Origin of the sequence: Pseudomonas viciae (genome assembly GCF_004786035.1) — a bacterium.
GTDB lineage: Bacteria > Pseudomonadota > Gammaproteobacteria > Pseudomonadales > Pseudomonadaceae > Aquipseudomonas > Aquipseudomonas viciae.
The window spans coordinates 1,175,222-1,289,328 of sequence record NZ_CP035088.1; the positions used below are offsets into that span (position 1 = coordinate 1,175,222).

Here is a 114,107-nt window from a genome sequence, read left to right on the forward strand (position 1 = left end):
CTGCACCTGCGTTCCCGCGGTATCAACTTCATCGCCTGCCCGAGCTGCTCACGGCAGAACTTCGATGTGGTCAAGACCATGAACGAGCTGGAAGGGCGCCTTGAAGACCTGCTGGTGCCGCTGGATGTCGCGGTGATCGGTTGCGTGGTCAACGGGCCGGGCGAAGCCAAGGAGGCCCATATCGGCCTGACTGGCGGTACGCCGAACCTGATTTACATCGACGGCAAGCCGTCGCAGAAACTGACGAATGACAATCTGGTGGATGAGCTGGAAAGGCTGATCCGCCAGAAAGCGGCCGAAAAGGTCGAAGCCGACGCAGCGGTCATCGCACGCGGCTGAGCAAACGAATTTTTAAGGATTACCTGTGAGCAAGTCTCTGCAAGCCATTCGTGGCATGAACGATATCCTGCCCGAGCAGACGCCCCTGTGGCGCTATTTCGAGGGCACCGTGGCGCGTTTGCTGGATAACTACGGTTACCGGCAGATCCGCATGCCGATCGTCGAATTCACCGAGCTGTTCAAGCGCTCCATCGGTGAAGTGACCGACATCGTCGAAAAAGAGATGTACACCTTCGACGACCGCAACGGCGATTCGCTGACCCTGCGCCCGGAAGGCACAGCAGCGTGCGTGCGTGCGGTGCTCGAGCACGGCATCACCGGCGGCGGCCAGGTGCAGAAACTCTGGTACATCGGCCCGATGTTCCGTCACGAGCGCCCGCAGAAAGGCCGCTATCGCCAGTTTCATCAGATCGGTTGCGAGGTGTTCAACCTCGACGGCCCGGACATCGACGCCGAACTGATCGTGCTGACCTGGCGCCTGTGGGGCGAGCTGGGCATTCGTGATGCAGTCAAGCTTGAGCTCAACAGCCTCGGCACCGCCCAAGCCCGCGCTCGCTACCGTGATGCACTGGTGGAATTCCTCTCGGCCCGCCTCGAGCACCTGGACGAAGACAGCCAGCGCCGGTTGAAGACCAACCCGCTGCGAGTGCTGGACACCAAGAACCCGGACACCCAGGCCGTACTGGTGGATGCGCCAAAAATGGCCGACTACCTCGACGAAGAGTCCCGCGTGCACTTCGAGGGGCTCAAGGCCCGCCTGGACGCCGCCGGCATTCCTTACGTGATCAACCCCAAGTTGGTTCGCGGCCTCGATTACTACAGCAAGACCGTTTTCGAATGGGTCACCGACAAGCTCGGCGCCCAGGGCACTGTGTGTGCCGGCGGCCGTTACGACGGGCTGGTGGAGCAGATGGGCGGCAAGCCGACGTCGGGCGTGGGTTTCGCCATGGGCATCGAGCGCCTGGTGCTGATGCTTGAGGCCCTGGACAAGGTGCCAGAGGAACTGGCCCGTCAAGTCGACGTTTACCTGTGCGCCTTCGGCGAGGCGGCCGAACTGGCGGCCCTGACCTTGAGCGAACGGGTCCGCGACCAGTTGCCCAACCTGCGCCTGCAGATCAACGCCGGCGCCGGCAGTTTCAAGAGCCAATTCAAGAAGGCCGACAAGAGCGGTGCGCTGTATGCACTGATCCTCGGTGACGACGAACTGGCCCAACAAGTGGTAGGTTTCAAACCCCTGCGTGGCCAGGGCGAACAACAAAGTATTGCCTGGGATGCGCTTGCAGCACACCTGGCCACCTGCGTCGTGCAGGGTTGAAGCTGTCAAACAGCCGATTTAGCGATTAAGGAGTATTGGGGTGTCGAGTACCGAAGATGAACAGCTGGCGGATTTGAAGGACTGGTGGACGCGCAATGGCAAGCCGCTGGTCACTGGCGGCCTGTTGGCGCTGGTCATCGTGTTCGGCTGGCAGGCCTACCAGAAATACCAGAGCAACCAGTCGCAAGGCGCCTCGGTGCTCTACCAGCAATTGCTGGAAACCACCCTGACCCCGGACGGCAAGCCTGACCCTGCCCGTGTGGCGGACCTGGCCGGCAAGCTCAACAGCGAATTCGGCGGCACTGCCTACGCGCAATACGGTCGCCTGTTCGTGGCCAAGGTTGCCGTGGACAGCGGCAAGCTGGACGACGCGGCCACCGAGCTCAAAGGTATCGTCGACAAACCGGCCAACCCGACCCTGGGCGAAGTGGCCCGTCAGCGCCTGGCGCAGGTGCTGGCGGCACAGAACAAGGCCGAAGACGCGTTGAAGCTGCTCGACGGCGATGCCGACAAGGCATTCCTGGCGACCCGCGAAGAGCTCAAGGGCGACCTGCTGGTACAGCTGGGTCGTGCTGATGAGGCCCATGCGGCCTACCAAAAAGCCAAGGCTGCGCTGTCGGATGAAGCCGCAGTCGGTGGCCTGCAAATCAAGCTGGACGACCTGGCCAAAGGGGATGCGTGACGTGATCCGTTGGAAACATGCAGCATTGCTGGCTCTGGCCATTCTGGCCGCGGGTTGCAGCAGCAACAGCAAGAAAGAACTGCCTCCGGCCGAGTTGACCGACTTCAAAGAAGAAGTCGTGCTGCAGAAGCAGTGGAGCCGCTCCATCGGTGACGGCCAGGGTGAAACCTACAACATGCTGGTGCCGGCCATCGACGGCGACACCATCTATGCGGGTGACGTCACTGGCGTGGTCATGGCAATGGATCGCAGCAACGGCGACGTCAAATGGGAGAAAGATCTCGAACTGCCTGTCTCCGGCGCCGTTGGCGTGGGTTACGGGCTGGTCATGATCGGCACGCTCAAGGGTGAAATCGTCGCCCTGGACGCGAGCAGCGGTGAAGAGAAGTGGCGCGCTCGCGTGACCAGTGAAGTGCTCGCACCGCCAGCGACCAACGGTGATGTGGTCGTGGTCCAGACCCAGGATGACCGTCTGATCGGCCTGGATGCCGCTACCGGCAACCAGCGCTGGTTGTACGACAGCACCCCGGCGGTGCTGACCCTGCGTGGCACCAGCGCGCCGATCGTCACCAACCGCCTCGCGGTGGCTGGCTTGTCGACCGGTAAAGTGGTCGCCCTGGATATTTCCAACGGCGTGCCGGTTTGGGAGCAGCGTGTAGCCATCCCGCAAGGTCGTTCCGAGCTGGAGCGTGTGGTCGACATCGACGGCGGCCTGCTGCTGTCCGGCGGTACGCTGTACGTCGCCAGCTACCAGGGTCGCGTTGCGGCGCTGGACCTGGAAAGCGGTCGTCCGCTGTGGCAGCGCGATGCGTCCAGCTACGCCGGTGTCGCCCAGGGTTTCGGCAACGTCTACGTCAGCCTGTCCTCGGGCACGGTTGAAGGCGTCGACGAGCGTTCCACCACCGCGTTGTGGAGCAACGATTCCCTGGCCCGTCGTCAACTGTCGGCCCCGGAAGTGTTCTCCAGCTACGTTGCAGTGGGTGACCTGGAAGGTTACCTGCACCTGCTCAGCCAGGTGGACGGTCGTTTCGTCGGCCGCGAGCGCATCGACAGCGACGGCCTGCGTGCCCGTCCGCTGGTGGCTGGCAACATGATTTATGTGTATGGCAACAGCGGCAAACTGGAAGCCCTGACCATCAAGTAAGACTATGCTTGGGGCTAATCCCCCAAGCGGCCTTGTTCGCAAGGTTTGCAGCGATCTCGCTGCCCCGAGCACCAGCCGCTGCCTAGCAGCGGCTTTTGTATTTTCTGAAATAACGAAGTGGAGAGCCGCATGGTTCCCGTAATCGCCCTGGTGGGCCGACCGAACGTCGGCAAGTCCACCTTGTTCAACCGCCTGACCAGGACTCGCGACGCCATTGTCGGCGACTTGTCCGGTCTGACCCGTGATCGCCAATACGGTGAGGCCAAGTGGCAAGGGCGTACCTATATTCTGGTCGACACCGGCGGCATCTCCGGTGATGAACACGGCATGGATGAAAAAATGGCCGAGCAGTCGCTGCTCGCCATCGAAGAAGCCGATGTGGTGCTGTTCCTGGTAGACGCCAAGGCCGGTTTTACCGCCGCCGACCAGATGATCGCCGAGCATTTGCGCAAACGTAACAAGCGTTCCTACGTGGTTGCCAACAAGGTCGACAACATCGACCCGGACATGGCCCGCGCTGAATTCGCTCCGTTGGGCATGGGCCAGGCGATCCCGATCGCCGGTGCCCACGGCCGTGGCATCACCCAGATGCTGGAAATCGCCCTGGCTGATTTCCCGAAAGACGACGAAGACGAGCCTGAAGACGGCGAAGAAGAAATCGTTGCCGAAGGCGAGGAAGCCAAGCGCATCCCCGGCCCAAGCGAAAAAGACGGGATCAAGATCGCCATCATCGGCCGCCCGAACGTGGGCAAGTCGACGCTGGTCAACCGTATGCTCGGCGAAGACCGGGTGATCGTGTACGACCAACCCGGCACCACCCGTGACAGCATCTACATCCCGTTCGAGCGTAACGAAGAGAAGTACACGCTGATCGACACCGCAGGTGTGCGCAAGCGCGGCAAGATCCACGAAGAAGTCGAAAAATTCTCCGTGGTCAAAACCCTGCAAGCGATCAAAGACGCCAACGTGGTGATCTTCGTGATGGACGCCCGCGAAGGCGTGGTCGATCACGACCTCAACCTGTTGGGCTTCGCCCTGGAAGCCGGTCGTGCGTTGGTCATCGCGATCAACAAGTGGGACGGCATGACGCCGAGCGAGCGCGATTTCGTGAAGGTCGAATTGCAGCGTCGGCTGTTCTTCGTCGACTTCGCCGACATCCACTTCATCTCGGCCTTGCACGGCACGGGCGTGGGTAACCTCTACGCATCGGTGCAGAACTCGTTCAAGTCGGCGGTCACCCGCTGGCCGACCAACCGCCTGACCCAGATCCTCGAAGACGCCGTGGGCGAGCACGCGCCACCGATGGTCAACAACCGTCGGATCAAGCTGCGTTACGCCCACTTGGGTGGTGCCAACCCGCCGATTATCGTGATTCACGGTAACCAGATCGAGAAGGTGCCCAAGTCGTACGTCCGTTACCTGGAAAACACCTATCGTCGCGTCCTGAAGCTGGTCGGCACGCCGATCCGCATCGAGTTCAAGGGCGGCGAGAACCCGTACGAAGGCAACAAGAACACGCTCACCGACCGCCAGGTCAACAAGAAGCGCCGCTTGATGTCGCACCATAAGAAGGCTGACAAGAAGCGTCGCGATAAGCGCTGATCGGTAGTCACCGCAGTTCCACTGTGGGAGCGAGTTGTGTCAGCGTAAGAAGGGTGCCCTGTGTGGCACCCTTTTTCATGCCCGGCGATTGGGCTATCCTCGACCTCTCCCGCGCCGCACCTGAGCCGGGTGCAGACCCAGGGAACCCTCGATGATCACCAGCAAGTTGCCGAATGTCGGCATCACTATTTTCACCCAGATGTCCCAGCTCGCGGCGCAGACCGGCGCGCTCAATCTGTCCCAGGGGTTTCCCGATTTCGATGGTCCGCAGGCCCTGCGCGATGCAGTCGGCCGGCACATCGCCCAAGGCCACAACCAATATTCACCCATGACCGGTTTGCCGGCCCTGCGCCAGCAGATTGCGGCGAAGATCGCCCGCAGTTATGGCGTCAGCGTCGATGCCGATCAGGAAGTGACGGTGACCCCCGGCGCGACCCAGGCAATTTTCTGTGCCATTGCCGCTGTGGTGCACAGCGGTGACGAAGTGATCGTGTTCGACCCTTGTTATGACAGCTACGAGCCGGCGGTGCAGTTGGCCGGTGGTCGCTGCGTGCATGTGCAGTTGGGCCTGGATGACTTCGCCATCGACTTCCAGAAGCTCGGCGAAGCCCTGAGCCCGCGCACGCGGATGATCATCCTCAACAGCCCGCACAACCCTAGTGGCGCCCTGATCAGTCGCGCCGAACTGGATCAATTGGCGGCGCTGATTCGTGACCGCGACATCTACCTGATCAGCGACGAGGTCTACGAGCACCTGGTGTTCGATGGCGTCGCCCACGCCAGCGTCCTGGCCCATGAAGAGCTTTACCAGCGAGCCTTCGTGGTCAGTTCGTTCGGCAAGACCTACCACGTCACCGGCTGGAAAACCGGCTACGTGGTGGCGCCAGCGGCCCTGACGGCGGAACTGCGTAAGGTGCATCAATACGTCAGCTTCTGCGGCGTGACGCCGTTGCAGTACGCCCTGGCCGACTACATGGCCGATCATCCGGAGCACGTCGAAGAGCTACCGGACTTCTACCAGGCCAAGCGCGATCTGTTCTGCGATCTGCTGGCGCCGTCACGGTTCAGCTTCAAGCGGGTGGCCGGCACCTATTTCCAGTTGGTGGATTACTCCCAGATTCGCCCGGACCTGAATGACGTCGACATGGCTGTCTGGATGACCCGCGAGCACGGCGTGGCGACGATTCCGGTCTCGGTGTTCTACCAGAACCCACCCGAAGGCCAGCGCCTGGTGCGCCTGTGCTTTGCCAAACGCGAGGAGACGCTGCGCGAAGCGGCGGAAAAACTATGCGTGATCTGAGTGCGTTGCCCAACCTCAATGTGGCGCTGATCCAGACCACCCTGGCCTGGCACGATCGCCAGGCCAACCTGGAGCATTTCGACGGTTTGCTTGCACAGGCACGTGGCGCGGACCTGGTCATCCTGCCGGAAATGTTCACCACGGGCTTTTCCATGGAGTCCGAGACCCTGGCGGAGGCGGAGTGCGGCCCGGCGCACAAGTGGCTCAAGGCCCAGGCGGCGAAGCTGAATGCGGTCATCACGGGCAGTGTGATCATCCAGGCGGCGGACGGCAGCCATCGCAATCGTCTGCTCTGGGCGCGCCCGGACGGGGAGGTGCTGCATTACGACAAGCGCCATCTGTTCCGCATGGCGGGGGAGCACAACCACTACACGCCGGGCGAGCGCCAGGTGCTGTTCGAACTCAAGGGCTGGCGCATTCGTCCGCTGATTTGCTACGACCTGCGCTTCCCGGTCTGGAGTCGCGATGCCGAGGACACCGACCTTTTGCTGTACACCGCCAACTGGCCCGGCGCCCGACGTCAGCACTGGAACCGGCTGCTGCCGGCCCGGGCGATCGAGAACCTGTGCTACGTGGCGGCGGTGAACCGCATCGGCACCGACGGCAAGGGGTTTGCCTACACCGGTGACAGTCAGGTGTTGGACTTCCAGGGCGAAACCTTGCTCAGCGCTGGCGAGGCCGATGGTGTGTTCACGGTGTGTTTGAGCGCGGCAGACCTGGCGGCTTATCGCACGCGGTTTCCGGCGAACCTGGATGCCGATACGTTCGAATTCATCTGATTGAAACGTTTCAGCCCTTTAGAAACGTTCGGGAGTGCCGATAACCGGTCAGCCAAGGAGGAGTCCCTATGACCAGTATCAGCGCTTCCACCCTCAACCCTTATCTGCAATCGGCCCCTAAAATTTCGATCAAGGGGGCTGCCGAAGAGACCGCGACCAGTCCTGCGGTAGTATCGATTGGTGACAGCGACGATAAAGCCCCTGCCAGCGGCGGCGCGCAAGGTGCCAGCGGTAGCGGCAGTGCCGGCAGCCCTAACCAACAGGTCATCGAACAGCTGAAGAAGCAGATCGAGCAGACCGAAAAGCTGTTGGCCCAACAGCAAGCCCAATTGGCCCAGATCCAGAACAGCAAGGCCAATGAAGAGCAAAAGGCCCAGCAGGCCATGGCTCTTCAAGCCCAGATCATGGGCACCCAGGCGACTTTGATGAGCCTGCGCGGGTCGCTGTTGCAGGCTATGACTGTTTCTGTTGACACCCATGCCTGACATTTTGGTTGCCTGACAGGGCCCTTTCGCGAGCAAGCCCGCTCCCACACAGCACCGATCCAGTGTGGGAGCGGGCTTGCTCGCGAAGAGGCCAGGGCAGTCGGCACAAAATCCCAAGCCAAACAAAAAGGCCCCAGGGTTCACACCCCAGGGCCTTTTGCATTTCGGCTGAACGATCGATCAGGCCGCTTTGGCTTCCGGCTGGCTCAGCGAGCGATTCAGCGCGCTGAACAGGGCCTTGAAGCTGGCGGTGGTGATGTTTTCATCGATGCCCACGCCGTGCACCGCACGCTCACCGTTGACCCGCAGTTCGATGTACGCGGCAGCCTTGGCATTGGTGCCGGCGCCGATGGCGTGTTCGTTGTAGTCCATGATCTCCACTGGAATCGGCAGGCCGGCCACCAGCGCTTCCAGCGCGCCGTTGCCTTTGCCGCGCCAGTGCAGGTTGGTCTCGCCCTGGCCCTTGCTGGCCACTTCCACTTCCACGGCGCTGTTGCCGTTTTCTTCCTGCAGGCGATGGCTGACCAGCGCATACGGGGTGTTGGCTTGCAGGTATTCGCGTTGCAGCAAGCTGTGGATCTGCTGGGCAGTCATTTCCAGGCCCAGGCGATCGGTTTCACGCTGTACCACTTGGCTGAACTCGATCTGCATGCGACGCGGCAGGCTGATGCCGTATTCCTGCTCCAGCAGGTAGGCGATGCCGCCCTTGCCCGACTGGCTGTTTACACGAATCACCGCTTCGTAGCTGCGGCCGATGTCGGCCGGGTCGATCGGCAGGTACGGTACTTCCCACAGCCCGTCGGATTTCTGCTGGGCAAAGCCTTTGCGGATCGCGTCCTGGTGTGAGCCGGAGAACGCGGTGTGAACCAGGTCGCCCACGTACGGATGACGCGGGTGCACCGGGATCTGGTTGCACTCTTCGACCACTTTGCGCACGCCGTCGATGTCGGAGAAATCCAGCTCAGGGTTGATGCCCTGGGTGTAGAGGTTCAGTGCCACGGTTACCAGGTCGACGTTCCCGGTGCGCTCGCCGTTGCCAAACAGGCAGCCTTCGACACGGTCGGCGCCGGCCATCAGGCCCAGCTCGGTAGCGGCCACGCCGGTGCCACGGTCGTTGTGGGTGTGCAGGCTGATGAGCACGCTGTCGCGACGGCTGATGTTGCGGTGGAACCACTCGATCTGGTCGGCGTAGATGTTCGGGGTGGCGACTTCCACGGTAGCGGGCAGGTTGAGGATTACCTTGCGCTCAGGCGTCGGGTTCCACACTTCGATCACTGCGTCGCAGACTTCCTTGGCGAACTCCAGCTCGGTGGCGCTGAAGGTTTCTGGCGAGTACTCGAACTGCCATTGGGTTTCTGGCTGCTGCGCTGCGTATTTGACGAACAGCTTGGCCGCGTTCACCGCGATTTCCTTCACGCCTTCCTTGTCCTGGTTGAACACGATGCGGCGGAACGATGGGCTGGTGGCGTTGTACAGGTGGACGATGGCTTTTTTCGCGCCGCGCAGGGATTCGAAGGTGCGGGCGATCAGGTCTTCACGGGCCTGGGTCAGCACCTGGATGGTGGTGTCGTCCGGGATGTGGCCTTCTTCAATGAGGGTGCGCACAAAGTCGAAATCGGTCTGCGAAGCCGCCGGGAACGAGGCTTCGATTTCCTTGACGCCCACGGCCACCAGGGTTTTCCAGAAGCGCAGCTTCTTCACCGCGTCCATCGGCTCGATCAGCGACTGGTTGCCGTCGCGCAGGTCGGAACTGCACCAGATCGGCGCGGCGGTGATGGTCTTCGACGGCCAGGTGCGATCCGGCAGGTTGATAGTCGGGAAGGCGCGGTACTTGGAAGGCGGGTCTTTGAGCATGCTCATCGGGGAATCCTTATTGTCGTGGCCGGAAAGAGGCGGCCTGCCGGTGTTCTGATGGGGGTGGCTTCACAGCCGGATCGAGGTGTCGCGATTCAGCCCGGCAGTCGTGCGCTGACGAGGCACAGGCTGCGGTGCTGGCGAAGCTGGATGAGGGTGTGAGAGGTTTTCATGCCCTCAACCCTAACCGCGTGAGGGGCGGATCGCAAGCAGTCGGGAAAAATTGAGAGAAGTTCTGTTTTTGGAACGGTTTGCGAGATTTAATCGCGTGTTCTTGGGTAAATTGTAGTTTTATTGCGTCGATGTTTGGAGCTCGGCAATCCATGGGGAGGTGGTGATGCTGCTGCCGTCATCGCGAGCAAGCTCGCTCCCACAAGTAAAGCGGCGTTTTTCAGAACGCCGAAATACCCATGTGGGAGCAAGCTTGCTCGCGAAGAGGCCATTAGCCTTGCACAAGGCTCAGGGCTGGAACGCCCCAATAAAAATCGCCGGATCCACCCGCGCATCGTTCAGGCTGATGTTCCAATGCATGTGCGGCCCGGTCGCCCGGCCGGTGGCGCCGACCTTGCCCACCACCGTGCCCCGGGCCAATTGCTGGCCGACCTTCACGTCGATCTTCGACATGTGGCAGAACATGCTGATGAAGCCCTGGCCATGGTCGACGAACACGGTGTTGCCATTGAAGAAGTAATTGCCGGTGAGGATTACTTTGCCGGCGGCCGGGGTCTTGATCGGCGTGCCGGCGGGCACGGCGAAGTCCAGGCCGGCGTGGGGGTTGCGCTCTTCGCCGTTGAAGAACCGGCGCACGCCAAACTTGCTCGACAGCGGGCCGTTGACCGGTTTGTCCAGCAACAGGTTGCTGGGGATGTTCGGGCTGAAGCTGCGGTAGGCCTTCAGTTGCACGGCCAGTTCCGCGTCGATGCGCTTGAGATCCGCCGGGTTCGGGTTGACCTGGCGTTTGTTCTTCAGGGTGATGTGTTGCTCGGGGTACTTTTTATAGCCGACCACGAACGGCTGGGTGCTGCCGCCACTGCTGATTTGCTGGGTGCCGGGCTGGACCGTCAGCGGGATGCCGACAATCGCCAGCCAGTTGTCCTGTTCCTTGACCACCAGCACCGGCTTGCCCTGGTAACTGGCTTTCGGTGCCTTGGCCGCGCTGCCCAGATCGACCACGGCCACGCCGCCGGGCACCGGTTTGTTCAACAGGCGGCTGATGTAACTGTCGGCGTGGGCGTTGAGGGTCAGGCACAGCAAGAGCAATGGAGCGAGATATCGCGGCATGAATCAATCCAGTAAAGAAAGGGTGACCGGCGTCAGGTGATTGTCTTCGACCCGCACCAGCAGTTCGCCTTCGCCGAGCTTGGCGGTCAGGCGTTGGCCGGTCTGGGTTTGTCCGGCGCTGCGGATCGCCTGGCCGCGCTCGTCGAGCAAAATGCTGTAGCCCCGGCCAAGGGTCGCCAGGGGGCTGACGATGTGCAAGGTCTGCATCTGGTTGTGCAATTGCACCCGTCGCGCTTTCAAGCCTTCACGCATGGCCCTGGGTAGACGTTCGGCCAGGCTGTCCAGGCGCTGGCGCAGCATCGCCAGTTGCCGGCCCGGATGTTGCCCGGCCAAGCGGGTTTCCAGGCGGATCAGCCGTTCGCGGCGGGTGTTGAGGCTGCGCTCGAAGGCCCGGCGCATGCGCATGTCCAGGTCGTCGAGGCGTTGGGCTTGCTGGCGCAGGCGTTCACCGGGATGGCGCAGGCGCCGGGTCAGGCCCTCGAGGCGCAGTTGATCGCGCATCAGGCGGTCGCGCATGCGCATCACCAGCCGGCGATGCAGGCTTTCGACCCGGCGCACCAGATCCCCTGCATCCGGGGCCAGCAGTTCGGCTGCGGCGGACGGGGTAGGGGCGCGCACGTCGGCGACGAAATCGCTGATGGACACGTCGGTCTCATGGCCGACGGCGCTGACGATCGGCGTGACGCAGGCATCCACCGCCCGCGCCACGGCTTCTTCGTTGAAGCACCACAAGTCCTCCAGCGAACCGCCGCCCCGGGCCAGGATCAGCGCATCGAAACCCCGGGCATCGGCCAGTTTCAGGGCGCGGACGATTTGTGCGGTGGCTTCGCGGCCCTGCACGGCGGTGGGAATCAGGGTCAGGGCAATTTGCGGCGCCCGGCGGCGGAAGACGCTGATGATGTCGCGGATCACCGCACCGGTGGGCGAGCTGATGATGCCGATGCGTTGCGGGTGGGCCGGTAGCGGCACCTTGCGCTCGGCGCTGAACAGGCCTTCGGCGCTGAGCTTTTCCTTCAGGGCATCGAAGGCCAGGCGCAGGGCACCGTCGCCAGCCGGCTCCACGGTGTCGAGGATCAGTTGGTAGTCGCCACGGCCCTCGAACAGCGAGACCTTGCCGCGCACCTTCACCGCCAGCCCGTCTTTCAAGGCCTGGCGCACCCGCGCGGCGTTCTGCCGGAACAGCGCGCAACGCACCTGGGCGCCGCTGTCCTTGAGGGTGAAATACACGTGGCCGGAGGCCGGACGGGCAAGGTTGGAGATCTCGCCCTCGACCCAGATGTTGCTGAACACGTCTTCGAGCAACACCCGCGCACGGCCGTTGAGCTGGCTGACAGTCAGGACCTCGCGGTCCAGGCCCAGTCGGGCAAAGGGATCTTTAATCATGGGCGGCATGATAAGGGCATTCGCCGGTGAATCTCCATGTGTGCAGATAATTCCTCCTGTCAGACCGAGTCGCCGCCTTCGCGAGCAAGCCCGCTCCCACAGGATTGGGCGCACACGGAACCAATGTGGGAGCGGGCTTGCTCGCGAAGGTGATGGATCAGTCACCACAAATGCTGGATGTACCCCACAGGATCTGGCTAAAGTCGCCCGCTTCGTCATCAAGGAAGTCGGCAATGGATCTTCTGTCATGGCTAGGCCAATGGGCATTCGCGCCAACGCAATGGCTGGTGATCGGCCTGGCCATCGCCCTGGCCTACATCGTGTTCGGCATCGCCGGGTTCGGCACGGCGTTGGTGGCCGCCCCCATCCTACTGTTGTTCATGCCACTGTCGAAAATCATTCCGTTGCTGGTCTTGCTCGATTTTGTCGCGGCCTTCGGCAACCTGTTGCCATCGCGCCGGGACGTCTCCCGACCGGAGCTGCTGCGGTTGCTGCCCTGCATGGCGGTGGGCTGCACCCTGGGGGTGATTTTCCTGCTCAACCTCAAATCCGACCTGTTGTTGCTGTTGATGGGGCTGTTCATCTGCAGCTATGCGATCTACAGCCTGTCGATAAAAAGACGGCCGGCGCAGTTGTCGGCGTTGTGGGCGTTCCCGATGGGCACGGTGGGCGGGATGTTCGGCGCATTGTTTGGCAGTGGCGGCTTTTTATATGCCATCTACCTGAACAGCCGCTTGTCCAAGGAAGCGGCCCGCGCCACCCAAAGCGCGCTGATCAGTTGCAGTACCGTGGTGCGCCTGGGCTTGTTCGCTGTCGCGGGGGTGTATGCCGAGCTACCCTTATTGATACTGGCGCTGTGTTTGTTACCGGCCATGGCGCTGGGGCTGTGGGTGGGCCGTCGCCTGACCCTGCGAATGTCACACGAGACGTTCGTGCGCCTGGTGACCTGGCTGGTGCTCGCCAGCGGCATCGCATTGATCGGCCGGTACCTGAGTGCTTGACCTGGCTTGGCCAGGGATTAAGCTGCCGCCCCCTACCAATAGCCCCAGCCAGAGAAACCGCCAGGCCCCGCCATGAATTCGCAAAGCATCATCGTCCCGAAAATTTCCACCCTGCCGGTCCACGAGCCTCGGGCCCGGGCGATTGTGCGCTGGCTGGTGCGCAAGAATATCGTCGAAGAACAACTGACCACCTGCGGGCGCACCGGCAATCGCATGGCCCACGCCATCGCCCCTGGCGCCCGCGACGTGGTCATGCGCCCTGAAGCCTTGCCGTTCGGCGAGGCGATCAATGGCCTGGAAATCATCACCAAGCGTTGCATCTACACCCCGGCCAAGGGGTTTCTGGAAGAGGCCGGCTGCGCCGAGTGCCGCAAGGAAATCGGCGAGGCGTTGTTCGAAAGCCTGGAAGACTGGATGCCGGCCCGCACCGACAACTTCACCTGCCCCGAATGTGGACACGAAGACGACATCAATGGCTTTCTGTTCCTGCAGCCCTGTGGGTTCTCGAACCTGGGGTTCATTTTCAATAACTGGCTGGAGGCGGGGTTCAAGCAGGCGTTTCTGGATGAGTTCGCCGATTGGCTGGATCAGCCGGTGAGTTGGGTGAAGGTGCAATTGTAGGGGCGCCGTAATAACCCCTGTGGGAGCGGGCAGCCAGGCATTGATTTAGCCCATCGATCACCCCGGCAATAATAGACAGAGTTTTACATTGAGCCAGACAGGGTCCATGAGTATAATGGCGCGCTTCCATTTTCCCGCTCGGGAGCCCCCGCGATGCTGCGTATCAGCCAAGAAGCTCTGACCTTCGACGACATTCTCCTAGTGCCCGGTTATTCCGAAGTACTGCCTAACGAAGTCAGTCTCAAAACCCGTCTCACCCGTGGCATCGAACTGAATATCCCGTTGGTTTCCGCCGCCATGGACACCGTGACCGAAGCCCGTCTGGCCATTGCCATGGCCCAGGAAGGCGGTATCGGGATCATCCACAAGAACATGACCATCGAACAGCAGGCCGCCGAAGTGCGCAAGGTCAAGCGGTTCGAGGCGGGCGTGGTCAAGGATCCGATCACCATCGAGGCTGACGCCACGGTTCGCGATCTGTTCGAACTGACCCGCATGCACAACATCTCCGGCGTTCCGGTGCTGCACGATGGCGACCTGGTCGGCATCGTCACTTCCCGCGACGTGCGTTTCGAGAACCGCCTGGATGCCACCGTCCGCCAAGTGATGACGCCTAAAGAGCGCCTGGTCACGGTCAAGGAAGGCATCAGCAAGGACGCCGTCCGTGAGTTGTTGCACAAGCACCGCATCGAGCGCGTGCTGATCGTCGATGACAAATTCGCCCTCAAGGGCATGATGACCGTCAACGACATCGAAAAAGCCAAGGCTTACCCGCTGGCCAGCAAGGACGACCAGGGTCGCCTGCGCGTCGGCGCTGCGGTCGGTACCGGCAAGGACACCGGTGACCGTGTCGCCGCCCTGGTCAATGCTGGCGTAGACGTGGTGGTGGTCGACACTGCCCACGGCCATTCCAAAGGTGTGATCGATCGCGTTCGTTGGGTCAAGCAGAACTTCCCTGAAGTGCAGGTGATCGGCGGCAACATCGCCACTGGCGCTGCCGCCAAGGCCCTGGCCGAAGCTGGCGCCGACGCGGTCAAGGTCGGTATCGGCCCGGGTTCGATCTGCACCACCCGCATCGTCGCCGGTGTCGGCGTGCCGCAAATCAGCGCCATCGCCAACGTCGCCGCGGCCCTTGAAGGCACGGGCGTACCGTTGATCGCTGACGGCGGCATCCGTTTCTCCGGTGACCTGTCCAAGGCCATCGTTGCCGGTGCTTCCTGTGTGATGATGGGTTCGATGTTCGCCGGTACTGAAGAAGCACCAGGCGAGATCGAGCTGTTCCAGGGCCGTAGCTACAAGGCATACCGTGGCATGGGTTCGCTGGGCGCCATGTCCCAGGCCCAGGGCTCTTCCGACCGTTACTTTCAGGACTCCTCCGCGGGTGCCGAGAAGCTGGTGCCGGAAGGCATCGAAGGTCGCGTGCCGTACAAAGGCACCCTGAGCGCCATCATCCATCAACTGATGGGCGGCCTGCGTTCTTCCATGGGCTACACCGGCAGCGCCGACATCGAAGAGATGCGCACCAAGCCGGAATTCGTGCGCATCACCGGTGCCGGCATGGCCGAGTCCCATGTCCACGACGTACAGATCACCAAGGAAGCGCCGAACTACCGCGTAGGTTAAGGCCTTCAGTAAAACGTTAATCACCGGGGCTGTTCATTCAGCCCCGAGTTGTTTCTGATTCACTACATGAGAATGAGTCATGGCCCTCGACATTCACGCTCACCGCATCCTGATCCTCGACTTCGGTTCCCAGTACACCCAGCTGATTGCCCGCCGCGTGCGTGAAATCGGCGTGTACTGCGAATTGCATCCGTTCGACATGGATGACGAAGCGATTCGCGAATTCGCGCCTAAAGGCGTCATCCTCGCCGGCGGCCCCGAGTCCGTGCACGAAGCCAACAGCCCGCGCTGCCCGCAAGCGGTGTTCGACCTGGGCGTGCCGGTCTTCGGCATCTGCTACGGCATGCAGACCATGGCTGAACAGCTGGGCGGCAAGGTAGAAGGTTCCGACCTGCGTGAGTTCGGTTATGCCCGCGTTGACGTGGTCGGCAAGAGCCGTCTGCTGGACGGCATCGAAGACCATATCGACGCCGACGGCCTGTTCGGTCTCGACGTGTGGATGAGCCACGGTGACAAGGTCACCAGGATGCCGGAAGACTTCCACATCCTGGCCAGCACCCCGAGCTGCCCGATCGCCGGCATGTTCAACGATGACCGCCGTTACTACGGCGTGCAGTTCCACCCGGAAGTGACCCACACCAAGCAGGGCGGCCGCATCCTGTCGCGCTTCATCCTCGACATCTGCGAGTGTGAAGCCCTGTGGACCCCGTCGAAGATCGCTGAAGACGCCATCGCCCAGGTGCGTGCCCAGGTCGGTACCGACAATGTGCTGCTCGGCCTGTCCGGCGGTGTGGACTCCTCGGTGGTCGCCGCGCTGCTGCACAAGGCCATCGGCGACCAGCTGACCTGCGTCTTCGTCGACAACGGCCTGCTGCGCCTGCACGAAGGCGAGCAAGTGATGGCCATGTTCGCCGAGAACATGGGCGTCAAGGTGATCCGCGCCAACGCCGAAGAGCAGTTCCTGAACAACCTGGCCGGCGAGTCCGACCCGGAGAAGAAGCGCAAGATCATCGGCCGCACCTTCATCGACGTGTTCGATGCCGAATCCTGCAAGCTGGACAACATCAAGTACTTGGCCCAGGGCACCATCTACCCCGACGTGATCGAGTCGGCCGGCGCCAAGAGCGGCAAGGCCCACGTGATCAAGTCCCACCACAACGTCGGTGGCCTGCCGGAAGAGATGAACCTCAAGCTGGTCGAACCGCTGCGCGAACTGTTCAAGGATGAGGTGCGTCGCCTCGGCCTGGAACTGGGCCTGCCGTACGACATGGTCTACCGCCACCCATTCCCAGGCCCGGGCCTGGGCGTGCGGATCCTCGGTGAAGTGAAGAAGGAATACGCCGACCTGCTGCGTCGCGCCGACCACATCTTCATCGAAGAACTGCGCAAGGCCGACTGGTACCACAAGGTCAGCCAGGCGTTCGTGGTGTTCCAACCGGTGAAATCCGTTGGCGTGGTTGGTGATGGCCGTCGCTACGCCTGGGTCGTGGCCCTGCGTGCCGTGGAAACCATCGACTTCATGACCGCTCGCTGGGCGCACCTGCCATACGAGCTGCTAGAAACCGTTTCCGGGCGCATCATCAACGAAATCGAAGGTATTTCTCGCGTGACGTATGACGTGTCGAGCAAGCCGCCGGCGACGATTGAGTGGGAATGAGTCAGGCGTAAATAAATATAGGTACCGCTGACGGTCCTTATATTGCCTCCGGCACCTGCCTTGATCAAAAGCCCTGTGGATAACTTCCACAGGGCTTTTTTCATTTTCGCTGGCCAATTCCAAGCTTCTTCCCGCCTCCAACCGCAATGACATACTGGGACAGTGTAGGGAGGGCAGTGCCGTCACCTTTCGCGACGATTACCCGCCTTAGAGCGCAGCGGGAAACGCTTATCATCGGGCAGCCGGGACGACTGGCGCTGGAGTTCACTCGTGATGCTCCTGATGCGGTCAAGGCCGTGCTTAGCGCTCTGGCCGACGTAGCGCAGATCGTAGGTGTATCTCGGCAGAACATGCACAAGTTGATGTTGGCTTATCCAAGCAGCTTCCCGACGCCCGCGCACGAGGGGAGTATATCTATCTGGCATTTGGCAGACGTTCTGAGCTGGCTGCAGGCCAGGGGCAACTATTCGCTTACCAAGGACGTGTTGGATGTGGCCCAGGTGGCCTTGCAGGTCAACGTTGCGAAAGAAGGCCGACGGTTACCGAACCAGGCTTTCAAGGAGTTGGAAGCTTTGGTTGGGTGACAGCCATCGTTGTTCGAGCGAGATGGCGCGACAATCCTTCACTTAATATTTCTCAATTGCAGGTGTATCGTATTCGCCTTTTGCGGGCCTACGGTTCGCAGCAATTGCAGAGGTGCTTGCGTTCATGTCCTTTACCCGTCGCCAAATACTCGGTGGCCTGGCCGGTCTTGTTGTCGTTGGCGTGGGTGCGGGAGGTGCTTCGCGGTATTGGCTGGGCAAGATGGCCGATGCCGAGGCCGGTCACGACTATGAATTGATCGCGGCGCCCCTGGATGTCGAGCTGGTGGCCGGGCACAAGACCCAGGCCTGGGCCTTCGGGCCGTCGGCGCCGGGTACTGAATTGCGGGTGCGCCAGGGCGAATGGTTGCGGGTGCGCTTCATCAATCACCTGCCGGTCGCCACCACCATTCACTGGCACGGGATCCGCTTGCCGCTGGAGATGGACGGCGTGCCGTATGTCTCGCAACTGCCGGTGTTGCCGGGTGAGTACTTCGATTACAAATTCCGCGTGCCGGACGCCGGCAGCTATTGGTATCACCCCCACGTCAACAGCAGCGAAGAGCTCGGGCGTGGGTTGGTGGGGCCGCTGATCATCGAAGAACGCGAGCCCACCGGGTTCAAATACGAACAGACCTTGAGCCTCAAGAGCTGGCATGTGGATGAACAAGGCGAGTTCGTCGCCTTCAGCATTCCCCGCGAGGCAGCGCGCGGCGGCACGGCCGGGCGGCTGGCGACCATCAACGGCGTGCCGGAGGCGGTGATTGAGCTGCCGGCCGGGCAGATCACCCGGGTACGTTTGCTCAACCTGGATAACACCCTGACCTACCGGATCAATATTCCGGGCGTTGAAGCGCAGATCTATGCGCTGGACGGCAACCCGATCGAACCGCGCCCGTTGGGCAAGGAATACTGGCTTGGCCCGGGCATGCGCATTTGCCTGGCGATCAAGGCGCCGCCGGCCGGGGAAGAGCTTTCGTTGCGCAATGGCCCGGTGCGCCTGGGAACCTTGCGTTCGGTGCCCAACAGTGACGCGCCGACCCAGTGGCCGCCGGCACTGCCCGCTAACCCGGTGTCCGAGCCGGACCTGGCCAATGCCGAGAAACTCAACTTCAATTTCGAATGGGTTGGCTCGGTGTCGGTCAACGTCGACAATGGCAAGCCGCCGAGCCTGTGGCAGATCAACGGCAAGGCCTGGGACATCACCGACAAGACCTGCGCCGACCGGCCAATCGCCACGTTGAAGAAAGGCCAGAGCTACATTTTCGAATTGAAGAACATGACTCAGTACCAGCACCCGATTCATTTGCACGGCATGAGCTTCAAGGTGATTGCGTCCAACCGGCACAAGGTCATCCCGTATTTCACCGACACCTACCTGCTGGGCAAGAACGAGCGGGCGCAGGTGGCGCTGGTGGCGGATAACCCCGGGGTGTGGATGTTCCATTGCCATGTGATCGACCACATGGAAACCGGCCTGATGGCCGCCATCGAGGTGGCGTGATGCGCCAGATTCGCCCCGCCAAAATCATCGACCGCAGCCGTGACCAGGACTTCATGCGCGAAGCCCTGGCCCTTGCCGCAAAAGGCGCGGCCCTGGGCGAAGTACCGGTGGGCGCGGTGCTGGTGCAGGACGGCGAGATCATCGGGCGCGGCTTCAACTGCCCGATCAGCGGCCACGACCCCAGCGCCCATGCGGAAATGGTCGCCATCCGCGCCGCCGCCCAGGCCGTAAGCAACTATCGCCTGCCCGGCAGCACCCTCTACGTGACGCTGGAGCCGTGCAGCATGTGCGCCGGTCTGATCGTCCACTCACGCATCGCGCGGGTCGTCTACGGCGCCCTGGAACCCAAGGCCGGCATCGTCCAGAGCCAGGGGCAGTTTTTCAACCAGGGATTCCTGAATCATCGAGTGATGTTCGAGGGCGGGGTGCTCGCTGAAGAGTGCAGCACGGTGTTGAGTGAGTTCTTCAAGGCCCGTAGAGCCAAGCCTTCAGACTGAACCTGTTGTGGGAGCGAGCTTGCTCGCGATGATGGCCTGACATTCAAGAAAGATGTTGCCTGACAGACCGCTATCGCGAGCAAGCTCGCTCCCACAATGATTTTCAGTGCCTGGAACGCTGGGGCTATTTCCGCGCCACAATCACCGCCCGCATCGGCGCCGGCAGTCCTTCGATGGTTTTGCTGTGGTCGGCGGGGTCGAGGAAGTCGCTCAGCGACTGATATTTCATCCACTCGGTGCTGCGCTGTTCTTCCACGGTGGTCAAGCTCACGTCCACACAGCGCACGTCGCTGAATCCGGCGCGGCGCAGCCAGCGTTCCAGGGCCGGTACCGAGGGCAGGAACCACACGTTGCGCATCTGTGCGTAGCGGTCCTCGGGGACCAGCACCTGATGTTCGTCACCTTCGATCACCAGGGTTTCCAACACCAGTTCGCCACCCTTGACCAGGCAGTCCTTGAGGGCCAGCAGATGTTCGATCGGCGAGCGGCGATGGTAGAACACGCCCATGGAAAACACCGTGTCGAAGCCTTCCAGTTCCGGCGGCAAGGCCTCGAACGGGAATGGCAGGTGCCAGGCGTTCGGCTGCGAAAGGTAACGCTGCACCGCCTGGAACTGGCAGAAGAACAGCCAGTTGGGGTCGACGCCGATCACCGTGTCGGCTCCGGCGCCGAGCATCCGCCACATGTAATAACCGTTGCCGCAGCCCACGTCGAGGATGCGCTTGCCTTTGAGATCAAGGTGCGGCGCCACCCGTGACCACTTCCAGTCCGAGCGCCATTCAGTGTCCACGTGCACGCCAAACAGGTCGAACGGCCCTTTGCGCCATGGCGACAGGCCCATCAGTGCGGTACGCATCTGGGCACGGGTTTCGTCAGAACAGTCGGTGTCGAGGGTCAGGCTGTTCAGCAGGTCGATTTCGCTGGGTTGCAGCACCGGCAAGGCGTCGAGGGCGCTCTGCCAGCGCTCCAGGTCGCCATGGCCCTTTTCCATTTTGCTGTCGAGTTGCGTCTGCAGCGTCGCGGCCCAATCGGCCAGGGGCGTGCCGGCCAGATGGCGGACGAGGGGGGACAGATCAATCATGGCAGGGCAATCAACGAGGCGAAGTTAAGACACTGGAACCACGGCACGACTTTCGAGAACCCGGCCGCCAGCAGGCGTTCGCGGTGTTCTTCGAGGCTGTCGGGCTTCATGACGTTTTCGATGGCGCTGCGTTTCTGGGCAATTTCCAGCTCGCTGTAGCCGTTGGCGCGCTTGAACGCCACATGCAGGTCGGTGAGCAGGGCATGTTCCTCGGCGTCGTTGAAGCGCAACTTTTCCGAAAGGATCAGGGCGCCGCCAGGCAGCAGCGACTGGCGAATGCGGCTCAACAGCGCGGTGCGCTGGTCCGGCGCGATGAATTGCAGGGTGAAGTTCAGCGCCACCACCGAGGCTGGCAGGAACGTCAGGGCCAGGATGTCACCTTCGATCACTTCAACGGGCAGCAGCTCCTGGAACATCGAGTCCTGGCCGTTGAGGTATTCGCGGCAACGCTCGACCATCGCCGCCGAGTTATCCACAGCGATCACACGGCAACCGTCGGTGCGCACATGGCGGCGCAGCGCCTGGGTCACCGCACCCAGGGACGAACCCAGGTCATAGAGCACGCTGCCCGGCTGGGCGAATTGCGCGGCGAGCACGCCGAGGTTTTCGACAATGGTCGGGTAACCCGGCACCGAACGCTTGATCATGTCCGGAAACACCCGCACCACGTCCTCGTTGAAGGCGAAGTCAGGCACCTGGGCCAGGGGTTGGGCGAATAGACGATCGGGTTCTTTGCTCACGGCGGTTCCAGCGGCATGGGGGGTGAAAAGGCCGGCATTTTAACTAAAAAACCTGTGGGCGCGAGCTTGCTCCCACTTTGATCTCTGTTCAGTGCCGCTTTTGAGGGAACGCCGATGCCGTAATCCCCCACTGGCCCAGCCAATAACTGACGATGATCAAATAAGGCGCGGCATGGAAGGGCGACACGAACCGGTTGATGCCGATCAGGCTGTCGGAGAAAACAAACGCCAGCGCCCCGGCGGCGGCCAGCCAGGCCGAACGCTTGGGCACCGTGGTGCCCAGTCGCGCCAGTGCTCGCCAGAGCATGGCGCTGATGGCCAAGCTATAGACAGTCACCGGGACCAACAGCGGCCCGAGGCCGTTCGACATCAGGATCCCTAACAGGACTGCGCCGATAGCCAAAGCCAGGACCAGCGCCAGTAGCGCCGGGCGGCGGCAGTCACTGAGGTAGGCTTTCAGGTAGGCCAGGTGCGCCAGCAGAAACGCGCCCAGGCCGAACACGAACAGATCCCCTGGCCAGGCCAGCAACACATCGCCCACCACCGAGAACATCAGCCCGAGGCTGATCCAGCGCCGATATTCGCCGGGCGGCGCATCGTGCAGCCAGCCGAGCAGCGCCAGGACTGGCATCGGCTTGACCAGCAGGCACAGCAGCGACGCATGCACGGTCAGGCCGTACAGGTAGGTGGTCGCGCCCATCAGTGCCAGGATCAGCCAGCCCACGGTCAATTCACCGAAATGGCGCAGTCGAAGGTTTCCACCGGCGGCACTTCCGGCGCCCAGGGCTGTTGATAAGTCAGGCGCAAGCGACCGGTGCCGGTGGCAAACGCCTGGAAACGCCAGGTCGATACCCCGGCGGCGCCGACGATGCCGGCGTCTTCCGGGTTGCGGTAAACCTCCGGCCCCAGGCTTTTCAACACGCCACCGGCCGAATCCTGGATTGCCCAGCGATAACCCGTAGTGGGGTTGCTGGGCAAGCTCAGGATCAGGTTTTGCCCGCTGTTGAGCCGCACCGGGCACTGGCTCAGTTTTTCCACGGTCACGTTGTGTTTCGGTTGCGTGGCGCAGGCGCTCAGCAGAGCGAGGCTGAGGGGGACGAACAGGCGGGTGAGGGACATAAGGGCGATGGCTCCGGCATTCACGACGAACGGCGAGCATACCCGAAGATGCTACTGGGTGTGTCAGGTGGGGATGGGGTGGTGCTGATGACGCCTTCGCGGGCAAGCCTTGCTCCCACAATGGATCTTTGTCGCACACCCAATCTGTGAGCGACATTGACCCTGTGGGAGCAAGGCTTGCCCGCGATGGGGCCCGCACAGGCGCTACAGCACTATCAGAACAGCACCTTGGCCACATCCGCAAACCGCTTGGCAAAGTGCACCGTGACACCTTCCTTGAGGTAATCCGGCAGTTCTTCGAAATTGCCCCGGTTGGCTTCCGGCAGGATCAGCTCATTGATTTTCTGCCGCCGCGCCGCGATCACTTTCTCGCGCACCCCGCCAATCGGCAGGACATGCCCGGTAAGGGTCAGCTCGCCGGTCATGGCCACGCCTTTTTTCGGTGCCTGGTTACGGGCCAGGGACAGTAAGGCACTGGCCATGGTCACGCCGGCACTCGGGCCGTCCTTGGGTGTAGCGCCTTCCGGTACGTGCAGGTGGACGAACGCTTCGTCGAAGAACTTCGGATCGCCGCCAAATTGCTTCAAGTGCGAACTGACGTAGCTGTGGGCGATTTCCGCCGACTCTTTCATCACGTCCCCCAGTTGCCCGGTCAGCTTGAAGCCGCGATTGAGGGTGTGGATACGCGTCGCCTCTATCGGCAAGGTCGCGCCGCCCATGCTGGTCCAGGCCAGGCCGGTAATCACACCGATGCCGGACAGCACCTGCTCGTTGCGGAACACCGGTTTGCCCAGGGAGGCTTCGAGGTCTTTGGGCCCGAGCTTGATTACCGCTTTCGGATCGTCGATCAGTTTCATCACGGCTTTGCGCACCAGTTTGCCCAGCTGTTTCTCCAGCTGCCGTACCCCGGCTTCCCGGGCATAACCATCGATCAGGGCCTTGAGGGCGCTGTCGTTGATGCTCAGGCTGCCCTTGGACACGCCGGCCTTGGCCAGTTGCTTGGGCCACAGGTGGCGCTTGGCGATGGCGACTTTTTCCTCGGTGATGTAACCCGACAGACGGATCACTTCCATCCGGTCCAGCAGCGGGCCGGGAATCGAGTCCAGGGTGTTGGCGGTGCAGACAAAGAGCACTTTCGACAGGTCCAGGCGCAAGTCCAGGTAATGATCGAGGAATTCGACGTTCTGTTCCGGGTCGAGGGTTTCCAGCAGTGCCGAGGCTGGGTCGCCCTGGTAGCTCTGGCCCATCTTGTCGATTTCGTCGAGCATGATCACCGGGTTCATCACTTCGACATCTTTAAGCGCCTGCACCAGCTTGCCCGGCTGGGCACCGATGTAGGTACGCCGATGGCCCTTGATTTCGGCTTCGTCGCGCATCCCGCCGAGGCTGAAGCGGTAGAACGGTCGGCCCAGGGATTCGGCGATGGACTTGCCGACGCTGGTCTTGCCCACGCCTGGCGGGCCCACCAGCAGCACGATGGAGCCGCTGATCTCGCCTTTGTAGGCGCCGACGGCGAGGAACTCCAGGATTCGGTCCTTGATGTCGCCCAGGCCCGAATGGTGCTGGTCGAGCACCTTGCGCGCATGTTTGAGGTCGAGCTTGTCCTGGCCGTACACGCCCCACGGCACTGAGGTGGCCCAATCGAGGTAGTTGCGGGTGACGGCGTATTCCGGCGAGCCGGTTTCCAGGATCGAGAGTTTGTTCATTTCCTCGTCGATGCGTTTCTGCGCCTGGGCCGACAGGGTTTTGCCTTCCAGCCGTTGTTTGAACTGTTCGAGATCGGCGCTGCGGTCGTCCTTGGTCAGGCCCAGCTCCTGCTGGATGACCTTGAGCTGCTCCTTGAGGAAGAACTCGCGCTGATGTTCGCCGATCTTGTTGTTGACCTCAGCGGAGATCTCTTTCTGCAACCGCGCCACTTCGACTTCCTTGCGCAGCATCGGCAACACTTTCTCCATGCGCTTGAGCATGGGTACGCAGTCGAGCACTTCCTGCAGTTCGCTGCCGGTAGCGGAGGTCAGGGCGGCGGCGAAGTCGGTCAGCGGCGAAGGGTCGTTGGGGCTGAAGCGGTTGAGGTAGTTCTTCAGCTCTTCGCTGTATAGCGGATTGAGCGGCAGCAGTTCCTTGATCGCATTGATCAGCGCCATACCGTAGGCCTTGACCTCGTCGGTCGGCTCGCTCGGCTGGTGCGGGTATTCGACTTCCACCAGGTAGGGCGGGCGATGGTGCTTGAGCCAGGTGCGGATGCGCACGCGGGTCAGGCCCTGGGCAACGAACTGCAGTTTGCCGCCCTCGCGACTGGCGTGATGCACTTTGACCAGCGTGCCGTACAGCGGCAGCGCGGAGGTGTCGAAATGGCGTGGGTCTTCCTGGGGCGTGTCCATGAAAAACAGCGCCAGGGAGTGATGTTCGGACTTGGCCACCAGCTCCAGGGTTTCGGCCCACGGTTCTTCATTGACGATGACCGGCAACACCTGGGCCGGGAAGAACGGACGATTGTGGATGGGAATGATGTAGACCTTGTCCGGCAGGTTCTGGCCAGGCAGCGCCAGGCCGGTGCCGGAGGAGGTGTGCTCGATGTGTTCGGGATCAGCGTAATCGTTCGCGGCTTCAGTAGAGTGCTGGTCGCTCATGGGGCACCTGCGCAATGGAGTATGGGTCTTAGATGGGGCAGGTGGGGGGTGGTTTCAATGGTGGGCGTTTGTTAGCTGTTATTTCATTGGCGGTTGTTCAGGCGCGTGACAGGTTGGGGCCGGGCCCGTTGCAGGGCCCGGACCGATGTTCAGGCGACCCGGTTCAAATCGTTATGACGTGTCTCTTTCAGGCACAGCACGGCGATCACGCTGAGCACCGCAGCCCCCGAGACATAACCGCCGACGTAGCTCAAACCACCCATCGCCACCAGTTTCTGGGCGAAGAACGGGGCCGCCGAGGCGCCGACGATGCCACCCAGGTTGTAGGCTGCCGACGCGCCGGTGTAGCGCACATGGGTTGGAAACAGCTCCGGCAGCAAGGCGCCCATGGGCGCGAAGGTCACGCCCATCAGGAACAACTCGATGCACAGGAACAGCGCCACGCCGCCGGTGGAGCCGTGGGTCAACAAGGGTTCCATGAGGAAACCCGAGGCAGTTGCCAGCACGCCACCGATGATCAATATCGGTTTGCGGCCGTAACGGTCGCTGGCCCAGGCGGATAACGGCGTAGCGGCGGCCATGAACAGCACGGCAAAGCACAACAGGCCCAGGAAGGTTTCACGGCTGTAGCCGAGAGTGGACACGCCGTAGCTCAGGGAAAATACCGTCGAGATGTAGAACAGCGCGTAGCACACCACCATCGCCGCCGCGCCCAGCAGCGTCGGTGCCCAGTACTGGCTGAACAGCTCGACCAACGGCACCTTCACCCGCTCCTGGCGGGCCATGGCGTTGGCAAATACCGGGGTTTCGTGGAGCTTGAGCCGCACATAGAGGCCGACGATCACCAGCACGGCACTGAGCAGGAACGGAATCCGCCAGCCCCAGGAGCGGAACTGCTCGTCGTCCAGGGTCATGGCCAGGGTCAGGAACAAGCCGTTGGCCGCCAGGAAGCCGATGGATGGCCCCAATTGCGGGAACATGCCGAACCAGGCGCGTTTGCCTTTGGGCGCGTTCTCGGTGGCGAGCAGTGCCGCGCCGCCCCATTCACCGCCCAGCCCCAGGCCCTGGCCGAACCGCAGCAGGCACAGCAGGATCGGAGCCCACGCGCCAATGCTGGCGTAACCCGGCAGCACGCCGATGAGGGTGGTGCACACGCCCATCAGCAACAGGGAGGCCACCAGCGTGGACTTGCGCCCGATCCGGTCGCCGAAGTGGCCGAACAACAAAGAACCCAGTGGGCGGGCGAGGAAGGCGATGCCGAAGGTCAGGAAGGACGACAGCATCTGTGCCGTGCCTGAGGTTTGAGGAAAGAACACCGGCCCGATCACCAGGGCCGCGGCCGTGGCGTATACATAGAAGTCGTAGAACTCGATGGCGGTGCCGATGAAACTCGCGGTCGCCACGCGGGTGGCGGAGTTCGTCGGCTGGGCCGACACAGCGTCATTGCAGGTGGTGGTCGTCATGCGCTTATCCCTGACAGTCATGTGCTCCGTTGGAGCGAATTATTATGGTCGAACACCCAGGGATGTGGGTTAGGCCGCTTTCGCTGTTTCAGGTAGGAACAGTCGCAGGGCTGATGCGGATTTTGCCGATGGTCTGGCCGGAACCGGCTGAGTGCGGGGTAAGCACAGGATTCGGGCGGGGCTGGGTAAGCGGGTTGAGTATAGGAAGGGGGCTAACGATTCGACAAGTGAGCCACAAAATAGTGAAGCTTGCGAAGAACCCCGTGGCGAGGGAGCAAGTTCCCTCGCCACGGGTTTAGAGAGCAGCGGGCACCGAACTGTTATGCCACACCAGCACCTGGCTGACGCGGTTGTCCACGGTTTCGATGATTTCCAGTCGATAACGGCCGATCTTCAGGCATACCGGGCTTTCGGGAATGGTTTCCAGGGCTTCGGTCACCAGCCCGTTGAGGGTCTTGGGGCCATCGCAAGGCAAGTGCCAGCCCAGGGTCCGGTTCAGTTCACGGATCGACGCCGCGCCATCGATCATCAGGCGGCCATCGGGCTGGGGATGAACGTGGGGATTATCGAGGCTGTGCTCACTTTCGAATTCGCCGACGATTTCTTCGAGGATGTCCTCCAGGGTGACGATACCCAATACTTCGCCGTATTCGTCCACCACCATGCCCAGGCGCCGCTGCTGCTTGTGGAAGTTCAACAATTGCAGCTGCAGCGGGGTGCTCTCAGGCACGAAGTAAGGTTCGTGGCAGGCAGCCAGCAGCGCTTCCTTGGTCAGGCTCGCGTCTGCCAGCAGATGGCGGATCTGGCGGGTGTTGAGTACTGCCTCGACCTGGTTGATGTCGCTGTGGAACACCGGCAGACGGGTACGACGATTCAGGCGCAACTGTTCAATGATCTCGCCAATCGGGTCATCAAGGTTGATGCCATCGACCTCACTGCGCGGCAGGAGGATGTCGTTGACGGTAATGTTGTCCAGGGCGTGGATGCCGGAAAGGGTGTGCAGGCGGCTGCCGTGGTGTTCGGGTTCGTGCTCGTTGCGCGGTGCAAGGGATGTTTCGTCATCGCTTTGCTGGACCGCGCTGGCCTTGCGGGCAAACGGACGCAGCAGCAACTGACTGACGCCATTCAGCAGCCAGGCCAATGGATAAAGAATCTTCAATGGCACGCCAAGCAGGGCATTGCCCAGTGCCAGCACCGCATCGGGTTGACGGATGGCCAGGGTGCGCGGCAGGTAATCGGCGAAGACCAGCAGGGCCACACTGGTGCCGAGCCAGGCCGCCCACGGGCCGTTTTCCAGCCAGGTAAAAATCGCCAGCAAGGTGCCGAGCACCACGGCCAGGGTACGGCAGAGGGTATTGCACAGAATCAGGCTGTCCCGGGGGAAGTTCAGCGTCACGGGCGGTTTGTCGTTGGCGCGCGATGCCTTGCGCTGGGCCAGCAGGTGTAGCTGGGCGGCTTCGATCGCGGTGAACAGGGCTGACCAGAGGATCAGCACGACCAGCACAGCAAGCAGTGGCCCCACGGGCAACGTATCCATCAGGGCCGTCCGTCAGATATGCAGAATGTATTCACGGACCAGCTTGCTGCCGAAATAAGCCAGCATCAGCAGGCAGAAACCGGCCAGGGTCCAGCGAATCGCTTTATGGCCGCGCCAGCCGAGCCGGTTGCGCCCCCACAGCAACACGCTGAACACCACCCACGCCAGGCAGGCCAGCAGGGTCTTGTGCACCAGGTGTTGGGCGAACAGGTTCTCGACAAACAGCCAGCCGGAGATCAGCGACAGCGACAGCAGGGTCCAGCCGGCCCAGAGGAAGCCAAACAACAGGCTTTCCATGGTTTGCAGCGGCGGGAAGTTGCGGATCAGTCCGGACGGGTGCTTGTGCTTGAGTTGGTGGTCTTGCACCAGCAGCAGCAGCGCCTGGAACACCGCAATGGTGAACAGGCCGTAGGCGAGGATCGACAGCAGGATGTGCGCCAGGATGCCTGGCTCCTCGTCGATGATTTGCACCGTGCCCGACGGCGCGAACTGCGCCAGCAGCACCGTGGCCAGCCCCAGCGGGAAGAGCAGTACCAGCAGGTTTTCCACCGGGATGCGCGAGCAGGCGATCAGCGTCAGGGCGATCACGGCCACGGCGATCAGGCTGGCAGCGTTGAAAAAGTCCAGGCCCAGGCCGATTGGCGTCATCAGGTGGGTATAAAGGCTGGCCGCGTGGCCGAGCACCGCCAGCACGCCAAGCATGACCAGCAGGCGTTTGTTCGCCTTGGCGCCGGTGGCCAGGCGGGTGCCTTGATAGAGGGTCGCAGCGGCATAAAGGCAGGCGGCGGCGAGGGTAGCAAGCAAGCTGGGTGACAAGGGGAGCATAAATCCTGTTAGGCAGGCCCGAAAGTCGCTGAGTTTGGCATAGAACCCCCATCGCACGAAAGACCACCGCAACTGACAGTAAGCTGTACGTCGCACGCATCTTCGCTATAATCCGCGACCTGCCCACGCCGCAGGCTCGCCGAGCACATTTTTCACGGTCTGGGCCGCCATTATCCCGGTCTCATCTGGGCCTGAAAGGATCGCGCATGTTTGAAAACCTAACCGACCGTCTCTCGCAGACGCTGCGCCATGTCACCGGCAAGGCGAAACTGACCGAGGACAACATCAAAGACACCCTGCGCGAAGTGCGCATGGCGTTGCTCGAAGCCGACGTCGCCCTGCCGGTGGTCAAGGACTTCGTCAATTCGGTCAAGGAACGCGCCGTCGGCACTGAAGTGTCGCGCAGCCTGACGCCAGGCCAGGCGTTCGTGAAGATCGTCCAGGCCGAACTCGAAAGCCTGATGGGCGCCGCCAACGAAGACTTGAACCTGAGCGCGGTGCCACCTGCCGTGGTCCTGATGGCAGGCCTGCAGGGCGCGGGCAAGACCACCACGGCCGGCAAGCTTGCGCGCTTCCTCAAGGAGCGCAAGAAGAAGTCGGTGATGGTGGTGTCCGCGGACATCTACCGCCCGGCGGCGATCAAGCAGCTGGAAACCCTGGCCAATGACATCGGCGTGACGTTCTTCCCGTCCGACCTGAGCCAGAAGCCGGTGGACATCGCCCAGGCGGCTATTAAAGAAGCAAAACTGAAATTCATCGACGTGGTCATCGTCGATACCGCCGGTCGCCTGCACATCGATGAAGAGATGATGGGCGAGATCAAGGCGCTGCATGCCGCGATCAACCCGGTGGAAACCCTGTTCGTGGTCGACGCCATGACCGGCCAGGACGCGGCCAACACCGCCAAGGCGTTCGGTGATGCACTGCCGCTGACCGGTGTGATCCTGACCAAGGTCGACGGCGATGCCCGTGGCGGTGCCGCGCTGTCGGTGCGCGCCATCACCGGCAAGCCGATCAAGTTCATCGGTATGGGCGAGAAGAGCGAAGCGCTCGAGCCGTTCCACCCTGAGCGTATCGCTTCGCGCATCCTCGGCATGGGCGACGTGCTCAGCCTGATCGAGCAGGCCGAGCAGACCCTCGACAAGGACAAGGCCGACAAACTGGCCAAGAAGCTGAAGAAGGGCAAGGGCTTCGACCTCGAAGACTTCCGCGACCAGCTGCAACAAATGAAGAACATGGGCGGCCTTGGCGGGCTCATGGACAAACTGCCGAACATCGGTGGCGTGAACCTGGCGCAGATGGGCAATGCCCAGGGCGCGGCCGAAAAGCAGTTCAAGCAGATGGAGGCCATCATCAATTCCATGACCCCGGCCGAGCGCCGCGACCCTGACCTGATCAGCGGTTCGCGCAAGCGCCGTATCGCCATGGGTTCCGGCACCCAGGTGCAGGACATCGGTCGCTTGATCAAGCAGCACAAGCAGATGCAGAAGATGATGAAGAAATTCTCCGCCAAGGGCGGGATGGCCAAGATGATGCGCGGCATGGGCGGTATGTTGCCCGGCGGCGGCATGCCCAAGATGTAAAGAATCCAGGCACCGGCAGTCATGCCGGTGCTGCCCACGGGGACGTGGGATCTCCAGCCAACCCGCCATCGGCGGGCGCTGACCGGCCGTTTTCAACGACGGCTTCATGGCAGATCTGAATGGCATGCCGATAGGCGCCGGAAAAAGACATTTGCAAAAGTCCGGATATTCCTTAGAATATGCGGCCTTTCGGGCACCTATGCCCGCTGTGCATTTAGATTTGCAGCACCGACTACAGGAACGATGTTCACATGCTAACAATCCGTCTTGCCCTTGGCGGCTCCAAAAAGCGCCCGTTTTACCACCTGACCGTAACCGACAGCCGCAACCCGCGTGACGGTTCCCACAAGGAACAGGTTGGTTTCTTCAACCCTGTTGCCCGTGGTCAGGAAGTTCGTCTGTCCGTGAACCAAGAGCGCGTAGCCTACTGGCTGAGCGTTGGTGCACAACCTTCTGAGCGTGTTGCTCAGTTGTTGAAGGAATCGGCTAAGGCTGCGGCCTGAGCAATATGAACGCGACGCCAAAAGACGCTGATGATTTGATCGTTGTCGGCAAGATTTACTCTGTTCATGGCGTTCGCGGCGAAGTGAAGGTGTATTCCTTTACTGATCCGATCAAAAACCTGTTGGACTACAAAACCTGGACGCTCAAGCGCGAAGGTAGCGTGAAACAGGTTGAGCTGGTCAGCGGACGTGGGAACGACAAGTTCCTGGTCGCAAAGCTCAAGGATCTCGATGATCGTGAAGAAGCGCGTCTTCTGGCCGGTTATGAGATCTGCGTGCCACGCAACCTGTTCCCTGAACTGACCGACGGCGAGTACTACTGGTACCAGCTGGTGGGTCTGAAGGTCATCGACCACCTCGGGCAATTGCTCGGGAAAATCGATCACCTGCTCGAGACCGGTTCGAACGATGTCATGGTGGTCAAGCCTTGCGTCGGCAGCCTGGATGATCGCGAACGCCTGTTGCCCTATACCGAGCAATGCGTGTTGGCCGTTGACCTTGCAGCTGGCGAGATGAAGGTGGAATGGGATGCGGATTTCTAAACGTGGCTAATTTGCGCGTTGAAGTCATCACGCTGTTTCCCGAGATGTTTTCCGCCATCAGCGAGTACGGCATAACCAGCCGCGCGGTGAAACAGGAGCTGTTGCAGCTCACTTGTTGGAATCCGCGGGACTACACCACGGATCGGCATCACACTGTGGACGATCGCCCGTTTGGCGGTGGTCCGGGCATGGTGATGAAGATCAAGCCCCTGGAAGACGCTCTGGTTCAGGCCAGAAACGCAGCCGGGGAGGGTGCGAAGGTGATTTACCTGTCGCCCCAAGGCCGCCAGCTGACTCAGTCGGCGGTACGCGAGCTGGCGAATTCGGATGCATTGATCCTGATTGCCGGCCGTTATGAAGGCATTGACGAGCGTTTCATTGAAGCTCATGTCGATGAAGAGTGGTCGATTGGCGACTATGTACTGTCTGGCGGCGAGCTGCCGGCGATGGTCCTGATCGACGCGGTTACACGACTGCTGCCTGGAGCTTTAGGGCATGCAGATTCCGCTGAGGAAGATTCCTTTACGGATGGTCTGCTGGATTGCCCGCACTACACCCGACCGGAGGTGTATGCGGATCAGCGTGTTCCCGACGTGTTGCTAAGTGGCAACCACGCGCACATCCGGCGTTGGCGTTTACAGCAGTCCCTTGGTCGGACCTATGAACGACGCGCCGATCTTCTGGAAAGCCGCTCGCTTTCTGGAGAAGAGAAGAAGCTGCTCGAGGAATACATCCGCGAGCGGGACGATAGTTAACAACGTATCGATGGTAAGTCCGACGACTTGCCTTAGGAGCACAGCATGACTAACAAAATCATCCTTGCACTCGAAGCAGAGCAGATGACCAAAGAAATCCCTACCTTTGCCCCGGGCGACACCATTGTCGTTCAGGTGAAAGTGAAGGAAGGCGACCGTTCGCGTCTGCAAGCGTTCGAAGGCGTCGTTATCGCCAAGCGTAACCGTGGTGTGAACAGTGCTTTCACTGTTCGTAAAATCTCCAACGGTGTTGGCGTAGAGCGTACTTTCCAGACCTACAGCCCGCAAATCGACAGCATGGCTGTGAAACGTCGCGGTGACGTGCGTAAAGCCAAGCTGTACTACCTGCGTGACCTGTCCGGTAAAGCAGCTCGCATCAAGGAAAAACTGGCTTAAGTCCAGCTTCCGATGCAAAAAAGCAGCCTGCGGGCTGCTTTTTTGTTGCCTGGGATTTGGTCTTTGAGCACCCTGCATACCTTGATTTTTCATTTCGATGCAGTGTGTGCCCGCATCCTTCATGAGTTTTTATGCCAGCCATCGATCATCCCCTGATAGACCAGTTTCTCGACGCCTTGTGGCTGGAGAAGGGCCTGTCCGATAACACCCGTGATGCCTATCGCAGCGATCTGGCACTGTTCAATGGTTGGTTGCAGGAAAAAGGCCTGGAGCTGGCCAATGCCGGGCGGGAGTTGATCCTCGATCACCTGGCCTGGCGCCTTGAGCAGAACTACAAACCGCGCTCCACGGCACGTTTTCTCTCCGGTTTGCGCGGTTTTTATCGCTATTTGTTGCGGGAAAAGCTGATTGCCGTCGATCCGACCTTGCGTGTGGAAATGCCGCAGCTGGGGCGTCCGCTGCCCAAGTCCTTGTCAGAAGCGGATGTGGAGGCGTTGCTGGCGGCGCCGGACCTCAGCGAGGCTATCGGTCAACGCGACCGGGCCATGCTGGAGGTCTTGTACGCCTGCGGCCTGCGGGTCACCGAATTGATCAGCCTCACGCTGGAGCAGGTCAACTTGCGCCAGGGCGTGCTGCGGGTGATGGGCAAGGGCAGCAAGGAGCGTCTGGTGCCGATGGGCGAGGAAGCGATCGTCTGGGTCGAGCGTTACATGCGCGACGCCCGTCATGAGCTGCTGGGCGGGCGGCCCAGCGACGTGCTGTTTCCAAGCCTGCGTGGCGAGCAGATGACCCGCCAGACCTTCTGGCACCGCATCAAGCACCAGGCCAAGGTGGCCGGGATCGGCAAGTCCCTCTCGCCCCACACCTTGCGCCATGCCTTCGCCACGCACCTGCTCAACCACGGCGCCGACTTGCGAGTGGTGCAGATGCTGCTGGGCCACAGCGACCTGTCCACCACCCAGATCTACACGCACGTGGCCCGGGCGCGATTGCAGGACCTGCATGCCAAGCATCATCCTCGGGGCTGAATGAAGCCCCCACAGAAAAGCCTCCACCAACGTCGTGCGTCACCGGCATTCGGCCACTCAGCCCTTATGTGGTAGGCTTTGCCGGTTTGCACAGTGGGCGGCTGGAACCCGAATCTGCGGGTCGGCGTTTCCCCGTCCCATTTGTTCGCCTCAGGAGTCCCCATGCGTTTGATCCAGTTGTTCACCGCCGCCGCCATCGCGCTGGCCAGTACCTTTGCCATCGCTGACGACGCGGCCGACAAGGCTATCCGCAAGAGCCTGGAAAACCTTCAGCTCGAAGTGCCGATCGAAGCCATCTCCGCCAGCCCCATGGCCGGCCTGTATGAGGTCAAGCTCAAGGGCAGCCGGGTGTTGTACGCCAGCGCTGACGGTCAGTACATCGTCCAGGGCAACCTGTTCGAGCTCAAGGACGGCAAGCCGGTCAATCTCACCGAGATCACCGAGCGCCAGGGCATTTCCAAACTGATCAACGGCATCCCGGTTGCCGAAACCGTGGTTTACCCTGCGATCGGTGAAACCAAATCCCATATCACGGTATTCACCGACACCACTTGCCCGTATTGCCACAAGCTGCACGCCGAAGTGCCGGAACTGAACAAGCGCGGTATCGAAGTGCGCTACGTTGCCTTCCCGCGCCAGGGCCTGGGTTCGCCGGGTGACGAACAGTTGCAGGCGGTCTGGTGCTCCAAGGACAAGAAAGCGGCCATGGACAAGATGGTCGATGGCAAGGAAATCAAGGCCGCCAAGTGCGAGAACCCGGTTTCCAAGCAGTTTGCCCTTGGGCAGTCAATAGGTGTGAACGGTACGCCAGCGATTGTTTTGGCGGACGGTCAGGTAATTCCGGGCTACCAGCCGGCGCCACAAGTCGCCAAACTGGCCCTTGGTGCGAAATGATCATGCGTGGTCTGTTTCTGAAGATCTCGGCTCGGCGAAACCTTCGCCGGGCCGTTAAACACTAAGTCGCGTTACTGCGTGGCTGTATTTCACGGCCGACCTTGCGTCGGCCGTTTCATGGGGAGTCAAGAGTGAATCCGGTCAAAGTAGGCATCTGTGGGTTAGGTACCGTCGGTGGCGGCACCTTCAACGTACTTCAGCGTAACGCCGAGGAAATTTCCCGGCGTGCCGGGCGTGGAATCGAAGTGGCACAAATTGCCATGCGCACGCCAAAGCCTCAGTTCCAGACGACCGGTATTGCGATTACCAACGATGTCTTCGAAGTGGCCACGAACCCTGAGATCGACATCGTCATAGAGCTGATGGGCGGCTATACCGTTGCCCGCGAGCTGGTACTCAAAGCCATCGAGAATGGCAAGCATGTGGTCACCGCGAACAAGGCGCTTATCGCTGTTCACGGTAATGAGATTTTCGCCAAGGCTCGCGAGAAGGGCGTGATCGTTGCGTTCGAAGCCGCCGTGGCCGGTGGCATTCCGGTGATCAAGGCGATTCGTGAAGGCTTGTCGGCCAACCGCATCAACTGGGTGGCCGGGATCATCAACGGCACCGGCAACTTCATCCTTACCGAGATGCGCGAGAAGGGTCGCACCTTCGAGGACGTGCTCGCCGAAGCCCAGGCCCTGGGTTATGCCGAGGCCGATCCGACCTTCGACGTGGAAGGCATCGACGCGGCGCACAAGCTGACGATCCTGGCGTCCATCGCCTTCGGTATCCCGCTGCAGTTCGACAAAGCCTACACCGAAGGCATCACCAAGCTGACCACCGCTGACGTGAACTACGCCGAAGCTTTGGGCTACCGCATCAAGCACCTGGGCGTGGCTCGCAGCACCGCCAGCGGCATCGAGCTGCGCGTGCACCCGACGCTGATCCCGGCCGACCGCCTGATCGCTAACGTCAACGGCGTGATGAACGCGGTGATGGTCAACGGTGATGCGGCCGGCTCGACCCTGTTCTACGGCGCCGGTGCTGGCATGGAACCGACGGCCTCCTCGGTGGTGGCCGATCTGGTGGATGTGGTTCGCGCCATGACCTCCGATCCGGAGAACCGTGTGCCGCACCTGGCGTTCCAGCCAGACTCGTTGTCGGATCACCCGATTCTTCCGATCGAAGCATGCGAAAGTGCCTACTACCTGCGTATCCAGGCCAAGGACCATCCAGGCGTCCTGGCCCAGGTGGCGAGCATTCTTTCGGAGCGTGGCATCAACATCGAGTCGATCATGCAGAAGGAAGTCGAGGAGCACGACGGCCTGGTGCCGATGATCCTGCTGACCCACCGTGTGGTCGAGCAACGCATCAACGATGCGATCACTGCGCTGGAGGCCCTGCAGGGCGTCGTGGGTCCGGTGGTCCGTATCCGCGTTGAACATTTGAATTAATTTAGCGGCAAGCGCCAAGCCGCGAGCTGCAAGTAGAAGCCGAGCCGCTTCTCACTTGCCGCTTGTGGCCTGAGGCTTGAAGCCCAAACCGAAGGTTTGCCCCATGCGCTATATCAGCACCCGCGGCCAGGCACCGGCCCTGAATTTCGAAGATGTCCTGTTGGCCGGCCTGGCTACCGACGGCGGCCTCTATGTGCCGGAAAACCTGCCGCGTTTCACCCAGGAAGAAATTGCCTCCTGGGCCGGCCTGCCGTATCACGAGCTGGCCTTCCGGGTGATGCGCCCGTTCGTCACCGGCAGCATCCCGGACGCCGATTTCAAAAAGATTCTGGAAGAGACCTATGGCGTCTTTTCCCACAACGCCATCGCACCTTTGCGTCAGCTCAACGGTAACGAGTGGGTGATGGAGCTGTTCCACGGCCCGACCCTGGCATTCAAGGACTTCGCCCTGCAATTGCTCGGTCGTCTGCTCGACTACGTGCTGCAAAAGCGCGGCGAGCGTGTGGTGATTGTCGGTGCAACGTCTGGCGATACCGGTTCGGCCGCCATCGAAGGCTGCAAGCATTGCGATAACGTCGACATTTTCATCCTGCACCCGCACAACCGCGTCTCGGAAGTCCAGCGTCGGCAGATGACGACGATTTTCGGCGATAACATCCACAACATCGCCATCGAAGGCAACTTCGATGACTGCCAGGAAATGGTCAAGGCCAGTTTCGCCGACCAGAGTTTCCTCAAGGGCACGCGCCTGGTGGCGGTGAACTCGATCAACTGGGCGCGGATCATGGCCCAGATCGTTTATTACTTCCATGCGGCCCTGCAACTGGGCGGCCCGGCCCGTTCGGTGTCGTTCTCGGTGCCTACCGGTAACTTCGGCGATATCTTCGCCGGTTACCTGGCGCGCAACATGGGGCTGCCGATCAATCAATTGATCGTCGCCACCAATCGCAATGACATCCTGCATCGCTTCATGAGCGGTAACCAGTACGTCAAGGAAACCCTGCACGCCACGCTCTCGCCTTCCATGGATATCATGGTGTCGTCGAACTTCGAGCGCCTGCTGTTCGATCTGCACGGTCGCAATGGCGCAGCGATTGCCGGCCTGATGGACAGCTTCCGCCAGGGCGGTGGCTTCAGCGTCGAGCCTGAGCGCTGGACCGAAGCCCGCAAGTTGTTCGACTCCCTGGCGGTGGACGATGCGCAAACCTGCGAAACCATTGCCGAGGTGTTCGAGCAAAGCGGTGAATTGCTCGATCCGCACACCGCTATCGGCGTGAGAGCCGCTCGTGAGTGCCGTCGCAGCCTGGACATCCCGATGGTGATCCTCGGCACCGCTCATCCGGTCAAGTTCCCGGAAGCGGTGGAGAAAGCGGGTGTAGGAAAAGCGCTTGAACTCCCTGCACACCTTTCTGATTTGTTTGAGCGAGATGAGCGTTGCACCGTGTTGCCCAATGACTTGAAAGCCGTGCAGGCCTTTGTCAGTCAGCATGGCAACCGCGGCAAGCCGCTCTGACCCGCTGAAACCTGTCACATTTTGAAGCCCGTCTCCTGACGGGCTTTCTTGTTTCTGCATGCCAAACTGGCCGGGTTTTCGCCCTTGGAGGGAGGGGCGGGTTATCTCGAAGGAAGTGCAGATGTTGTTTTTTATCCGATGCAAACCAGCCCTGAGCTGGGTGATAGGCCTGGCCCTGATGTACTCGGCGCAATGGAGCGGCGCGGCACAACTGGCGGCCATCGAAACGCCACCGTTCGAGCCCGATGAGCGGTTGGTGCTGGACGCGCAGGAGCTGAAGTGGATCAAGGAAAACCCACGGGTCATCGTGGCCTCGATGCAGTTTCCGTTGTACCTGTTCAAAAATGAGCTGGGGCAGTGGAACGGCCTGAACCACGACATTCTCCAGCGCATTGCGCAAATGACGGGGCTTGAGTTCGTGCATCGGGAGTCGTTTTCCCCCGATCAGTTGCTGGCGATGCTGGAGAATGGCGAGGCCGACATGACGACCACGCTGGCGATGAACGATGAACGCAGGAATTTCCTGAGTTTCAGCCATGCATTTGGCGGTTCCGGCTGGGTATTCGTCGGACGTGACGGGGAGTCTGCGCTTCATTCCATGGAGCAGCTCGAGGGCAAGATCCTGGCTTTGCCGGCACGGCATGCCCTGGAGGCGGAAATCAGGCGTGACTACCCGGCCATTGAGCTGCGCACGGTCAAGACGTATGGAGAGGCACGGGCGCTGGTGGAGAGCCGGGAAGCCTACGCCACCATTGAAAATGAAACGGGGGTGCATCTCTATCCCGCTGGGCAATTGCAAGTAGGAAGAAACCTTGAGGGCAAGTGGGAACCGGACTACCTGGCCGTGCGCCAGGATCTGACACCGTTGCTGGCCATTTTGAATAAAGCGCTGGAAGCCTTCCCGGCCAATGAGATGCGCGCGCTGCGCTCCAAATGGATGGCGGGCATTACCCCCAGCCAGGCGCCGTCGTTCTGGTCGCGTGTGTCTCAGTGGGGTTACTGGTGTGTGACCGTGGTCGTGATGTTCGGCCTGCTGTCCCTGTTGTGGAATCGCCGCCTGCAGATTCAGATCGATCAGCGCCTCAAGGCCGAGGCGGTCCTCAAAGACCAGTTGATGCTCCAGAGAGCCTTGATGGATGCCATTCCCGATCCGATTTTCATCCGTGATCTCGAAGGACGCCTGGTCATGTGCAACAAAAGCTACGAAGAGCAGCTAGCGACCCGCTTCGAAAAGCTGCGGGGGACGCGGTTGACTGACTCTGCACCGTTTCCTGCGGACACTGCTGAGCTGCTACATGGGGAGGTGATGGAGCAACTGCGTACCGGGCAGCCTCGATTCGTCGACCGTCAGTTGATGTTCAGCAACGGATTGCGGGAAATCTATCATTGGTCGGTGCCCTTCTACGGGGCCGATGGGCAGTTGCGCGGAATTTTAGGCGGGTGGATCGATGTCGGCCGCCGCTGGAGCCGCTCCGAGAAACTCCTGGCGTGACCGAGGCCGCTCGCCACGCAAATGGCTTGCAGCGACGGTTGTTGTTTCCCTGTCATATTGGACGCGCATGCTCGGTTGAACAGGTTTGAGGTACGCCGGTTCGGTGCGCTGACGAACTTTCTGCTGTGGCCCACGGTCACTTACTGTGTACATGCAGCTGTTTTCGGACTATTGAAGGGTGAGCGAATGGAAAGTATCAGCCTATTGCTAGGTGAGGCTTTAAGCCCGTATCAGGTTACGCTGACTCCCTCCGGCGCCAAGGGCGAATGCTTGATAACGCTGAAAAATGCCGTCGGAAGCATCATCGTCGAACGGGTGTTCAACCGGGCCCAATTGACCGACAAGCGCCAACTGACGGATGTGGTCGATGGCTTGCATCGCGATGTGCTGATTGCCGAGGGACGCCTGGAGCCCTGTGTGATCGCGGCGCTGCGTAATCTGGCGCGCGACAAGGTGATGGCTGTCCCGAATTGAACGAAGTTTGTGGGAACCTTCTTACGTCTTGGTGAGTCAGACCTTTTACCAACAAGAGCGAGCATTGTGCTCCGGTGCTTGTCGCTTGTTGTACTGACCTCGAATGGTCACGTTTAACCCCGAGTCGTCTCCCCACTTCTCGGGGTTTCTTTTTGCCTGGGATTTAAGGTTTTAGTGCGCTCGGCCACGGAGCAACGCCGAATCTTTGTGGGAACGGGCTCGCGAAAGGGGCCGATATTCAACATTGATATCGACTGATGCGCCGCCTTCGCGAGCAAGCCCGCTCCCACCGTTGATCTTCAGTGAACACAGGTTTTCGTTCACCGCCGAACCCCGGTGGCGCGTCAAATGGCTCCGTCGGTGCGCAGTTTGGCGATCTGCTGGGCATCGTAGCCAAGCTCACCGAGCACTTGGGCGTTGTGCTCTCCCAGCGCCGGCCCGACCCATTCGGAGGTACCCGGGGTGTCGGAGAGTTTCGGTACGATGCCCGGCATCTTGAACGCCTTGCCGTCCGGCAGCTTGGCCTGCAGAAACATTTCCCGGGCGAGGAACTGCGGGTCGCTGAACATATCCTCGGCACTGAAAATCCGGCTGGCTGGCACCCCGGCCTGGTTCAACTGCTCGATGACCGTATCGAGCGGTAGCGAGTTGACCCAACGATCGATCACGCCATACAGCTCGTCGCGGCGGCTGTCACGGCCGTCGTTGCTGGCCAGTTGCGGGTCATTGGCCAGGTCGTCACGGCCGATGATCTGCATGAAACGCTTGAAGATCGCATCGCCGTTGGCGCCAATCTGCACGTGCTTGCCGTCGGCACTGGTGTGGATCGACGAGGGGGTGATGCCGGGCATGATATTGCCGGTGCGCTCGCGGATGAAACCGAACACGTCGAACTCCGGCACCATGCTTTCCATCATGGCGAAGATCGCCTCGTACAACGCCACATCGACCACTTGTCCGGTACCGCCGTTGATTTCGCGGTGACGCAGGGCCATCAGTGCGCCGATCACGCCCCAGAGCGCCGCGATCGAGTCGCCGATGGAGATCCCGGTGCGCACCGGCGGGCGGTCCTCGAACCCGGTGATGTAGCGCAGGCCGCCCATGGATTCACCCACCGCGCCGAACCCGGGCTGATCTTTCATGGGGCCGGTCTGGCCAAAGCCTGAAAGCCGCACCATCACCAGTTTCGGGTTCAGCGCGTGCAGTACATCCCAGCCCAGGCCGAGCTTTTCCAGCACGCCGGGGCGAAAATTCTCGATCAGGATGTCGGCTTCGCCGATCAGCTTCTTCAGGATCGCCAGGCCTTCGGGGTGCTTGAGGTTCAGGGTCAGGGATTTTTTGTTGCGGGCCTGGACGAACCACCATAACGATGTCCCTTCATACAGCTTGCGCCACTTGCGTAAGGGGTCGCCGCCGTCAGGCGATTCGACCTTGATGACCTCGGCCCCGAATTCACCGCAGATGCGCGAGGCAAAAGGCCCCGCGATCAAGGTACCGAGTTCGATGACTTTGACGCCGGCAAGGGGTTTGGCAGTAAGCGACATAAGAAATCCTGTAGGACAAAAGCAGAACGAATAGAGCGTTTTATCATAGGCCAGTGTCAGTCGCCGCAGGTTGATGGTCGGCAATTCGTGGATTGCCCGTGTCATCGGTTAGACTTGCCGCCTTTCCTCGTATCAAGAAGCCCGTTCATGGCCCAGCCGTCCACGACTTATAAGTTTGAACTGAACCTCACCGACCTCGACCGCAATGTGTACGAGAACGTGAAGCAGACCATTGCCCGCCATCCTTCGGAAACCGAGGAGCGCATGACCGTACGTCTGTTGGCCTACGCATTCTGGTACAACGAGCTGCTGGCATTCGGTCGTGGTCTGTCAGACGTCGATGAACCTGCGCTGTGGGAAAAAAGCCTGGATGACCGTGTGCTGCATTGGATCGAAGTCGGCCAGCCCGACGCCGACCGCCTGACCTGGTGCTCGCGTCGCACCGAGCGCACCAGCCTGCTGGCCTACGGCAGCCTGCGGGTGTGGGAAGGCAAGGTGATTCCGGCCGTCAAGAACCTGAAAAACGTCAACATCGCCGCCGTGCCCCAGGAAGTGCTGGAAACCCTGGCCCAAGACATGCCCCGGGTCATCAAGTGGGATGTGATGATCAGCGAAGGGACGATTTTCGTGACCGACGACCGTGGCCAGCATGAAGTGCAGTTGCAATGGTTGACGGGCGAGCGCGGCTGATCCATTGACGCGGTATTGAGCGGACCATTGTGGGAGCGGGCTTGCTCGCGAAGACGGTAGATCAGCTTGCATCTATGTTGATATGCCGCCGCCTTCGCGAGCAAGCCCGCTCCTACACAAGCTCCCTCATAACAATTCCCATGATCTATAGAGAAATATCCGTCACCCCATGCGCATAGAACCCCGCCAGCTACCCGACACCCTGCCATTCCTCGGTGACCTGCCGCCGCTGTTGACCCGCCTGTACGCGGCTCGTGGCGTGCAGTCCGAGGCTGAACTGGACAAGAGCCTGGCGCGCTTGATTCCTTATCAGCAACTCAAGGGCATCGACGCGGCGGTGGACCTGCTGGTGGTGGCGCTGGAGCAACGCCAGCGGATCCTGATCGTCGGTGATTTTGATGCCGACGGTGCGACCGCCAGTACCGTGGGCATGCTCGGGCTGCGCTTGCTCGGCGCGGCCCATGTCGACTATCTGGTGCCCAATCGCTTCGAATACGGCTACGGGCTGACCCCGGAAATCGTCGAAGTCGCCTTGAGCCGCGAGCCGCAGTTGCTGATCACCGTGGACAACGGTATTTCCAGCGTGGAAGGCGTGGCGGCGGCAAAAGCGGCGGGGCTCAAGGTGCTGGTCACCGACCACCACTTGCCGGGCCTCGAACTGCCGGCGGCCGATGCCATCGTCAATCCGAACCAGCCGGGCTGTGAGTTTCCGAGCAAGGCGCTGGCGGGTGTCGGCGTGATCTTCTATGTGCTGATGGCGCTGCGGGCACGTTTGCGTAGCCTGGGCTGGTACGCCAGTAAACCCCAACCGAACATCGGTGAATTGTTGGACCTGGTGGCTCTGGGCAGTGTGGCCGACGTAGTGCCCCTGGACGCCAATAACCGGATCCTGGTGCATCAGGGCCTAGAACGGATTCGCGCCGGGCGTGCCCGTCCGGGTATCAAGGCGATCCTCGAAGTTGCCAAGCGCGACCATTCGCGCATTACCTCGACGGACCTCGGATTTATCCTCGGCCCGCGCCTGAATGCGGCCGGACGCCTGGACGACATGAGCCTGGGCATCGAGTGCCTGCTCACTGACGACGCGGCCCTGGCGCGGGAGATGGCGGCGCAGTTGGACGGCATGAACCAGGATCGCAAATCCATCGAGCAGGGTATGCAGCGCGAAGCCCTGGCCCAGCTCAAGGACCTGCCGGTGGAGTCGATGCCGTTCGGTTTGTGCCTGTTCGATCCGCAGTGGCACCAAGGCGTCATCGGTATCCTCGCCTCGCGTATGAAAGAGCGCTATTTCCGTCCAACCATTGCCTTTGCCGATGCCGGCGACGGCCTACTCAAGGGCTCGGGCCGCTCGGTGCCGGGGTTTCATATTCGCGATGCGCTGAGCGTCGTGGCGGCGCAGCATCCGACCCTGATCAGCAAGTACGGCGGTCACGCCATGGCGGCGGGGCTGACGTTGCCGGAAGCGAATTTCCCGTTGTTCGCCGAGGCGTTCGACGCCGAAGTGCGTAGGCAATTGCGCGAAGAAGACCTGACCGGGCGCCTGTTGTCGGACGGCACCCTGGCGGTGGAGGAATTTCACTTGGAACTGGCCCGGGCGCTGCGCCACGCTGGCCCCTGGGGCCAACACTTTCCGGAGCCGATGTTCCACGGCGTGTTCCAGTTGGTCGAACAGCGGGTGGTGGGCGAGCGGCACCTGAAGGTGGTGCTCAAGAGCGAATGCGGCTCGGTGAAGCTCGATGGCATCGCCTTCGGCATCGACCGCGAGATCTGGCCAAACCCCACCGTGCGCTGGGTCGAACTGGCCTACAAGCTCGACCTCAACGAATTCCGCGGCCAGGAAACGGTGCAGTTGATGATTGCTCATATCGAGCCGCGGTAGGCTCGAATACTCATCTGCCGGGTGGCGACTCCTTGTATGGGAGCAAGGCTTGCCCGCGATGAAGGCGATGCGGTTTTTCAAAGAACGAGGTGCCGGTCTCGCGAGCAGGCTTTGCTCCCACACGAAAATCGGGGCCGGTTTTTAATTCTGAACCCACCCTGATCCCAGGTTGTCGACTAGGCTCTAAGCACTGCTTGATAGCCGTTGTGACGTCTTGTCGATTTTCGTTGCCCGCGGGGGCGGGTGTTGCATCTTTTGTCACTCGTCGACTTTTCAAACAGAACCCTGGAGCCTGCCCACTGATTCGAGAGGTGCCCCATGAGTCTGCTGCTGGAACCCTATACCCTTCGCCAATTGACCCTACCCAATCGCATCGCGGTGTCGCCGATGTGCCAGTATTCGAGCGCCGATGGCCTGGCCAACGACTGGCACCTGGTGCATCTCGGAAGCCGTGCCGTGGGCGGCGCCGGCCTGGTGTTCACCGAAGCCACCGCCGTCACCGCGGACGGCCGCATCACCGCCCAGGACCTGGGTTTGTGGAACGATGAACAGATCGAACCCCTGCAACGCATCACCCGCTTTATCACCGCCCAAGGGGCCGTGCCGGGCATACAATTGGCCCACGCCGGGCGCAAGGCCAGCACCTGGCGACCCTGGCTGGGCAAGCATGGCAGCGTAAAACCGGAGGATGGCGGCTGGGTGCCGGTCGGTCCGTCGCCGATAGCCTTCGACCCGCAGCACACCCAGCCCGTCCAACTGGATGAAGGACAGATCGCCGGTGTGGTCCAGGCGTTCGTGGACGCGGCAAAACGCAGCCTGACGGCCGGATTTAAAGTGGTCGAAGTCCACGCGGCCCATGGCTATCTGCTGCATCAATTCCTGTCACCCTTGAGCAATCAGCGGCGCGATCAATACGGCGGCTCGTTCGATAATCGCATTCGCCTGGTGCTGCAAGTCACCGAGGCGGTGAGGGCTGTATGGCCTGAAGAGTTGCCCGTGTTCGTTCGCGTCTCCGCCACCGACTGGGTCGAGGACGGTTGGAACCCGGATGAAACCGTGGAGCTGGCGCGGCGATTCCGGGCACTGGGAGTGGACTTGATCGATGTGTCCTCGGGCGGCACGGCCGCGAACGCGGAAATCCCCACCGGCCCGGGCTATCAGACACGCTTCGCCGAACGGGTGCGCAAGGAGTCGGAAATCGCCACCGGCACCGTCGGCATGATTACCGAGCCGGCCCAGGCCGAGCACATCCTGCGCACTTGCCAGGCCGATATCATTTTCCTCGCCCGGGAATTGTTGCGTGATCCGTACTGGGCCCTGCATGCCGATGATGACCTGGGTGGACGCAAGGCCACGTGGCCGGCGCAGTACCAGCGGGCCACACATCGGGACCAGCCGATTCATGAGTCGGATTTGCGGGACTGAGAGCCCGATAAAACAAAAAGCCCCGGTCGAGTTGGCCGGGGCTTTTGTTTATCGGGCTGGATTATTCGGTGGCTGTAGCGGCCTCATCGCGAGCAAGCTCGCGATGGGGCCAGCCCAGGCGCCGAATCACTATCAGGGATACTTACGCTTATCCGGCGCCGGCGGGAAGTACTGATACAACCAGGTCTCGCTCAAGGTCCGGTCCTTGCTGCGCAGGAACAGGCGCATTTCCACCGGGTCCACGCGGTCGTCGGTCGGGTACCAGTCGAAGGTGATGCGGTAGCCCTTGATTGCATCCAGCACCAGTACGTTGAAGTCCTTCACCTCGCCGTGGGAACAGGTGACCACCGGTTCGATGCCGGTGCCTGGCGGCAACTGGTCGAGGCCGCCGCCGCTGAAGTCCACGGCAAAGCGCCGCGCCCAGACGGTCGGGTAATGCTCGCCCGGTGCCCAACCTTCAATGAAGCCGCCCATGCCTGAACGGGTCGCGTCGACGTGCGCCAGGTCGGTGCTCACCGGGGGCAGGGCGCTCCAGTAAAGCTTGTAGCCATAGTTCAGCGAGTCGCCGGCAGCCACCGGTTTTTTCGGTGTCCAGAACGCGACGATGTTATCCAGGGTTTCGCCGGTCGTAGGAATTTCCAGCAGATCGACAGAGCCTTCACCCCAGGCCGTTGTAGGCTCGACCCACAGGCTTGGACGCTTGCTGTACCAGTCCACGGTGTCCTGGTAGCTGGCAAAGTCATGGTCGGTCTGCACCAGGCCGAAACCTTTCGGGTTCTTGTCGACGAAGGCATTGAATTGCAGGGTGGCGGGGTTGTTCAGTGGGCGGCAGACCCATTCGCCGTTGCCGCGCCACATGGCCAGGCGGTCGGAATCGTGGATCTGCGGATGAATGGTGTCGCACATGCGCCGCTCGACAGTGCCGCAGCTGAACATACTGGTCATGGGGGCGATGCCCAGTTGTTCGATGGCGGTACGGGCATTGATGTGTGCGTCGACCTCCATCACGACCCGGGTCGGCTGGCAATCGATGTCAAACCGATAGGCACCCGTGGCGCTGGGGGAGTCGAGCAGGGCGTAGACCACGAAGCGGGTGCTGTTCTTTTCCGGGGTTTCGAACCAGAACTTGGTGAAGTCCGGGAATTCCTCACGCTTCTTGGCGTAGGTGTCGATGGCCAAGCCGCGGGCCGACAGCCCGTACTGGCCGCTGGCATCCACGGCGCGGAAATAGCTGGCCCCCAGAAACGAAAGGATGTCGTGACGGTCCAGCTCCGGCGCCTTGAAGACGCGAAAGCCGGCGAAGCCCAGGTCACCCTTCAGTTGTGAGGTGTTGACCGTGGTTTTCTCGTAGTTGAACAGTTCCGGACGGAAGTGCACTTCACGGGCCATGCGCGTCTTCGGGTCGACGCTGTACATGCGCACCGGCTGCTTGAAGCCCATGCCGACATGGAAGAACTGTGCATCCAGTTGTCGCCCTTCCAGGTTATTCCACAGGGAGTGGTTGGCGTCGTACTGGATGGCATTGAACTGCAGCGGCGACATCAGGGCCAGGGTTTCTGGCAGGACTTGCTTGGTGTCGACGTAGCGGCTCTCGGCCAGCCGCTTGGCCTGATCCTTCAAACCGTTGAAATCGAAGGGACGGGCTTCGCCGTCGGCAGTCTGATCAGCAGCCCAGGCGCGTGCGGCCATGAGTCCGGAGGCCGATAGCCCGGTGTACGCGGCGAAGGCCATGGAAGCCTTGAGCAAATTCCTGCGGTGCATAAATACAACCTTTCTCGAAAAAATCCCGAGCCGTTCCTGGCCGCAAGGATTGATGAAGGAGTTCGGACATGCCTTTGGCCAAACGCAACAGACGTTAGAACAGATGCCTGAGAGCTGGATCGGTTCACCAAGGGGCAAAATCATAGGGGATATGCGGGCATATAGAGAAAGGAAAGCGCGGCTTAGTTAAATTTTCTTACAGATATTTCTTTTTTTATCAGGATTTCGGCTTTTTTTGACTAATTACTCTAAAACTCCCTTTTCACGCTATGAATCCTCCCTATTCTTTAGCTGGATAGACGGTTCGATCCGCGATGCAGACGGCGCTATCAGGCCATTCGACGTACAGAAGGACAACGTTCATGACAAAAATACAGGGCATTACCGAAATGCTGGGGATCTTTCCAGGCCTGATCAACCCGCGCAGGACGCGCCGGCTCAGCCTGGAAGAGTTAAGGCTGGTGGAGCGCTATCGGGAACTGTCGGAAAACGACCGGATCGCTATGCGCTACCTGGTGGATGCGATGCGCAGTGTTTCCAGATTCTGATCAAGCACGGTGATGATGGCCAGGCCTTCTTCCACACGAAAGGACAAAACGGGCGAGGCCATGGCTAATCTCCAAGGTGTATACGTTGTAGGCGCGTTAGGTCCTGCCAGGATTTCCGTCAACCGGCGAGCGTGCACCCGTCGACGAAAACCTTGGCAGCGCGCAGGCAGGGCGAGCGCGAGCGTGTGTTGCTAACGTTGTCTTGGCTTCAATGCTTGAACATCACATGCCGCACCACCGTGTAGTCCTCCAGCCCATACATGGACATGTCCTTGCCATAGCCGGAACGTTTCTGACCGCCATGGGGCATTTCGCTGACGAGCATGAAGTGGGTGTTGACCCAGGTGCAGCCGTATTGCAGGCGTGCCGCCAGGCGATGGGCGCGGCCGATATCGGCGGTCCACACCGATGAGGCCAGGCCGTAGTCCGAATCGTTGGCCCAGGCCAGTACCTGCGCTTCGTCGACGAAGGGGGTGACGGATACCACCGGGCCGAAAACTTCCCGACGGACGATTTCGTCGTCCTGCTGGGCGTCGGCCAATACCGTTGGTTCGAAGAAGAACCCGTTGCCCTCCACCGCCTTGCCACCGGTGATCAGGCGGATATGCGGCTGGGCGATGGCCCGTTCGACGAACCCAGCCACGCGGTCACGGTGCTGGGCGGTGATCAGCGGCCCCATCTCGGTGTCTGGCGCCGTTTGCAGGCCATACATGATGCTGCTCACTGCGGCGCCGAGCTTTTCGACAAACTGCTCGTAGATGCCTTGCTGGGCATAGATGCGGCACGCGGCGGTGCAGTCCTGGCCGGCGTTGTAGAAACCGAAGGTGCGGATGCCTTCCACCGCCGCGTCGATGTCAGCGTCGTCGAAAATGAGCACCGGGGCCTTGCCGCCCAGTTCCATGTGCGTGCGCTTGACGCTGTCGGCGGTGCTGGAAATGATGTTCGAACCGGTGGCAATGGACCCGGTCAGCGACACCATGCGCACTTTCGGATGGGTCACCAGCGGCTGGCCGACAGTTTGCCCACGGCCGAACACCACGTTGAGCACACCCGCAGGGAAAATGTCCGACGCCAGTTCGGCCAGGCGCAACGCTGTCAGAGGGGTCTGTTCCGACGGCTTGAGCACCACGGTATTACCGGCGGCCAGGGCCGGGGCGATTTTCCAGGCGACCATCATCAATGGGTAGTTCCACGGTGCGATGGAGGCGATCACACCCACCGGGTCGCGGCGGATCATCGAGGTGTGCCCCGGCAGGTATTCGCCACCCGCCGAGCCGTTCATGCAGCGGCTGGCGCCGGCAAAGAAGCGGAACACGTCGGCAATCGCCGGGATCTCGTCGTTCAGCGCGGCGCTCAAGGGTTTGCCGCAATTGTCCGACTCCAGCTTTGCCAGTTCTTCGCCGTGGGCTTCGATGGCATCGGCCAGTTTGAGCAACAGCAGGGAGCGGTCTTTGGGCGAGACCTGGGACCAGCTTTCGAAGGCACTGTCGGCCGCACGCACGGCGGCATCGACCTGGGCCTCGCTGGCTTCATTGATTTCCACCAGCACCCGGCCCAGTGCGGGGTTGAACACGGCTTGGCCGGGGCCTTCGCCGTTCACCAGATGGCCGTTGATCAGCAGTTTGGTTTGCATGTCCATGTCCTCTTGATTCTTGCTCTTGATCTGGGTGGGAGCGAGCAAGCCCGCTCCCACAAGGGATCCGGTTCACAGTGACATTTATTTCCCACCACTCCCCGCCACGCTCTCACCACCCCGTGTCAGGTAATAAGCGCCCAGTATCGGCAGCATCGTCACGATCATCACCAGCATCGCCACCACGTTGGTCACCGGCACGTCGCGGGGGCGGCTGAGTTGGTTGAGCAGCCACAGTGGCAGGGTACGTTCGTGGCCGGCGGTGAAGGTGGTGACGATGATTTCGTCGAACGACAGCGCAAACGCCAGCATCCCGCCAGCCAGCAGTGCCGAGCCGAGATTGGGCAGGATGATGTAGCGAAAGGTCTGCCAACCGTCGGCACCCAGGTCCATCGACGCCTCGATCAGGCTGTGGGAGGTGCGGCGCAGACGGGCGATAACGTTGTTGTAGACGATCACCACACAGAAAGTCGCGTGGCCGACGATGATGGTGAACATCCCCGGCTCGATCCCGAGGGTCTTGAAGGTGGCCAGCAGGGCAATGCCGGTGATGATCCCCGGCAGGGCAATCGGCAGGATCAGCATCAGCGAAATGCCCTGCTTGCCGAAGAAGTCGCGCCGGTACAGCGCCGCTGAGGCCAACGTGCCGAGCACCATGGCGATCAGTGTGGCGATGGCCGCGATCTGCAGCGACAGCTTGATCGCCTCCAGCACATCCGGGCGCGCGAAGGCGACGCTGAACCACTTCAGGGTCAGGCCCTTGGGCGGAAAGCTGAATGCCGCATCCTCGGTGTTGAAGGCGTAGAGGAAGATGATCAGGATCGGGAAGTGCAGAAACACCAGCCCGCCCCAAGCGGCGATCTTCAGGCCCCAGGATGATTTTTCAGAGTGCATCGAAAGCCCCCAGGCGCTTGACGATAGACAGGTAGATGGCGATCAGCACGATGGGCACCAGCGTGAATGCCGCCGCCATGGGCATGTTGCCGATGGCCCCTTGCTGGGCGTAGACCATGCTGCCGACGAAGTACCCCGGCGGGCCTACCAGTTGGGGCACGATGAAATCCCCCAGGGTCAGTGAAAACGTGAAGATCGAGCCAGCGGCGATGCCTGGGATCGACAGCGGCAGAATCACCTGCATGAACGTCTGGCGTGGCCTGGCCCCCAGGTCTGCCGAGGCTTGCAGCAGGGACGGCGGCAGCCGCTCCAGGGACGCCTGGATCGGCAGGATCATGAACGGCAGCCAGATGTAGACGAACACCAGGAAGCGGCCCAGGTGGGAGGTGGACAACGTGCTGCCGCCCACTCCGGGAATACCCAGCACGAATTGCAATACCGGGCCCAGCCCCAGGTGCTGGACGAACCATTGCGCCACGCCGCCCTTGGCCAGCAGCAGTGTCCAGGCATAGGCCTTGACGATATAGCTGGCCCACATCGGCAGCATCACCGCGATGTAGAAAAATGCCTTGGTCTTGCCGCTGGTGTAGCGCGCCATGTAATAGGCAATCGGGAACGCGACGATGGCGCTGGCGATGGAGACCACAATGGCCATGCTCAAGGTGCGCAAAATGATGTCGAAGTTCGAGGGCTGGAACAGCGCCGTGAAATTCGCCAGGGTCAGGTCCGGCGTGACCGCCATGGTGAAGTCGTCGAAGGTGTAGAAACCTTGCCACAGCAGAGTCAGCAGCGAGCCCAGGTAGATCGCGCCGAACCAGATCAGCGGCGGCACCAGCAGCATCGACAGGTACAGGTTTGGCCTTCGGTACAGCAGGTTGGAAAAGCGCCGCAACGGCGAGCCGGACGCAGGCGTTTGAGTGGCGGCGAGGGTGTTCATCTCACACCTCGGCGCTGATGGTGTCATGCAGCGCGATCATCGCCTCGCGGGCCCAGCGCACGCTGATGCGCTGGCCGGTCTGGTGCTGGGCACCGGTGTCGATCCACTGGGTATTGGCCTGGCTGAGGTTCAGGGTCTGGCCGTTTTCCAGTTTCAACTCGTAGCGCGTGGCGCTGCCTTGATACTGGATGTCGTGAAGCAGGCCGTGGACTTCGATCTCATGGCCGGCCAACGGACCTTCGGCGAAACGCACGTGTTCCGGGCGGATCGAGAACGGCTGTGGATAACCGCTCAGTTGTTGGGCCAGCTCGCCACGAATCACGTTGGAGGTGCCGACGAACTCCGCGACGAAGGTGGTCGAAGGTTTCATGTACAGGTTGCGCGGCGTATCGACCTGTTCGATGCGGCCTTTGTTGAACACCGCCACGCGGTCGGACATCGACAGCGCTTCGGTCTGGTCATGGGTGACGAAAATGAAGGTGATGCCCAACTGGCGTTGCAGTTTCTTCAACTCGCCTTGCATCTGTTCACGCAGCTTCAGGTCGAGGGCACCCAAGGGCTCATCCAGCAGCAACACTCGCGGGCGATTGACCAAGGCGCGGGCCAGGGCCACGCGTTGGCGCTGGCCACCGGAGAGCTGCACTGGCTTGCGCTCGCCGTAGCCGCCGAGGGCAACCATCTCCAGTGCTTCGTCGGCGCGCTGGATGCGCTCGGCCTTGGCGACGCCTTTGACTTTCAAACCGTAGGCGACGTTGTCGCGCACGTTCATGTGCGGGAACAGCGCGTAATCCTGGAACACCGTGTTCACGTCCCGCTGATAGGGAGGCAGCCCGGCGGCTTCCTCGCCGTGGATGCGAATCGAGCCGGCACTGGGTTGTTCGAACCCGGCGATCAGTCGCAGGCAGGTGGTCTTGCCCGAGCCGGAAGGGCCCAGCATCGAAAAGAACTCGCCGTCCTGGATGTCGATGGAAACCCGGTCAACGGCCTTCACTTCGCCAAACTGACGGGATACCTGGGTGAATTGGACTGCAAGTGTCATGGTGCGGGGCTCCAAAAAGCGCGACTTCTATTGGATTGTTGGTGGGGGCCGGACATCGGATCTGTGGGAGCAAAGCTTGCTCGCGATACAGGCGCCTCGGTTCCCCGAGAGACCGCGTCATCTTCATCGCGGGCAAGCCTTGCTCCCACACAAGAGCGGTGTTCAGCTACGTTTCCTGAGCCAACTGAAGGGCTTAGCGCCCACCCATGATCGCAATGTAGTCCTGGGTCCAGCGGCTGTACGGCACGAACTTGCCGCCCTCGGCCTGTGGGGTTTTCCAGAAGGCGATCTTGTCGAACTGGTCGAAGCCGTTGGTCTTGCAGCCTTCGGCACCGAGCAGCTCGCTGCCCTGGCACGCCGCCGGAACCGCCGGCAACGAACCGAACCACGCGGCCACGTCACCCTGGACTTTTGGCTGCAGCGACCAGTCCATCCATTTGTACGCGCAGTTGGGGTGCTTGGCCTCGGCGTGCAGCATCGTGGTGTCGGCCCAACCGGTGGCGCCTTCTTTCGGAATGGTCGAGGCGATCGGTTGCTTCTCGTTCATCAGGCCGTTGACCTGATACGGCCAGGCGCCGGACGCCACCACGCCTTCGTTCTTGAAATCGCTCATCTGCACGGTGGTGTCGTGCCAGTAGCGGTGGATCAACGGTTGCTGGGCCCGCAGCAATTCCAGCACGGCCTTGTACTGCGCCTCGTCGAGTTGATACGGGTCCTTGATGCCCAGCTCAGGCTTGGCGGTCTTGAGGTACAACGCCGCGTCGGCGATGTAGATCGGGCCATCGTAGGCTTGCACGCGGCCTTTGTTCGACTTGCCATCGGGCAGGTTCTGGGCGTTGAACAGCACACCCCAACTGGTCGGCGCCTGCTTGAACACCTCGGTGTTGTACATCAGCACGTTCGGGCCCCACTGATACGGGGTGCCGTAGGTCTGCTGGTTGACCACGTACCACGGTGCATCCTTGAGGCGCGGGTCGAGGTTTTTCCAATTGCTGATCAGCGCGGTGTTGATCGGCTGCACCCGCTTGCCGGCAATCAGCCGCAGCGAGGCGTCGCCCGAGGCGGTGACCAGGTCGTAGCCGCCCTTGGTCATCAGGCTGACCATTTCGTCAGACGTCGCGGCGGTTTTCACATTGACCTTGCAGCCGGTTTCCTTCTCGAAACCGGTCACCCAGTCGTAGGCCTTGTCGCTTTCACCGCGTTCGATGTAACCCGGCCAGGCAACGATATCCAATTGGCCTTCGCCAGCACCAATGGCCTTGAGCGGTTCGGCGGCCTGGAGGCTGACACTGGTCAGCAGCGCCGTGGTGATTGCGCTGAGCAATACGGTCTTGTGCGCGTACATGGAAATCCCTCTTGCTTTAATTATGGTCGGGGCAGTGTTTCAACGGGGTGAAGCGCCATTGAAGGCCTGTTATTAGAGTAGTGCTGTTATCTACAGATGCTGGCCGTGGCGGGCCATGATGTGGCGCACCACGCTGTAGTCCTGAAGCGAATCACTGGACAGATCTTTCCCATAGCCCGAGCGTTTCAGGCCGCCGTGGGGCATTTCGCTGACTAGCATGAAGTGGCTGTTGATCCAGGTGCAGCCGTATTGCAGCCGCGCCGCCACCTGCATCGCCTTGTCCAGGTTCTGGGTCCACACCGAGGAAGCCAGGCCGTACTCGGAATCGTTGGCCCAGTCCACCGCCTGGCTGAGTTCATCAAAGCGGGTCACGGTGACCACCGGGCCGAATACCTCGCGCTGGACGATTTCATCGCTCTGCTTGCAGCCGGCCAGCAGCGTGGGCTGGTAATAGAAGCCCGCGCCGGAGTGCACCGCCGCGCCGGTAATGCGTTCGATGTGCGGTTGGCCGAGGGCGCGTTCGACGAAACTGGCGACGCGGTCGCGCTGGCGGGTGCTGATCAGCGGGCCGATTTCATTATCGGCATCGCGCTTGCCGGCAAAGCGCAGGCTGCTGACCGCGGCGCCGAGTTCGGCCACCAGCCGGTCGTGAATCGCGCCCTGGGCGTAGATTCGGCACGCTGCGGTGCAATCCTGCCCGGCGTTGTAGTAACCGTAAGTGCGCACGCCTTCGACCACCGCCTGGAGGTCGGCGTCGTCGCACACGATCACCGGCGCCTTGCCCCCCAGTTCCAGGTGCGTGCGCTTGAGGGTTTTCGCCGCCGCCTGGAGGATTTTCTGCCCGGTGACGATATCGCCGGTCAGCGAAACCATACGCACTTTGGGATGGCTGACCAGATGGCTGCCGACCCCTTCACCGCCCCCGCAGATGATGTTGATCACGCCTCGCGGCAGGATCTCGGCCAGTGTTGGCGCCAGGGCCAGAATCGACAGCGGCGTGTGTTCTGACGGCTTGAACACCAAGGTATTGCCGGCGGCCAGGGCCGGGGCGATCTTCCAGGCGGCCATCATGATCGGGTAATTCCACGGCGCAATGGACGCCACCACGCCAATCGGGTCGCGGCGCACCATGCTGGTGTAGCCAGGCAAGTATTCGCCACTGAGCTGGCCGGTCTGGCAGCGCACAGCCCCGGCGAAGAAACGGAACACGTCCACCGTGGCGCTCAAGTCATCCTGCCGCGCCAGATGCAGCGGCTTGCCGCAGTTCAGGGATTCGAGGCGGGCCAGGTAGTCGGCGTTTTTTTCGATGGTGCTGGCAATCTCCAGCAGCAGGTTCGAGCGTTGTTGCGGCGTGGTGCGCGACCAGCCGGCGAAGGCGCGATGGGCCGCCAGGATCGCCGCTTCGACTTGCTCGGTGCCGGCTTCGGCGATGTGCGCCAGGACTTCGCCGGTGGCCGGGTTGAGGATCGGCTCGACAATGCCGTCACCGGGAACCAGTTCACCGTCGATCAGCAAGGCGGTGCATAACGGGGTTTGCGTGCCAGCCATGTCCGATTTCTCTTTTAAGGGTGACTACTGCTGTCAGTTAAAAACAGTACCTGTGGGAGACGAACAAACTGGGTTCCCACAGAAAGGGGTGGCGCAGTCAGATTAGTGCTCAGATCCGAGGACAACAAATTCTAAATATTCAAGGCTGCATTCGATTAAATAGATGGCTTGCGTCCGCCATGGGGAATTTCCCGGGCGACGGTCAGGAATGGATCGACCATGGCTGGCCGCGCCGTGCCTCGGCGCCAGGCCAGGCCGACGTCAAGGGTCTGGTTGAGGTCGGCAATCGGGCGCGCCTCGATGATGTCGCCTTCCAGCGACCAGGGGCGGTAGGTCATGTCGGGCTGAATCGACACCCCCAAGCCGGCCGCCACCAGGCTGCGCACCGCTTCGGTCGAGGCGGTGCGCAGGCTGATCTTCGGCTGCAGGCCGGCGCCACGCCACAGGCGCTGGGCGTTGCGATCCATCTCATCGACGTTGAGCTGGATCAACGGCTCGCGAGCCACGTCGGCCAGGTTGATGCTGTCGTGTTCAAGCAGCGGATGCTGCGCCGGTAGCCACAAACGGTACGGCGAATGCGTCAGTACTTCGGTCTGCAAGGCGTGGCGGTCTTCGAGGTTGGACAGGATCAGCACCCCGACATCGATTTCACCGCTGACCAGCAGGTGCTCGATGTACGGCCGTTCATCCTCCATCACGCGAATGTCCACATTGGGGTAGGCGCGCTGGAAGCGGGTCAGCAGATCCGCCAGGTAATAACCGGCGACCAGGCTGGTCACCCCGATGGTGACGTGGCCAGCCACCTGGTCGGTGCTGTGTTGCAGGCTGCGCTTGGCGTTGTCGACCGTGGCCAGGATCACATGGGCCTGGCGCAGGAATTGATGCCCCTGGTGAGTCAGGGTCATGCCTTTGGCGTGGCGGTTGAACAGGCTGACGCCGATTTCCTGTTCCAACTGCTGGATAGCCAGGGTCAGGGTGGACTGGGAAATGAAGGCGGTTTGCGCGGCAGCGGAGATCGAGCCGGTTTCGGCCACGGCGATGAAATGGCGGATCTGACGCAGGGTCATCATGGACGAATACCCGGTGGACGGTTTTATCGATGTCCTGGAGTGTATATCGTTTTTTTTCATGGTGGCTTAAAGCCTAGGCAACATCTCGAAGCAATCTCGCCGGGGGCACCGGGCACTTTCGTTCTAGGCTGGTGGCCTTAATGATCCGGTTAACCCGAATGTGTGGAGGTCGCAAATGAACACCCGTGGATTGCTCGATCAGCTACTCAAGTCCGGTCAGGAGATGTTGCAGAACAAGGCTGGCGGTGCCCAAGGCAAGTCGTCCGGTGGTTTGGGCGGTTTGCTCGGCGGCTCCGGTGGCCTGGGCGGCATGCTTTCCGGCGCGGGTGGCGGGGCCTTGGCCGCCGGGGCCATGGGCCTGCTACTGGGCAACAAGAAAGCCCGTAACTTCGGCGGCAAGGCCCTGGCCTATGGGGGTTTGGCCGCCCTGGGCGTGATCGCCTACAAAGCCTATGGCAACTGGCAGGCCCAGCAGGGCACTGCGCCGAAAACCGAACCGCAGACCCTGGACCGCGTTCCTGCGGCGCAGGTCGAGCAACACAGCCAGGCGATCCTCACGGCCTTGGTGGCAGCGGCCAAGGCCGATGGCCATGTGGACGAGCGTGAGCGTCAGTTGATCGAGGGCGAATTCACCAAGCTGGACAATGACCAGGAACTGCAGCACTGGCTGCACGCTGAACTCAACAAACCCCTGGACCCCACCGACGTCGCCCGCGCCGCCAGCACCCCGGAAATGGCCGCGGAGATGTACATCGCCAGCGTGATGCTGGTGGACGAAGAAAATTTCATGGAAAAATCCTACCTCGATGAACTGGCGCGACAACTCAAGCTGGAACCGGGGTTGAAGGTGGAGCTGGAGAAGCAGGTTCGGCAGGCTGCTGTATAGAACAGTCCCAACATTATTCCCTGTGGGAGCGAGCTTGCTCGCGATGGCGCCCGGTCAGTCACAGCATCGTTGGCTGATGCACCGCTATCGCGAGCAAGCTCGCTCCCACAGGGGGTATTGCTCATCTTGAGAAAACAGCGAGCCTCGGCCGCGCCAAAATCACTCCATCCCGCCTTACAGATGCCACACCACCCTCGGCTATACTCCCCAGCATTTCAAAGGCCCCGAGGTTTTACTGTGAAGAACTGGACGTTGCGCCAACGCATCCTGGCGAGTTTTGCGGTGATCATCGCCATCATGTTGCTGATGGTGGTTGTCTCGTATTCGCGCTTGCTGAAGATCCAGGACAGTGAAGAAAAGGTTCGGGCCGATGCGGTGCCGGGGGTGTACTTCAGCTCCATGATTCGTGGCGGCTGGGTCGACAGCTACGTCTTGACCCAACAGATCGTCGGTCTCTCGGGGAACCGGGAAATCACCGCCGAGGACAAGGCCCGCTACCAGGGCTTCGAGAAGCATCTGCGCGAGGAGATCCAGAACTATCAAAAGCTGATCCAGGACCCGGCCGACCAGGCTTCTTTCGATGAGTTCGAGGCCAATCACCAAGCGTTCAACCTGGCTATGGCGAAGGTCCTGGACCTGTATCAGCGCAAGGATTATGAGGGCGCGCGGCTGGCGCTGGACAAAGAGCTGACGCCTGCATGGGTGGGAGGTCGTGGGCACTTGAACCAAATCATCGAGCGCAATCGCGAGTTGGCGGAACAAGCCACCGGGACTATTGGCGACGCGGTAACGGCGGCCAAAGTGGCCATGGGCCTGGCGTTTCTCGTCGCGTTGATCGTCGCCTTACTCTGTGGGTTGCTGCTGATGCGCGCGATCATGGCGCCGATGAACCGCATCGTGGAAATCCTCGAGATCATGCGCAGCGGCGATCTGAGCGGGCGCCTGAATCTTGCACGCAAAGATGAATTCGGTGCGGTGGAAACCGGCTTCAACGACATGATGGCCGAGCTGACATCGTTGGTGTCCCAGGCCCAGCGCTCGTCGGTGCAGGTCACCACCTCGGTGACGGAGATTGCTGCGACCTCGCGCCAGCAACAGGCCACGGCCACCGAAACTGCCGCCACCACCACCGAAATCGGCGCGACGTCTCGAGAGATTGCCGCCACGTCCCGGGACCTGGTGCGCACCATGACCGAAGTCTCCACCGCCGCCGACCAGGCCTCGGTGGCTGCCGGCTCCGGGCAGCAAGGCCTGGCGCGCATGGAAGAAACCATGCATTCGGTGATGGGCGCAGCCGACCTGGTGAACGCCAAGTTGGCGATCCTCAACGAGAAGGCCGGCAACATCAACCAAGTGGTGGTGACCATCGTCAAAGTGGCCGACCAGACCAACCTGCTGTCCCTCAACGCCGCTATCGAGGCCGAGAAAGCCGGTGAGTACGGCCGTGGTTTCGCCGTGGTCGCCACCGAAGTGCGGCGCCTGGCCGACCAGACCGCGGTGGCCACCTACGACATCGAGCAGATGGTGCGCGAGATCCAGTCTGCCGTGTCGGCCGGGGTGATGGGCATGGACAAGTTCTCCGAGGAAGTGCGTCGTGGCATGGCCGAGGTGCAACAGATCGGCGAGCAGCTGTCGCAGATCATCCACCAGGTCCAGGCACTGGCGCCGCGGGTATTGATGGTCAACGAGGGCATGCAGGCCCAGGCCACCGGTGCCGAGCAGATCAACCACGCCTTGGTGCAACTGGGCGATGCCAGCAGCCAGACGGTCGAATCCCTGCGCCAGGCCAGTTCGGCCATTGACGAACTGAGCCAGGTGGCCGTTGGGCTGCGCAGTGGCGTTTCGCGTTTCAAAGTCTGATGGGCGAATTCGAGACCAGGCGTGGCGCCGCGCCAGCGGCCCGCCAAACCCTGTTCCTGGTGTTTTGCATCGGTAACGAGCGCTACGCCCTGCAGGCCATCGATGTGGTGGAAGTGCTGCCGCGCCTGCCCCTCAAGCCCATTGCCCGGGCACCTGCGTGGGTGGCGGGGGTGTTTGCCTGGCGCGCGACGGTGGTGCCGGTGATCGACCTGTGTACCCTGACCTTCGGCCACAGCGCCGAGGCCCGTACCAGTACGCGGTTGGTGCTGGTGAACTACCGACCCGACCCACAGCAAGCGGCGCAGGTGCTGGGGCTGATTCTTGAGCAGGCCACCGATACCCTGCGCTGCGATCCCGCGGATTTCCAGCCCTATGGCCTGGAAAACCGTCAGGCGCCGTACCTGGGCCCGGTGCGCGAAGACGCCCAGGGGTTGCTGCAATGGGTGCGGGTCAATGACCTGCTCGACGAGTCGGTGCGCGCCGTGTTGTTTCCCACGCCGCCGTTGAACCTTGATGACCTCGAGGTCCGGCCATGAACAACGACCAGCGTTTTTTCGACTTCCTCAAGGAGCGTATTGGCCTGGATGTCACCTCCGTCGGCACCGCGATCATCGAGCGCGCGCTGCGCCAACGCATCAGTGCCACGCCAGGGCGAACCGCTGATGAGTACTGGCAATGCCTGCAACACTCGGCCCAGGAACAGCAAGCGCTGATCGAGGCGGTGATCGTCCCGGAGACCTGGTTCTTCCGTTATCCCGAATCCTTCGCGACCCTGGCCAAACTGGCCGTCAAGCGCCTGGCCGAGATTAAGCACCTGCGTGCGTTGCGCATCCTCAGCTTGCCGTGCTCCACCGGCGAAGAACCCTACTCCATCGCCATGGCCTTGCTTGACGCGGGGCTTGGGCCTCATCAATTCAAGGTCGATGGGCTGGACGTCAGCCCGCTGTCGGTTTCGCGGGCCAAGGCAGCGCGCTACGGCAAGAATTCGTTTCGTGGCGCAGACCTTGTTTTTCGCGAGCGCCATTTCGACGCCGAAGAGGAGGGGTATCGCCTCAGCGAGCGGGTACGCGAACAGGTACGCCTGCAAGTGGGCAACCTGCTGGATCCGGCCTTGCTGGTGAACGAGGCACCCTACGATTTTGTGTTCTGCCGCAACTTGCTGATCTATTTCGACCAGCCAACCCAGCAGCAGGTGTTCGAGGTGCTCAAGCGCCTGACCCATCAGGACGGCGTGCTGTTTATCGGCCCCGCCGAGGGCAGTTTGTTGGGGCGGCTGGGCATGCGCTCGATCGGGATTGCCCAGTCGTTTGCCTTCAGCCGTCAAGGCGCGCCCGAGCCACAACCGTTGCCAACCTTGATACCGACTCCGCTGCCCGTGCGTCAGCCGCACCGGGTCGTGCCCCCCGCACCCCGGCCTCGGCCGTTTGCCGGCGGCGTGTCGCCGATTGTCGAGCCCAAAGGCAGCGACGCCACCACGTTGCTGGCCAATATCGCCGCCCTGGCCAACAGTGGCAAAAGCGCCGAGGCCCGCGCTGCCTGCGAGCAGTACTTGCGCAGCCACGAGCCCAAGGCCCAGGTGTTCTACTGGTTGGGCCTGCTCAGCGACATGGCCGGCAGTGCGCTTGAAGCCCAGGGTTTTTATCGCAAGGCGCTTTATCTTGAACCGCAACACGCCGAGGCCCTGGTGCATCTGGCGGCGCTGCTGGCTTCCCAGGGAGACGCGGCCGGAGCCCGTCGATTGCAGGAACGCGCCGCCCGTAGCGGGCGCGCAGCAGACAGTGAGCGTAAACGATGAGCGGTTCGGTTTTTTACAACGTCACCCATGACGATGCCCAGGCCATCGACGACTGCTGGAATCGCATTGGCGTGCATGGCGACAAATCCTGTCCGTTGCTTGCCGAGCATATCCACTGTCGCAACTGCTCGGTGTACTCGCGTGCCGCCACCCGGCTGCTCGACCGCTATGCCTTGCCGCACGACGACCGAGACCTGGCCATTGCGCCGTTGGACAGCGATGTCGTCACTCGCTCGTTGTTGATGTTCCGCCTGGGCGAAGAGTGGCTGGCCTTGGCCACCCGTAGCCTGGTGGAGGTGGCGCCGTTGCAACCGATCCATTCGCTGCCCCACCAGCGTTCGCGGGCCTTGCTGGGCGTGGCGAATGTACGGGGGGCATTGGTGGCCTGCCTGTCGCTGGTAGAGCTGCTGGACCTGGAACCCGGCGGGGCAGCGGTTCCTGGCGCACGGGTCATGCCGCGCATGTTGATTGTCGCGGCCAAGGGCGGGCCTGTCGTGGTACCGGTGGATGAAGTGGACGGCATCCACGCCATCGACGAACGCATCCTCGAGAGCGCTTCGCAATCGGCGGGCAAATACACCCGTGGCGTATTGCAGTACAAGGGGCGCAGCCTGCGCTGGCTGGACGAAGAACAGTTGCTGTCCGCCGTGACCCGGAGCCTGTCATGACCCCCGATCAGATGCGCGATGCCTCGTTGCTGGAGTTGTTCAGCCTGGAAGCCGAAGCCCAGACTCAAGTGCTCAGCGCCGGCCTGTTGGCCCTGGAGCGCGATCCGACCCAGGCCGATCACCTTGAGTCGTGCATGCGCGCGGCCCATTCCCTCAAGGGCGCGGCGCGGATCGTCGGAGTGGACGCCGGCGTCAGCGTGGCCCACGTGATGGAAGATTGCCTGGTCAGCGCCCAGGAGCGCCGGTTGGTCTTGAGCGCCGAACACATCGACGCCTTGCTGCAAGGCACCGACCTGTTGACACGCATCGCTACACCGGGCAACACGATCGGCACCTCGGACGTCGACGCCTATGTGGCGTTGATGGGGCGTTTGCTCGATCCCAATGCGGCGCAGACCCCGGCGGCGCCAATAGTCGATAGACCTGTCGAACCATCCCGCGTCGAACTGCCGGAACCCGAGCCGGCCGTGCCAATGGAACCGGCCCCTAAAACCAAGCGGGTCACCGAAGGTGGCGAGCGGGTCCTGCGAGTCACGGCTGAACGCCTCAACAGCCTGCTGGACCTGTCGAGCAAATCCCTGGTGGAAACCCAGCGCCTCAAGCCCTGGCTGGCGACGATGCAGCGGCTCAAGCGCCAGCAGAGCAACGGCTTGCGTGCCCTGGAGGCGTTGAATTTGCACCTCAAGGATCATGCCCTCAGCCTGCAGGCCCAGGAAGCCCTGGGCGATGCCCGGCGCCTGCTGGCTGAAACCCAGCAATTGCTGGCGCAAAAGCACGCCGAACTGGACGAGTTTGCCTGGCAGGCCAGCCAGCGGGCGCAGGTGCTGTACGACACGGCGTTGGCCTGTCGAATGCGCCCATTCGCCGATGTACTCTCGGGACAGGCGCGGATGGTCCGGGACTTGGGCCGCAGCCTGGGCAAGCAGGTACGCCTGGAGATTGAAGGCGAGAAAACCCAGGTCGACCGCGACGTGCTGGAAAAGCTCGAGGCGCCGCTGACTCACCTGCTGCGCAACGCCGTGGACCACGGCATCGAAACGCCGGAGCTGCGGGTGCTGGCGGGCAAACCTGCCGAAGGCCTGATCCGTCTGCGCGCCTCCCATCAGGCCGGTCTGTTGGTGCTGGAACTGGCGGATGATGGCGCCGGCGTGGACCTGGAACGGGTGCGCCGCAGTATCGTCGCGCGCGGCCTTTCCCCTGAGCAAACCGCTGCCAGTTTGAGCGAAGAGGAACTGCTGACCTTCCTGTTCCTGCCCGGTTTCAGCCTGCGCGACAAAGTCACCGAAGTGTCCGGGCGCGGCGTCGGCCTGGACGCTGTCCAGCACATGGTCCGGCAGTTGCGCGGCGCGGTGGTGCTGGAGCAGACGGCGGGCCAGGGCAGCCGTTTTCACCTCGAGGTGCCGTTGACGCTCTCGGTGGTGCGTAGCCTGGTGGTGGAAGTCGGCGACGAAGCCTATGCCTTTCCCCTGGCCCACATCGAGCGCATGTGCGACTTGGCGCCGGAGGACATCGTGCAGGTCGAAGGCCGCCAGCATTTCTGGCATGAAGGCCGGCATGTGGGGCTGGTTGCCGCCAGCCAGTTGCTCAATCGCCCGGCCACGCAGAACAGCGGCCAGACCCTCAAGGTGGTGGTGATCCGCGAACGCGAAGCGGTTTACGGCGTGGCGGTGGAACGGTTCATCGGCGAGCGGACCCTGGTGGTGTTGCCCCTCGACGAACGCCTGGGCAAGGTCCAGGACATTTCGGCCGGGGCCTTGCTCGACGATGGCTCAGTGGTGTTGATTGTCGATGTCGAAGACCTGCTGCGCTCGGTGGACAAGCTGCTCGACACCGGGCGCCTGGAGCGCATTGCCCGCCAGAACCAGACCCAGGCCGCGCGCAAGCGGATCCTGGTGGTGGACGACTCCCTCACCGTGCGCGAGTTGCAACGCAAGCTGCTGCTCAATCGCGGCTACGACGTAGCGGTAGCGGTGGACGGCATGGACGGCTGGAATGCCTTGCGTTCGGAAGACTTTGACCTGCTGATCACCGACATCGACATGCCGCGCATGGACGGTATCGAGCTGGTGTCGCTGCTGCGGCGCGACAACCGCTTGCAATCGCTGCCGGTAATGGTGGTGTCCTACAAGGATCGCGAAGAAGATCGCCGCCGTGGCCTGGACGCCGGAGCCGACTATTATCTAGCCAAGGCGAGTTTCCACGATGACGCGTTACTCGACGCCGTGGTCGAACTGATCGGAGGAGCCCGCGTTTGAAGATCGCCATCGTCAATGACATGCCCCTGGCGGTCGAAGCCTTGCGCCGTGCACTGGCGTTCGAGCCGGCGCATCAATTGGTCTGGGTGGCCGCCAACGGGGCCGAGGCGGTACAACGCTGTGCCGAATACACCCCGGACCTGATCCTGATGGACCTGTTCATGCCGATCATGGATGGTGTGGAGGCTACCCGGCGGATCATGGCCCAGACCCCATGCGCCATTGTGATTGTCACCGGTGACAGCCAGCAGAACGTCCACCGGGTGTTCGAAGCGATGGGGCACGGCGCGCTGGATGTGGTCGATACGCCGGCCTTGGGCGTGGGCAATCCCGCGGACGCGGCGGCGCCGTTGCTGCGCAAGATCACCAACATTGGTTGGCTGATCGGCGAGCGTGGCAACCGTGAGCGATCCGCTCCGGCGGCCCAGCGTGCTTCGGTGTCGCGCAAAAGCCTGGTGGCCATCGGCTCGTCGGCGGGTGGGCCGGCCGCGTTGGAGGTGCTGCTAAAGGCGTTACCCCGTGACTTTGCCCCGGCCATTGTGTTGGTCCAGCATGTGGACGAAGTATTTGCCGCCGGCATGGCCGAGTGGCTGAGCGGTGCGTCGGGCCACAAGGTCCGCCTGGCGCTGCACGGCGAGACGCCGCAAAGCGGCACGGTGTTGCTGGCCGGGACCAATCACCATCTGCGTTTGTTGAAAGACGGCACCCTGGCTTATACCGCCGAGCCGGTGAACGAGATCTATCGGCCTTCCATCGACGTGTTTTTCGAAAGTGTCGCCCACTTCTGGAGCGGTGATGCGGTGGGCGTTTTGCTCACCGGCATGGGCCGCGACGGTGCGCAAGGGCTTAAACTCTTGCGTCAGCAGGGCTGTGTGACCATCGCCCAGGACCAGCAGAGCAGCGCCGTCTACGGCATGCCCAAAGCAGCGGCCGCCATTGATGCGGCCGCGCAGGTTCTTGCGCTGGACAAAATAGCACCCCGGTTGGTGGAGATTTTTAGCCAATGACGAACCTCAGCCTCTTGGCCCCAAGCCTTACTCAGGTAAGCCCCCATGAATGATTTACAGCTCGACGATTTCAAGAATGATGAGAACGCCGCCATGGTCCTGCTGGTCGACGACCAGGCGATGATCGGCGAGGCGGTGCGACGCGGGCTGTCGAATGAAGACAACATTGACTTCCACTTCTGCTCCGACCCTCACCAGGCCATCGCTCACGCTGTTCGCATCAAGCCAACGGTGATTCTTCAGGATCTGGTGATGCCCGGCCTCGACGGCCTGAACCTGGTGCGTGAATACCGCAACAATCCGGCCACTCGTGATATTCCGATCATTGTCCTGTCCACCAAGGAGGACCCGCTGGTCAAGAGCGCGGCGTTCGCTGCCGGGGCCAACGACTACCTGGTCAAATTGCCGGACAACATCGAGCTGGTGGCGCGCATCCGTTATCACTCGCGCTCCTACATGATGCTGTTGCAGCGCGATGCGGCCTATCGCGCCCTGCGGGTCAGCCAGCAGCAACTGCTCGACACCAACCTGGTGCTGCAACGGCTGATGAACTCCGACGGCCTGACCGGGCTGTCAAACCGCCGGCATTTCGATGAGTACCTGGAGCTGGAGTGGCGCAGGGCGATGCGCGATCAGAGCCAACTGTCGCTGTTGATGATCGACGTGGATTACTTCAAGTCCTATAACGACAACTTTGGTCATCTGGAGGGCGACGAAGCCCTGCGCAAGGTTGCCACGGCGATCCGTGATGCATGCAGTCGCCCGTCCGACCTGCCGGCTCGTTACGGCGGTGAGGAGTTCGCCCTGGTCTTGCCCAGCACCTCGGCTGGCGGCGCGCGGCTGATGGCGGAAAAGCTGCGCCAGAGCGTCGTTGCCCTGAAAATCCCCCACACCACTCCCGACGACGGAGCAAGCCTGACCATCAGCGTCGGCGTCGCGACTCTCACCCCTCAGCCGGGCAGTGATTGCCGGCAGCTGATTTCGGCGGCGGATAAGGGGTTGTACATGGCCAAGCACAATGGGCGTAATCGGGTGGGTTTCGAATAATTTGTCGCGCTGGGAGGGATGCTTTTGTGGCGAGGGGTATTGTGCAGAATCCCTCCTGAACCTCATTCCCCCCTAAAGCCGCCAGGCGGGCTGCCGCTGGCGTTTGATTACGTTATACTCGCCGGCTTTCAAAAGTTCGCCAACGAGTGCTGCCCGCCATGGAAATCAACCCGATCCTGAACACCATCAAGGACCTGTCCGAGCGCTCCGAAACTATTCGGGGGTATCTTTGACTACGATCAAAAGCATGAGCGTCTGACCGAAGTCAATCGCGAGCTTGAAGATCCGAATGTCTGGAACAACCCGTCCTATGCCCAGGAACTGGGCCGCGAGCGCGCTGCGCTGGCGCAGATCGTCGAGACCCTGGACGAAATGTCCAGCGGCCTGGCCGACTGCCGCGACCTGTTGGACATGGCCGTCGAAGAAAACGATGAAGGCGCGGTCGGCGATGTCGTCGCCGAGCTGACACGTCTCGAGGAGGCCTTGGCCAAACTCGAGTTCCGTCGCATGTTCAGCGGCGAGATGGACATGAACAACGCCTACCTGGACATCCAGGCCGGTTCCGGCGGCACCGAGGCCCAGGACTGGGCCAACATCCTGCTGCGCATGTACCTGCGCTGGGCCGACAAACGCGGTTTCGACGCGACCATCATGGAACTGTCGGCCGGTGAAGTCGCCGGGATCAAGGGCGCCACCGTGCACATCAAGGGCGAATACGCCTTTGGCTGGCTGCGTACCGAGATCGGCGTGCACCGCCTGGTGCGCAAGAGCCCGTTCGATTCCGGCAACCGTCGCCACACCTCGTTCTCGGCGGTGTTCGTTTCGCCGGAAATCGATGACAACATCGAAATCGACATCAACCCGTCGGACCTGCGCATCGATACCTACCGTTCCTCCGGGGCCGGTGGCCAGCACGTTAACACCACCGATTCGGCCGTACGGATTACCCACGTACCGACCAACACCGTGGTCAGTTGCCAGAACGAGCGCTCCCAGCACGCCAACAAAGACACCGCGATGAAAATGCTGCGGGCCCGTTTGTACGAGCAGGAAGTGCAGAAGCGCAACGCGGCGTCCCAGGCCCTGGAAGACACCAAGTCGGACATCGGCTGGGGTCATCAGATCCGTTCGTACGTACTCGACGCCTCGCGGATCAAGGACCTGCGCACCAGCATCGAACGCAGCGACTGCGACAAGGTGCTCGATGGCGACATCGACGAATACCTGGTGGCGAGCCTCAAGCAAGGCCTGTAACGCGATACCCATGCGGCGGGCAGGCACGCTTCCACTCAGGAGCGAGGCTTGTCCGCAAACTCCGGCCCCGGGGCCGGGGGCAACGAACCTGTGATGGAATCATTAAAGACATGAGCGACCTAGAACTCGACCCGCAAGCCCTGCAACAGGAAGAAAACTCCCTGATCGCCCTGCGCAAGGAAAAGCTTGCTGCCGAGCGCGCCAAGGGCCAGGCCTTCCCCAACGACTTCCGCCGCGACGCCTACTGCGACGCCCTGCAGAAGACGTACGCGGACAAGACCAAGGAAGAGCTGGCCGAGGCGGCGATTCCCGTCAAGGTGGCCGGTCGTATCATGCTCAACCGTGGTTCGTTCATGGTGATCCAGGACATGACCGGGCGCATCCAGGTCTACGTCAACCGCAAGACCCTGCCGGAAGAAACCCTGGCCGCCGTCAAGACCTGGGACCTGGGCGACATCATCGCCACCGAAGGCACCCTGGCCCGTTCCGGCAAGGGCGACCTGTACGTCGAAATGACCAGCGTGCGCCTGCTGACCAAATCCCTGCGCCCGCTGCCGGACAAGCACCACGGCCTGACCGACACCGAGCAGCGCTATCGCCAGCGCTACGTTGACCTGATCGTCAACGAAGAAGTGCGCCAGACGTTCCGCGTGCGCTCGCAAGTCATCGCCCACATCCGCAGCTTCCTGATGAAGCGTGACTTCCTTGAAGTCGAGACGCCGATGCTGCAGACCATCCCTGGCGGTGCGGCGGCCAAGCCGTTCGAGACTCACCACAACGCCCTGGACATGGAAATGTTCCTGCGTATCGCCCCGGAGCTGTACCTCAAGCGCCTGGTGGTTGGCGGGTTCGAGAAGGTGTTCGAGATCAACCGCAACTTCCGTAACGAAGGCGTTTCGACCCGGCACAACCCCGAGTTCACCATGCTCGAGTTCTACCAGGCCTACGCCGACTACGAAGACAACATGGACCTGACCGAGGAACTGTTCCGCGAGCTGGCGCAGTTGATCCTGGGTAGCACCGACGTGCCTTATGGCGACAAGGTGTTCCACTTCGGCGAGCCGTTCGTGCGCCTGTCGGTGTTCGACTCGATCCTCAAGTACAACCCTGAACTGACCGCCGATGATCTGAACGACATCGACAAGGCCCGTGCCATCGCCAAGAAGGCCGGTGCCAAGGTGCTCGGCTTCGAAGGCCTGGGCAAGCTGCAAGTGATGATTTTCGAGGAGCTGGTCGAGCACAAGCTGGAACAGCCGCACTTCATCACCCAGTACCCGTTTGAAGTGTCGCCACTGGCTCGTCGTAATGACGAGAACCCAAGCGTCACCGACCGTTTCGAGCTGTTCATCGGTGGCCGTGAAATCGCCAACGCCTACTCCGAGCTCAACGATGCCGAAGACCAGGCCGAGCGTTTCATGGCCCAGGTGGCCGACAAGGACGCCGGCGACGATGAAGCCATGCACTACGATGCCGACTTTGTGCGGGCTCTTGAATATGGCATGCCGCCGACGGCGGGCGAGGGTATTGGCATCGATCGCCTGGTGATGTTGTTGACCAACTCACCGTCGATCCGGGATGTGATCCTCTTCCCGCACATGCGGCCTCAAGCGTAAATGTTTCAAATAAAAAGCCGCCTGGAAGGGCGGCTTTTTATTGCCTGTCTGGTACAAACGTATCAATTGGTTACTATTGAAATAGCGAGGATAGACCTGTCGTGAATCGTGCAATGGCTCCAGAAGGTGCAGCGGGCGTCGCCACTGCTGTCGCTGAAAGTGTTCAGTACCAGGGCCGCAAGGCCAGCCGACAGGGCAGTGAACAGCGCCGCCAGGAGATTCTCGACGCAGCCATGCGCATTGTGGTGCGTGATGGCGTGCGTGCGGTGCGCCACCGTGCCGTGGCCGCCGAAGCAGGCGTGCCGCTGTCGGCCACCACTTATTATTTCAAGGACATCGATGACCTGCTCACCGATACCTTCGCCCAATACGTGGAACGCAGCGCGGCGTTCATGGCCAAACTGTGGACCAACAATGAAGGCCTGCTGCGGGAAATGGTCGCCTACGGCGACGGCAGCGCCGAATCCCGTTCGCAGCTGGCCGACGACATTGCCCGGCTGACCGCCGATTACGTGCAGCATCAATTGGACAGTCGCCGCGAGTACCTGATGGCCGAACAGGCGTTCCGCCAGGAGGCGCTGCTCAACCCGCGCCTGGCAGAGCTGGTGCGCTCCCACCAGCAGATCCTGCTGCACGGTACGTGTCAGTTTTTCCAGGTATTGGGTTCCCGCGAACCGCAACAGGATGCCAAAGTGTTGACGGCGATTATCGGTCGGATGGAATATCAGGGCTTGCTCAATGGCGCCGAGCCGGTAGCAGCGCAAGAAATGCTCGGCATCCTGACCCGCTACATGCACCTGGTATTGGCGTCGGTGTAACCCCGATGGGTTCACCACAGCCCTTGTAGCGAGGGAGCTTGCTCCCGCTTGAGCGCGCAGCGCTCACCAAAAAAGGGGGCCGCTGCGCAGCCCAGCGGGAGCAAGCTCCCTCGCCACAAAAGCAAGGCGACCTGTGCCATAGGGAGTTCCAATGAAAGCCTGGCGTGCCGTTGTATTGGCCGTGTCGTTGCTGTTGCTCAGTGGTTGTCTGGTGTCCTTCAAGGCGCCGTTGCCTGATAGCGAAGCCGCGCCCAAGGGCCTGCTCGGCCATTGGACCAGCACCAACGCCTGGGGTGAACCGTTGAACCTGGAGCTGGCCGAGATCGGCAAGCACCGCTATCAGGCGATCAGCTATTTCAGGGCCCGGCCCCAGGAGCGCGAAGCCATCCCCCTGACCGTTTCCCGTCATGGCAGCCGTTGGTACCTGTCAGCCAAGGTGCCGGCCCGGTATGGCGGACATTATGTGATCGCCGGGTTCGAGTTGACCGACAAGCAGGAACTGGTGGTCTACAACCTGGACCTGGAACAGGTCAACCAGGCCATCGGTCAGAAAATCCTCAGTGGCGAGCCAAACCAGAGCGAGGAAGGTGACGGCGTGTTGGTGGACAGCGACATGAGCAAGGTTTTCAGCTACCTCGACGACCCGGCCAATTCCGATGTGTTCTCGGAGGCCGTGCGCTACCAGCGGCTGGACAAATCCCAATAACTGCAACAAGCGGACGTTTTTTCACAGGAGTTCCGGGTGGACGATTACCAGCAGACGATACGCACCTTGTCCGATCGCATTGTGCTGGCGCAAACGCCGATTCGCATTCTCGACGCGGTGAAATGGGATGACAGCATCCGCAAAGGGTTTCTCAAGGCCAAGGGCAAGGAAATGCCCGCCGTGGACCGCGACTATTACCTCAACCGACCGCTGTCCTTCGATTCCAGCAAGGTGAAGCTGGAGTTCCAGAACATCGAGCGTGACATCACCCGCCAGCTCGGCCAGTTCAACCCGGTTGGGCAGATCATGCGCCGCATGTGCAAGGAATACCGCATGGTGGTGCGCATGCTCGAAGCACGCGGCACCGAGGATTTCGGGCTGATTTCCCAGGAGTTGTACGGCGCGGCTTCCGACGCCTTTCATGCTGGCGACCCGACCCTGGCGGACTTGGGCCTGATGCTGTCCGACTACCTGAACAACATCGATGGCCGTGGCGACCTGAAGGACGAGCCGAAGATTCTTACCGCCAAGGACGCCGTCAGCCTGTTGCAACATCGCCTCAACCGGGTTTTTGGTGAAGCCGAGGAAACCATCCGGGTGTTCGAGTCCGATGGGATTGTGGCCGATGCGGCGGCGGGTGCGGACTACATCAAAATCCGCACCGATGCGATGTTCAACGACCGCGACGTGCGGGCCCTGGAAGTCCACGAAGGGCTGGTACACGTTGGCACCACCCTCAACGGCTTGAACCAGCCGATCTGCACCTTCCTGTCCAAGGGCCCGCCCTCGTCCACCGTGACCCAGGAAGGCCTGGCGATCCTGATGGAAATCATCACCTTCGCCTCCTACCCCAGCCGCCTGCGCAAACTTACCAACCGCACCCGCGCCATTCATATGGTCGAGGAGGGTGCCGATTTCCTGCAGATCTTCGAGTTCTTCCGCGAGCAAGGTTTTGAAATGGCCGAAAGCTATGGCAACGCCAGTCGGGTTTTCCGTGGCTCGGTGCCGACTGGTCTGCCATTCACCAAAGACTTGTCCTACCTCAAGGGCTTTATCATGGTTTACAACTACATTCAGTTGGCCGTGCGCAAGGGCAAGCTGGAACAGGTGCCGTTGCTGTTCTGCGGCAAGACCACGCTTGAGGACATGCGCACCCTGCGGCAACTGGTGGACGAAGGCCTGGTCGTGCCGCCCAAGTACCTGCCCGAGCAGTTCCGCGACATGAACGCGCTGTCGGCCTGGATGTGTTTCTCCAACTTCCTGAACCATCTGAGCCTGGACCGGATCGAAGCGGATTATTCCAATATCCTTTAAGCACCACACTGTCCAACAAATGTGGGAGTGGGCTTGCTCGCGAAAGCGGTGTACCCGTCACTGTATAGGTGACTGATACGACGCCTTCGCGAGCAAGCCCGCTCCCACAGGGGACTGTGATCCAACCCTGATTTTTGCGAGGTTTCACCGGATGCGAACCCTCGGCATCGTATGCCTGCTGCTGGCCCTGAGCGGTTGCAGCTCGCTGCTGTTCTACCCCGAGCCCGGCCTGCCTTTCACCCCGGAGCGGGCCAGGCTCGATTATCGTGACGTCACCCTGGTCACGGCCGACGGCCTCAAGCTCCACGGCTGGTGGCTGCCGGTCAAGCCAGGCGTGGCGGTCAAGGGCACGGTGCTGCATTTGCACGGCAACGGCGGCAACCTGGCCTGGCACCTGGGCGGCAGTTGGTGGTTGCCGGAGCAGGGTTATCAGGTGTTGATGGTCGACTACCGCGGCTACGGCCTCTCCGAAGGCGAGCCGAGCCTGCCGGCGATCTACCAGGACGTCGACGCGGCGTTCAAATGGCTCGACCAGTCGCCCGAGGTCCAGGGCAAACCGCTGGTGCTGCTCGGCCAGAGCCTGGGCGGCGCGCTGGCGGTGCATTATCTGGTCGAACATCCGCAGCGCCAGCAGCAGCTCAAGGCACTGGTGCTCGATGGCGTGCCCGCCAGTTATCGCGACGTCGGGCGTTTCGCCCTGAGTACGTCGTGGCTGACCTGGCCGTTGCAGGTACCGTTGTCCTGGCTGGTGCCGGACGGTGACAGCGCAATCGGCTCGGTGGCGCAATTGACCGGTGTGCCGAAATTGATCTACCACAGCCTGGACGACCCCATCGTGCCCCTTTCCAATGGCATCCGTCTGTATCAAGCTGCGCCGCCACCCCGAGTCCTGCAACTGACCCGTGGTGGGCATGTGCAGACGTTCGCCGACCCGGTCTGGCGCACGGTGATGCTGCGCTACCTCGACGACCCCCAGCACTTTGACGGCCTGCGCCGCCTGGGCGAAGTCCCGAATTATCCGAAATCACCTGTTGAATTTTCAGAGAGCCCGCAATGAGCGAAGAACGTAACGCCATCCCCCTGATCATCACCGGTATCTGCAGCATCCTCGGCACCGTTGGAGTGCTCTGGTACTACGGTTACCTGCACTTCGCCAAGCCTGAGGACGCCCTGCTGCTCAACCAATTCACCATGCTCAAGACCGTGCCGGGCGAAGACTACAAAGTCGCCCTGGAGCCGGCGCCGCAGGTGGCCCAGTGCATCGACGGCGTGCTGGTGTTGTTCGACACCGAACAGAAAGGCCTGACCGGCGTGCTGATCAACGAGAAGAAGCGTGCGGTGCGCTGCATGGGGCAGGAGACGCCGCAGAAGCTTCAGCCGTAACGCTGATGATATGAGTGTGGGGGAGCGGGCTTGCTCGCGAAGGCGGTGTGTCAGTCACCGTATAGGTAGCAGACCCGACGCTTTCGCGAGCAAGCCCGCTCCCACAAGGGAAATGTGTTGGCCGATAAAAAAGCCCCGCCCGATTAACTCAGGCGGGGCTTTTCAGTTGCACTCAACCGATCAATTGGCGCTCATGGTCGAACGCGGGGCGACGGGCTGGTTGTCGTTGGAAATGGTCACTTCCACCCGACGGTTCATGGCACGGCCCGAGACGCTGTTGTTGTCTGCCACGGCGAATTCCTTGCCGTAACCCTGGGTCACGATGCGGGCCGGATCGACCCCCATTTTCACCAGCGCGAGTTGTACGGAGCCGGCGCGACGCTCGGACAGCGACTGGTTGTAGGAATCCGAACCGGTGCTGTCGGTGTAGCCTTCGATGATCACCTTGCGGTCCGGGTTTTCCTGGAGGAACTGCGCCAGTTTGCTCACATTCGTCATGCCGCTGGCGCGCAGGTCGGATTTGTTGGTGGCGAACAGCACGTCACCGAAGGTCACCAGGGTGCCGCGTTCGGTCTGCTTGGCGTTCAGGCTGTCCTGCAGTTGCTTGATCTGCGCATTACGCGCATCGAGCAAGGCGCGGGCACGTTCGTCACCGGCGTTTTTCAGTCCCGCTTCGGCGTTGCGCAGGGCGATGGTCTGCTTGGCCACTTCAACGCGCTGGTTGGTCAGGTAGGCCAACTGGTCAACCTTGGCTTCGTCTTCCTTGTCCATGTAGGCCTTGTCGGCCTTGGCCAGGAAGTCGGCGGCGTCTTTGGTTTCCAGGGCGGCGACTTTGGTTGCCGCCGGATCAGCCTGCAGGCCGGTGTAGTTGGTACGGGCCTGTTCCAGGTTCGCGTTCGGGTCGGTGGAGCAAGCGGCCAGCGCTACGCAGGCAGCGAGCAGGGCGGGCATCATCAAGTGTTTGTGCATCATAGTCTGTCGTCCTTTTATCAATGAGAATTACGTCGTGGCGCGAACGGTCTACTGAACCTTGTTCATGCCTTCCTGACGCAGTTCCTGGACCCCTTTCTGGGAGTCCTTGAGTGCTTGTTCGGCCTTGGCGGCCTGCGCCTTACGCTCGGCGACGCGGGCATCCCACTCGGCCTGTTCGGCCAAACGCTTGGCTTCGTCGTATTTCTTGTCGTGCATGGCGATCTCGGCCTGTTTGAGCTTGTCCTGGGCCGACTTCATTTCCACAGCCGCGAATTCGGTACCGCCGGCGCTGACGGCGCTGTTGACCGCCGATTGGGTCACCGCGTATTGCTCCGACGGTGGATTGCCGGCGCAGCCGGCCAGGATGAAGCTGCTACCGATAGCCAGGGCAGCCAACTTCAGGCCACGCAGGCCTGTGGATGAGGGTTTGGCAGTGCAGGTATTCATAGGCTTCAACTCCATTGGAAAACTCCTGAAAAAAAACAACGAATCCATGCTGGGACCGAAGCTGTGACGTCTGTTTTGGCGCTGGCGCCAGGGCGCGTTTATTTAAACGACTGTTCCAGTATGGTTACTCGGTGTGACCCGAGACGTTTTTCAAAAGTTCAGAGAAGATGGCCAATCGCCAAAAGAATTACTGACTGATCGGTCAGTTGTAAAAAAGCTGAACTTTCAAGGCGCGCAGCGGTATTCCCGGCACTGAGCAGTGCCGGGATGTCGCTCTATGGGATGGGGAAATCAGTGTTTGGACTTGTCGTTCTGCGAGGACAGTTCGTGCAGATGACGGCGGGACAAGGCGAGAAATCGCGGGGTCGGGCCGACGTCTTCATACAGTGGGTCACCTTCTTCATCGGTGGCCACCACCTGCGAACCCTTGATGTACGGGAAGCTCGCTTCCAGCTCTTCCAGCGCCGCGCCGATCAGCTCGCCCAACAGCTCTTCGGGGTGGCGCTTGGGGTACATGTCGCAGATCGCTGCCAGTCGGGCGGCGGCTTCCACGTCCAGGTGAATCGTGTAGCCAGTCTGGGTCAGGCGACCCTTGGCGTTTTCTTCCCAATGCTGGGCGAGCTCACGAATTTTCATAATGGCCTCAATAGGCCTGCTCGTAGCAGGCGCGGTGAGTGGCAAGCCGTTGTGTGGCTTATTTATGAGACTAGCTTTGTCCCGTAAGGTTTAAAGTCCCTTCGTCGCTTGTCAGAAACGACTGGCATCGGCACTCTCTATTTCCTGCGTCTAACCCGATCGCTGTGCGGACCTTTTTGCTGGAGAACTGCTGATGACCGATATCGATGCCCGCTTGCGCGAGGATGTCCACCTGCTCGGCGAGCTGCTGGGCAATACCATCCGCGAACAGTACGGGGACACGTTTCTCGACAAGATCGAGCAGATCCGCAAGGGTGCCAAGGCTGACCGACGCGGCTCCGTGGACGCCGAGCTCAGCGCCAGCCTCAACCAGTTGAGCGAGGACGAACTGCTGCCCGTGGCGCGGGCGTTCAACCAGTTCCTCAACCTGGCCAACATCGCTGAGCAATACCAACTTATCCACCGTCGCGAAGAGTCGCAGCCGGCACCGTTCGAGGCGCGGGTGTTGCCGGAACTGCTTGCCCGGTTGCGCGCCGAAGGCCATGGCGCCGAGTCCCTGGCGCGGCAATTGGGCCGCCTGGAGATCGAACTGGTGCTCACGGCTCACCCGACTGAAGTGGCCCGCCGCACGCTGATCCAGAAATACGATGCCATCGCCGCGCAACTGGCAGCCCAGGACCACCGTGACCTGACCAGCGCCGAGCGCGCGCAGATCCACGAGCGCCTGCAACGACTGATCGCCGAAGCCTGGCACACCGAAGAAATCCGCCGCACCCGACCGACCCCCGTGGATGAAGCCAAATGGGGCTTTGCGGTGATCGAGCATTCGCTGTGGCAAGCCATTCCCAATTACCTGCGCAAGGCTGACCAGGCGTTGCACGCCGCCACCGGGTTGCGCTTGCCGCTGGAAGCCGCGCCGATTCGTTTTGCCTCGTGGATGGGCGGTGACCGTGACGGCAACCCGAATGTCACCGCCACGGTTACCCGCGAGGTGCTGTTGCTGGCGCGCTGGATGGCGGCGGACCTGTACCTGCGTGACGTTGACCACCTGGCCGCCGAGCTGTCGATGCAACACGCCAGCGAGGCCTTGCGTGCCCAGGCAGGCGATAGCGCCGAGCCCTATCGCGCGGTACTCAAGCAATTGCGTGAACGCCTGCGCGCCACCCGCAACTGGGCCCACGCGTCCTTGAGCGCCAGCACACCCGCGCCCGCCGAGGTGTTGCAGAACAACCGCGAACTGCTGGACCCCTTGGAGCTGTGCTACCACTCCCTGCACGAATGCGGCATGGGCGTGATTGCCGACGGGCCGTTGCTCGATTGCCTGCGCCGGGCGGTGACCTTCGGGCTGTTCCTGGTGCGCCTCGATGTGCGCCAGGACTCGACGCGCCATAGCGCTGCCATGACCGAAATCACCGACTACCTGGGCCTGGGGCGCTATGAGGATTGGAGCGAGGAGCAGCGCATCAGCTTCTTGCTGGGCGAGCTGAACAACCGGCGTCCGCTGTTACCCGCCCATTTCAAACCGTCGGCCGATACGGCGGAAGTCCTGGCCACCTGCCGGGAAGTGGCGGCGGCACCGGCGGCGTCCCTGGGGTCGTACGTGATCTCCATGGCCGGCGCGGCCTCCGATGTACTGGCGGTGCAACTGCTGTTGAAAGAATCCGGTGTGTTGCGGCCGATGCGGGTGGTGCCGCTGTTCGAAACCCTGGCCGACCTGGACAACGCCGGGCCGGTGATCGAGCGGTTGTTACTGCTGCCGGGCTATCGCTCACGGCTGCAAGGGCCCCAGGAAGTGATGATCGGCTATTCCGATTCGGCCAAGGACGCCGGGACCACGGCGGCAGCCTGGGCGCAATACCGCGCCCAGGAACGGCTGGTGGACATCTGCCGCGAGCAGCAAGTCGAACTGCTGTTGTTCCACGGTCGCGGTGGCACCGTGGGCCGCGGCGGCGGTCCGGCTCACGCGGCGATCCTGTCCCAACCGCCGGGCTCGGTGGCCGGACGTTTCCGCACCACAGAACAGGGTGAAATGATTCGTTTCAAATTCGGCCTACCGGACATCGCCGAACAGAACCTCAATCTGTATCTCGCCGCAGTGCTTGAAGCGACCTTGCTGCCACCGCCGCCGCCCACGCCCCAGTGGCGACATTTGATGGATGAACTGGCCGCCGACGGCGTCAGCGCCTATCGCGCCGTGGTGCGGGAAAACCCGCAGTTCGTCGAGTACTTCCGCCAATCCACGCCGGAGCAGGAACTGGGGCGCCTGCCTTTGGGCAGTCGGCCGGCCAAGCGCCGGGCCGGCGGTATCGAAAGCTTGCGGGCGATCCCGTGGATTTTCGGTTGGACCCAGACCCGCTTGATGTTGCCGGCCTGGCTTGGCTGGGAAACCGCCCTGGGCAAGGCCCTGGAGCGCGGCGAAGGCGAACTGCTGGGGCAGATGCGCGAGCAATGGCCGTTCTTCCGGACCCGCATCGACATGCTGGAGATGGTACTGGCCAAGGCTGACGCCGACATTGCGCGTTCCTACGATGAACGTTTGGTCGAGCCTGGGCTGTTACCTTTGGGTGCGCATTTACGCGACCTATTGTCGCAGGCGTGTTCGGTAGTCCTGGGGTTGACCGGTCAGTCGCAGCTACTGGCACATAGCCCAGATACCTTGGAATTCATTCGCCTGCGCAACACCTACCTCGACCCGCTGCACCTGTTGCAGGCCGAACTGCTGGCACGTTCGCGGCAGCAGGAGGTTGCCCAGGGCAGCCCCGTGGAACAGGCGTTGCTGGTGTCTGTGGCGGGGATTGCCGCCGGTTTGCGCAATACCGGCTAAGGTTAGGCAGCGCGCCGAAACGGCTCGCCCGAAGTCCCTGGGCGCGGTCTGGGAGGGGAGAGGAGTGTTCGGCCAGGCGAGAGTTCGTGGCCCGGTTGCGCCTCTCGCCACCTCCTGCGAAGGTCGCATCGGGCGCGGGTTTCTTCGACTTTCGGCGGCTTGTGTGGGTCGGGCCTGCTGTGTATCTTGATCAGCCTTTGGCCGTTTGGGCGGTCACGATCCTGTTTTTCCGAGATTGGCCCCACGAGGCGAATCCGAGCGTTTTACATAAAAAAATTGAGGAGCACATCGATGCGCGTCATTCTGCTGGGAGCTCCCGGGGCCGGTAAAGGTACTCAGGCAAAGTTCATCACCGAAAAATTCGGTATCCCGCAAATTTCCACTGGCGACATGCTGCGTGCCGCAGTCAAGGCTGGCACCGAGCTGGGCGTCAAGGCCAAGAGCATCATGGATGCCGGTGGCCTGGTGTCGGATGACCTGATCATCGCCCTGGTCAAGGATCGCATCGCTCAAGCCGATTGCGCCAACGGCTTTCTGTTCGACGGTTTCCCACGCACCATTCCCCAGGCCGAAGCCCTGGTGACTGCCGGTGTAGAGCTTGATCACGTGGTTGAAATCGCGGTCGACGACGAAGAGATCGTCCAGCGCATTGCCGGTCGTCGTGTCCACGAGCCGTCCGGCCGTGTCTACCACACCGTCTACAACCCACCGAAAGTCGCCGGCAAGGACGACGTCACCGGTGAAGAGCTGGTGCAGCGCAAGGACGACACCGAGGAAACCGTGCGTCATCGCCTGTCGGTCTATCATTCCCAGACCAAGCCGCTGGTGGCGTTCTACCAGAATCTGTCCACTGCCAATGGCAAGCCGAAGTACAGCCACATCCCGGGCGTTGGCTCGGTCGACGCGATCACTGGCAAGGTGCTTGAAGCGCTGAGCTGAAAAGTCTGATTCGCGTCATCAACTACGGCCCGCTTGCGGGCCGTAGTTGTTTATACTGGCGCACTTTTTCCCACCTGATTTACGGACACATCGATGAGCACCTTGCTGGCCCTGGACACCGCGACTGAAGCTTGCTCCGTTGCCTTGCTGCACGACGGCAAGGTCACGAGCCATTACGAGGTGATCCCGCGCCTGCATGCGCAAAAGCTGTTGCCGATGATTCAACAATTGCTCAGCGATGCCGGGACGACTTTGCAGGCGGTGGATGCGATTGCCTTTGGTCGTGGGCCGGGGGCTTTTACCGGCGTGCGCATCGCCATCGGCGTGGTGCAGGGGCTGGCGTTTGCGCTGGAGCGGCCGGTGTTGCCGGTTTCCAACCTGGCGGTGCTGGCCCAGCGCGCCTTGCGCGAGCAGGGCGTGCGGCAAGTCGCGGCGGCCATTGATGCGCGCATGGATGAGGTGTACTGGGGCTGCTATCGCGAAACTGACGGCGAGATGCGCCTGGTCGGTGCCGAAGCGGTATTGCCACCCGAAGCCGCGGCTTTGCCAAACGAAGCCGATGGCGACTGGTTCGGCGCTGGCACCGGTTGGGGCTACGGCGAGCGAATTGCGGTCAACCTCAGCGGCCAGGACGCCTCGATGCTGCCCCATGCCGAAGACCTGCTGGCCCTGGCACGCTTCGCCTGGGAGCGCGGCGAAGCCATCCCGGCGGATGATGCCCAGCCGGTGTACCTGCGGGACAAGGTCGCAACGCCGAAATCCGAACGGTAAACCCCGGCTTGACCGCATTCCCAAGCGGGCAGCGTTGTAGGAGCTGCCGAAGGCTGCGATCCTTCTATTGACGCTTGAGTCTCAAGTGAAAAGTCAAAGATCAAAAGATCGCAGGCTTCGCCAGCGCCTACACCCAGCTGGGATAAATCCCCTCGCTAAAAAAAGTCATTTCCCTACTCAAAAGTCACGCCCCCTATCGCCAGTCGTCACTTTTTTCACCCGTTTTTAAACCTTTTTGGCTTTATGTGTTCTAGTTATCACTTGCGCATTTGCGCGGCTGTGAAAGTGCCGCTAAATTGCCATCATTGATACCGAGCATTCTGTTATGCGTATAGACGGCGTTCCATCCCAGTCCTATCCCCTCAAGCGCAAGCCTCGTGCGGGCAAAGCCGCTGAGCCTGAGTCCTTCGATGACATCGATGGTGAACTGGAATTTCCGTCCGAAGAACAACTGGCCGCCCGCGCCGCCAAAGCGTCCGCGCAACGCCTGAGCAACCTTCCCGCCCGTCAGCAAGACATGCTGTATCACCGTTCCATGAGCCGCAGCGTGGCCACGGCCCTGGCCAGCTACCTGAGCACCGCCGGTTTCGTCGATTGGGATATGGAAGTGCTGGGACTCGACCTCTACATCTGATGGTGTTGCCTTATTACCTGGGCTGCCCGTCCTGGAGCGAAAACGCCTGGCGCGATTATCTTTATCCCCAGGACGCGAAAAGCTCCGACTTCCTGAATCTCTATTCTCAAGTGTTCAATGCCGTGGAAGGCAATACGACCTTCTACGCCAGCCCGTCTGCGGCCATCGTGCAGCGCTGGGCCGAGACCATGCCCGAGCACTTTCGTTTCACTGCCAAGTTGCCCGGTGACATCAGCCACAATGGCGACTTGCGTGAACGCCTGACGGCCAGCGAAACCTTCGTGCAGTTGCTCAGCCCCTTGGGCGAGCGGGTTTCACCGTTCTGGCTGCAGTTATCCAAAGCCTTCACACCCCATCGAATGGCCGAGCTGGCGGGCTTTATCGACGCCTTCGAGCAGCCATTGGCGGTGGAGGTCCGTCACGATGAGTTCTTCGCCAAGGGCGACGCCGAACGACGCCTCAATCGCCTGTTGCTCGACCGTGGCGTCGAACGCATTTGCCTCGATCCCCGGGCCTTGTTCAGCTGCACCTCGACCGATCCTGCCGTGCTCCACGCGCAATCGAAAAAGCCCCGCGTACCACCCCGGCCAACGGCATTCACCCAATGCCCGCAGGTGCGCTTCATCGGTCATCCGGTGCTGGAGGCCAACGAGCCGTTCCTGACGCCCTGGGTGGAGAAAATCGCCGGTTGGATCGAAGAAGGGCGCACGCCTTATATCTTCCTGCACACCGCTGACAACCTGCTGGCGGCGAAACTCGCACAACGCTTCCACACTCGCTTGATGACTCGTTTGCCTGGCTTGCCGGCCCTGCCTGAGCTATATAGAGAGCCCGCCGCCGAGCAACTGGGTTTGCTCTGAGGCCAAACCCTCTCTGCCCAGGAGCGAACTACATGGATGCGCAAACCCGTCGAGCCCAGGCGTTCAAAGCCTTGCACGAACGCGAAGGGGCTTTTGTCATTCCCAATCCATGGGATGCCGGTTCCGCCAAGATGTTGGCCAGCCTTGGCTTCGAGGCCCTGGCGACGACCAGTGCCGGCCATGCTTTTTCCCTGGGCCGGCCGGATGGTGCATTGGGGCTGGAAGACACCCTGGCCAACGTCCGGGCGATTGTCGCTGTCACTGACCTGCCGGTAGCGGTGGACCTGGAGAATGGTTTTGCCGATGCACCCCAGGAGTGCGCCCGCAACCTGCTACGTGCCGCAGAAGCTGGCGCGGTGGGTGGCTCGATCGAAGATGCCACGGGCCGCGAAGACAGCCCGATCTATTGCTTTGAGCATGCCGTGGCGCGGGTCAAGGCCGCCGCCGACGCCGTGCGCAGTTTGCCATACCCGTTCCTGCTGACCGCCCGGGCGGAAAACTTCCTGCATGGCAATCCCGACCTGGATGACACGATTCGTCGCCTGAAAGCTTTCGCCGATGCCGGTGCCGACGTGCTCTACGCCCCGGGCCTGAGCACCGCCAAACAAGTGCTCGCCGTGGTACAGGCCGTGGCGCCGAAACCGGTGAATGTGTTGATGTCCGGGGCGCTGGAGCTGACGGTCGCGCAATTGAGTGAGTTGGGCGTCAAGCGCATCAGCGTCGGCTCGGCCCTGGCCCTGGCCGCGTATGGCGAATTCTTCCGCGCTGCCGAGGAGATCCAGCAGCAGGGCACGTTTACCTTCACTCGCCGCTCGATGCCGTTCAAGCAGGCCAACCAATTATTCAAGGGTTGATGCCCGAGGCGTTGTCGTGCGGTTTTTGAAAGGCTTTGCGGTATTGGTGCTGATTGTTGGCTGTGCAGCGCTGGCGGTATGGCGCGGCTGGCTGTCGGTGCCGCCCCAATGGAATCCTTGGGCGCCCCTGGATGTCAATGTGGCGCCCAACTGGTTGACCCGCTTCAAGCTCATGGCCCTGCGCAACGACCCGCAGCTATGTGACCAGGCCCTCGCCACCTCGGGGTTGCGGACCGTTCGCCAGGCTGACAGTGGCGTCAATACCGATTGCCCGCTGACCAATGTGCTGAGGGTGCAGGGTGGCGAGGTGGCGTTGAGCAGCAGTTTTCTTGCGAGCTGTCCGTTGGCGGTGGCGTTTGCGCTGTTCGAGCGCCATGCGTTACAGCCGGCGGCAGTGGCGGCCTATGGGCAGAAAGTCACGCGGGTCGATCACCTTGGCAGTTTTGCTTGTCGCAATATGTACGGTCGTGAAAGCGGGGCGCGCAGCCAGCACGCCACGGCCAGTGCGTTGGATATCGCCGGGTTTCGCCTGGCCGATGGCCGCAGCATCAGCGTGCTCAGGGACTGGCCAAAGGACAATGCCAATGCGCGGTTCTTGCGCCAGGCACGCGACGGCGCCTGCGATATGTTCAGTGTGGTCTTGAGTCCGGATTACAACGTGGCGCACCGCAACCATTTTCATCTGGATGTGGGGCCGTGGTGGATATGTCGCTGAGTCAGGCAGCGATACGCAGGTTCTGCAGCACGATCGGGCGTGCCCAGCGAATGTCGAAGTCCAATTGTTTCTGCTGCGCCACCATCTCTTCTTCCGGGAAGGGCGGGAAGGGTTTGTCCAGCAGATCGAGTTCGAACTCGGCAATTGGCAGGTGCAGCGGACGTGGCTGCGGGGCCGGGCCAGGTTCTGGCAGTGGTTGACCGGCGGCGAGGACGAGCGGGCGAACCCAGTTGCTCTCGAAGGTCTGTTGTTTTTGCTGGGCGACGATTTCTTCTTCCGGGAACGGTGGGAAGGGTTTGTCCAGCAAGTCGAGTTCGAATTCGGCGATGGGCAGGAACAGTGGCTCAGGCGGTTTGACCAGGGTTTCGATCACGTCGCAGGTGCGTTGGCTGACGATGTGCTCCAGCAGTTCGGCGCCGAGGGTCGGTTCAACCGCTTCATCGAGGGCCACTGGCTGGTAGCTGCCAGGTGCCGGTGCGTTATCACCCAGTTGATCGGCCAGGGCCCGGGCAAAAAAATCCTGCCACAGGTGACTGACGCCGCTCAGCGCTTGAGTGTTTCGCAGGCTGTAATCGCCGTAAGGGGAGATAATGCCTATCGATGTGGTTTGAATGTCTGACATTTTTCTCGGTCGACGCTCAGCTCTGGCAAAATGCCGTTCACCATTGTTATCGGCCGCTTTTGCCGATCATTAATTTTTTGAGCGTGTTTTCCATGAGTGAGCAACCTGCGGCCTGCCGCATCCATGTCCAAGCCCTGGCCCCGGCGTTCCAGCCTCAGGCCGAGCGCTGGGCCGAGCGGCTTGACCTGCCATTGCAGGTGGACGATGGCGAGTTTGCCTTGCAGGTCGGCGAACAGGGGCTGCAATTACAGCAACTGGGCCCGGACGCGCCGGGACCGGTGCGGGTGGACTTCGTCGAGGGCGGGGCGGCCCATCGCCGGTTGTACGGTGGCGGCAGTGGTCAGATGATCGCCAAGGCGGTCGGGGTCGCCCAAGGCGTGCGTCCACGGGTGCTGGATGCCACGGCCGGGTTGGGCAAGGACGCGTTCGTGCTGGCGAGCCTGGGTTGCGAAATGAGCCTGATCGAACGCCAGCCGCTGATTGGTGCGTTGCTTGAAGACGGCTTGGCCCGTGGCGCGGAAGACTTTGAGGTGGCGCCCATCGTCGCCCGCATGCGTTTGCTCAAGGGCAATTCCATCGAGGTGATGCGCAACTGGGAAGGCGAGCCGCCGCAGGTGATCTACCTGGACCCGATGTTTCCTCACCGTGAGAAAACCGCCCTGGTGAAGAAGGAAATGCGCCTGTTCCGGCCCCTGGTCGGCGACGACCCGGACGCCCCGGCACTGCTCGCCGCGGCCCTGGCCCTGGCGACTCACCGAGTGGTGGTCAAACGCCCGCGCAAGGCCCCGTGCATCGAAGGACCCAAGCCGAGTCATGGGCTTGATGGCAAATCCAGCCGTTACGACATCTATCCCAAGAAAGCGCTCAAGCCCTGAGACCGCGTCGCCTGCATCGCGAGCAAGCTCGCTCCCACAGGGATCGGAGGTGAACGCAGATTCTGTGAACACCCTCGATCAAATTGTGGGAGCGAGCTTGCTCGCGATGAGGCCCTTCCAGCCAGTAAAAGGCTACCGGTCGAGTTAAGGCCGATAAGCCCGCACAAACAACCCCACCACTTCCTGCACATGCGCCTCGGCCGCTTCGGGTTCCTGGCGCGGGCCGCAGCCAGACAACAAGCGGAAATTCGCCGCGCCCTTGATCAGGCAGAAGAAATGCTCGGCGGCATTGCGCGGTTTATCGATGCACAGGGCGCCGCTCTGATGGACCTTGGTCAGCAGCCGTTCCATGCCTGAGAGCATCCGCTGCGGGCCGGCTTCGAAGAAAATCGCCGAGAGTTTTGGATCCTGGCTACCCAGCGCCATGATCAGGCGATGCAGATTCAACGATTCATCGCTGTTGATCAGTCGGTTGAACCCACGGGCGATGTTCAACAACACCTGTTCGATCGGAACGCCGTCCGGCCATTCGAAGAAAAGCGTCGGCACCTGTTCTTCACACTTGGCTATCACGGCGGCGGAAAACAGCGTTTCCTTGTCGGTGAAGTGGCTATAGACGGTCAGCTTCGACACGCCCGCCTCGGTGGCAACTGCGTCCATGCTGGTGCTGGCGTAACCCAAGCTCAGGAACAGGCGTTTCGCCGCGTCGAGAATGGCCTGGCGCTTGGCCAGATCCTTCGGACGACCGGGACCGCTGGGGGGGGAAAGATTGTTCGACATTTCTTCGCTTTAATACTGGACTGGTGAGTTTGCTATTAATAACATACTAGCCAGTATAATTATTCCAAGCACCATTAGCGAAAGGTCACTCGCCATGTTCCGCTATGTCCTGCCCCTCGTCGTGCCAGTCAGCCTGGCTTTCTTATTGTCTGCGTGTGGGCATGACGAGCCGGTGCCCGTCGCCGTGCGCCCCGCCATGGTGGTGAAACCACAGCCTTCAGCCCAGGCGATGGACAGTTATCCCGGTGAAGTACGGGCACGTTTCGAGCCTGACCTGGCGTTTCGTATTGGTGGCAAAGTGAGCCGACGACTGGTCGAAGAGGGGCAGCGGGTCAAGGCCAACCAGGCGTTGGCCGAACTCGATCCCGAGGATGTGCGTCTGCAACTGGAAGCAACCCGGGCCCAGGTCGCTGCCGCCGAGGCCAACCTGAACCTAGTGCGCGCCGAGCGTGACCGCTACAAAACCTTGCTGGATCGGCAGATGGTCAGTCGCTCCCAGTACGACAATGCCGAAAACCTGTACCGTTCTGGTGCCGCGCGGCTCAAGCAGATCAAAGCCGAGTTTGACGTCGCCAACAATCAGGCCAGTTACTCGGTATTGCGTGCCCCTCAGGATGGCGTGGTTGCCCGGCGTTCGGTGGAGGTTGGACAGGTGGTGTCGGCCGGTCAAACGGTGTTCACCCTGGCCACCGACGGCGAGCGTGAAGTGCTGATCAGCCTGCCGGAACAAGGTTTCGGTCGGTTCAAGATCGGCCAGCCGGTTTCGGTAGAGCTTTGGAGTCAGCCCGATCAGCTTTTCAGCGGTCGTATTCGTGAGCTGTCTCCGTCTGCCGACCCGAAATCCCGCACGTTCGCCGCCCGTGTCGCTTTCACCGCCGGCAGCGTTCCGGCTGAGCTGGGCCAGAGTGCCAGGGTGTTTATCCAGACCGCCGACAAGGTTTCGCTGTCGGTGCCATTGTCGGCCCTGACCGCCGAGAACGGCGCGACGTATGTCTGGGTGGTCAACGCCAACAACACCCTGAAAAAAGTCCCGGTGCGCGTCGGCGCCTTCGGCGAAAAAAGCGTTCCGGTGCTGGAAGGCCTGGGCCCCGATGATTGGGTGGTGGCAGCAGGTGTGCATGTGCTCCTCGACGGCCAGCAGGTGCGGCCGGTGGATCGCTCCAACCGCGTGGTCAACCTGGCGGCCAAGGAGTAATCCCCGATGGGTTTCAATCTTTCCGAATGGGCGCTGCGTAATCGCCAGATCGTACTGTTCCTGATGCTGTTGCTGGCCATCGTCGGTGCGCTTTCCTACACCAAGCTCGGCCAGAGCGAAGACCCGCCGTTCACCTTCAAGGCCATGGTGATTCGCACCGTCTGGCCGGGCGCCACGGCTGAGGAAGTCTCGCGCCAGGTCACCGAGCGCGTCGAAAAGAAGCTGATGGAAACCGGCGATTACGAACGGATCGTCTCGTTCTCCCGCCCGGGCGAGTCCCAGGTGACCTTCATGGCCCGCGACTCCCTGCATTCGGCGCAGATTCCCGAGCTTTGGTACCAGATCCGCAAGAAGATCAGCGACATCCGCCACACCCTGCCGCCGGGGATCCAGGGGCCGTTCTTCAACGATGAATTCGGCACCACCTTCGGCAATATCTACGCGCTGACCGGTGACGGTTTCGACTACGCGGTGCTCAAGGATTACGCTGACCGCATCCAGATCCAGTTGCAACGGGTCAAGGATGTGGGCAAGGTCGAGCTGCTCGGTTTGCAGGACGAAAAAATCTGGATCGAACTGTCGAACGTGAAGCTGGCGACCCTCGGCCTGCCCTTGGAGGCCGTCCAGCAAGCCCTTGAAGAGCAGAACGCGGTATCGACCGCAGGCTTCTTCGAAACCGCTAGCGAGCGACTGCAGCTACGGGTTTCGGGGAATTTTCAGACGGTAGAAGAGATCCGCGACTTTCCGATCCGTGTCGCCGATCGAACCTTCCGTATCGGCGATGTGGCAGAGGTGCGTCGCGGTTTCAACGATCCGCCGGCACCGCGCATGCGCTTCATGGGTGAAGACGCCATCGGCCTGGCCGTGGCGATGAAGCAGGGCGGCGACATCCTGGTCCTGGGCAAGGCCTTGGAGACCGAGTTTGCCCGTTTGCAGAACAACCTGCCGGTCGGCATGCAACTGCGCAAGGTTTCAGACCAGCCGGCGGCGGTGAAGACCGGCGTCGGCGAGTTCGTCCAGGTGTTGGTGGAGGCGCTGACCATTGTCTTGCTGGTGAGCTTCTTCTCCTTGGGGCTGCGCACCGGGATGGTGGTGGCCCTGGCGATTCCGCTGGTGCTGGCGATGACCTTCGCTGCGATGTATTACCTGGGAATCGGCCTGCACAAGATCTCCCTCGGTGCGCTGGTATTGGCACTGGGGCTGCTGGTGGATGACGCGATCATTGCGGTGGAGATGATGGCGATCAAGATGGAGCAGGGCTTCGACCGGATCAAGGCCGCCAGTTACGCCTGGACCAGTACGGCGTTCCCGATGCTCACCGGTACGCTGATCACGGCGGCGGGGTTCCTGCCGATCGCCACCGCACAATCGGGCACCGGCGAATATACCCGTTCGATTTTCCAGGTCGTGACCCTCGCATTGCTGGCGTCCTGGGTGGTCGCCGTGGTGTTCGTGCCGTACCTGGGGGAAAAACTCCTGCCAGACCTGGCGAAAATTCACGCGGCCAAGCACGGCACCGCAGATGGCCAGCCCGACCCCTACGGCACCCCGTTCTATCAGCGGGTCCGGCGGTTGGTGGAGTGGTGCGTGCGTCGCCGCAAAACCGTCATCACCCTGACCGTGTTGTTGTTTGTCGGCTCGGTGATGCTGTTCCGTTTTGTGCCGCAGCAGTTCTTCCCGGCCTCGGGGCGACTGGAGTTGTTGGTCGACCTGAAACTGGAGGAAGGCGCCTCCCTGAGCAGTACCGCCGAACAGGTCAAGCGCCTGGAAGCGCTGCTCAAGGAACACGCGGGCATCGACAACTACGTGGCTTATGTTGGCACCGGTTCGCCGCGCTTCTACCTGCCGCTGGATCAACAGCTACCGGCGTCGAGCTTTGCCCAGTTCGTGGTGCTGGCCAAGACCATCGAAGATCGCGAGCCTTTGCGCAGCTGGTTGATCAGCACCTTGAACGAACAATTCCCGACCCTGCGCTCGCGGGTCACGCGTCTGGAAAACGGCCCGCCCGTAGGTTACCCGGTGCAGTTCCGGGTGACCGGTGAGCACATCGAAGAAGTCCGTGCCCTGGCGCGGAAAGTGGCGACGAAAGTTCGCGAAAACCCCTACGTGGCCAACGTGCATCTGGATTGGGAAGAACCGAGCAAAGTGGTGTACCTGAACGTCGATCAGGACCGTGCCCGGGCCTTGGGTGTGAGCACGGCGAACCTGTCGAGCTTCCTGCAACGTTCCCTCACCGGGGCCAGCGTCAGCCAATACCGGGAGGACAACGAACTGATCGAAATCCTGCTGCGCGGCACGGTGCATGAGCGCACCGAACTGTCGTTGCTGCCAAGCCTGGCGGTGCCCACCGACAATGGTAAAAGTGTTGCGTTGTCGCAGGTCGCGACGCTGGAGTACGGCTTCGAAGAGGGCGTGATCTGGCACCGCAACCGTCTGCCGAGCGTGACCGTGCGGGCCGATATCTACGGCAAGGAACAACCGGCGACCCTGGTGCAGCAGATCTTCCCGACCCTGGACCCGATTCGCGCAGAATTGCCAGACGGCTATTTGCTGGAAGTGGGCGGTACGGTGGAGGATTCGGCTCGCGGCCAGAAATCGGTGAATGCTGGCGTGCCGCTGTTCATCGTGGTGGTGCTGACGTTGCTGATGCTGCAATTGCGCAGTTTCTCACGCACGGCCATGGTATTTCTCACCGCGCCTCTCGGGCTGATTGGTGTCACGCTGTTCCTGCTGGTGTTTCGCCAGCCGTTCGGTTTCGTCGCCATGTTGGGCACCATCGCGCTGTCGGGCATGATCATGCGCAACTCGGTGATCCTGGTGGACCAGATCGAACAGGACATCAAGGCGGGGCTTACCCCCTGGCAGGCGATCATCGAAGCGACGGTACGACGCTTCCGCCCGATTGTGCTCACCGCACTGGCGGCGGTACTGGCGATGATCCCGTTGTCGCGCAGCCTGTTCTTCGGGCCGATGGCGGTGGCGATCATGGGGGGGCTGATCGTGGCGACGGCGTTGACGCTGTTGTTTTTGCCGGCGTTGTATGCGGCGTGGTTCAGGGTCAAGAAGACCTGACCTTGATCCTCTGACCCCGCAAACCAATGTGGGAGCGAGCTTGCTCGCGATAGCGGTATCAGCTTCAACATCTCTGTTGGCTGTTACACCGCCATCGCGAACAAGCTCGCTCCCACAGTTGTTTTGGGTTGGGCTTAGAGAGTACCGAAAACCTTCTTCGCCAAACTGGTCGCCGCAGCCGCCGGGTTCTGGCGGATGGTGGCTTCCTGCTTGCCGATCATCTCGAACAACCCGTCCAGCGCCTGCTCGGTCACGTAGTTTTCGATGTTGGCGCTTTTGGCGTCCAGCACGCCGAAGGTCGCGGCCTGGCCGGCGAAGGCGTTGTATTTCTGGGCCAGGCCGACCTTGTCGGTGGCTTGCTTGACGATGGGCAGGAACTTGGCGCGGATCTGCTCGCGACTGCTCTTGTTCAGGTATTGCGTGGCGGAGTCCTGGCCGCCGCTGAGGATGCCTTTGGCATCGCTTACGCTCATGTTCTTCACGGCATTGACCAGGATCGGCTGGGCCTGGACCACGGCGGCTTCAGCGGCCTGGTTCATGCTGGTTTCCAGTTGGTCGACCTGGTCGCCCATGCCGAAGGCTTTCATCTTGCTGGCGACTTTGCCGAGTTTGCCTGGCAGCTCGATCTTCACGTCGGGGTTGTTGCTGAAACCGCCGGGTGTGCCCAGTTGCTTGACCGCCACTTGGGCGCCTTGGGTCAGCGCGTCCTTGAGACCGCCCGTGGCATCATTCTGCGACAGATCGCTAAGAGACAGGGCCATGGCATTGGCGCAGATCAGCAGGCCTGCGCACAGGCCGGTAAAGCGGAGAGTAGGACGGAGCATGACAGCTTCCTTGAAGAGAATTTGAGAAAGGAATCAGCGTGCAGCGTTGACGCGGATCTTCAACGGCTGCGGATCTTTGCCATCGAGGTGCACGGTGTGTTGTTCGGTGGTGATGAACATCAACTGGCCGTCCACTTCAATGCGGGCGCTCACGGCATAACGATGGCCGGGCTTGACCTGGGCCGGATCATAACTGAGGTGGAACGGCAGCGGGACCTGGCCTTTGACCGGACCGTGCTGCTCATCGAGCACCACGGCGGGGGCGTCGGCCAGGGACACATCTTGCAGGCTCACGCTCAAGGTGGCGGTGGGCGGCAGGGCGATGCGTTGCAGGTAGAACACTTCACCGTCGAGGCTGTTCTTGCCCGCCAGGGGTGCGCTGGAGCAGGCACTGAGTAGCGTGGCAACGCTTATGAGAAGAAGTTTTTTCATCGGGGTATTTCCATATTGAGGGCGCCAGAAAACAACCTGGCGCCTGTGGGAATCAGTCCTGTGTCACCGGGGTAACCTGATCCGCCGCGTCTTCACTGCGATGCAACGCCACCTGGCGGATCGACAGGCGAATTTCCGCCGGCAGCACCCGCTTGGCCGCGCCTTCGGCCAGTTCGCCCAACAGCTCGTGATAGCTTAGCTTACCGGCCTCGTCGCGGCGCAGCACGTCCAGGTCCAGCAGGGTCTGGATGAAGTGGCGGAACAGGCTCTTGTCAAAGAACTCCGGCGCATTCAGGCCATGCAGGATCGACAGGCGCTGGGCCATCACGGTGCAGAGGTCTTCCAGCTCTTCGGCGCTGATGCTGTTCTGGCCGCTGTTGAGCAGCAGCGAGACGGTCATGTAGAAGCGCTGCAAGGTCTGGGCGATGCTTTTGGACAGCAGGGTCAGCAGCACGAAGTGCCGCGAGCTCGGCGCGGGGCGCAGGTACAGGTCGTTCTCCAAACGCAACAGGCCTTGTTTGACGAACGCTTCGAGCCACTGGTCGACCACGGCGTCCAGTTCTTCCAACGACCAGCGAATGAACAACTCCGATTGCAGGTACGGGTACAAGGCCCGGGTGTAGCGCAGGATCTGCTCGCGGCTCATGCGCGAGCTGCTCTGGAAGAAACTCGCCAGCAGCGCCGGCAGGGCGAAGATGTGCAGGACGTTGTTGCGGTAGTAGGTCATCAACACCGCGTTCTGTTCATCCAGGTACAGAATCTTGCCCAGGGCATCGCTCTGTTCCGACAGCAGGTCCATGCCTTTGACGTGCTCGATCAGCGCCCGGCCATCGCCTTCGGGCAGGGTGGTGTGGGGTGAGTAAGGCACTTTGCGCAGCAACGCCAGGTACAGGTCGAGTACGCGAGCCATGGCGCGGTCGTCCAGGGCCAGGCGGCTGGTAGACAGCAGCGCCAGGGCCACGAGGTTGACCGGGTTGATGGCCGCTGCTTCGTTCAGGTGCCGGGCCACGCGCTCGCCGAGGCGGTTGGTGGTCGCGTTGAGCCAGGCCGGTTTGAATTGCGGGCCCAGTTCTTGTTGGCGCCAACCGGGCTGTTCGCTGTCGAGGAATTCCGCCAGCTTGATCGGTTCGCCGAAGTTCATCGCCACCTGGCCGAAGCGTTGTTTGAGGGCGCCGATGACTTTGAAGATGTCGAAGATCGATTCTTTCTTCTTGCTGGCCCCGCGCAGCTCGCCCAGGTAGGTACGGCCTTCGAGTACCCGCTCATAACCAATGTAGACCGGCACGAAGACGATGGGCATGCGCGATGAACGCAGGAAGCTGCGCAAGGTGATGGCGAGCATGCCGGTCTTGGGTTGCAGCATGCGTCCGGTGCGCGAGCGACCGCCCTCGACGAAATACTCCACCGGGAAACCTTTGGTGAACAGCGTGTGCAGGTATTCGTTGAACACCGCGGTGTAGAGCGGGTTGCCCTTGAAGGTGCGGCGCATGAAAAACGCCCCGCCACGGCGCAGCAGGCTGCCGATCACCGGCATGTTGAGGTTGATGCCGGCGGCGATGTGCGGTGGGGTCAGGCCGTTGCGAAACAGCAGGTACGACAGCAACAGGTAGTCGATATGGCTGCGGTGGCACGGCACATAGATGACTTCGTGACCTTGGGCGACGTTCTGCACGCCTTCGATGTGGTTGACCTTGATACCGTCGTAGATCTTGTTCCAGAACCAGCTCAGCACCACTTCCAGGAAACGGATCGCGGTGTAGGTGTAGTCCGAGGCGATTTCGTTGCCGTAGCGCAGGGCCTGGGCCTTGGCTTTTTCCGGGGAGATTTTTTCCCGCTCGGCCTCGTCGGCAATCGCCTGTTTGACCAGGGGCTGGTTCAGCAGGCCCTTGACCAAGTTGCGCCGGTGGGAAATGTCCGGGCCGATGACCGCCGCTTTCAGATTGCGAAAGTGCACCCGCAGGATCCGCTGGGCCATGCGCACGGTGCGTTCGTGACCCTTGTCGTGTTCGATCAGCTCGCGCAGATGGATCGGTGCCGAGAACTGCACGCGGGTCTTGCGCCCCAGGATCATGATGCTCAGCAAGCGGCGCAGGCGTCCGGTGACGGCCCAGCTGTCGGCGAACAGCAGCTTCCACGGGCTGGACTCGCTGTCGGGCGACTGGCCCCAGAACACGCTGACCGGGATGATCTGTGCGTCTTCGGCAGCGTTGTGGGTCAGGGCGTTGACCAGCCGCGTCAGGGTCGGCGGCGCGCCGCGTTTGTCCTGGCGTCCGAGCCAGTCCGGCGCCGGTGTCAGGTAGAAAAACGCCGCCGGCTCCAACAGGTTGCCCACCGAGACCGGCAGCACCGGGCGGGGCAGGCCGGCCTTGGTGCACTCGGTGTCGAGCACCGCCAGGTCGGTGAGTGAAGGATCTTGCAGGACGTAGAACACCGGACGACTGCGGTCGAGGTTGAGGGTGAAGGACGACTGGTTGATGGTCTCGGAGCGAACCCAGAGATACAACAGGCGGCGCAGGGTGCCAAACACAAGACGGCGGAGCGGGGAGCGGGTCATACGGCTTCTGCATGAGTGGATAAGATCAAGCGGCCGCTAGTGTGCCGGATTCGTCGAAAATCGGCAAAAAAGCGGCGAAGTAAAGTCAGTTGAGAGTTTTTGTGTCTGTCATATACTCGGCCAGTGACTGCCATGGCTTCCTTTATGGACGGCTGGACGGCAGCTAACGTTCGTACGGCTTTCCCTCGAAAAGCCGACTTAAAAATAAAAATGGGAGTGAGCATCATGGCAGCACGCGAAACCGGCAACGTGAAGTGGTTCAACGACGCCAAAGGCTACGGCTTCATCCAGCGTGAAGGTGGGGCGGATGTGTTCGTGCATTACCGCGCCATCCGTGGCGAAGGCCACCGTTCACTGACCGAAGGCCAGCAGGTCGAGTACGCGGTGGTGGAAGGGCAGAAGGGCTTGCAGGCTGAGGATGTGGTGGGGTTGTAAGCCGTTACATCCACAACAGATCTCCTGTGGGAGCGAGCAAGCCCGCTCCCACATTTAGATCCAGGTAGGACCTGAGACTAGGATCACGCCGTCTTCCAGGTAATCTCTTCTTCCCCATCGGCGCTGATGCGAATCCAGCGATCCGCCGACTCTTCACCTTCTTCTTCCACCCACGACCCCGGTGCGCAGCGCACTTCGACGTTCAGTGCGGCGAAGGCGGCGCGGGCGCAGGCGATATCGTCTTCCCACGGAGTCTGGTCGCTTTCCAGGTACAGGCTGTTCCATTTGCCGACGGCCTTGGGTAGCCAGGTCACTGGGACGTTGCCGGCCTTGCACTTGTAGGTCTGGCCTTTCTGCACCCAATCGCTGCACGGGCCCAGCGCTTGGCCGAGCCAGGCGGCGATGGCCTTGTGGTCGACGTCGGCGTCTTTGAGGTAAATCTCGATATCGGGTTGGCGCATGGATGTCCTCACTGCGGTCTTGAAAAATCCATTCGCGGATTTAACTGGCCCCGAGCGGTTGCCCGAGGTCCGGAATCAAAAGGTTATTGAAGAACGAAATAATCGTAGCGCATCGACACCGTGACTTCGAACGGCTCGGCCTGCTCGATCACGCTGGCACGGCGTTCGGCACTGGCGCGCCAGCCATGGGGTGTCATGGCCAACAGATTGGCACGGTCCTGGCCACTGTCGAGCGTGAGCTTGAATTCGAGGGTTTCGCTGTGATCCAGCACCATGCCCGAGGGCACCAGGGCCAGGTGCTTGTCATCGGTGTACTCGCGCACTTCGTCGTACAGCCGCTCGCGCAATTGCATCAGGTGGCCGGCGGTCGGGCCGACTTTCATCAAGCCGCCGCCGGGGCTGAGCAGGCGTTTGGCCTCTTGCCAGTCCAGCGGGCTGAACACGCTGGCCAGGAACTGGCAGCAACCGTCCGCCAACGGCACCCGGGCCATACTGGCAATCAACCAGGTCAGTTGCGGGTTGCGTTTGCAGGCACGCTTGACCGCCTCGCGGGAGATGTCCAGGGCATAGCCATCGGCATTGGGCAACGCTTCTGCGATTTGCGCGGTGTAGTAGCCCTCGCCACAGCCGATGTCCAGCCAGCGCCCGGGCGCGCGTTCGGCAGCCAGTTCCGCCAGGCGTCGTGCAACGGGGGCGTAATGCCCGGCGTTGAGAAAATCGCGCCGGGCTTCGACCATGGCCTGGTTGTCACCGGGATCGCGGCTGTTCTTGTGCTGCACCGGCAGCAGGTTCAGGTAACCCTGGCGCGCACGGTCGAACCGATGGCCGGCCGGGCACACCACACCGTTGTCCACCGCGTTCAGCGGCTCATTGCAGATCGGGCAGGCGAGCATCAGGCGAGCAACTTGATCAGCGTCTTGTAGTAGATCTCGGTCAGTACGTCGAGATCGGCCGCCAGCACCCGTTCGTTGACCTGGTGGATAGTCGCGTTGACCGGCCCCAGTTCCACCACTTGCGTACCCATGGTGGCGATGAAGCGACCATCGGAGGTACCGCCGCTGGTGGACGCCTGCGTCTCGCGGCCGGTGACGTCCTTGATGCTCGACGACACCGCGTCCAGCAACGCTCCCGGCTCGGTCAGGAACGGCAGGCCGGACAGCGCCCAGTCGATGTGCCAGTCCAGCTGATGCTTGTCGAGAATGTCGGCGACGCGCTGTTGCAGGCCTTCGACGGTGGATTCGGTGGAGAAGCGGAAGTTGAACACCGCCACCAGGTCACCGGGGATCACGTTGGTCGCGCCGGTGCCGGAATTGAGATTGGAGATCTGGAAACTGGTCGGCGGGAAGAAGTCGTTGCCGTGGTCCCAATGTTCGGCGGCCAGTTCAGCCAGTGCCGGGGCAGCCAGGTGAATCGGATTCTTCGCCAGATGTGGGTAGGCCACGTGGCCTTGCTTGCCGCGCACGGTCAGCTTCGCGCCGAGGGAGCCGCGCCGGCCGTTCTTGACCACGTCGCCCACCAGGGTGGTGCTCGACGGCTCGCCGACGATGCACCAGTCCAAGCGCTCCTGACGGGCCTTGAGACGTTCGACCACGGCCTTGGTGCCGTGGTGAGCCGGGCCTTCTTCGTCGCTGGTGATCAGGAAGGTCACCGAGCCCTTGTGGTCCGGGTAGTCGGCGACGAACCGTTCGGCCGCCACCACCATCGCCGCCAGGCTGCCTTTCATGTCCGCCGCGCCACGGCCACAGAGCATGCCGTGCTCATCGATGACTGCATCGAACGGATCGAGCTGCCAGGCCTGCACCGGGCCGGTCGGCACCACGTCGGTGTGCCCGGCGAAACACAGCACCGGACCGTCCTGCTTGCCATGGCTGGCCCAGAAGTTATCCACATCCTCGATGCGCATCGGTTCGAGCTTGAAACCGGCGTTACCCAGGCGCTGCATCATCAGTTTCTGGCAATCGGCATCCACCGGCGTCACGGACGGACGGCGGATCAGGTCGCAGGCGAGTTGCAGGGTCGGCGAGAGGTCGGCGTGGGCCGTCATGGAAACTCCGGGAATATTTAGTATGAACGCAAGGCTTGTGTGGGGGCTGGCTGACACCCACAAAATGGCGGTTATCTTATAGCAAAACGACCATCATGGTCCCCTGGTGCTGGTCGGTTGGAACACAAAACCTGTGGGAGCGAGCTTGCTCGCGATGGCGTCGGATCAGCCGCATCAATATTGACTGACACACCGCTATCGCGAGCAAGCCCGCTCCCACAAGGGAAATTGGTCGGATTCATTTCGCGACCGGCTCGAATTGCCGTAGCAAAGCCCTATAATGCGCGCCGGTTTTTGGGGTAATGGTCATGAGTACAGAAGATCCACGGTTTGCCGGTATCGCCCGTTTGTATGGCATCGAAGGCCTGGAGCGCCTGCGGGCGGCCCATGTGGCGATCGTCGGGGTGGGTGGAGTCGGTTCCTGGGCGGCGGAAGCGATTGCCCGATGTGGCGTGGGCGAGATCTCGCTGTTCGACCTGGACGATGTCTGCGTCAGCAACGCCAACCGCCAGTTGCACGCCCTGGACAGCACCGTCGGCAAGCCCAAGGTCGAAGTGATGGCCGAGCGGCTGCGCGGGATCAACCCAGACTGCACGGTGCACGCGGTGGCGGATTTCGTCACCCGCGAGACCATGGCCGAATACATCACACCGAACATCGACTGCGTGATCGACTGCATCGACAGCGTCAACGCCAAGGCCGCGCTGATCGCCTGGTGCAAGCGCCGCAAGATCCAGATCATCACCACCGGCGGCGCGGGTGGGCAGATCGATCCGACGCTGATTCAGGTGTGCGACTTGAATCGTACGTTCAACGATCCCCTGGCCTCGAAAGTGCGTTCCACCCTGCGCCGCGACTACGGCTTTTCCCGTACCGTGACCCGCCACTACAGCGTGCCCTGCGTGTTCTCCACCGAACAGCTGCGCTACCCGAAGCCGGACGGCAGCATTTGCTTGCAGAAGAGTTTTGTCGGCGACGGCGTCAAGCTCGACTGTGCTGGCGGGTTTGGTGCGGTGATGATGGTCACGGCGACGTTCGGCATGGTCGCGGCGACCAAGGCTGTGGATAAGATTGTGGCGGGTGTGCGGCGGCCGGCGGACAGGGCCAAGCCTCAGGTTTGAGGGTGGGGCAGATGGCCTCATCGCGAGCAAGCTCGCTCCCACATTGGATCTCATGGAACACAATTTTGTGTACGACACGAATCCCCTGTGGGAGCGAGCTTGCTCGCGATGGCGATTATTCAGTCAACTCAAACATCCGCTTTAACACCGCATTCAAGCCATTGCTACGCGACGGCGACAGCTGCCGCGACAATCCCAGTTGATTGAACCAATCCGGCAAATCCACCTGCTGCAACTCGTCAGCGGACAACCCATTGACCCGCGCCAGCAGCAACGCCACCAGCCCACGGATCAACCGCGCATCGCTGCTGGCGGCAAACTGCCAATGCCCGTCGTGCAGCTGACCCACCAGCCACACCTGACTTTCACAGCCACTGACCAGGTTGGCGTCGCACTTGTCCGCATCGCTCAAGGGCGGCAGGCGCTCCCCCCATTGCATCAGTAGCCGGGCGCGTTGCTCCCAGCTCGATGCGTCCTGGAAAATCTGCAGCGCCTCGGCGGCCTCGAACGGCAGGCTCATCGCAGCAGCTCCAAGGCCTGGTCCAGGGCTTCGAAGAAGCGTTCGATATCGGCGGAGTCGTTGTACAGCGCCAGCGACACCCGAATCGCTCCCGTCAGTTGCAAATGCTTGAACAGCGGCATGGCACAGTGATGCCCGGCGCGCACGGCGATGCCTTGTTCGGTCAGCAGGTGGGCGAGGTCGGCGTTGTGTACGCCTTCGACCACGAAACTGACCAGGGCCAGGCGCGGGTTGCCCACCAGGCGCACGCCATTGCGCGCCAGCAGGCCGTGGAGCAGGTAGTTATGCAAACCCGCTTCATGGTCGATGAGTGCTTGCGGGTCGAGGGCGGACAGGTAATCCAGGGTCGCCCCCAGGCCGATCACGCTGGCAATCGGCGGCGTGCCCGCTTCGAACCCCAGCGGTGCCGGGCGGAACGTGGCGCTGTGGTAATCGGCCTGTTGCACCATTTCGCCGCCGAACTGCCAATGGCGCAGTTGCTCAAGCGCTTCGGTGCGGCCAAACAGCACGCCCAGCCCCTCGGGGCCGTAGAGTTTGTGGCTGGAAAATACGTAGAAATCGCAACCCAGCGCCTGCACATCATGGCGGCCATGCACCACGCCTTGGGCGCCGTCGATCACCGTCAACGCACCTTGGGCCTTGGCCAACGCCAGCAGCGCCGGCAAGGGCTGCCAGGCGCCCAGTACGTTGGACAATTGGCTCACCGCCAGCAAGCGTGTACGCGGGCCGATCCGTTCGGCAGCGACGTTGAGATCGATCAGCCCATCGGCATCCAGCGGCAACACCACCAGCGTCAACGAACGGCGCTCGGCCAGTTGTTGCCACGGCAGCAGGTTGGCATGGTGTTCCAGGGCGCTGATGACGATTTCATCGCCCGGGTTGAACCGATGTTCCAGGCCATAGGCCAGCAAGTTCAGCGCCGAAGTGGCGCCATGGGTGAAGACGATCTGTCCGCAATCTCCAGCGTTGACCCATTGCGCGACCTTGAGACGGCTGTCCTCGAACGCCTGGGTGGCGTGGGCGCCTGGCAAATGTTGCGCACGGTGCACGTTGGCCGCGCCATTGGCGTAGTAATGCGCCAGGGCGTCCAGCAGGGCTTGGGGTTTTTGCGTGGTGGCGGCGTTGTCCAGGTACGTCTGGCCTTGCCGTTGCAGGGCGGCGATGGCCGGGAAGTCGGCGCGCCAGGGGGAGGGAATCAACATGCTTTCGGGTCCTGCTGGAGTTGCGCCGGACCCTGTGGGAGCAAGCTCGCTCCCACAGGTGACTGTGTGAAGCGGCTTAGTTGTGCGCGTGCAGTGCTTCGTTCAGTTCGATGGCCGATTTGTGGGTTTTGCATTCCACTGCGCCGGTCTCGGAATTGCGGCGGAACAGCAGGTCGGGCTGGCCGGCCAGGTCGCGGGCCTTGACCACTTTGACCAGTTGGTTGTTCTCGTCCAGCAGCGCGACTTTGGTACCGGCGGTCACGTACAGGCCCGACTCCACGGTGTTGCGGTCGCCCAGCGGGATACCGATGCCGGCATTGGCGCCGATCAGGCAGCCTTCGCCGACCTTGATCACGATGTTGCCGCCGCCCGACAGGGTGCCCATGGTGGAGCAACCGCCGCCCAGGTCCGAGCCCTTGCCGACGAACACGCCAGCCGACACGCGGCCTTCGATCATGCCCGGGCCTTCGGTGCCGGCGTTGAAGTTGACGAAACCTTCGTGCATCACGGTGGTGCCTTCGCCCACGTAGGCGCCCAGGCGGATCCGCGCGGCATCGGCGATACGTACGCCGGCCGGAACCACGTAGTCAGTCATTTTCGGGAACTTGTCCACCGAGAACACTTCCAGCAACTCGCCACGCAGACGGGCTTCGAGCTGGTGCTCGGCCAGTTCGCTCAGGTCGATCGCGCCCTGGCTGGTCCAGGCCACGTTCGGCAGCAGCGGGAAAATGCCGGCCAGGTTCAGGCCATGGGGCTTGACCAGGCGATGGGACAGCAGGTGCAGCTTGAGGTAAGCCTCAGGGGTGGAGCTCAGTTGGGCATCTTCGGCCAGCAGGGTGGCGACCAGCGGCTTGTGGCTTTCGGCCAGGCGGGTCAGCAGCGCGGCTTGCCCGGCATCGACGCCCTTGAGCGCTTCAGCCAGTTGCGAAGCCTGGGCGGTGGTGAAGGTGATGGCCTGGTTGCCGTCGCTGTAGCCGAGAATCGGTGCGATGGCTGCGACGATGTCTGCCGATGGGTTGAGCAGCGGCTGTGCGTAGAACACTTCCAGCCAGGCGCCTTGACGGTTTTGAGTGCCGACACCGAAGGCCAGGCTGAACAGGGTAGTGGACATGAAATTACCTCTACAAAATGGACTGGGCAGGCTTACTTGATCTCTGCCGCATAAATATCTGGCTTGAAGCCAATCAGGGTTCGGTCACCGAGATCGAGCACCGGGCGCTTGATCATCGAGGGTTGGGCGAGCATCAGTTCGATGGCTTTCGTCTGGTCGAGATCGGCTTTGCGTTCGTCGTCGAGTTTGCGAAAGGTCGTACCGGCACGGTTCAACACCACTTGCCAGCCATGTTCGTTGCACCATTGGGTCAGGTGCTCACGGTCGATGCCGACGGTCTTGTAGTCGTGAAAGTCGTAGCGTACAGCGTGTTCATCGAGCCAGGTGCGCGCCTTTTTCATCGTGTCACAGGCTTTGATGCCGAAAAGGTGCAACGTTTTGCTTGAATCGGTCAAGGAATTGCCCCCTTTGCAGGTGCTGAAAGTAAAAGGTGAAGGATTATGCCATGACCGGACGGTTTCGCGACGGCTCAGATCGGCATGCACCCAAACCTGTGGGAGCGAGCCTGTGGGAGCAAAGCTTGCTCGCGATGAACGATGGCACAGTCTTGCAGTTGAACCGTGTCGCCTGCATCGCGAGCAAGCTTTGTTCCCACAGGTGCGCTCCAAAAGTGGGGCTGCGACATAGGTGTAACGGCCAGGCTCATCCTAAGCGGTTAATATGGCACTTCAACGGCAAGCTGTTGCCGGATGTGTGTCGCTGTAATTGGAAAACCGTCATGCAAAGCGCCTATACCGTCCTGATCCTGTTGATGCTGGTGGGCGTTTCGCGCCTGATCGGACGGTTGATCCCGCTGCCGTTGCCCCTGGTGCAGATCGGCGCCGGTGCCGTGCTGGCTTGGCCGTCCCTGGGCCTGCACGTGGCCCTCGATCCCGAGCTGTTCCTGTTTCTCTTCTTGCCACCGCTGCTGTTCTCCGACGGCTGGCGCATGCCCAAGCGCGAGTTGTGGCGCCTGCGTGGGCCGATCCTGACGCTGGCGGTAGGGCTGGTGTTGTTCACGGTGGTGGGCGCCGGTTACTTCATTCATTGGCTGCTGCCGAGCATCCCGCTACCGGTGGCCTTCGCCCTGGCCGCGGTGCTGTCGCCGACCGACGCGGTGGCGGTGTCGGCGATTGCCCGTGACCGTTTGCCCGCGCCGCTGATGCACGTGCTTCAGGGCGAGGCGTTGATGAACGACGCGTCGGGCCTGGTGACCTTCAAGTTCGCCCTGGCGGCGGCCATTACCGGGGTGTTTTCCCTGGCCAACGCGAGCCTGACCTTTGTCCTGGTGGCGGTTGGCGGGCTGCTGGTGGGCGTGGCCCTGAGCTGGCTGGTGGGCCGCTTGCGGGCCTGGATGGTGGCGCGCGGTTGGGACGATCCGGCCACCCACGTGGTGTTCATGTTGCTGCTGCCGTTCGCGGCCTATGTGCTGGCTGAACGCTTGGGGGCCTCGGGGATTCTCTCGGCGGTGGCGGCGGGGATGATGCAGAGCTGGCTCGACCTGCTGCCGCGCCAGACCGGCACGCGGCTGCTCAATCGCAGCGTCTGGTCGCTGCTGGAATTCGCCTTCAACGGCTTGATCTTCCTGCTGCTGGGCTTGCAATTGCCGGACATCATCAAGGCGGTGACCAGCCACGAAGCCACCCTGTGGCCGACACTGATCTATCGTTGCCTGGACGTGGTGGCGATTTCTCTGGTGTTGCTGGTGCTGCGGTTTGTCTGGGTGCAAAGCACCTGGCGGCTGTCCGGGCTGTTACGTCGCTGGCGTGGCGAGAGCGACCTGACCTTCGTGCCGACCGCGCGCTCCTGCTGGTTGCTGACCTTCGGTGGGGTGCGCGGGGCGGTGACGCTGGCGGGCGTGCTGTCGGTGCCGATGTTGTTGGCGGCGGGTGAACCGTTTCCCGAGCGGGATTTGCTGATCTTCATTGCCGCCGGGGTCATTCTGCTGTCATTGATCGCCGCCTGCATCGCCCTGCCATTGCTGCTGCGAGGTATCGAGAAAAGCCCCGATGACAAGCGCCGCACCGAAGTGCGTGATGCCTGGCGTAAAACCGCTGAAGCGGCGATCCGCGCGTTGGAAGTGGAGGAGCCGAGCGAGGCCGCTAGCGCACCGGACGCGGCCCAGGCGGCGTTGGCAACCGAGGTCAAGGCGCGGTTGATGTCTGAATATCGCCATCAGTTGGAGGTGTTCAACGACTCCGCCGAAGCCCAGGCGCTTGCGTTCGAAATGGACCTGCTGGAACGCCGGCTGCGCTTGAAGGCCTATCGGGCGCAGCGGCTGGAGTTGTATCGCCTCAGCCGTCATCACCAGATTGGGGATGACGTGCTGCGAGAGGTACTGGGGGAGTTGGATCTGGCGGAGGCGAATTTGGGGTTGGGTAAATAGCAGCCATGGCGCAAAGCTAATTGTGGCGAGGGGATTTATCCCCGTTGGACTGCGCAGCAGTCCCAAAGCAGTCGATTCAAGCTGTCTGACACAGCGCGTTGGTTGTTGGGGCCGCTTCGCAGCCCAGCGGGGATAAATCCCCTCGCCACAACAGCCCCGATACAGTCATTAACCCCGACGCTGAATGAACGCGCGAATCCGCTCGGCCGCTTCCACACATTCAGCCAATGGCGCGACCAAGGCCATGCGCACACGCCCGGCGCCTGGGTTGACGCCATCCACTTCTCGGGACAGGTACGAGCCCGGTACCACGGTCACGTGCTCCTGTTCGAACAGGTCCCGGCAGAACGCCGCATCATCGCCCGCCACATTCGGCCACAGGTAGAAGCTGCCATCAGGACGCTGTACATCCAGCACCGGGCTGAGGATCTCCAGTACCGCGTCAAACTTCTCCCGGTACAGCGCGCGGTTGGCCCGTACATGCACTTCGTCGTTCCACGCGGCGATGCTCGCCAGTTGGGTCTGAACCGGCATCGCGCAGCCGTGGTAGGTGCGGTACAGCAGGAAACCCTTGAGGATGTCCGCGTCACCCGCGACGAAACCGGAGCGCAGGCCAGGCAGGTTGGAGCGTTTGGACAGGCTGTGGAACACCACGCAGCGCTTGAAGTCCTGGCGGCCCAGTTCGACACAGGCGCTGAGCAGCCCTGGTGGCGGGGTCTGTTCGTCGAAGTACAGTTCGCTGTAGCACTCGTCCGCGGCGATGACGAAGTCGTGTTCGTCGGCCAGGGCGATGAGTTTCTTCAGTACATCCACCGGAATCAGCGCGCCGGTCGGGTTGCCAGGGGAGCACAGGAACAGGATCTGGCAGCGTTTCCAGATGTCCGGCGAGACCGCATCGAAATCCGGGTTGAAGCCGTTTTCGTCCAGGCACGGCAGGTAGTGTGGCTTGGCCCCGGCCAGGAACGCCGCGCCTTCATAGATCTGATAGAACGGGTTGGGGCTGACGACCAGGGCATCGTCGCCACGGTTGACCACGGTCTGGGTGAAGGCGAACAAGGCTTCACGGGTGCCGTTGACCGGCAGCACATGGCGCGCCGGGTCCAGCCAGCCGTTCGGTACGCTGAAGCGGCGCTCGCACCAGCCGGTGATGGCTTCACGCAATTCCGGGATACCGAGGGTGGTCGGGTACACGGCCATTTTTTCCAGATTGCTGGCCAGGGCCTCGGCCACGAAACTTGGCGAGCGGTGCTTGGGCTCGCCGATGGACAGGGCGATCGGGCGCTTGTCCGGATTGGGCGTGACGCTGCCGAGCAAGGCGCGGAGCTTTTCGAACGGGTAGGGCTGTAACTGGTTCAGGGCGTTGTTCATCGGGGGCCTCGTTCAATGTGGGAGTGGCGGTGCGGCGATCCGACTTGCTCGCGAAAGCAGTGGGTCAGTCAACATAATCATTCACTGACCCACCGCTTTCGCGAGCAAGCCCGCTCCCACAGGGGGAAATTGTTCGTTCAGATATTGATACGCGTCAGGTTGGCATCAGGTTCCTGGTTGACGCTCAAGTGCCGCTCCATTTCCTCCTGCAAGCGGCTGCACAACTGCGGATCGGACAGCGGTTGGCCATGGGCGTCGGTGATGAAGAACACGTCTTCCACACGCTCGCCGAGGGTGGCGATCTTGGCGTTTTGCAGCGACAGGTCGAACTCCAGGAATATATGCCCGACCCGCGCGAGCAGGCCTGGGCGGTCCGGGGCGCTGAGCTCCAGTACGGTGACCTGGCGCTGGGCGTCGTTGTGGATCGTCACCTGGGGGGCGAACGCGAAGTGCTTGAGCTGGCGCGGCACCCGACGCTGGATGATGGTCGGGTAATCCGCCGGGTTGCGCAGGGCTTCGGTCAGGCCATCGCGAATCTGCTTGACCCGCGCCGGGTTGTCGCCAATCGAGTCGCCGTCGGTGTCGAGCACGATGTAGGTGTCGAGGGTGAACTGGCTGCTGGAGGTAATGACCCGGGCGTCGTGAATGTTGAGGTTGAGCTGGTCCATCGCGGCCACGGTCACGGCGAAGAAGTCGTGCTGGTCGGGGGCGTAGATGAAGATCTGCGTGCCGCCCTCGAATTCGCGCTGGGTGGTTTCCTTGATCAACACCAGTGGCCCGCCATCAGCCGGTTGCTGCAGGATCGCGTCGCTGTGCCAGGCCACGTCGCCGGCGGTGTGGCGCAGGAAATAGTCATCGCCCAATTGCGACCAGAGCTGTTCGACGTCGTCTGGATCGGTGCCGCCGCGCACCAGGATGTCCAGGGCGGCGCTTTGGGTCCGGCGGATCTGTTCTTCGCGGTCCACCGGGTTTTCCAGACCACGGCGCAAGGCCCGCTTGGTCTCGGTGTAGAGCTGGCGCAACAGGCTGGCGCGCCAGGAGTTCCACAGGCTCGGGTTGGTGGCGTTGATGTCGGCCACGGTCAGCACGTAGAGGTAATCCAGGCGCGTCTCGTCGCCGACGATCTGGGCGAAGTCGTGGATCACCTGCGGGTCAGACAAGTCCTTGCGCTGGGCAGTGGTGGACATGACTAGGTGGTTCTGCACCAGCCAGACGATCAGCCGGCTGTCCCACACGGGCAGTTGATGGCGCTGGCAGAATGCCTCGGCATCCACCGCGCCGATCTCGGAGTGATCGCCCTGGCGGCCCTTGCCGATGTCGTGGTACAGCCCGGCCATGTAGATCAGCTCTGGCTTGGGCAGCTTGCCCATGAGCTTGCTGGCCAACGGGAATTTCTCCGACACCTGGGTGTATTGCAGCTTACGCAGGTGCTTGATCAGGTTCAGGGTGTGGGCATCGACCGTATAGATGTGGAACAGGTCGTGTTGCATTTGCCCGACGATGAAACCGAACTCCGGCAGATAGCGCCCGAGGATCCCGTAGCGATTCATGCGCCGCAGGTTACGGTGCACGCCGATCCGGCATTTGAACAGCTCGATGAACAGGCTGGTGTTGCGGATGTCGTGGCGGAAATCCTCATCGATCAGATGACGGTTTTCCCGCAGCAGGCGGATGGTGTCGGCGCGCACACCCTTGATTTCCGGCTGCTGGGCCATCAACACGAAGATTTCGAGCATGGCGAACGGCGTGCGGCGGAACACATAGTCGTGACGCGCTTCGATGTAGCCGTCGTGCAGTTGAAAGCGTGAGTTGATCGGCTGCGGCGGTTCTTCGTCTTCGGGGGCGAGGATGACCTCCTCGAAGTGCTGGATGATCAGTTCGCTGAGCTGGGCGATGCTCATCACCACCCGGTAGTACTGCTGCATGAAGTTTTCGATGGACTGCTTGGCGTCCTGGCCCTCAAAACCCAGCAGGCCGGCGATGGAGCGCTGGTGATCGAACAGCAGGCGGTCCTCGGAGCGCCCAGCGAGCATGTGCAGGGCGTAGCGTACCTTCCACAGAAATTCCTGGGACGAGGCCAGCAGGGCGTTTTCGCTTTCCACCAGGAAACCTTCGCCGGCCAGGGCCCGCAGGTTCAGCGTGCCGTACTGGCGGCGGGCAACCCACAGGATTGTCTGGATGTCCCGCAACCCGCCCGGCGAGCCCTTGACGTTGGGTTCCAGGTTGTACTCGGTGTCGTTGTACTTGTGGTGGCGGGCCTTCTGCTCGGCGTGCTTGGCCAGGAAAAAGTCCTTGCTCGGCCACATGTGCTCTGTGCTGGTGACGTCGAGCATGCGCTGGCGCAGGTGTTCGGGGCCGGCGATGGTGCGGCTTTCCATCAGGTTGGTGATCACCGTCAGGTCGGCGCGGGCCTCATCGGCGCATTCCTGCACCGAGCGCACGCTCTGGCCGACCTCCAGGCCGATGTCCCACAGCAGCGTCAGGAAGCGCTCGATGGAATCGCGGAAGACCTCATGATCGGCACTGTCCAGCAGGATCAGCAGATCGATGTCCGAATAAGGGTGCAGTTCGCCGCGCCCATAGCCGCCCACCGCCACCAGGGCGATGTCGGCGTCTTCGCTCCAGTTGAACTGCTCCCAGGCCTTTTGCAGGATGTTATCGACGAACCAGGCGCGGTCCTCGATCAACCGACGGATATCCCGGCCGCTGCGAAAGCGCTGGTCAAGCACTTCGTGGGCCTGGCGGATCGCCTTCTTGAACGCCGAGATGGGGCTTGCCTTCAGGGCCAGTTCAGCCTGGAACTGGCCGCGGTCGAAGAGTTCGGGATCCACCTGCGGCATTGAATGGCTTTCCTTTCTATCTATAGCTATAGGCTGTGTTTAGGTCAGGCGGAAACGCGAGGGATGGTGTCATCGCTGCGCAGGGTGAAGATTTCGTAACCGGTCTCGGTCACCAGCAAGGTGTGCTCCCATTGGGCCGACAGCTTGCGGTCCTTGGTGATGGCAGTCCAGCCGTCGCCCAGGACCTTGGTGTCGGCGCGGCCCTGGTTGATCATCGGCTCGATGGTGAACGTCATGCCTGCTTGCAGCTCCATGCCGGTGCCGGCACGGCCGTAGTGCAGGATCTGCGGTTCTTCGTGGAACACCTTGCCGATACCGTGGCCGCAGAACTCGCGCACCACCGAAAAGCCGTTCTTCTGCGCGTGCTTCTGGATCACTTCGCCGATGTCACCCAGGCGGCAGCCCGGTTTCACCAGCTCAATGGCCATGTACATGCATTCCTGGGTGACTTTCGACAGGCGCTGGGCCCACTCCGGCACGTTGCCGACGTGGAACATGCGGCTGGTGTCGCCGTGGTAGCCGTCCTTGATGACGGTGACGTCGATGTTCAGGGTGTCGCCATCCTTCAACGGCTTTTCGTTGGGGATGCCGTGGCAGACCACGTGGTTGATCGAGGTACAGATCGACTTCGGGAAGCCTTTATAGTTGAGTGGGGCAGGGATGGCCTTCTGCTCGTTGACGATATAGTCGTGGCAGATGCGGTCCAGCTCTTCGGTGGTCACGCCAGGCTTGACGTGGTCGGCGATCATCTCCAGCACATCGGCGGCGAGTTTGCCGGCGACACGCATTTTGGCGATGTCCTCGGGGGTCTTGAGGGTAACGGTCATACAGGCTCTCTCTGCGCTCGACGGCGCTGTTCAAAGCGAAATAGGCGGCGGAGGATGCTCCGAACGGCCCTGAAAGAGGCGATTCTAACAGACGATCAGTACAAAGAACCCTCCAGCCTGGAACTCTGTGGCGAGGGGCGCGAGTGGGAGCAAGGCTTGCTCGCGACCCAGGCGACTCGATTTCTGAAGGACCGCATCGGCTTCGTCGCGGGCAAGCCTTGCTCCTACAATCCATCCGCCGCAGAGGTTTTCAGAATCCATGTTCCGTTTTCGCCCTTGCTGTGGTATAAAATGCGCCGCTTTCCGGGGATGACCCCGTAAGCTTAAATCCACACACGTGTCGACACGATGACCTGGGTGCCTCGGCTTATATAAGCCGCTGGTTGGTCATTGGGATACGTGGAGGCCAAACCCGACTTATCAAGGAACTATCATGTCCCAAGTCAACATGCGCGATATGCTGAAGGCCGGTGTGCACTTCGGTCACCAGACCCGTTACTGGAACCCGAAAATGGGTAAGTACATTTTCGGCGCGCGTAACAAGATCCACATCATCAACCTTGAAAAAACCCTGCCAATGTTCAACGAGGCACTGACCTTCGTAGAGCGCCTGGCCCAGGGCAAAAACAAGATTCTGTTCGTCGGCACCAAGCGTTCCGCTGGCAAGATCGTTGCTGAAGAAGCAGCACGTTGCGGTTCGCCGTACGTCGATCACCGCTGGTTGGGCGGCATGCTGACCAACTTCAAGACCATTCGCGCTTCCATCAAGCGTCTGCGTGACCTTGAAGTTCAGTCCGAAGACGGTACTTTCGCCAAGCTGACCAAGAAAGAAGCGCTGATGCGCACTCGCGATCTTGAGAAGCTGGACCGCTCCCTGGGCGGTATCAAGGACATGGGCGGTCTGCCTGACGCACTGTTCGTGATCGACGTTGATCACGAGCGCATCGCGATCACCGAAGCCAACAAGCTGGGTATCCCGGTCATCGGCGTTGTCGATACCAACAGCAGCCCGGAAGGCGTTGACTACATAATCCCAGGCAACGATGACGCCATTCGCGCCATCCAGCTGTACATGGGTTCGATGGCTGACGCTGTTATCCGTGGTCGCAACAATGTTAACGGCGGCACCGAAGTCTTCGCTGAAGAAGCTCCGGCAGCAGCCGCTGAGTAATCGACGCCCCTGGCGTTGACTCAGTAAGCAAAAAGGGGGCTTGGCCCCCTTTTTGCCACCTCGAAAACCATTTGTCGGCAGCGCAGCTACAGCATTTGTAACGTGCAGCGGCTAACAAGGTTGGTTCGGGAAGAATTGAACGCCCGTTCGATCGGGTGGAATGGTTGAAAACCTATCCAAGAGGATTTTGAAATGGCAGAGATTACTGCAGCGTTGGTCAAAGAACTGCGCGAGCGTACCGGCGAAGGCATGATGGACTGCAAGAAAGCCTTGACCAAGGCTGGCGGCGACATCGAGAAAGCCATTGATGACATGCGTGCTTCGGGCGCCATCAAGGCTGCCAAGAAAGCCGGCAACATTGCCGCTGAAGGCGCGATCGGCATCAAGGATGACGGTAAAGCTGCCGTTATCATCGAAGTCAACTCGCAGACCGACTTCCTGGCCCTGCAAGACGACTTCAAGGCATTCGTTGCTGCCAGCGTAGAAAAAGCATTCGCCGACAAACTGACCGACGCAGCTCCGCTGATCGCCGCTCAGGAATCGGCTCGTGAAGCCCTGGTTGCCAAAGTAGGCGAAAACGTCAACATCCGTCGTCTGGTTCGCGTCGAAGGTGATGTTGTTGGTTCTTACCTGCACGGCAACAAGATCGGCGTGGTTGTAGCCCTCAAAGGCGGCAGCGTCGAGCTGGCTAAAGACATCGCGATGCACGTCGCTGCCAGCAACCCTGAGTTCCTGCTGCCGTCGGAAGTTTCCGCTGATGCTATCGAACGCGAGAAAGCCGTGTTCATGCAGCTCAACGAAGACAAGATCAAAGGCAAGCCAGCCGAAATCGTTGAAAAAATGGTTGCCGGTCGTATCACCAAGTTCCTGGCTGAAGCCAGCCTGGTTGAGCAGGCGTTCGTCAAGAACCCTGAAATCAAGGTCGGTGAACTGGCCAAGAAGGGCGGCGCTGAAATCGTTTCCTTTACCTACTTCAAAGTGGGCGAAGGCATCGAGAAGCCAGTAGACAACTTCGCTGAAGAAGTTGCTGCTCAGCTGGCTGCCAGCAAGCAATAAGACAGTTTTTATAACTGTCGCCCTGAAGAGGCTGCCCGCTTAACGCGCGCAGCCTCTTTTTGGATGGGGATGCCGATTTTTATTGGTTTCCTTTCGGAACTGGCTTACAAAGCCGTGTTCCGATGGCGCTGTGTCAGCGTCAGCTAGAGTGAACGCAGGCTGTAAACAGCTTGCAAAGAATTTTCGAAAATACGCCGCAGGAGAGATTCGCAATGGCTCAGCAGGGCAGTGGTTATCAGGCTCGCTATAAACGCATTCTACTCAAGCTTAGCGGCGAGGCCCTGATGGGCTCGGAAGAGTTCGGGATCGATCCGAAAGTGCTGGATCGCATGGCCCTGGAAGTCGGCCAGTTGGTCGGGATCGGCGTTCAGGTCGGCCTGGTCATCGGTGGCGGCAACCTGTTCCGCGGCGCAGCGCTGAGCGCGGCCGGCATGGATCGGGTCACGGGCGACCACATGGGCATGCTGGCCACTGTGATGAACGCCTTGGCTATGCGCGACGCGCTTGAGCGTGCCAATATCTCGGCCATCGTGATGTCGGCCATTTCCATGGTCGGCGTGACCGATCACTACGACCGCCGCAAAGCCATGCGCCACCTCAACGCCAAGGAAGTGGTGATTTTTGCCGCCGGTACCGGTAATCCGTTCTTCACCACGGATTCGGCCGCCTGCCTGCGAGCGATCGAGATCGATGCCGATGTCGTGCTCAAGGCAACCAAGGTCGATGGTGTCTACACCGCTGATCCGTTCAAAGACCCGCATGCCGAGAAGTTCGATCATCTGACCTACGATGAAGTGCTGGATCGCAAGCTGGGTGTAATGGATCTGACGGCTATCTGCCTGTGCCGCGACCACAAGATGCCGCTGCGTGTCTTTAACATGAACAAGCCTGGCGCCCTGCTGAATATCGTGCATGGCGGCGCCGAAGGAACACTGATCGAGGAAGTGCAACAATGATCAACGAAATCAAGAAAGACGCTCAAGAGCGCATGCAGAAATCCCTGGAATCGCTGAGCCACGCGTTCGGCCAGATTCGTACTGGCAAGGCTCACCCGAGCATCCTGGGCAGTGTGATGGTGCCCTACTACGGTGCCGATACCCCCCTGAGCGGTGTTGCCAACGTTACGGTGAAAGATTCGCGCACCCTGCAAGTCGTGGCGTTTGAGCGCAATATGCTCGCGGCAGTCGACAAGGCCATCCAGAGCGCCGGCCTGAACCTCAACCCGACCAATCTGGGTGAGTTGCTGCTGATCTCCATGCCCGCCCTGACCGAAGAAACCCGCAAGGGCTTCACCAAGCAGGCGCGTAGCGCGGCCGAAGACGCTCGAGTTGCTGTGCGCAACATTCGCCGCGATGCATTGGGTGAATTGAAGAAACTGGTCAAGGACAAGGAAATCAGCGAAGACGAAGAGCGTCGTGCCGCTGCCGATATCCAAAAGCTGACCGACAAGGCTGAGGCTGACATCGACTCGGCCACCAAGCAAAAAGAAGCGGACCTGATGGCCGTATAAGGGTCAGGGCGTTTTCATGGAAAAGACCAAGCAGGCCGTGCCGTTTGCGGTGCCGCGCCACGTGGCGATCATCATGGACGGCAATAATCGCTGGGCCAAGAAACGCTTTATGCCCGGGGTTGCCGGGCATAAGGCAGGGGTCGACGCGGTTCGTGCGGTAATCGAGGTGTGCGCCGAGGCAGGGGTCGAGGTGCTGACCCTGTTCGCGTTCTCCAGCGAGAACTGGCAGCGTCCGGCCGATGAAGTCAGTGCCTTGATGGACCTGTTCCTCAAGGCCTTGCGTCGTGAGGCCAAGCGTCTCAGCGAGAACCGTATCAGCCTGCGTATCATTGGCGATCGCTCGCGTTTTCATCCGGAGCTGCAAGCGGCGATGCGAGAAGCCGAGGCCGCGACCGCTGGCACCGACCGGTTTGTCCTGCAGATCGCCGCCAACTATGGCGGCCAGTGGGACATTGCCCAGGCGGCCCAGCGGCTGGCGCGGGAAGTCCAGGCCGGGCACCTGCAGCCTGAGGACATCACGCCTGAGTTGTTGCAAACCTGTCTGGCGACCGGCGACCTGCCGTTGCCGGACTTGTGCATCCGCACCGGTGGCGACCACCGCATCAGCAATTTCCTGCTCTGGCAGCTGGCTTACGCCGAGCTGTACTTCTCCGACCTGTTCTGGCCGGACTTCAAACACGAAGCCATGCGTATCGCACTGGCTGATTTCGCTTCCCGTCAACGTCGCTTCGGTAAAACGAGCGAGCAGATCGAAGCCGGAGCCCGGGTTTAATGCTCAAACAACGAATCATCACTGCCCTGATCCTGTTGCCCATCGCCTTGGGCGGGTTTTTCCTGCTCGAGGGGGCAAGTTTTGCCCTGTTCATCGGGCTGGTGGTGACCCTGGGGGCGTGGGAGTGGGCGCGGTTGGCAGGCTTTCCTGAGCAGTCGGCGCGCGTGGCCTACGCCGCGGCCGTGGCGGCCATGCTGTTCGTCATGTACCTGGTGCCGGGCATCGCGCCCTGGGTGCTGGGTGCTGCGGTGTTGTGGTGGGCAACGGCGACCTTCCTGGTCTTGACCTATCCGCGGACCTCTCATCATTGGGCCAATGCGGCGACCAAGCTGATGATCGGTCTTTTGATCCTGCTGCCGGCCTGGCAAGGGCTGATCTGGATCAAGCAGGGCGCGCTGGGTAACTGGCAGATCATGGCAGTGATGGTGCTGGTCTGGGGGGCCGACGTCGGGGCGTATTTCTCCGGCAAGGCCTTCGGCAAGCGCAAGCTGGCACCGAAGGTCAGTCCCGGCAAGAGCTGGGAAGGCGTCTACGGCGGCCTGGCCCTGAGTTTGGTGATCACGGCAGTGGTCGGCGTCATGCGGGAGTGGACTGCCGGGCAACTGCTGGTTGGCCTGTTTGGCGCGGCCCTCATTGTATTCGTGTCGGTGGTGGGCGATCTGACCGAGAGCATGTTCAAGCGTCAGTCCGGGATCAAGGACAGCAGTAATCTGTTGCCGGGTCATGGCGGTGTGCTCGATCGCATTGACAGTCTGACCGCCGCGATCCCGATCTTCGCCGTGCTGTTGTGGATGGCGGCATCGTGAGTCGTCCTCAACAGATCACCGTCCTGGGGGCGACCGGTTCGATCGGCCTCAGTACGCTTGATGTCATCGGCCGGCATCCGGAGCGCTACCAGGTGTTCGCCCTTAGCGGCTTCACGCGCTTGAGTGAGCTGCTGGCGCTGTGCATACGCCACACGCCGCGCTTTGCCGTGGTGCCTGAGGCAGGTGTGGCGCGGGCGCTACAGGATGATCTGCGCGCGGCTGGCCTGCCTACACGCGTGCTGGTGGGGGAGGAGGGCCTGTGTCAGGTGGCCTCCGCTCCTGAAGTTGACGCAGTGATGGCGGCGATTGTCGGTGCGGCGGGCTTGCGTCCGACGCTGGCGGCGGTGGAGGCTGGCAAGAAGATCCTGTTGGCCAATAAAGAAGCGCTGGTGATGTCTGGCGCGCTGTTCATGCAGGCTGTGCGCAAAAGCGGCTCGGTACTGCTGCCCATCGACAGCGAGCACAATGCGATTTTTCAATGCATGCCGCAGGATTTTTCCCGTGGCTTGGGCGCGGTGGGTGTCCGGCGGATTTTGCTGACAGCCTCCGGTGGTCCGTTCCGGCAGACGCCGCTGGAAGAATTGGTGCATGTTTCACCTGAGCAGGCCTGTGCTCATCCGAACTGGTCCATGGGGCGCAAGATTTCCGTGGATTCGGCCAGCATGATGAACAAGGGGCTGGAGCTGATCGAGGCCTGCTGGCTGTTCGACGCCAAACCGTCCCAGGTCGAGGTGGTGATTCACCCGCAGAGCGTGATTCACTCCCTGGTGGACTATATCGACGGTTCGGTGCTGGCCCAGTTGGGCAATCCGGACATGCGCACGCCGATCGCCAATGCCCTGGCCTGGCCTGCGCGGATCGATTCAGGTGTGGCGCCGCTGGACCTGTTCGCCATCGCTCGCCTGGATTTCCAGGCGCCCGATGAGCAGCGCTTCCCTTGCCTGCGTCTGGCACGACAGGCGGCCGAGGCGGGCAACAGCGCGCCGGCCATGCTTAACGCCGCCAATGAAGTGGCGGTGGCAGCGTTTCTCGAGGGACGTGTCCGTTACCCCGAGATCGCGAGTATCATCGAGGAAGTCTTGAACCTCGAGGCCGTGGTTTCGGTCGATGACCTCGACGCGGTATTCACGGCGGACGCCAGGGCTCGCGAGTTGGCGGGTCAATGGCTGAGGCGCCACGGGCGTTGAAGCTGCGAGACGTTAGTCAGGGCTACCCTGGACAGGATTGCGGAGAAAACAGATGAGCGCGCTCTATATGATTGTCGGCACCCTGGTTGCATTGGGGGTGCTGGTCACATTTCACGAATTCGGTCATTTCTGGGTCGCGCGGCGCTGTGGCGTCAAGGTTCTGCGTTTTTCCGTGGGCTTTGGCATGCCGTTGCTGCGCTGGCACGACAAGAAAGGCACCGAGTTCGTCGTGGCGGCCATCCCGCTGGGCGGCTACGTGAAGATGCTCGACGAGCGCGAAGGTGAAGTACCGGCCGATCAGCTCGATCAATCGTTCAATCGCAAGACCGTTCGTCAGCGTATCGCCATCGTCGCGGCGGGGCCGATCGCCAATTTCCTGCTGGCCATGGTGTTTTTCTGGGCGCTGGCCATGCTGGGCAGCGAACAGGTGCGTCCGGTCATCGGCGCGGTCGAAGCCGGCAGCGTTGCCGCTCGGGCCGGGTTGGGTGCGGGAGAGGAAATCGTCGCGATCGATGGCGAGCCGACTTCGGGCTGGGCGGCGGTCAATCTGCAGCTGGTACGTCGCCTGGGCGAGAGCGGCTCATTGCAATTGATGGTGCGTGAGCAGGGCTCGACAACGGATTCGCCCCGGGAGTTGATGCTCGATAACTGGCTCAAGGGTGCTGACGAGCCGGACCCGATTCGCTCCCTGGGCATCCGTCCATGGCGCCCGGCATTGCCGCCCATA

104 protein-coding genes and 2 pseudogenes (2 of these 106 running past the window's edge) are annotated in these 114,107 nt (G+C 61.6%); 68 read left to right on the forward strand and 38 right to left on the reverse strand.

Features of this window, described 5'->3' with window-relative positions; genetic code table 11:
* The 8 genes from ispG to EPZ47_RS05295 all read left to right on the forward strand — a co-directional run.
* Nucleotides 1-339 carry the 3' portion of a flavodoxin-dependent (E)-4-hydroxy-3-methylbut-2-enyl-diphosphate synthase gene (gene ispG / locus EPZ47_RS05260; RefSeq protein WP_003185136.1) on the forward strand. It extends 771 nt beyond the left edge of the window, so only the last 339 of its 1,110 coding nucleotides appear in the window; its start codon lies off the left edge, out of view; the stop codon is at nt 337-339.
* Between the two features lie 25 nt (nt 340-364).
* Nucleotides 365-1,654: a histidine--tRNA ligase gene (gene hisS / locus EPZ47_RS05265; protein WP_135843832.1), complete on the forward strand. Its 1,290-nt coding sequence runs from the start codon at nt 365-367 to the stop codon at nt 1,652-1,654.
* 40 nt (nt 1,655-1,694) lie between these two features.
* Nucleotides 1,695-2,336, forward strand: coding sequence for a YfgM family protein (locus tag EPZ47_RS05270; protein ID WP_135843833.1), 642 nt, complete (start codon nt 1,695-1,697; stop codon nt 2,334-2,336).
* The gene (bamB, locus tag EPZ47_RS05275) at nt 2,329-3,480 is read left to right on the forward strand and encodes an outer membrane protein assembly factor BamB (RefSeq protein ID WP_135843834.1); all 1,152 of its coding nucleotides are present in this window, start codon (nt 2,329-2,331) and stop codon (nt 3,478-3,480) included. Before EPZ47_RS05270 ends, bamB begins: the two co-directional genes overlap by 8 nt.
* Before the next feature lie 129 nt (nt 3,481-3,609).
* Nucleotides 3,610-5,082 (forward strand): ribosome biogenesis GTPase Der, encoded by a 1,473-nt coding sequence (gene der, locus EPZ47_RS05280; protein ID WP_076386232.1) that lies wholly within the window; start codon nt 3,610-3,612, stop codon nt 5,080-5,082.
* 151 nt (nt 5,083-5,233) lie between these two features.
* Nucleotides 5,234-6,382, forward strand: a complete 1,149-nt coding sequence (locus tag EPZ47_RS05285; protein WP_135843835.1) for a pyridoxal phosphate-dependent aminotransferase — start codon at nt 5,234-5,236, stop codon at nt 6,380-6,382.
* Entirely contained in the window at nt 6,370-7,161 is a 792-nt protein-coding gene (locus EPZ47_RS05290; RefSeq protein WP_135843836.1) for an amidohydrolase, read from the forward strand. The genes EPZ47_RS05285 and EPZ47_RS05290 overlap by 13 nt, the downstream gene beginning before the upstream one ends.
* A 68-nt stretch (nt 7,162-7,229) precedes the next feature.
* Entirely contained in the window at nt 7,230-7,646 is a 417-nt protein-coding gene (locus tag EPZ47_RS05295; protein WP_135843837.1) for a hypothetical protein, read from the forward strand.
* A 180-nt stretch (nt 7,647-7,826) separates the two neighbouring features.
* Here EPZ47_RS05295 and leuA read toward each other — a convergent pair whose 3' ends face one another.
* The 3 genes from leuA to xseA all read right to left on the reverse strand — a co-directional run bounded on the left by leuA (nt 7,827) and on the right by xseA (nt 12,164).
* Nucleotides 7,827-9,506 carry a 2-isopropylmalate synthase gene (gene leuA / locus EPZ47_RS05300; protein ID WP_135843838.1) on the reverse strand — a complete coding sequence of 560 codons (1,680 nt, stop codon included), beginning with the start codon at nt 9,504-9,506 and terminating at the stop codon, nt 7,827-7,829.
* A gap of 453 nt (nt 9,507-9,959) precedes the next feature.
* On the reverse strand, nt 9,960-10,781 hold the full coding sequence (locus tag EPZ47_RS05310) for a peptidoglycan DD-metalloendopeptidase family protein (protein WP_135843839.1): 822 nt from the start codon (nt 10,779-10,781) through the stop codon (nt 9,960-9,962).
* A gap of 3 nt (nt 10,782-10,784) precedes the next feature.
* Nucleotides 10,785-12,164, reverse strand: coding sequence for an exodeoxyribonuclease VII large subunit (gene xseA / locus EPZ47_RS05315; protein WP_135843840.1), 1,380 nt, complete (start codon nt 12,162-12,164; stop codon nt 10,785-10,787).
* A 233-nt stretch (nt 12,165-12,397) separates the two neighbouring features.
* On the opposite strand from xseA, the gene EPZ47_RS05320 reads away from it, so the two are divergent.
* From EPZ47_RS05320 to tadA, 7 genes are all read left to right on the forward strand, one after another.
* Nucleotides 12,398-13,165, forward strand: a complete 768-nt coding sequence (locus EPZ47_RS05320; RefSeq protein WP_135843841.1) for a sulfite exporter TauE/SafE family protein — start codon at nt 12,398-12,400, stop codon at nt 13,163-13,165.
* A gap of 72 nt (nt 13,166-13,237) precedes the next feature.
* Nucleotides 13,238-13,786 carry a sugar ABC transporter ATPase gene (locus tag EPZ47_RS05325; RefSeq protein WP_135843842.1) on the forward strand — a complete coding sequence of 183 codons (549 nt, stop codon included), beginning with the start codon at nt 13,238-13,240 and terminating at the stop codon, nt 13,784-13,786.
* A gap of 153 nt (nt 13,787-13,939) precedes the next feature.
* A complete protein-coding gene (gene guaB / locus EPZ47_RS05330; RefSeq protein ID WP_135843843.1) occupies nt 13,940-15,409 on the forward strand; it encodes an IMP dehydrogenase in 1,470 nt (489 codons plus the stop codon).
* Between the two features lie 79 nt (nt 15,410-15,488).
* Nucleotides 15,489-17,066 carry a glutamine-hydrolyzing GMP synthase gene (guaA, locus tag EPZ47_RS05335; protein ID WP_135843844.1) on the forward strand — a complete coding sequence of 526 codons (1,578 nt, stop codon included), beginning with the start codon at nt 15,489-15,491 and terminating at the stop codon, nt 17,064-17,066.
* Nucleotides 17,067-17,212: 146 nt separating this feature from the next.
* Nucleotides 17,213-17,650, forward strand: coding sequence for a helix-turn-helix transcriptional regulator (locus tag EPZ47_RS05340; RefSeq protein WP_476705382.1), 438 nt, complete (start codon nt 17,213-17,215; stop codon nt 17,648-17,650).
* Nucleotides 17,651-17,774: 124 nt separating this feature from the next.
* On the forward strand, nt 17,775-19,151 hold the full coding sequence (locus EPZ47_RS05345; RefSeq protein WP_135843845.1) for a multicopper oxidase family protein: 1,377 nt from the start codon (nt 17,775-17,777) through the stop codon (nt 19,149-19,151).
* Nucleotides 19,151-19,648 carry a tRNA adenosine(34) deaminase TadA gene (gene tadA, locus EPZ47_RS05350; RefSeq protein ID WP_135843846.1) on the forward strand — a complete coding sequence of 166 codons (498 nt, stop codon included), beginning with the start codon at nt 19,151-19,153 and terminating at the stop codon, nt 19,646-19,648. Before EPZ47_RS05345 ends, tadA begins: the two co-directional genes overlap by 1 nt.
* A 124-nt stretch (nt 19,649-19,772) precedes the next feature.
* On the opposite strand, the gene cmoB is transcribed toward tadA, so the two are convergent.
* The 8 genes from cmoB to EPZ47_RS05395 form a co-directional block, all read right to left on the reverse strand.
* A complete protein-coding gene (gene cmoB, locus EPZ47_RS05355) occupies nt 19,773-20,729 on the reverse strand; it encodes a tRNA 5-methoxyuridine(34)/uridine 5-oxyacetic acid(34) synthase CmoB (RefSeq protein WP_135843847.1) in 957 nt (318 codons plus the stop codon).
* Nucleotides 20,726-21,469, reverse strand: a complete 744-nt coding sequence (gene cmoA, locus EPZ47_RS05360; RefSeq protein ID WP_135843848.1) for a carboxy-S-adenosyl-L-methionine synthase CmoA — start codon at nt 21,467-21,469, stop codon at nt 20,726-20,728. Before cmoA ends, cmoB begins: the two co-directional genes overlap by 4 nt.
* An 88-nt stretch (nt 21,470-21,557) precedes the next feature.
* Nucleotides 21,558-22,193 (reverse strand): lysoplasmalogenase, encoded by a 636-nt coding sequence (locus EPZ47_RS05365; protein ID WP_135843849.1) that lies wholly within the window; start codon nt 22,191-22,193, stop codon nt 21,558-21,560.
* A 2-nt stretch (nt 22,194-22,195) separates the two neighbouring features.
* On the reverse strand, nt 22,196-22,588 hold the full coding sequence (locus EPZ47_RS05370; protein ID WP_135843850.1) for a protease inhibitor I42 family protein: 393 nt from the start codon (nt 22,586-22,588) through the stop codon (nt 22,196-22,198).
* A gap of 215 nt (nt 22,589-22,803) precedes the next feature.
* On the reverse strand, nt 22,804-25,218 hold the full coding sequence (lon, locus tag EPZ47_RS05375; protein ID WP_135843851.1) for an endopeptidase La: 2,415 nt from the start codon (nt 25,216-25,218) through the stop codon (nt 22,804-22,806).
* A gap of 149 nt (nt 25,219-25,367) precedes the next feature.
* The gene (locus EPZ47_RS05380) at nt 25,368-26,681 is read right to left on the reverse strand and encodes an MFS transporter (protein WP_135843852.1); all 1,314 of its coding nucleotides are present in this window, start codon (nt 26,679-26,681) and stop codon (nt 25,368-25,370) included.
* A 295-nt stretch (nt 26,682-26,976) separates the two neighbouring features.
* Nucleotides 26,977-28,218 (reverse strand): HlyC/CorC family transporter, encoded by a 1,242-nt coding sequence (locus EPZ47_RS05390; protein WP_135843854.1) that lies wholly within the window; start codon nt 28,216-28,218, stop codon nt 26,977-26,979.
* A 12-nt stretch (nt 28,219-28,230) separates the two neighbouring features.
* A complete protein-coding gene (locus EPZ47_RS05395) occupies nt 28,231-29,043 on the reverse strand; it encodes a cytochrome C assembly family protein (RefSeq protein ID WP_135843855.1) in 813 nt (270 codons plus the stop codon).
* 206 nt (nt 29,044-29,249) lie between these two features.
* Here EPZ47_RS05395 and ffh point away from each other — a divergent pair, with 206 nt between their 5' ends.
* The 11 genes from ffh (at nt 29,250) to EPZ47_RS05450 (ending at nt 39,659) form a co-directional block, all read left to right on the forward strand.
* Nucleotides 29,250-30,626, forward strand: coding sequence for a signal recognition particle protein (gene ffh / locus EPZ47_RS05400; protein ID WP_135843856.1), 1,377 nt, complete (start codon nt 29,250-29,252; stop codon nt 30,624-30,626).
* Between the two features lie 251 nt (nt 30,627-30,877).
* The gene (gene rpsP, locus EPZ47_RS05405; protein WP_003198088.1) at nt 30,878-31,129 is read left to right on the forward strand and encodes a 30S ribosomal protein S16; all 252 of its coding nucleotides are present in this window, start codon (nt 30,878-30,880) and stop codon (nt 31,127-31,129) included.
* Nucleotides 31,130-31,134: 5 nt separating this feature from the next.
* Entirely contained in the window at nt 31,135-31,671 is a 537-nt protein-coding gene (rimM, locus tag EPZ47_RS05410) for a ribosome maturation factor RimM (RefSeq protein WP_003198090.1), read from the forward strand.
* A complete protein-coding gene (gene trmD / locus EPZ47_RS05415) occupies nt 31,653-32,426 on the forward strand; it encodes a tRNA (guanosine(37)-N1)-methyltransferase TrmD (protein WP_178084236.1) in 774 nt (257 codons plus the stop codon). The genes rimM and trmD overlap by 19 nt, the downstream gene beginning before the upstream one ends.
* Before the next feature lie 45 nt (nt 32,427-32,471).
* Complete coding sequence (gene rplS / locus EPZ47_RS05420) at nt 32,472-32,822, forward strand: 50S ribosomal protein L19 (protein ID WP_003175895.1); 351 nt, start codon at nt 32,472-32,474, stop codon at nt 32,820-32,822.
* Between the two features lie 131 nt (nt 32,823-32,953).
* Complete coding sequence (gene xerD, locus EPZ47_RS05425; RefSeq protein ID WP_135843858.1) at nt 32,954-33,850, forward strand: site-specific tyrosine recombinase XerD; 897 nt, start codon at nt 32,954-32,956, stop codon at nt 33,848-33,850.
* A gap of 162 nt (nt 33,851-34,012) precedes the next feature.
* Nucleotides 34,013-34,744: a DsbC family protein gene (locus EPZ47_RS05430; protein WP_135843859.1), complete on the forward strand. Its 732-nt coding sequence runs from the start codon at nt 34,013-34,015 to the stop codon at nt 34,742-34,744.
* Between the two features lie 131 nt (nt 34,745-34,875).
* A complete protein-coding gene (locus EPZ47_RS05435; RefSeq protein ID WP_025212046.1) occupies nt 34,876-36,180 on the forward strand; it encodes a homoserine dehydrogenase in 1,305 nt (434 codons plus the stop codon).
* A 103-nt stretch (nt 36,181-36,283) separates the two neighbouring features.
* Nucleotides 36,284-37,693, forward strand: coding sequence for a threonine synthase (thrC, locus tag EPZ47_RS05440; RefSeq protein WP_135843860.1), 1,410 nt, complete (start codon nt 36,284-36,286; stop codon nt 37,691-37,693).
* A 121-nt stretch (nt 37,694-37,814) separates the two neighbouring features.
* A complete protein-coding gene (locus EPZ47_RS05445; protein ID WP_135843861.1) occupies nt 37,815-39,185 on the forward strand; it encodes a transporter substrate-binding domain-containing protein in 1,371 nt (456 codons plus the stop codon).
* Nucleotides 39,186-39,371: 186 nt separating this feature from the next.
* Entirely contained in the window at nt 39,372-39,659 is a 288-nt protein-coding gene (locus tag EPZ47_RS05450; RefSeq protein ID WP_135843862.1) for a DUF3509 domain-containing protein, read from the forward strand.
* A 344-nt stretch (nt 39,660-40,003) separates the two neighbouring features.
* On the opposite strand, the gene EPZ47_RS05455 is transcribed toward EPZ47_RS05450, so the two are convergent.
* Nucleotides 40,004-41,203 carry a CaiB/BaiF CoA transferase family protein gene (locus tag EPZ47_RS05455; protein WP_135843863.1) on the reverse strand — a complete coding sequence of 400 codons (1,200 nt, stop codon included), beginning with the start codon at nt 41,201-41,203 and terminating at the stop codon, nt 40,004-40,006.
* Nucleotides 41,204-41,350: 147 nt separating this feature from the next.
* Between EPZ47_RS05455 and EPZ47_RS05460 the strand changes: the two genes are divergently transcribed.
* From EPZ47_RS05460 to EPZ47_RS05475, 3 genes are all read left to right on the forward strand, one after another.
* Entirely contained in the window at nt 41,351-41,893 is a 543-nt protein-coding gene (locus EPZ47_RS05460; RefSeq protein ID WP_135843864.1) for a YaeQ family protein, read from the forward strand.
* Between the two features lie 169 nt (nt 41,894-42,062).
* Nucleotides 42,063-43,772, forward strand: coding sequence for a single-stranded-DNA-specific exonuclease RecJ (gene recJ / locus EPZ47_RS05465; protein WP_135843865.1), 1,710 nt, complete (start codon nt 42,063-42,065; stop codon nt 43,770-43,772).
* A gap of 318 nt (nt 43,773-44,090) precedes the next feature.
* Complete coding sequence (locus EPZ47_RS05475; protein WP_135843866.1) at nt 44,091-45,197, forward strand: NADH:flavin oxidoreductase/NADH oxidase; 1,107 nt, start codon at nt 44,091-44,093, stop codon at nt 45,195-45,197.
* A gap of 132 nt (nt 45,198-45,329) precedes the next feature.
* Here EPZ47_RS05475 and EPZ47_RS05480 read toward each other — a convergent pair whose 3' ends face one another.
* On the reverse strand, nt 45,330-46,958 hold the full coding sequence (locus EPZ47_RS05480; protein WP_135843867.1) for a glucan biosynthesis protein D: 1,629 nt from the start codon (nt 46,956-46,958) through the stop codon (nt 45,330-45,332).
* A gap of 362 nt (nt 46,959-47,320) precedes the next feature.
* Here EPZ47_RS05480 and EPZ47_RS05485 point away from each other — a divergent pair, with 362 nt between their 5' ends.
* A complete protein-coding gene (locus tag EPZ47_RS05485; RefSeq protein WP_135843868.1) occupies nt 47,321-47,506 on the forward strand; it encodes a hypothetical protein in 186 nt (61 codons plus the stop codon).
* Nucleotides 47,507-47,714: 208 nt separating this feature from the next.
* On the opposite strand, the gene EPZ47_RS05490 is transcribed toward EPZ47_RS05485, so the two are convergent.
* The 7 genes from EPZ47_RS05490 to EPZ47_RS05520 form a co-directional block, all read right to left on the reverse strand.
* A complete protein-coding gene (locus tag EPZ47_RS05490) occupies nt 47,715-49,139 on the reverse strand; it encodes a gamma-aminobutyraldehyde dehydrogenase (protein ID WP_135843869.1) in 1,425 nt (474 codons plus the stop codon).
* Nucleotides 49,140-49,223: 84 nt separating this feature from the next.
* Nucleotides 49,224-50,033 carry an ABC transporter permease gene (locus tag EPZ47_RS05495; RefSeq protein WP_116831540.1) on the reverse strand — a complete coding sequence of 270 codons (810 nt, stop codon included), beginning with the start codon at nt 50,031-50,033 and terminating at the stop codon, nt 49,224-49,226.
* On the reverse strand, nt 50,023-50,970 hold the full coding sequence (locus EPZ47_RS05500) for an ABC transporter permease (RefSeq protein WP_135843870.1): 948 nt from the start codon (nt 50,968-50,970) through the stop codon (nt 50,023-50,025). The genes EPZ47_RS05495 and EPZ47_RS05500 overlap by 11 nt, the downstream gene beginning before the upstream one ends.
* Before the next feature lies 1 nt (nt 50,971).
* The gene (locus EPZ47_RS05505) at nt 50,972-52,009 is read right to left on the reverse strand and encodes an ABC transporter ATP-binding protein (RefSeq protein ID WP_135843871.1); all 1,038 of its coding nucleotides are present in this window, start codon (nt 52,007-52,009) and stop codon (nt 50,972-50,974) included.
* 193 nt (nt 52,010-52,202) lie between these two features.
* A complete protein-coding gene (ydcS, locus tag EPZ47_RS05510; protein WP_135843872.1) occupies nt 52,203-53,354 on the reverse strand; it encodes a putative ABC transporter substrate-binding protein YdcS in 1,152 nt (383 codons plus the stop codon).
* A gap of 90 nt (nt 53,355-53,444) precedes the next feature.
* Entirely contained in the window at nt 53,445-54,902 is a 1,458-nt protein-coding gene (locus EPZ47_RS05515; protein WP_135843873.1) for a gamma-aminobutyraldehyde dehydrogenase, read from the reverse strand.
* A gap of 155 nt (nt 54,903-55,057) precedes the next feature.
* Nucleotides 55,058-55,972, reverse strand: a complete 915-nt coding sequence (locus tag EPZ47_RS05520; protein ID WP_135843874.1) for a LysR family transcriptional regulator — start codon at nt 55,970-55,972, stop codon at nt 55,058-55,060.
* 175 nt (nt 55,973-56,147) lie between these two features.
* Between EPZ47_RS05520 and EPZ47_RS05525 the strand changes: the two genes are divergently transcribed.
* From EPZ47_RS05525 to EPZ47_RS05595, 16 genes and pseudogenes are all read left to right on the forward strand, one after another.
* Nucleotides 56,148-56,858 (forward strand): tellurite resistance TerB family protein, encoded by a 711-nt coding sequence (locus EPZ47_RS05525; RefSeq protein ID WP_135843875.1) that lies wholly within the window; start codon nt 56,148-56,150, stop codon nt 56,856-56,858.
* 297 nt (nt 56,859-57,155) lie between these two features.
* Nucleotides 57,156-57,563 (forward strand): annotated as a pseudogene (locus EPZ47_RS30735) (MCP four helix bundle domain-containing protein); the annotation flags it as partial.
* Nucleotides 57,540-58,718: pseudogene (locus tag EPZ47_RS05530) on the forward strand (methyl-accepting chemotaxis protein); the annotation flags it as partial. The pseudogenes EPZ47_RS30735 and EPZ47_RS05530, both read left to right, overlap by 24 nt.
* Nucleotides 58,718-59,254: a chemotaxis protein CheW gene (locus tag EPZ47_RS05535; RefSeq protein ID WP_135843877.1), complete on the forward strand. Its 537-nt coding sequence runs from the start codon at nt 58,718-58,720 to the stop codon at nt 59,252-59,254. The pseudogene EPZ47_RS05530 and the gene EPZ47_RS05535, both read left to right, overlap by 1 nt.
* Nucleotides 59,251-60,513: a CheR family methyltransferase gene (locus EPZ47_RS05540; protein ID WP_135843878.1), complete on the forward strand. Its 1,263-nt coding sequence runs from the start codon at nt 59,251-59,253 to the stop codon at nt 60,511-60,513. The genes EPZ47_RS05535 and EPZ47_RS05540 overlap by 4 nt, the downstream gene beginning before the upstream one ends.
* Nucleotides 60,510-61,181: a chemotaxis protein CheW gene (locus EPZ47_RS05545; RefSeq protein ID WP_135843879.1), complete on the forward strand. Its 672-nt coding sequence runs from the start codon at nt 60,510-60,512 to the stop codon at nt 61,179-61,181. The genes EPZ47_RS05540 and EPZ47_RS05545 overlap by 4 nt, the downstream gene beginning before the upstream one ends.
* Nucleotides 61,178-63,436, forward strand: a complete 2,259-nt coding sequence (locus EPZ47_RS05550) for a hybrid sensor histidine kinase/response regulator (RefSeq protein ID WP_135843880.1) — start codon at nt 61,178-61,180, stop codon at nt 63,434-63,436. Before EPZ47_RS05545 ends, EPZ47_RS05550 begins: the two co-directional genes overlap by 4 nt.
* Complete coding sequence (gene cheB, locus EPZ47_RS05555) at nt 63,433-64,443, forward strand: chemotaxis response regulator protein-glutamate methylesterase (RefSeq protein ID WP_135843881.1); 1,011 nt, start codon at nt 63,433-63,435, stop codon at nt 64,441-64,443. The genes EPZ47_RS05550 and cheB overlap by 4 nt, the downstream gene beginning before the upstream one ends.
* Before the next feature lie 45 nt (nt 64,444-64,488).
* Nucleotides 64,489-65,490, forward strand: coding sequence for a diguanylate cyclase domain-containing protein (locus EPZ47_RS05560; RefSeq protein WP_135843882.1), 1,002 nt, complete (start codon nt 64,489-64,491; stop codon nt 65,488-65,490).
* A 158-nt stretch (nt 65,491-65,648) separates the two neighbouring features.
* Nucleotides 65,649-66,744 (forward strand): peptide chain release factor 2 gene (gene prfB, locus EPZ47_RS05565; RefSeq protein ID WP_135843883.1). Its coding sequence is split into 2 segments (ribosomal slippage): nt 65,649-65,720 and nt 65,722-66,744, totalling 1,095 coding nucleotides; the frame shifts between segments, so codons are not numbered across the junction.
* 110 nt (nt 66,745-66,854) lie between these two features.
* Nucleotides 66,855-68,357 carry a lysine--tRNA ligase gene (gene lysS / locus EPZ47_RS05570; RefSeq protein ID WP_135843884.1) on the forward strand — a complete coding sequence of 501 codons (1,503 nt, stop codon included), beginning with the start codon at nt 66,855-66,857 and terminating at the stop codon, nt 68,355-68,357.
* A 101-nt stretch (nt 68,358-68,458) separates the two neighbouring features.
* Nucleotides 68,459-69,175 carry a TetR/AcrR family transcriptional regulator gene (locus tag EPZ47_RS05575; RefSeq protein WP_135843885.1) on the forward strand — a complete coding sequence of 239 codons (717 nt, stop codon included), beginning with the start codon at nt 68,459-68,461 and terminating at the stop codon, nt 69,173-69,175.
* A 151-nt stretch (nt 69,176-69,326) separates the two neighbouring features.
* Nucleotides 69,327-69,881, forward strand: coding sequence for a hypothetical protein (locus EPZ47_RS05580; RefSeq protein ID WP_135843886.1), 555 nt, complete (start codon nt 69,327-69,329; stop codon nt 69,879-69,881).
* Between the two features lie 36 nt (nt 69,882-69,917).
* Nucleotides 69,918-71,195 (forward strand): flavohemoglobin expression-modulating QEGLA motif protein, encoded by a 1,278-nt coding sequence (locus EPZ47_RS05585; protein ID WP_135843887.1) that lies wholly within the window; start codon nt 69,918-69,920, stop codon nt 71,193-71,195.
* A 151-nt stretch (nt 71,196-71,346) separates the two neighbouring features.
* Nucleotides 71,347-72,252, forward strand: coding sequence for an alpha/beta hydrolase (locus EPZ47_RS05590; RefSeq protein WP_135843888.1), 906 nt, complete (start codon nt 71,347-71,349; stop codon nt 72,250-72,252).
* Nucleotides 72,249-72,578: a PA3694 family proteiin gene (locus EPZ47_RS05595; RefSeq protein WP_135843889.1), complete on the forward strand. Its 330-nt coding sequence runs from the start codon at nt 72,249-72,251 to the stop codon at nt 72,576-72,578. The genes EPZ47_RS05590 and EPZ47_RS05595 overlap by 4 nt, the downstream gene beginning before the upstream one ends.
* A 180-nt stretch (nt 72,579-72,758) precedes the next feature.
* Here the strand turns inward: EPZ47_RS05595 and lptF are convergent, their stop codons facing one another.
* From lptF to EPZ47_RS05610, 3 genes are all read right to left on the reverse strand, one after another.
* The gene (gene lptF / locus EPZ47_RS05600) at nt 72,759-73,547 is read right to left on the reverse strand and encodes a lipotoxin F family OmpA-related lipoprotein LptF (RefSeq protein ID WP_135847953.1); all 789 of its coding nucleotides are present in this window, start codon (nt 73,545-73,547) and stop codon (nt 72,759-72,761) included.
* Between the two features lie 51 nt (nt 73,548-73,598).
* On the reverse strand, nt 73,599-74,012 hold the full coding sequence (locus EPZ47_RS05605; RefSeq protein ID WP_003198164.1) for a DUF4398 domain-containing protein: 414 nt from the start codon (nt 74,010-74,012) through the stop codon (nt 73,599-73,601).
* Nucleotides 74,013-74,288: 276 nt separating this feature from the next.
* A complete protein-coding gene (locus tag EPZ47_RS05610) occupies nt 74,289-74,633 on the reverse strand; it encodes a hypothetical protein (protein ID WP_025212083.1) in 345 nt (114 codons plus the stop codon).
* Nucleotides 74,634-74,826: 193 nt separating this feature from the next.
* On the opposite strand from EPZ47_RS05610, the gene ppc reads away from it, so the two are divergent.
* From ppc to EPZ47_RS05645, 7 genes are all read left to right on the forward strand, one after another.
* Nucleotides 74,827-77,457 carry a phosphoenolpyruvate carboxylase gene (ppc, locus tag EPZ47_RS05615; protein ID WP_135843890.1) on the forward strand — a complete coding sequence of 877 codons (2,631 nt, stop codon included), beginning with the start codon at nt 74,827-74,829 and terminating at the stop codon, nt 77,455-77,457.
* Nucleotides 77,458-77,748: 291 nt separating this feature from the next.
* On the forward strand, nt 77,749-78,396 hold the full coding sequence (gene adk, locus EPZ47_RS05620) for an adenylate kinase (protein ID WP_135843891.1): 648 nt from the start codon (nt 77,749-77,751) through the stop codon (nt 78,394-78,396).
* A gap of 93 nt (nt 78,397-78,489) precedes the next feature.
* The gene (gene tsaB / locus EPZ47_RS05625; protein WP_135843892.1) at nt 78,490-79,167 is read left to right on the forward strand and encodes a tRNA (adenosine(37)-N6)-threonylcarbamoyltransferase complex dimerization subunit type 1 TsaB; all 678 of its coding nucleotides are present in this window, start codon (nt 78,490-78,492) and stop codon (nt 79,165-79,167) included.
* Nucleotides 79,168-79,492: 325 nt separating this feature from the next.
* Entirely contained in the window at nt 79,493-79,801 is a 309-nt protein-coding gene (locus EPZ47_RS05630; RefSeq protein WP_135843893.1) for a hypothetical protein, read from the forward strand.
* Nucleotides 79,801-80,661, forward strand: a complete 861-nt coding sequence (locus tag EPZ47_RS05635) for a DUF72 domain-containing protein (protein WP_135843894.1) — start codon at nt 79,801-79,803, stop codon at nt 80,659-80,661. Before EPZ47_RS05630 ends, EPZ47_RS05635 begins: the two co-directional genes overlap by 1 nt.
* A 32-nt stretch (nt 80,662-80,693) precedes the next feature.
* Nucleotides 80,694-81,515 carry an isocitrate lyase/PEP mutase family protein gene (locus tag EPZ47_RS05640; protein ID WP_135843895.1) on the forward strand — a complete coding sequence of 274 codons (822 nt, stop codon included), beginning with the start codon at nt 80,694-80,696 and terminating at the stop codon, nt 81,513-81,515.
* A 16-nt stretch (nt 81,516-81,531) separates the two neighbouring features.
* The gene (locus EPZ47_RS05645) at nt 81,532-82,230 is read left to right on the forward strand and encodes an extensin-like domain-containing protein (RefSeq protein ID WP_135843896.1); all 699 of its coding nucleotides are present in this window, start codon (nt 81,532-81,534) and stop codon (nt 82,228-82,230) included.
* A gap of 1 nt (nt 82,231) precedes the next feature.
* Here EPZ47_RS05645 and EPZ47_RS05650 read toward each other — a convergent pair whose 3' ends face one another.
* Nucleotides 82,232-82,852 carry an energy transducer TonB gene (locus EPZ47_RS05650; RefSeq protein WP_135843897.1) on the reverse strand — a complete coding sequence of 207 codons (621 nt, stop codon included), beginning with the start codon at nt 82,850-82,852 and terminating at the stop codon, nt 82,232-82,234.
* 92 nt (nt 82,853-82,944) lie between these two features.
* Here EPZ47_RS05650 and EPZ47_RS05655 point away from each other — a divergent pair, with 92 nt between their 5' ends.
* Nucleotides 82,945-83,727 (forward strand): class I SAM-dependent methyltransferase, encoded by a 783-nt coding sequence (locus tag EPZ47_RS05655; RefSeq protein WP_135843898.1) that lies wholly within the window; start codon nt 82,945-82,947, stop codon nt 83,725-83,727.
* A gap of 144 nt (nt 83,728-83,871) precedes the next feature.
* Here EPZ47_RS05655 and EPZ47_RS05660 read toward each other — a convergent pair whose 3' ends face one another.
* A complete protein-coding gene (locus tag EPZ47_RS05660) occupies nt 83,872-84,507 on the reverse strand; it encodes a TetR/AcrR family transcriptional regulator (protein WP_135843899.1) in 636 nt (211 codons plus the stop codon).
* 94 nt (nt 84,508-84,601) lie between these two features.
* Between EPZ47_RS05660 and EPZ47_RS05665 the strand changes: the two genes are divergently transcribed.
* Together EPZ47_RS05665 and EPZ47_RS05670 are read left to right on the forward strand one after the other, a co-directional pair.
* Nucleotides 84,602-85,702: an efflux RND transporter periplasmic adaptor subunit gene (locus EPZ47_RS05665; protein WP_135843900.1), complete on the forward strand. Its 1,101-nt coding sequence runs from the start codon at nt 84,602-84,604 to the stop codon at nt 85,700-85,702.
* 6 nt (nt 85,703-85,708) lie between these two features.
* On the forward strand, nt 85,709-88,774 hold the full coding sequence (locus EPZ47_RS05670; protein ID WP_135843901.1) for an efflux RND transporter permease subunit: 3,066 nt from the start codon (nt 85,709-85,711) through the stop codon (nt 88,772-88,774).
* A 134-nt stretch (nt 88,775-88,908) separates the two neighbouring features.
* Here the strand turns inward: EPZ47_RS05670 and EPZ47_RS05675 are convergent, their stop codons facing one another.
* From EPZ47_RS05675 to plsB, 3 genes are read right to left on the reverse strand one after another with little or no spacing between them, the layout of a single operon-like run.
* Entirely contained in the window at nt 88,909-89,598 is a 690-nt protein-coding gene (locus EPZ47_RS05675) for a DUF4197 domain-containing protein (protein WP_135843902.1), read from the reverse strand.
* A gap of 33 nt (nt 89,599-89,631) precedes the next feature.
* On the reverse strand, nt 89,632-90,030 hold the full coding sequence (locus EPZ47_RS05680) for a YbaY family lipoprotein (RefSeq protein WP_135843903.1): 399 nt from the start codon (nt 90,028-90,030) through the stop codon (nt 89,632-89,634).
* A 52-nt stretch (nt 90,031-90,082) separates the two neighbouring features.
* Nucleotides 90,083-92,584 carry a glycerol-3-phosphate 1-O-acyltransferase PlsB gene (gene plsB / locus EPZ47_RS05685; RefSeq protein ID WP_135843904.1) on the reverse strand — a complete coding sequence of 834 codons (2,502 nt, stop codon included), beginning with the start codon at nt 92,582-92,584 and terminating at the stop codon, nt 90,083-90,085.
* Nucleotides 92,585-92,809: 225 nt separating this feature from the next.
* Between plsB and EPZ47_RS05690 the strand changes: the two genes are divergently transcribed.
* Nucleotides 92,810-93,019, forward strand: coding sequence for a cold-shock protein (locus tag EPZ47_RS05690; protein ID WP_003184959.1), 210 nt, complete (start codon nt 92,810-92,812; stop codon nt 93,017-93,019).
* Between the two features lie 83 nt (nt 93,020-93,102).
* Here EPZ47_RS05690 and EPZ47_RS05695 read toward each other — a convergent pair whose 3' ends face one another.
* From EPZ47_RS05695 to dapE, 3 genes are all read right to left on the reverse strand, one after another.
* A complete protein-coding gene (locus EPZ47_RS05695; protein ID WP_135843905.1) occupies nt 93,103-93,480 on the reverse strand; it encodes a hypothetical protein in 378 nt (125 codons plus the stop codon).
* A gap of 83 nt (nt 93,481-93,563) precedes the next feature.
* Nucleotides 93,564-94,373 carry a putative RNA methyltransferase gene (locus EPZ47_RS05700; RefSeq protein WP_135843906.1) on the reverse strand — a complete coding sequence of 270 codons (810 nt, stop codon included), beginning with the start codon at nt 94,371-94,373 and terminating at the stop codon, nt 93,564-93,566.
* Nucleotides 94,373-95,524: a succinyl-diaminopimelate desuccinylase gene (gene dapE / locus EPZ47_RS05705; protein ID WP_135843907.1), complete on the reverse strand. Its 1,152-nt coding sequence runs from the start codon at nt 95,522-95,524 to the stop codon at nt 94,373-94,375. The genes EPZ47_RS05700 and dapE overlap by 1 nt, the downstream gene beginning before the upstream one ends.
* A gap of 308 nt (nt 95,525-95,832) precedes the next feature.
* Between dapE and tcdA the strand changes: the two genes are divergently transcribed.
* On the forward strand, nt 95,833-96,645 hold the full coding sequence (gene tcdA, locus EPZ47_RS05710; protein WP_178084237.1) for a tRNA cyclic N6-threonylcarbamoyladenosine(37) synthase TcdA: 813 nt from the start codon (nt 95,833-95,835) through the stop codon (nt 96,643-96,645).
* A gap of 115 nt (nt 96,646-96,760) precedes the next feature.
* Here tcdA and EPZ47_RS05715 read toward each other — a convergent pair whose 3' ends face one another.
* The 4 genes from EPZ47_RS05715 to EPZ47_RS05730 form a co-directional block, all read right to left on the reverse strand.
* Nucleotides 96,761-97,165 carry a SufE family protein gene (locus EPZ47_RS05715; protein ID WP_135843909.1) on the reverse strand — a complete coding sequence of 135 codons (405 nt, stop codon included), beginning with the start codon at nt 97,163-97,165 and terminating at the stop codon, nt 96,761-96,763.
* Nucleotides 97,162-98,367, reverse strand: a complete 1,206-nt coding sequence (locus EPZ47_RS05720) for an aminotransferase class V-fold PLP-dependent enzyme (protein WP_135843910.1) — start codon at nt 98,365-98,367, stop codon at nt 97,162-97,164. The genes EPZ47_RS05715 and EPZ47_RS05720 overlap by 4 nt, the downstream gene beginning before the upstream one ends.
* 76 nt (nt 98,368-98,443) lie before the next feature.
* A complete protein-coding gene (gene dapD / locus EPZ47_RS05725) occupies nt 98,444-99,478 on the reverse strand; it encodes a 2,3,4,5-tetrahydropyridine-2,6-dicarboxylate N-succinyltransferase (RefSeq protein WP_135843911.1) in 1,035 nt (344 codons plus the stop codon).
* A gap of 32 nt (nt 99,479-99,510) precedes the next feature.
* The gene (locus tag EPZ47_RS05730) at nt 99,511-99,873 is read right to left on the reverse strand and encodes an ArsC family reductase (protein ID WP_135843912.1); all 363 of its coding nucleotides are present in this window, start codon (nt 99,871-99,873) and stop codon (nt 99,511-99,513) included.
* Nucleotides 99,874-100,196: 323 nt separating this feature from the next.
* Between EPZ47_RS05730 and EPZ47_RS05735 the strand changes: the two genes are divergently transcribed.
* Nucleotides 100,197-101,843 carry a Na+/H+ antiporter gene (locus EPZ47_RS05735; protein WP_135843913.1) on the forward strand — a complete coding sequence of 549 codons (1,647 nt, stop codon included), beginning with the start codon at nt 100,197-100,199 and terminating at the stop codon, nt 101,841-101,843.
* A gap of 168 nt (nt 101,844-102,011) precedes the next feature.
* Here EPZ47_RS05735 and dapC read toward each other — a convergent pair whose 3' ends face one another.
* From dapC to map, 3 genes are all read right to left on the reverse strand, one after another.
* On the reverse strand, nt 102,012-103,211 hold the full coding sequence (gene dapC / locus EPZ47_RS05740; protein ID WP_135843914.1) for a succinyldiaminopimelate transaminase: 1,200 nt from the start codon (nt 103,209-103,211) through the stop codon (nt 102,012-102,014).
* 137 nt (nt 103,212-103,348) lie between these two features.
* Nucleotides 103,349-106,051 (reverse strand): [protein-PII] uridylyltransferase, encoded by a 2,703-nt coding sequence (locus tag EPZ47_RS05745; RefSeq protein ID WP_135843915.1) that lies wholly within the window; start codon nt 106,049-106,051, stop codon nt 103,349-103,351.
* A 44-nt stretch (nt 106,052-106,095) separates the two neighbouring features.
* Nucleotides 106,096-106,878 (reverse strand): type I methionyl aminopeptidase, encoded by a 783-nt coding sequence (gene map, locus EPZ47_RS05750; protein ID WP_135843916.1) that lies wholly within the window; start codon nt 106,876-106,878, stop codon nt 106,096-106,098.
* A gap of 54 nt (nt 106,879-106,932) precedes the next feature.
* Between map and EPZ47_RS05755 the strand changes: the two genes are divergently transcribed.
* From EPZ47_RS05755 to rseP, 9 genes are all read left to right on the forward strand, one after another.
* Nucleotides 106,933-107,199, forward strand: a complete 267-nt coding sequence (locus EPZ47_RS05755) for a hypothetical protein (protein WP_135843917.1) — start codon at nt 106,933-106,935, stop codon at nt 107,197-107,199.
* Nucleotides 107,200-107,311: 112 nt separating this feature from the next.
* Nucleotides 107,312-108,049 (forward strand): 30S ribosomal protein S2, encoded by a 738-nt coding sequence (gene rpsB, locus EPZ47_RS05760; RefSeq protein WP_003198231.1) that lies wholly within the window; start codon nt 107,312-107,314, stop codon nt 108,047-108,049.
* Between the two features lie 192 nt (nt 108,050-108,241).
* Nucleotides 108,242-109,105: a translation elongation factor Ts gene (gene tsf, locus EPZ47_RS05765; RefSeq protein WP_018603730.1), complete on the forward strand. Its 864-nt coding sequence runs from the start codon at nt 108,242-108,244 to the stop codon at nt 109,103-109,105.
* Between the two features lie 212 nt (nt 109,106-109,317).
* Nucleotides 109,318-110,061, forward strand: coding sequence for a UMP kinase (gene pyrH, locus EPZ47_RS05770; protein ID WP_024779012.1), 744 nt, complete (start codon nt 109,318-109,320; stop codon nt 110,059-110,061).
* On the forward strand, nt 110,058-110,615 hold the full coding sequence (frr, locus tag EPZ47_RS05775; RefSeq protein WP_135843918.1) for a ribosome recycling factor: 558 nt from the start codon (nt 110,058-110,060) through the stop codon (nt 110,613-110,615). Before pyrH ends, frr begins: the two co-directional genes overlap by 4 nt.
* Nucleotides 110,616-110,631: 16 nt before the next feature.
* Complete coding sequence (uppS, locus tag EPZ47_RS05780) at nt 110,632-111,387, forward strand: polyprenyl diphosphate synthase (protein WP_135843919.1); 756 nt, start codon at nt 110,632-110,634, stop codon at nt 111,385-111,387.
* Nucleotides 111,387-112,193 carry a phosphatidate cytidylyltransferase gene (locus EPZ47_RS05785; RefSeq protein WP_135843920.1) on the forward strand — a complete coding sequence of 269 codons (807 nt, stop codon included), beginning with the start codon at nt 111,387-111,389 and terminating at the stop codon, nt 112,191-112,193. Before uppS ends, EPZ47_RS05785 begins: the two co-directional genes overlap by 1 nt.
* Nucleotides 112,190-113,380, forward strand: a complete 1,191-nt coding sequence (gene ispC, locus EPZ47_RS05790; RefSeq protein WP_135843921.1) for a 1-deoxy-D-xylulose-5-phosphate reductoisomerase — start codon at nt 112,190-112,192, stop codon at nt 113,378-113,380. Before EPZ47_RS05785 ends, ispC begins: the two co-directional genes overlap by 4 nt.
* Nucleotides 113,381-113,432: 52 nt before the next feature.
* Nucleotides 113,433-114,107, forward strand: partial view of an RIP metalloprotease RseP gene (gene rseP, locus EPZ47_RS05795; RefSeq protein WP_135843922.1) — the 5' portion only. 678 nt of this gene lie beyond the right edge of the window; only the first 675 of its 1,353 coding nucleotides appear in the window; its start codon is at nt 113,433-113,435; its stop codon lies off the right edge, out of view.

Bases quoted from the DNA above. Each gene is read 5' to 3' on its own strand.
- bamB (WP_135843834.1), top strand. From the start codon at position 2,329: ATGCGTGACGTGATCCGTTGGAAACATGCAGCATTGCTGGCTCTGGCC.
- der (WP_076386232.1), top strand. From the start codon at position 3,610: ATGGTTCCCGTAATCGCCCTGGTGGGCCGACCGAACGTCGGCAAGTCC.
- EPZ47_RS05285 (WP_135843835.1), top strand. From the start codon at position 5,234: ATGATCACCAGCAAGTTGCCGAATGTCGGCATCACTATTTTCACCCAG.
- EPZ47_RS05290 (WP_135843836.1), top strand. From the start codon at position 6,370: ATGCGTGATCTGAGTGCGTTGCCCAACCTCAATGTGGCGCTGATCCAG.
- EPZ47_RS05295 (WP_135843837.1), top strand. From the start codon at position 7,230: ATGACCAGTATCAGCGCTTCCACCCTCAACCCTTATCTGCAATCGGCC.
- leuA (WP_135843838.1), bottom strand. From the start codon at position 9,506: ATGAGCATGCTCAAAGACCCGCCTTCCAAGTACCGCGCCTTCCCGACT.
- EPZ47_RS05310 (WP_135843839.1), bottom strand. From the start codon at position 10,781: ATGCCGCGATATCTCGCTCCATTGCTCTTGCTGTGCCTGACCCTCAAC.
- xseA (WP_135843840.1), bottom strand. From the start codon at position 12,164: ATGATTAAAGATCCCTTTGCCCGACTGGGCCTGGACCGCGAGGTCCTG.
- EPZ47_RS05320 (WP_135843841.1), top strand. From the start codon at position 12,398: ATGGATCTTCTGTCATGGCTAGGCCAATGGGCATTCGCGCCAACGCAA.
- EPZ47_RS05325 (WP_135843842.1), top strand. From the start codon at position 13,238: ATGAATTCGCAAAGCATCATCGTCCCGAAAATTTCCACCCTGCCGGTC.
- guaB (WP_135843843.1), top strand. From the start codon at position 13,940: ATGCTGCGTATCAGCCAAGAAGCTCTGACCTTCGACGACATTCTCCTA.
- guaA (WP_135843844.1), top strand. From the start codon at position 15,489: ATGGCCCTCGACATTCACGCTCACCGCATCCTGATCCTCGACTTCGGT.
- EPZ47_RS05340 (WP_476705382.1), top strand. From the start codon at position 17,213: ATGACATACTGGGACAGTGTAGGGAGGGCAGTGCCGTCACCTTTCGCG.
- EPZ47_RS05345 (WP_135843845.1), top strand. From the start codon at position 17,775: ATGTCCTTTACCCGTCGCCAAATACTCGGTGGCCTGGCCGGTCTTGTT.
- tadA (WP_135843846.1), top strand. From the start codon at position 19,151: ATGCGCCAGATTCGCCCCGCCAAAATCATCGACCGCAGCCGTGACCAG.
- cmoB (WP_135843847.1), bottom strand. From the start codon at position 20,729: ATGATTGATCTGTCCCCCCTCGTCCGCCATCTGGCCGGCACGCCCCTG.
- EPZ47_RS05370 (WP_135843850.1), bottom strand. From the start codon at position 22,588: ATGTCCCTCACCCGCCTGTTCGTCCCCCTCAGCCTCGCTCTGCTGAGC.
- lon (WP_135843851.1), bottom strand. From the start codon at position 25,218: ATGAGCGACCAGCACTCTACTGAAGCCGCGAACGATTACGCTGATCCC.
- EPZ47_RS05380 (WP_135843852.1), bottom strand. From the start codon at position 26,681: ATGACGACCACCACCTGCAATGACGCTGTGTCGGCCCAGCCGACGAAC.
- EPZ47_RS05390 (WP_135843854.1), bottom strand. From the start codon at position 28,218: ATGGATACGTTGCCCGTGGGGCCACTGCTTGCTGTGCTGGTCGTGCTG.
- EPZ47_RS05395 (WP_135843855.1), bottom strand. From the start codon at position 29,043: ATGCTCCCCTTGTCACCCAGCTTGCTTGCTACCCTCGCCGCCGCCTGC.
- ffh (WP_135843856.1), top strand. From the start codon at position 29,250: ATGTTTGAAAACCTAACCGACCGTCTCTCGCAGACGCTGCGCCATGTC.
- rpsP (WP_003198088.1), top strand. From the start codon at position 30,878: ATGCTAACAATCCGTCTTGCCCTTGGCGGCTCCAAAAAGCGCCCGTTT.
- rimM (WP_003198090.1), top strand. From the start codon at position 31,135: ATGAACGCGACGCCAAAAGACGCTGATGATTTGATCGTTGTCGGCAAG.
- trmD (WP_178084236.1), top strand. From the start codon at position 31,653: ATGGGATGCGGATTTCTAAACGTGGCTAATTTGCGCGTTGAAGTCATC.
- rplS (WP_003175895.1), top strand. From the start codon at position 32,472: ATGACTAACAAAATCATCCTTGCACTCGAAGCAGAGCAGATGACCAAA.
- xerD (WP_135843858.1), top strand. From the start codon at position 32,954: ATGCCAGCCATCGATCATCCCCTGATAGACCAGTTTCTCGACGCCTTG.
- EPZ47_RS05430 (WP_135843859.1), top strand. From the start codon at position 34,013: ATGCGTTTGATCCAGTTGTTCACCGCCGCCGCCATCGCGCTGGCCAGT.
- thrC (WP_135843860.1), top strand. From the start codon at position 36,284: ATGCGCTATATCAGCACCCGCGGCCAGGCACCGGCCCTGAATTTCGAA.
- EPZ47_RS05445 (WP_135843861.1), top strand. From the start codon at position 37,815: ATGTTGTTTTTTATCCGATGCAAACCAGCCCTGAGCTGGGTGATAGGC.
- EPZ47_RS05450 (WP_135843862.1), top strand. From the start codon at position 39,372: ATGGAAAGTATCAGCCTATTGCTAGGTGAGGCTTTAAGCCCGTATCAG.
- EPZ47_RS05455 (WP_135843863.1), bottom strand. From the start codon at position 41,203: ATGTCGCTTACTGCCAAACCCCTTGCCGGCGTCAAAGTCATCGAACTC.
- EPZ47_RS05460 (WP_135843864.1), top strand. From the start codon at position 41,351: ATGGCCCAGCCGTCCACGACTTATAAGTTTGAACTGAACCTCACCGAC.
- recJ (WP_135843865.1), top strand. From the start codon at position 42,063: ATGCGCATAGAACCCCGCCAGCTACCCGACACCCTGCCATTCCTCGGT.
- EPZ47_RS05475 (WP_135843866.1), top strand. From the start codon at position 44,091: ATGAGTCTGCTGCTGGAACCCTATACCCTTCGCCAATTGACCCTACCC.
- EPZ47_RS05480 (WP_135843867.1), bottom strand. From the start codon at position 46,958: ATGCACCGCAGGAATTTGCTCAAGGCTTCCATGGCCTTCGCCGCGTAC.
- EPZ47_RS05485 (WP_135843868.1), top strand. From the start codon at position 47,321: ATGACAAAAATACAGGGCATTACCGAAATGCTGGGGATCTTTCCAGGC.
- EPZ47_RS05490 (WP_135843869.1), bottom strand. From the start codon at position 49,139: ATGCAAACCAAACTGCTGATCAACGGCCATCTGGTGAACGGCGAAGGC.
- EPZ47_RS05495 (WP_116831540.1), bottom strand. From the start codon at position 50,033: ATGCACTCTGAAAAATCATCCTGGGGCCTGAAGATCGCCGCTTGGGGC.
- EPZ47_RS05500 (WP_135843870.1), bottom strand. From the start codon at position 50,970: ATGAACACCCTCGCCGCCACTCAAACGCCTGCGTCCGGCTCGCCGTTG.
- EPZ47_RS05505 (WP_135843871.1), bottom strand. From the start codon at position 52,009: ATGACACTTGCAGTCCAATTCACCCAGGTATCCCGTCAGTTTGGCGAA.
- ydcS (WP_135843872.1), bottom strand. From the start codon at position 53,354: ATGTACGCGCACAAGACCGTATTGCTCAGCGCAATCACCACGGCGCTG.
- EPZ47_RS05515 (WP_135843873.1), bottom strand. From the start codon at position 54,902: ATGGCTGGCACGCAAACCCCGTTATGCACCGCCTTGCTGATCGACGGT.
- EPZ47_RS05520 (WP_135843874.1), bottom strand. From the start codon at position 55,972: ATGATGACCCTGCGTCAGATCCGCCATTTCATCGCCGTGGCCGAAACC.
- EPZ47_RS05525 (WP_135843875.1), top strand. From the start codon at position 56,148: ATGAACACCCGTGGATTGCTCGATCAGCTACTCAAGTCCGGTCAGGAG.
- EPZ47_RS05535 (WP_135843877.1), top strand. From the start codon at position 58,718: ATGGGCGAATTCGAGACCAGGCGTGGCGCCGCGCCAGCGGCCCGCCAA.
- EPZ47_RS05540 (WP_135843878.1), top strand. From the start codon at position 59,251: ATGAACAACGACCAGCGTTTTTTCGACTTCCTCAAGGAGCGTATTGGC.
- EPZ47_RS05545 (WP_135843879.1), top strand. From the start codon at position 60,510: ATGAGCGGTTCGGTTTTTTACAACGTCACCCATGACGATGCCCAGGCC.
- EPZ47_RS05550 (WP_135843880.1), top strand. From the start codon at position 61,178: ATGACCCCCGATCAGATGCGCGATGCCTCGTTGCTGGAGTTGTTCAGC.
- EPZ47_RS05560 (WP_135843882.1), top strand. From the start codon at position 64,489: ATGAATGATTTACAGCTCGACGATTTCAAGAATGATGAGAACGCCGCC.
- lysS (WP_135843884.1), top strand. From the start codon at position 66,855: ATGAGCGACCTAGAACTCGACCCGCAAGCCCTGCAACAGGAAGAAAAC.
- EPZ47_RS05580 (WP_135843886.1), top strand. From the start codon at position 69,327: ATGAAAGCCTGGCGTGCCGTTGTATTGGCCGTGTCGTTGCTGTTGCTC.
- EPZ47_RS05590 (WP_135843888.1), top strand. From the start codon at position 71,347: ATGCGAACCCTCGGCATCGTATGCCTGCTGCTGGCCCTGAGCGGTTGC.
- EPZ47_RS05595 (WP_135843889.1), top strand. From the start codon at position 72,249: ATGAGCGAAGAACGTAACGCCATCCCCCTGATCATCACCGGTATCTGC.
- lptF (WP_135847953.1), bottom strand. From the start codon at position 73,547: ATGCACAAACACTTGATGATGCCCGCCCTGCTCGCTGCCTGCGTAGCG.
- EPZ47_RS05605 (WP_003198164.1), bottom strand. From the start codon at position 74,012: ATGGAGTTGAAGCCTATGAATACCTGCACTGCCAAACCCTCATCCACA.
- EPZ47_RS05610 (WP_025212083.1), bottom strand. From the start codon at position 74,633: ATGAAAATTCGTGAGCTCGCCCAGCATTGGGAAGAAAACGCCAAGGGT.
- ppc (WP_135843890.1), top strand. From the start codon at position 74,827: ATGACCGATATCGATGCCCGCTTGCGCGAGGATGTCCACCTGCTCGGC.
- adk (WP_135843891.1), top strand. From the start codon at position 77,749: ATGCGCGTCATTCTGCTGGGAGCTCCCGGGGCCGGTAAAGGTACTCAG.
- tsaB (WP_135843892.1), top strand. From the start codon at position 78,490: ATGAGCACCTTGCTGGCCCTGGACACCGCGACTGAAGCTTGCTCCGTT.
- EPZ47_RS05630 (WP_135843893.1), top strand. From the start codon at position 79,493: ATGCGTATAGACGGCGTTCCATCCCAGTCCTATCCCCTCAAGCGCAAG.
- EPZ47_RS05635 (WP_135843894.1), top strand. From the start codon at position 79,801: ATGGTGTTGCCTTATTACCTGGGCTGCCCGTCCTGGAGCGAAAACGCC.
- EPZ47_RS05640 (WP_135843895.1), top strand. From the start codon at position 80,694: ATGGATGCGCAAACCCGTCGAGCCCAGGCGTTCAAAGCCTTGCACGAA.
- EPZ47_RS05650 (WP_135843897.1), bottom strand. From the start codon at position 82,852: ATGTCAGACATTCAAACCACATCGATAGGCATTATCTCCCCTTACGGC.
- EPZ47_RS05655 (WP_135843898.1), top strand. From the start codon at position 82,945: ATGAGTGAGCAACCTGCGGCCTGCCGCATCCATGTCCAAGCCCTGGCC.
- EPZ47_RS05660 (WP_135843899.1), bottom strand. From the start codon at position 84,507: ATGTCGAACAATCTTTCCCCCCCCAGCGGTCCCGGTCGTCCGAAGGAT.
- EPZ47_RS05665 (WP_135843900.1), top strand. From the start codon at position 84,602: ATGTTCCGCTATGTCCTGCCCCTCGTCGTGCCAGTCAGCCTGGCTTTC.
- EPZ47_RS05670 (WP_135843901.1), top strand. From the start codon at position 85,709: ATGGGTTTCAATCTTTCCGAATGGGCGCTGCGTAATCGCCAGATCGTA.
- EPZ47_RS05675 (WP_135843902.1), bottom strand. From the start codon at position 89,598: ATGCTCCGTCCTACTCTCCGCTTTACCGGCCTGTGCGCAGGCCTGCTG.
- EPZ47_RS05680 (WP_135843903.1), bottom strand. From the start codon at position 90,030: ATGAAAAAACTTCTTCTCATAAGCGTTGCCACGCTACTCAGTGCCTGC.
- plsB (WP_135843904.1), bottom strand. From the start codon at position 92,584: ATGACCCGCTCCCCGCTCCGCCGTCTTGTGTTTGGCACCCTGCGCCGC.
- EPZ47_RS05690 (WP_003184959.1), top strand. From the start codon at position 92,810: ATGGCAGCACGCGAAACCGGCAACGTGAAGTGGTTCAACGACGCCAAA.
- EPZ47_RS05695 (WP_135843905.1), bottom strand. From the start codon at position 93,480: ATGCGCCAACCCGATATCGAGATTTACCTCAAAGACGCCGACGTCGAC.
- EPZ47_RS05700 (WP_135843906.1), bottom strand. From the start codon at position 94,373: ATGCTCGCCTGCCCGATCTGCAATGAGCCGCTGAACGCGGTGGACAAC.
- dapE (WP_135843907.1), bottom strand. From the start codon at position 95,524: ATGACGGCCCACGCCGACCTCTCGCCGACCCTGCAACTCGCCTGCGAC.
- tcdA (WP_178084237.1), top strand. From the start codon at position 95,833: ATGAGTACAGAAGATCCACGGTTTGCCGGTATCGCCCGTTTGTATGGC.
- EPZ47_RS05715 (WP_135843909.1), bottom strand. From the start codon at position 97,165: ATGAGCCTGCCGTTCGAGGCCGCCGAGGCGCTGCAGATTTTCCAGGAC.
- EPZ47_RS05720 (WP_135843910.1), bottom strand. From the start codon at position 98,367: ATGTTGATTCCCTCCCCCTGGCGCGCCGACTTCCCGGCCATCGCCGCC.
- dapD (WP_135843911.1), bottom strand. From the start codon at position 99,478: ATGTCCACTACCCTGTTCAGCCTGGCCTTCGGTGTCGGCACTCAAAAC.
- EPZ47_RS05735 (WP_135843913.1), top strand. From the start codon at position 100,197: ATGCAAAGCGCCTATACCGTCCTGATCCTGTTGATGCTGGTGGGCGTT.
- dapC (WP_135843914.1), bottom strand. From the start codon at position 103,211: ATGAACAACGCCCTGAACCAGTTACAGCCCTACCCGTTCGAAAAGCTC.
- EPZ47_RS05745 (WP_135843915.1), bottom strand. From the start codon at position 106,051: ATGCCGCAGGTGGATCCCGAACTCTTCGACCGCGGCCAGTTCCAGGCT.
- map (WP_135843916.1), bottom strand. From the start codon at position 106,878: ATGACCGTTACCCTCAAGACCCCCGAGGACATCGCCAAAATGCGTGTC.
- EPZ47_RS05755 (WP_135843917.1), top strand. From the start codon at position 106,933: ATGCTCCGAACGGCCCTGAAAGAGGCGATTCTAACAGACGATCAGTAC.
- rpsB (WP_003198231.1), top strand. From the start codon at position 107,312: ATGTCCCAAGTCAACATGCGCGATATGCTGAAGGCCGGTGTGCACTTC.
- tsf (WP_018603730.1), top strand. From the start codon at position 108,242: ATGGCAGAGATTACTGCAGCGTTGGTCAAAGAACTGCGCGAGCGTACC.
- pyrH (WP_024779012.1), top strand. From the start codon at position 109,318: ATGGCTCAGCAGGGCAGTGGTTATCAGGCTCGCTATAAACGCATTCTA.
- frr (WP_135843918.1), top strand. From the start codon at position 110,058: ATGATCAACGAAATCAAGAAAGACGCTCAAGAGCGCATGCAGAAATCC.
- uppS (WP_135843919.1), top strand. From the start codon at position 110,632: ATGGAAAAGACCAAGCAGGCCGTGCCGTTTGCGGTGCCGCGCCACGTG.
- EPZ47_RS05785 (WP_135843920.1), top strand. From the start codon at position 111,387: ATGCTCAAACAACGAATCATCACTGCCCTGATCCTGTTGCCCATCGCC.